The sequence below is a fragment of the Geomobilimonas luticola genome (assembly GCF_018476905.1).
Lineage (GTDB): Bacteria > Desulfobacterota > Desulfuromonadia > Geobacterales > Geobacteraceae > Geomobilimonas > Geomobilimonas luticola.
This window is the reverse complement of sequence record NZ_JAHCVK010000008.1, coordinates 1-111169: the sequence shown is the minus strand read 5'-3', so window position 1 is coordinate 111169 and position 111169 is coordinate 1. Positions and strand designations below refer to the sequence as shown.

Here is a 111169-nt window from a genome sequence, read left to right as displayed (position 1 = left end):
TCCAGCACCCCGACAGGGTCCATCGACGGGCTCTGCACCCCCTGTCACGACCCCCACGGGGTGAGTCCGACCCTGGGGGCCAACCAGCAGTACGCAGTGCCGCTCCTGAAAGGTACCTGGCTCACCTCTCCCTACAGGGAGGATACGGCCCCCGCGAACAATACCAACCTTACCAACCGCATGGATATAGGTCGTGAAGGGGTGCCGTACAACATCGATCAGAATACTTTTGGAGCAGACATCAGGGATGGGGTAACGGGTATCAGCCAGCTGGAAAATCAGTCAGAAGGGTTGTGTATCAGCTGTCACTCGAAGGAGAGCCTGACCGATGGCGTGACCCACACCTGGAAGAGCAAGGACCGGATACACGAATCGGTCAAGGGTTGGAAGACCGCCAACGGGACGATACAGCACAACTATTCCTGCTCCAAGTGCCACTCTCCCCATGACAGTTCGTCCCTACCGAGGCTGATGGTGACCAACTGCCTCGACAGCAAGCACAAGGGGCGTACCGGGAACAACTCTACGCCGGTCCTCTCGGACAATGGCTGGAAAACGTATAGTGGTCCATGCAGCGGTGCTGCTGCAGAATTCGGCACCGTCGACAACGCCACGCGCTGGTGTTTGAGTCGTGCGGGTACGTATGCATTCGGAGGGTCAGGTTCCGGCCACTTCCCTGGCAGCTGGGGGGGGGACAAGCCGGGGTTCCAGGGTTATGGCGTCTCCTGTCACGAAGGGAACAGCAGTGATCAGCAATGGAACGAGCTCACCCCATGGGCTGTCAACCCGCCCGCGCCACCTGTTCCTCCGGCGCTTGGGCAACCTGTCTCGCTTTCCGATACGTCTGTACGGTGGAACTATACTGATACGGCCAATGACAATGACGGGTACCGTCTGCATGACAGCGGCAATACCCTCAAAGCGAGCAACGCAAACGCCAAGAGCACCTACGTGGATGAAAGCGGATTGGTCGCAAACACCAGGTACACACGTCATCTCCACGCCTATAACGCCCTGGGGGACAGTTTGCCCAGTGGGGATGTCAGCATCTATACCTGGCCGAAATTCCCGAATGTGACATCCGACACTTACTTGCACAGTACACCGGATTTCACCTTTACCAATGCTGCCGGCTTCGGACCAGGGGGTGTGGAGTATTATCGTTACGTCTGGACGCAGAACCCCTCTTACACGTTCACCGACAACGAAACTATCTGGGACAGCGGCACCCTGACCACCACAGCCACGGCTGATGGCATGTGGTATCTGTATCTCAAGTCGTATAACGGAGACAACGTCAGTGGCAATTATAGTCTCTGGAGCAAGTTTAATAAATATGATAGTACCGCGCCGACGGTGTCTGCTCCGATTCCTGCAGACGGAGGGACCGCCGCGATCAACAATCCTCTGGTCTTCACCATTTCCGATGCGGTCTCCGGTATCGACTGGGCTACGATAACTCTTCAGATCAGCGGCAACATGGGGTATGCGAAGAGCTACACCGCAGCGGATACAACCATCGTCACCAGGACAGGTTCTGATGCAAGCTATGTTGTAACAGTAAAACCGGATGCTCCCTACGGCAATGGCGAGGTCATAACCTGGAGTTTCAGGGTAAAGGATCAGGTCGGACATGAACTTGTTTCGCCGTCATGGACCTTTACCGCGACAAACACCGCCGTGTCCCCCCCCACATTGGAGAGTGCTTCATCCACCTATTACAACAGAATGCGGTGGTTCTTTGTCGACAATTCCAACAATGAAACCGGGTTCAGACTGCATGATCCGGACCACGTGGTAAAAGTCGACCCCGCAACCGCGCCTTCCTACTTCGATGAATATGGGCTTACAGCGAATACACAGTACACACGGCACGTGCATGCCTATAACGCAGATGGAGAGAGCGGGCCAAGTCAGTCTCTCAGCAGATCCACCCTGGCTCTCCCTCCGGACGTCACCTCTGACAAGCCAGCAAACACATGGGGGAATGCGCCGATAACCTTTACCAACAATATCGGCTTTGGCACGGGCACGGTGGAGTATTACCGCTACCGCTGGGGCCAGGAACCTTTCCCTGCGTATGGGGGGAACATGGAGTGGAGGAGCGGTCAACTGACAATAACACCGGCCTCCGAAGGAAACTGGTATCTGCATCTCTGGTCTTACAACAAGGATGATGTGCCATCTTCTTCTTCGTGGCAAAAAATGCTTGGCTATCGTTATGACGCCACACCTCCCACAGGACTGGCATGTGCGTCTCCGGCGGATGCGGCAGCCGATCTGGCGGTCACCACAGTGCTCAGTTCGACCGTTGCCACGGACTCTGTCAGCGGGTCGGTGCAGTATCTCTTCCAGATAGCCAAAGATATTGGATTCACCACGGGGCTAGAGAGCAGCGGCTGGCAGACAGGTACGAGTTACGTGCCTCTTCTCGAAGCCGGAACAACCTATTACTGGCGTGTCAAGGCCAGGGACAATGCGCTCAATGAAACCCCCTACACCACGCCTGCACGCTCGTTCACAACATTGAATGTTCCGGTCTCCAGAGCCACCTGGACGACCAAGGGGGATTTTGAAAACAATGCCTCGACAACAGGTACGCCAACCACCAGGAGCGAGGTCTTTGTATCAGGCACCAACCAGGCAGACGATGCCGGCATTACGCTGTCTCAGACTTCACATACATGGAGAAACCCGACAGTTGCCGCCGGAAATAGTCATGCACTGGCGGTGAAACCGGATGGGTCTGTCTGGGCTTGGGGACACAACTGGTATGGCCAGCTTGGTGATGGTACAAGCGGTTTTGGCAATTATAAAACGACACCAGTGCAGGTTTCGGGTCTGGGTGCCGGGTCGGGTGTGATAGCGGTAGTGGCGACATATGACAGTTCATTGGCATTAAAGTCCGATGGCTCTGTCGTTGCCTGGGGACATAATAATTCCGGCCAGCTTGGAGATGGTACCAAAGTGGACAAGCCAACTCCAGTGGCAGTAACGGGGTTGGGTGCCGGTTCGGGTGTTATTGCAATAGCGGCAGGGAAATATTACTTTCTGGCCTTGAAATCGGACGGCACTGTCTGGGCTTGGGGGGATAATGCCTATTATCAGCTCGGAGATGGCACAGGCACCCAAAGATCCGTGCCTGTGCAAGTGTCAGGACTGACGGGGGCTGTTGCCATAGTCGCCGGCGGACAACATTCCTTTGCAGTAAAAACCGATGGTTCTGTCTGGGCCTGGGGCTACAATGGCTACGGTGAGTTGGGGGATGGCTCCAACATGCCTAAATCTTCTCCGGTGCAGGTTTCAACCATGGGCCCGGGGTCAGATGTGATCGCTCTTGCCTGCGGGTTTTCCCATAGCCTGGCTGTAAAGGCAGACGGCTCTGTGTGGGCTTGGGGTTACAACTGGTATGGCCAGCTTGGTGATGGTACTGATGGTCCAGGTAGTGACAAAAATTCTCCTGTCCAGGTAGTGGCTCCTGGCTCCGGAGCGAGCGCTGTAGCTGCGGCAAGGCACAGTTCTTTGCTGTTAAAAGACGATGGCTCTGTTTTGGCCTGGGGGGATAATAGTTCGGGGCAACTGGGGGACACTACGACAACCAAAAGGACAACCCCTGTGCCGGTGTCAGGCCTGGGGGCAAATTCTGGGGTAATTGCGGTGAGTGCAGGAGAGGCGATTTTCCAATCCTTAAAGGCTGATGGAGCTCTGTCTGCCTGGGGATATAACCAGTGGGGTGAGATCGTCGGTGGTGTAAACGGGGCAAACAGTGCCCCAGTCCCAAATTCTGCGATCTCCGGCATCCAGCTTCCGCTTTCATACAATTACTCGTACCAGGCCCTCGGAACGGTCACCAGGCTCAAGGTGAATGCAGGATCAAACGTCACCTGGGGCGGGATTTACTGGGACGATTCAGTGACTCCCCCTGATACAACGATCAAGTTCAGAACAAGGGGGGCGGATACCGAAGCAGGTCTGGACAGCGCCCCGTGGTCCGATTATTATCTCACTTCACGTGCCGGCATCACCACAACAGCTTCACAATGGCTGGAGGTGGAACTGACGCTACAGACCGCCAATAAATATTCGGCACCCCTGCTTGGCGAGCTTACGGTAACCTATATCCCCTGATCGAGAAGGAAATTGAGTCCTTACTGCAGAAAAGGCGGCACCAAACGGTGCCGCCTTTTCTGTTATCAACTACGGACTGATTCATCCCACCAGTTTCTTCGCGATCTCCGCCACGTGGCGTCCCTGGAAGCGGGCGATGGCAAGCTCGTTCTCGGATGGCTGGCGGGAGCCGTCGGCGGCCGCCAGAGTGGATGCGCCGTAAGGGGTGCCGCCGGTGATCTCGGTCATGACGGTGAGCCGCTGCTCGGTGTAGGGTACCCCGACGATGATCATGCCGTGGTGGAGGAGGGTGGAGTGGAAGCTGGTGATGGTGGTTTCCTGGCCACCGTGCTGGGTGCCGGTGCTGGTGAAGACGCTTCCCACCTTGCCGGCCAGCGCTCCCTTCGCCCAGAGCCCTCCCGTCTGGTCGAGGAAGTTGCGCATCTGGGCGGTCATGTTGCCGAAGCGGGTCGGCGTGCCGAATAGTATGGCGTCCGCCTCTGCCATCTGGGCCGGGACAGCTACCGGAATATGGGCGAAGGCTGCCCGGGCTGCCTTGGCGCCGCTCTTTTCCAATGCCTCGTCGGGAACCAGTTCCGCCACCTGATAGATGCTCACGTCGTCACCGGAGACTTCCCGTGCCCCGGCCGCTATCGCTTCCGCCATCTGGTAGATGTGACCGTACATGCTGTAGAATATAACCTGAATCTTTGGTGCCATGGAGTTCTCCTTTGTTGTGGGGGTGTGACCAGTTGGTCGGTTGAGTTCTTGTATGATGATACCGCCGGCCGCGGCTTCGTCAAGACGCGAAGCAGATAGCTGGTTTGTGTGTAGGTGAAAGGTAAGTATTGTTTAATTTTGGCGGTGGCAGTATACTGAAAGTGCAGGAAGATGTTCTTTGGCAAGTGCTCTGGGGTGCAGGTACCCATCGGTTGAGCCGCTGTCGATACATCAGGTCAAGGGGTGCCGGGTCCGGGCGTGGTGAGCAAGCCCTCTGCGGAGAAGGAAGCCTGAGCGCCTTCCCGGCCAACACTGCACACAGGTCAGGAGTTCAAGGATCGTACGGCATCCCGGAGCATGTTCGGTTGGAATTGGCGCTGCACGGGACAACGCGGATTGCGTAGTGTGACATCCGCCAGGCGCGTACAACCGCTTGAAAAAGGGGGAAAGCCGGCAATCTGCTGCATGCGGCCCGGTGGGGCGTTTACGGTGGGGCCGGACAGCCACCGACGGATTGGCATAAAGAGCCCCAGGTCAGCGCCAAGCTCGTAACGAGCCCCGGATTCCTCCGGGGCTCTTGTCGTTCCCCCCCTGGTACTCCCTGGTCATTTCCACGTTGCTGGTGATGGTAACGACATCGTGTACCGCGTTTTTATGAGTGATTTTCCGATATTTATCACGGCGGTAACAACCAGTTCCTCCCCCTTTTTGCTTGACTTAACGTCCCTGTTTACGCTAATTTGCCAGTTTGTTAAACGGGCCGGAAAAGCACCGAGACAAGGGGTAGAAACGTTCGATGGAAGAGCTCAGTGAACTGCTGTTGCAGCGGAGACGCAAACTGGATGCCATGTGGGAGGCGGGGATCAACCCGTTCCCCAATGATTTCAAACCTTCACATACCTCGCGGGACCTGGCGGATGCCTATGGCCACGTGACCGACATTGAAGATAACCCCGCGACCTTCACGGTGGCCGGACGGATTATCGCCCGCCGTTCCTTCGGCAAGGCGGCTTTCGTTCAGCTTCAGGACAGGAAAGGGCGGATGCAGCTCTACGTGAAGAAGGACTCTGTTGGAGACGAGGCCTTCGAGCGGTTCGAAACCTTTGATATCGGCGATATCGTCGGTGCGATGGGTAAACCGTTTCGCACCAAGACCGGCGAACTCTCCCTCCACGCAAGCGAAATGCGCCTCCTGACCAAGTCGCTCCTTCCCCTGCCGGAGAAGTTTCACGGCCTTACCGACGTGGAAACCCGCTACCGGCAGCGTTATGTTGACCTTATCGTCAATCCGGAGGTGCGGGAGGTATTCATCAAGCGCTCGCGGGTCATCAACCTGATCCGCGCGTTCATGACCGGCCGGGATTTTCTCGAAGTCGAGACGCCGATGATGCAGCAGATTCCCGGCGGCGCCACCGCCCGTCCCTTCGTCACCCATCATAACGCCCTCGACATGGAGCTGTTTCTCCGCATCGCCCCCGAACTCTACCTCAAGCGTCTGGTGGTGGGGGGCTTCGAACGGGTGTTCGAGATCAACCGCAATTTCCGCAACGAGGGGATATCCGTCCGCCACAACCCGGAATTCACCATGATGGAGTTCTACCAGGCCTATGCCACCTTCGAGGACCTGATGGATCTGACCGAGGAACTCCTCTGCCATGTGGCCCAGGAACTTCTCGGCACCCTCGACTTCACCTACCAGGGGCTCGACATCAGCTTCAAGCGCCCCTGGAAGCGGCTGACGGTCAAGGAGGCGATCCTGGAGTATGGCGACATCGACGCCAAATCCCTGGAAGACCGCGATCTTGCCTACGCCTATGCGCGCCAGATCGGCCTCGACCTCCCCCAGGACATCGGCTACGGCAAGCTCATCACCGAAATTTTCGAGGAGGTGGCGGAGACCAAGCTGATCCAGCCGACTTTCATCACCGCCTATCCGACCGAGGTCTCCCCCCTGTCGCGCAAGAACGACCAGGACCCGGATATCGTCGATCGGTTCGAGTTCTTCTGCGCCGGCCGGGAGATGGCCAACGCCTTTTCCGAGCTGAACGACCCCATCGACCAGAAGGAGAGATTTCTTGCCCAGGTGGCGGCCAAGGACAAGGGGGACGAAGAAGCCCACTACATGGACGAAGATTACATCCGGGCACTCGAATACGGCCTTCCCCCCACCGCCGGCGAGGGGATTGGCATCGACCGGCTGGTGATGCTCCTGACCGATTCGCCCTCCATCCGGGACGTCATCCTCTTCCCCCAACTCAAGAAGGAAAAATAATTAGGGACCAGTAAACGGGGACCGGGGACCAGTAAACCAACCCCGATCCCCGAGCCCCGGTCCCGGATCCCGGTTTCTATGCCCTACGAACTTTTTATCGGCCTGCGCTACCTGAAGGCCAAGCGCAAGGCAGCCTTCATATCGATTATTACCGTCATCTCGACGGCGGGGGTGGCCCTCGGGGTGATGGCGCTGATCATTGTCCTTGCGGTCATGACCGGCTTCGAAGAGGACCTGAAGGAGAAGATCCTCGGTACCAACGCCCATATCGTGGTGTTGAAGACCGGCGGCGGGATCGATGAATACCCTTCCGTCATGGAGCGGCTCAAGAAGTTCCCCGGCGTGGTGGCGGCGACCCCCTTCATCTACAACCAGGTCATGCTCTCCACCGGAAAGAACGTCTCCGGCGTGGTGCTGCGCGGCATCGACACCCGGACCGACGCGCAGGTGACCAACCTGCACAAGGCGGTGGTGGAAGGGAAACTGGCCAATCTGGATAGTCCCGTTTCCCTCCCCTACGCCAAAAGCGAGCCCCCCCTGCCGGGGATCGTCCTCGGCAAGGAACTGGCGCGAAACCTCAATCTCTACCTGGGAGACAAGATCAACGTCATTTCCCCTCTCGGCAATATTACCCCCCTCGGCATGGTCCCGAAGCTCAAGCCGTTCCGGGTGGTGGGGATATTCAACACCGGCATGTACGAATACGACACCACCCTGGCCTATGTCTCTCTGGCCGAGGCCCAGGACTTCCTCGGCCTTGGGGAGGCGGTGACCGGCATTCAGCTGAAGGTGGCCGATGTCTACAAGACCGGTGATCTGTCCCGCACCATCAACCGGGAGCTGGGCTTTCCCTTCTATGCGCGGGACTGGATGCAGATGAACAAGAATATCCTCTTCGCCCTCAAGACCGAAAAGATGGTCATGTTCATCATCCTGACCCTCATCGTCCTGGTGGCGGCCTTCGGCATCGCCTCCACCCTGTTCATGATCGTGATGGAAAAGACCAGGGATATCGCGATTCTCAAATCCATGGGGGCGACCGGTCGGAGCATCATGAGGATATTCATCTTCGAAGGGCTGGTGATCGGGGTATTCGGTACGGCCATTGGCGTGCTCGGAGGGCTTGTGGTTGCCCTCAACCTCCAGCCGATCGTCGATGTCATTCAGCGCCTGACCGGCTTCGAGCTGTTCAGCAAGGATATTTACTACCTGGATCACTTTCCGTCCCAGGTTGTACCATCCGACGTCCTCCTCATATCGGTGACGGCGGTTGCGATATCATTCCTGGCGACCCTCTATCCGTCGTGGCAGGCGGCGAGGATGGCACCGGCAGAGGCGCTCCGCTATGAGTAGCGAACGCGGCTTTTCCGCAATCTCTGCGTTGCTCTGCGGTCTTGCTTGTGCGGCGTACCGCGAGTACGCCTCCGCGCAATTCCTTGAGCGCCTTGACCTTGCGAAAAATCCACGTTCGCTTGGGAGAGCCGATTCGTTGAATCGCGTCGTTACGGGGTGCTTCCATGCCTAGTCTTCTGCAGGTGAAGGGGTTGTACAAGTCCTTCGGCAGCGGCGTGACGGCTGTTGAGGTGCTGAAGGGGATCGACCTGGAAGTTGCGGCGGGGGAGACCATCGCCCTGGTCGGAGCCTCCGGGGCGGGGAAGAGCACCCTGCTCCAGGTGATGGGGACCCTTGACCGGCCGACGTCGGGCGAGGTCCTGTTCAATGGCGAGAACGTCTTCAGCCGGGGGGACAGCTCCCTTGCCACGTTCCGCAACCGCTCCCTCGGCTTCGTTTTCCAGTTTCACCACCTGCTGCGCGAGTTTACCGCCCTGGAGAACGTGATGATGCCTCTTCTCATGGGGAGGATGAAGCGGGAGGAGGCTGCGGGAATCGCCATGAACCTGCTGACCGATGTGGGGCTCGCCCATCGCCTGACCCACAAGCCGGGAGAACTGTCCGGAGGCGAACAGCAGCGGGTGGCCATAGCCCGCGCCCTGGTGCTTGCACCGCCGCTTCTCCTGGCCGACGAACCGACCGGCAATCTGGATATGAAGACCAGCGAGGGGGTCCACGAATTGCTCATGGAACTCCATGCCCGCACGGGGATCACTCTCATCATCGTGACCCATAACGAAAACCTGGCTGCCCGGATGGGAAAAACCATCCGCATGGTGGACGGACGAATAGAGTAGGGGAGGCCGATTGCGCCGTCTAGCCTGTTACACAGCAGTTGTTCTGATGATGGTCGTCCTGCCTGCCGGCTTCACGCGGGCCGAGGGGGAAAAGATCACCGAGATCCAGGTCAAGGGGAACCGGCGCATTGAAGCGGCCGCCATTCTCAACGCCATCAGGCTGAAGGCGGGGGACCTCCTCTATGCCGACAAGGTGGATGCGGATATCCGCGCCATCTACAAGCTCGGGCAGTTTCAGAACATCACGGCAGAAACCGTTCCGGCTGACAAGGGAGTGGTTCTCGTCTACCGAATCGTGGAGAAGGGGATCGTTCGGGATGTGAAGATCGAGGGAACCAAGGAACTGACCGTAGAGAAGGTCCGGGACGTTCTCGAGGTGAAGCCGAACACCGTCTATTCCCCCAAGGATGTGGCAGGAAGCGTGAAGAAGATCAGGAAGCTCTATGCCGACGAGGGGTATTATCTGGCGGAGGTGGAGACGCAGACGGACAAACGGGGCGAAACCGATGTCCGGGTCGTGTTCAAGATCACGGAAGGGAAAAAGGTCCTCATCAAGAATATCGCATTCGAGGGGAACCGCGCCTTTTCCCCCCGGCAACTGAAAAAGGTCATGGAAACCGGTGAAAAATGGATGCTCTCCTGGCTCACCGGCGCCGGCACCTACAAGGAGGACGTGCTCAAGAACGACGTCAACCTCATCGCCGACCTCTATTTCAATAACGGGTACATCAATGTCAAGGTCGGGGAGCCGAAGGTGGAACTCCTTCCCGACAAGAGCGCCCTCGTGGTGACCATCGGTATCACCGAGGGCGAACAGTTCAAAACGGGGACCATTGGCTTCAAGGGTGATCTCCTGGAGAAAGAGACGGAACTGGCCGCAAAAATGAAGCTGAAGACGGGGGATGTGTTCAGCCGGGCTCTGCTGCGCAATGATGTCTTTGCCCTGACCGATGTCTACGCCGACAAGGGCTATGCCTTTGCCAATGTCACCCCCCAGACCCGGCTGAACCCGGAGTCGAAGACGATTGATCTCGTCTTTGACATGGAAAAGGGTGAGCAGGTCTATATCGACCGCATCAATGTCAGCGGGAACACCAAGACCCGTGACAAGGTCGTGCGCCGGGAGCTGAGGGTCACGGAGGGTGCTCTCTACAGCAGCACCGGCATCAAACGGAGCAAGGCCAACCTGATGAACCTCGGCTACTTCGAGGAGGCCACCATCTCCACCGCGAAGGGGAGTGGGGACAACAAGCTGACCATGAACGTGGACGTTAAGGAGAAGGCGACCGGTACCTTCAGCGTCGGCGCCGGCTACAGCTCCCTGGACGGTTTCATCGGCCAGGGCTCGGTGCAGCAGGCGAACTTCCTCGGTCTCGGTCTCAAAGCCAACCTGTCGGCGTCAATCGGCGGTAAATCCCAGACCTACAACGTGGGGATCACCGATCCCTACTTCCTGGACAGCAAATGGACCTTCGGCGGGGACGTCTACCGCTCCGAGAGGGACTACGTCGACTTCAGCCGGAGGGTGACCGGTTTTGACCTCAAGGGGGGGTATCCCCTGACGGATAACGTCAGCACATTCATGATCTACAAGTATGAGGACAAGAAAGTCTACGACCAGTCCATGGCCCTGAAGGACAGTATCGCCCGGGGGTTGACCACCGCTCCCGAGACGACCTCCACCACGAGTTCCGTCACGGCCAGCATCACCCGCAACACCACCGACTACCGTCTTGACCCTTCCAGCGGCATGGTCAATACCCTCTCCGCCGAATTTGCCGGTCTGGGGGGGACCAACCGTTATGCCCGCTACGTGACAGAGAACTCGCTTTTCATCCCTGCCAAGTGGGGGACGGTTCTTTCCCTGCGGGGAACCGTCGGCCACATCCAGGCGGTGGGGGGAAAGACCATTTCCATCGACGAACTGTTCTACCTTGGGGGGATAAACACCATACGCGGCTATAACGGCCGGACGGTGAGCCCCTATGTTGCCAACAACGTCGTGAATACCGACATAAACGGCATCAGTTCCATTACGCCCGTCATAACCTATGTGGGGGGCGATACGGAAACCTTCTTCAACGTCGACTACAGTTTCCCCCTGCTCAAGGATGCGGGGCTGAAGGGGGTGCTGTTTTTTGACGCCGGCTATGCCTATGACGGGATCGACAAGCTGTTCAGCCGGTTCCAGACCAGTTATGGTCTTGGCGTCCGCTGGTTTTCCCCGCTTGGCCCGCTTCGCCTGGAATACGGCATACCCATCAATCCCCGCACGGGTGTCGATAAAGCCAGCGGCAGACTGGAATTTTCCATTGGAAGTTTCTTCTAACATTATCTGAAAAAGGAGATGTACATGCGCACGATCATCATTACCGTTATTTTCGCCCTGACAGTGGCAATGGCAGCTGTCGCCGGTGCAGCCGACATGAAACTCGCGTCGGTGGATGTACAGAAGGTCCTGGTTCTGTCCAATGCCGGCAAGGAGGCAAAGGAGCAGCTTGCCCTCAAGGCCGGCAAATACGAGAACGAAAAGAACGCCAAGGAAGAAGAGCTGAAGAAACTCAAAGCCGACCTCGAAAAGCAGAGCGTTCTCCTTTCCGAGAGCGCGCGGAATACCAAGGAGAAGGATTATCAGCAGAAACTCAAGGAGTACCAGCGGTTCCTCAAGGACGCCCAGGACGACCTGCAGGCGAAGAATGACGAATTCACCAATAAAATCGTCGAGGACATCGTCAAGGTGATCCAGGAGTACGGCCGGAAGAACGGCTACTCGTTCATTTTCGTCAAGAACGACAGCATGATCTACACCGACGACAAGTCTGATCTGACCGATGAGATCCTGAAGCTTTTCAACGAGACGAAAAAGAAATAGGGCAGAAATGTCTGGAGCGGCGTTGCGGTGCCAAGGAGTTGCCCGCGACGTCTCTGTGGAAGGATAATCGTATGGGAAAATCCCTAAAAGAGTTGGCCGTCTACCTTGGCGGCAGGGTGATCGGCGACGACTCGGCGCTGGTGCAAGGGTTGGCCGGTCTGGACGACGCCGGTGAGGGGCAGATCACGTTTCTTGCCAACCCCCGGTATGCGTCGAAAGTCGCAACCACCAAGGCCACCGCCGTCATCCTCCCTCCCGGCGCCGATGGCCATGGCAGAAACGTCATCGAGGTCGCCAACCCCTACCTCGCGTTTGCCAAGTTGTTGACCCTCTTTCATGTCCACCCCCCCCAGTTCCTGGGGGTCATGGAAGGGGCCAGTATCGGCAGGGATGTCTCCATGGGGAGCGACGTGACCATCTATCCGGGGGTCTGGGTTGCGGATGGCGTCCGGCTCGGGAACAGGGTCACTCTCTATCCCGGCGTGGCTCTGTATCCGGGGGTGACATTGGGGGATGACGTTACCCTCCATGCCAACGTCAGCATCCGGGAGCGCTGCCGCATCGGCAACCGGGTGATCGTCCACGACGGGGCGGTCATCGGTTCCGACGGTTTCGGGTATGCCCCCGACGGTGCCGGCTATTACAAGATTCCCCAGATAGGCATCGTGGTCGTGGAGGATGATGTGGAGGTCGGTGCCAATACGACCATCGATCGGGCCGCTCTCGACGTGACCCGTATCGGCCGCGGCACCAAGATCGATAACCTGGTGCAGATCGGCCACAACTGCGTCATTGGCGAAAATTGCATGATCGTATCCCAGGTCGGGATATCGGGGAGCACCAGGATCGGCACCCACGTCACGCTTGCCGGCCAGGTCGGTGTGGCCGGTCACCTGACAATCGGCGACAATGTCATGATCGGCGCCAAGTCGGGAGTCCCGGGTAACCTGCCGCCAAACGGCATGTACAGCGGCATGCCGGCTATCCCCCACAAGGAATGGCTCCGGGCCATGGGGGTTTTGGGCCGGCTCCCCGAACTGCGAAAAACCGTAAGCCTCCTGGAAAAGAAGGTCGAAGAACTGGAGGCCAGACTCGGGGCTCGGGACCCGGAACCTGTGTAAGGGGGAACCCCTTCCTCTGGCAACCAGTAAAGCTTAACGAAAAAATCCATGTTACGGAGTCCGCCATGCTCGATGTGAATGAAATCATGAAGATCCTTCCCCACCGTTACCCGTTCCTGCTGGTCGACCGGATCGTGGAGGTGGAAGAGGGGAAGAAGATTGTCGGGATCAAGAACGTCACTGTCAATGAGCCGTTCTTCCAGGGGCATTTTCCCGGCCATCCCGTCATGCCGGGGGTTCTCATCGTCGAGGCCATGGCCCAGGTGGGAGGTATTCTTGCCTACCTGGCTTCCGATGACGATATCCGCAAAAAAATCACCTATTTTGCCGCTATCGACAATGTCAAGTTCCGCCGGCCGGTGGTCCCGGGTGACCAGTTGCGCATCGAGATGGTAATGACCGCCTGCCGCCGCGGCATCTGGTGTTTTTCCGGCAAGGTCTATGTGGATGGCAAGCTGGTTACCGAGGCTGAACTGAAGGCGACGTTCGCCGATAAATAGAGCGGAAGGCGCACGGGCGGAAGGTGCACGGTGGCGTTCCGTCTTTTTTCGCGCTTCCGTGCATATGGGGAGATTGCATGATTCATCCATCAGCTGTAATCCAGCAGGGTGCTGAGCTCGACAACGATGTGGAGATAGGCCCCGGCGTCTTTATCGGACCCCATGTCAGGATCGGGCGGGGCACGCGGGTCGGGCCCAATGCGGTAATCGACGGCTGGACGGAGATCGGCCAGGACAACCAGATATTCCATCTCGCCTCGGTGGGGGGGATACCCCAGGATCTCAAGTACAAGGGGGAGGAAACCTGGCTGAAAATCGGGGACCGCAACATCATCCGGGAGTTTGCCACCCTCCATCCGGGCACCGTGACAGGAGACAATGAAACCACGGTGGGTAACGGCAACCTTTTCATGGCCTATTCCCACGTGGCCCATGACTGCCACATCGGCAACGGTGTGGTGATGGCCAACGGCGCCACCCTGGCGGGGCACGTGCGGGTCGACGATTTCGCCATTCTCGGCGGGTTGTGCGCGATCCACCAGTTCGTCCGGATCGGTGCCCACGCCATGATCGGCGGGGGAACCATGGTCAGCCAGGACATCCCCCCCTACACCATTGTCACCGGGGACCGGAAAGACGTGAGGCTGCGCGGCCTCAACCAGGTAGGCCTGACGCGGCGCGGCTTCAGCGAAGAGAACATCGCCACCCTGAAAAAGGCCTATCGCATCCTCGCGCTCTCCAAGCTGCGGCTGGCGGACGCCCTTGACCGGATCCGGCAGGAGTTGCCCCAGACCGAGGAAGTGAAGCATCTTGTGTCCTTTATCGAACAATCGCAAAGGGGAATTTGCCGCTGATGAAAAAGCTCAGAGCAGCTGTCATTGGAGTCGGGTACCTGGGGCAGTTCCACGCGGAGAAATTTGCGGCGCTCCCCGAGGCCGAACTTGTCGGGGTGGTGGATACGGACAGAAAGCGGGCCGAAGAGGTGGCTGCCAAGGTGGGGTGCCCGGCCTTTACCGATTACCGCGAACTGGCAGGGAAAGTGGATGCCGTCAGCGTGGTGGTGCCGACCCAGTATCACTTCGAAGTGGCAAAGACCTTCCTGGAGAGCGGTGCCCACGTCCTGCTTGAAAAGCCGATTACCACGACCCTGGAGGAGGCAGCGGAACTGATCCGGATTGCCGCCGAGCGTCGGTTGGTTTTCCAGGTGGGACACCTGGAGCGGTTCAACCCGGTGGTGGTCGCCCTCAGCAAGCATCTGACCAATCCCGGTTTCATCGAATCGGTCCGGATCGCCCCCTTCAAGCCGCGGGGGACCGACGTCAACGTGGTGCTCGACCTGATGATACATGACATCGACATCATCCAGCACATCGTCAATTCCCGGGTGAAACAGGTCAACTCCGTCGGTGCACCCGTCTTCACCGACGAGGAGGATATCGCCAACGCCCGCATCCAGTTCGAAAACGGCTGCGTGGCCAATGTCACGGCGAGCCGGATAAGCCTCAAGAGCGAGCGGCGGATGCGGATATTCCAGCCCGATGCCTACATAACCGTCGATTTCCAGAGCAAGAAACTGTCGGTGTTCCGGAAAGGGGAGGGGGAGATGATGCCCGGCATCCCCGCCATCCAGATCCATGAAGAGAATTTCGAACAGGGGGATGCGCTCAAGAGCGAGATTGCGGCATTCCTCGATGCCATAGCCACGGGCAATCCCCCCGTCGTGAGCGGCGAGGACGGTATGCGTGCCCTGGAAACGGCGCTGATGATCAGCAAAAAACTGTGAAACGTAGAGAGACGAGGTGCAGACGATGATTCCCATGGTAGACCTGAAAATCCAGTACGAGCAGATCAAGGAAGAGATCGACAACGGGCTGCTGGAGGCACTGGGAAAGACCCAGTTCATCCTTGGTCCCAATGTTGCCGCGTTCGAACAGGAGGCGGCCGCATATCTCGGCGTCCCCCATGCGGTCGGCGTCGCGTCGGGGACCGATGCGCTCCACCTGGCGCTGGCGGCAGCCGGCATCGGCCCGGGAGACGAGGTCATCACCTCTCCCTTTACCTTCATCGCCACGGCAGAGGCCATCTGCTATGTCGGTGCGAAGCCGGTGTTTGTCGACGTGGAGCCCGGCTCCTTCAATATCGACCCGGTTCTGGCGGCAAAAGCCATCACCCCCCGGACCAAGGCGCTCCTTCCGGTGCACCTGTTTGGCCAGCCCGCCAACATCGGGGCGTTGCAGGAACTCTGTGACAAGCACAACCTGCTCCTCATCGAGGACTGCGCCCAGTCCTTCGGTGCCGCCATCGGCGGCAAGATGACCGGTTCCTTCGGCCTGGCTGGCTGTTTCAGCTTTTTCCCGAGCAAGAACCTCGGGGGGTACGGGGACGGCGGCCTGGTGACCACCACCAGCGATGAGACGGCCGAACGGCTCCGGATGCTGCGCAACCACGGCAGCAAGGTTCGCTACCATCATGATGCCATCGGCTACAACAGCCGGCTGGATGAACTGCAGGCGGTGATCCTCCGGGTGAAGCTGAAGCGGATCGACACCTACAACCGGGAGCGCCGTCGGGTTGCCCATCGCTATTCGGCCGCCCTGGCTTCGCTGGGAATCACGCCGCCGGTGGAAGACGGCATCGGCAATCACGTGTACCACCAGTACACCCTGCTGAGTGACCGCCGCGACGCCATTATGGCCAAGCTCGGCGAGCGGCAGATCGCCTCGGCCATCTACTACCCGATCCCGCTCCACAAGCAGAACGTCTTCGCCGCCGCCTGTGCCGGATTGTCCCTGCCGGTCAGCGAAGGGATTGCTGCACGCTGTCTCTCCCTCCCCATCTTCCCCGAGATGACCGACGCCCAGGTGGACGAGGTGCTGGCCGCTGTCCGGGACGCCCTTGCCTGATTCCCGCGTGCAGAGAATCATGATGGTGGCCGGAGAGGCTTCCGGCGACCATCATGGTGCCGCAGTGGCGGCTGCCCTGCGTGAGCGGTTCAGGGATGTGGATATCTTCGGCATCGGCGGGGTCCGGATGCGCGAGGCGGGCGTGCGGACCCTGGTGGATGCGGCCGAGATGGCGGTGGTGGGGCTGGTGGAAGTAGTGGCCCACTTCCCGACCATCTACCGGGCGTTTTCGCTTCTGGCCGGCATCCTCAAGCGCCAGCCCCCCGATCTGCTGATCCTCATCGACTACCCCGACTTCAACCTGCGTCTGGCCAAGGTGGCCAAAAAGCACGGCGTCAAGGTGCTCTACTTCATCAGTCCCCAGGTCTGGGCCTGGCGCGCCGGACGGGTGCATACCATCGGCCGGCGTGTGGATCACATGGCGGTGGTATTCCCCTTCGAAGTGCCCTTTTACCAGGATGCCGGCGTACCGGTCACCTTCGTCGGCCACCCGCTGCTGGATTCGGTGCGTCCCACGGCCGGGCGCTCGGTCCTGCAGCGGGAATTCAGCCTCGATCCGGCCCGGCCGACGGTCGGTCTTTTCCCCGGCAGTCGGCGAAGTGAACTCCGCAGCCTGTTCCCGACCATTCTGTCGACAGCCCGCCTGCTGCGGGAGCGCCATCCCGAACTGCAGTTCGTGCTCCCCCTGGCCACCAGCCTGACCCGTGCCGACCTGGAGCCGCACCTGACCGAATCAGGTCTGGCGATTACGATTATCCCCGCCCGTTCCCACGATGCCATGGAACTCTGCGATGCCATCGTCACCGTGTCGGGAACCGTCACCCTGGAGATTGCCCTGATGGGGGTCCCCATGGTCATCATCTACAAGGTATCCCCCATGACCTATGAAATCGGCAGACGTCTCATCCGGGTCGATCACATCGGCCTGTGCAACATCGTTGCCGGTGAGCGGGTGGTGCCGGAACTGATCCAGCACGAAGCGGAACCCGCCAGGATTGCCGTGGAGATCGAAAAGATTCTGGGTGACCGGGAATATGCGGCAGCCATGACCGAAAAGCTGAAGGGTGTGCGCGGCATGCTCGGGACGGGGGGCTGCTCCCGGCGCGTGGCCCAGCTGGCCGCAGAGATGCTTGCTCCCGGAGTTGAGAACACATGAACACATTCAAGCGCCTTTTGCAGTTCAGTCGGCCCTATTGGTTGCGCATTGTCATCGCCGCAGTCGGTTCCTCCATTGTCGGAGGCATGGATGCCCTTTTTGCCTATCTGTCGGGACCTATCGTCAAGAAGCTCTTTGCCACAAAAGACTGGTCGCTCCTCCAGCTTCTTCCCCTGGCCATCATCGCCATTTTTCTGGTGCGCGGGCTTGCGCGTTATGTGAACGACTATTTCATCCGCACTTCCGGCCAGCTGGCCATACAGGACATCCGCAACGAGCTCTACCGGAAAAACATGGGGCTTGGTCTCGGCTACTTCAGCCGCAACCAGACCGGCGCACTCATGTCACGCGTGCTGAACGACGTCAGCCTGATGCAGGAAGGGGTAGCGAACGTCATCACCGGCCTCTTCCGGGACGGTCTCGGTGCCGTGTTCCTCCTCGGCACCATTTTTTATCTCAACTGGAAACTCGCCCTCATCGCCTTTCTCGTCCTCCCTGCCACGGTCTATCCCGCCCAGAAGATCGGGCGCCGCATCAAGAATGCCGTACGGCAAAGCCAGGAGAAGGTGGGTGACCTGGCGAGCATACTCCAGGAGAGTTATGCCGGCATCAAGGTCGTCAAGGCCTTCAGCATGGAAGGGCGCGAAATCGAAAAGTTCTGCGAGGCGAACAGGGGATTCTACCATTTCCTGCGCAAATCCATAAAATACGAAGGGATGGCAGTCCCCCTCATGGAGCTCCTTACCTCCCTGGGGATTGCCGCCGTAGTGTGGGCCAGCATCGCCATGATCCGGAACGGGACAATGACCCCCGAGGCGTTCCTCTCCTTTATTGCGGCCATGATTTTTCTCTACAACCCCATAAAAAAGCTCAACTCGACTTTTAACACACTCCAACGGGCTCTCGCTGCAGCTGACCGTGTTTTTGAATCCATGGACATGGAACCCGAGATCGTCGATCCCCCTTCCCCCCTCCCCCTGACCCGGGCCGAAGGGAGGGTGGAACTGGTGAAGGTATCGTTCCGCTATGAAGACGAGAATGTCCTGACCGACGTTTCGCTCCGGGCCGACCGGGGAGAGATTGTGGCGCTGGTGGGGCCGTCGGGAGGAGGGAAGAGTACGCTTGTTTCCCTCATTACCAGATTTTACGACGTCAGCCAGGGTGCGGTTCTGATCGACGGCATCGACATCCGTTCCCTGCGACAGAGGGACCTACTCAAGCAGATCGCCCTCGTCGATCAGGAAACCATCCTGTTCAACGACACCATCGCCAATAACATCCGCTATGGCAGGCCTGATGCCGGTGATGCCGATGTAGAGGCCGCTGCCCGGGCCGCCTTTGCCCATGACTTCATCGTGGAGATGCCCGAAGGCTACCGTACCAGTATCGGTGACCGGGGCGTGCGCCTGTCGGGCGGTCAGCGGCAGCGTATCTGCATTGCCCGTGCCCTGCTGAAGAACGCGCCGGTCCTGATCCTGGACGAGGCGACGAGCGCCCTTGACACCGAAAGCGAGCAGATGGTGCAAAAGGCCCTCAACAACCTGATGAAGAACCGCACGACCTTTGTCATCGCCCACCGGCTGTCGACCATCGTCAATGCCGACAAGATCGTGGTGCTGGAAAAGGGGCGGATCGTCGAATCGGGTTCCCACAGTGAACTGCTGGCCCGTGACGGCGTCTACAACAAGCTGTACCAGATGCAGTTCAAGGACTGATGAAGAACTTTTTCAAACAGACGGTGAGACCCCTTGCCAGCGGTCCCCTGACACGGCTTCTTTATGTGCTCATCAGGGGACTGTACGCGTCCATGCGCATCCGCGTGATCGGTGCCGAGATACCCCGTTCCTTCCAGGACCGCGGCGAAGGGGCGATCAATATTTTCTGGCATGGCAGAATCCTGCTGGCGGCCCCCATTTACACGGGCAAAGGGCTGCACATCTTGATCAGCAGGCATGGCGATGGTGATATAATCGCCAATATCATGAAACTCTTCGGCTTTTTCCTCGTGCGGGGGTCCTCGTCGAAGGGGGGGAGGGAGGCGTTGCGGGAGATGGTACATCTCGCCCGGGAGAACAAGGACCTTGCCATCACACCCGACGGACCTCGCGGCCCCCGGGAGGAGGTCAAACCTGGCGTGGCGCAACTGGCACGCATAACCGGTCGACCCGTCATCCCCCTCGGTTTCTCTGCGTCCCCGTGCTGGCGGCTGCGCAGCTGGGACCGTTTTATGTTTCCTTACCCTTTTTCCCGTGGGGTCTTCATCTGGGGAGAACCTCTCTATTACCGCGAAGGGGAGGATATGGAGGCGTTCCGTCTCCGCATCGAGCATGCCCTCAAGGATGCGAATGCACGTGCGGACGGATATTTCCGGACATGATCTATCTCCTCTATGACATCCTGCTCTGGGTGGCCCTCGCCGGAATCATCCCCTACCATCTCTATCGTTCCGCGAGCCGCGGGAGGCGTGCTGCCTTTGCCGAACGGTTCGGTTCCCTCCCGCGGGAGAGTGTGGCTGCCATGGAAGGGAAGGAGATAGTCTGGGTCCACGCGGTTTCCGTCGGCGAGACCATGGCGGCCAAGCCGCTCCTGAAAGCTCTTCGCCAGCGTTTCCCGGAGAAAAAAATTGTTCTGTCCAGTGTGACCGAAACGGGCCGGAGCATCGGGGAAAAGCTGCCGGAGGTCGATCTCTGCATCTACCTCCCTTTCGACTACCGTTTTGCCGTCCGGCGGGTGCTGCAGGCGCTCAGGCCGTCCCTCGTCGTCATCGTCGAGACCGAAATCTGGCCGAATTTCCTCCGCACGGCAGCGGAGATGGGGATTCCCACCGTCATGGTCAACGGCCGCATCTCCGATCGTTCCTTCGGCCGCTACATGAAGTTAAGCTGGTTTTTTCGCCCCGTTCTTGCCAAGTTCACGGCCCTCTGCATGCAGACCGGCGAAGATGCCCGAAGAATCATCGCCATCGGCGCCGATCCGGCACGGGTCCATGTGACGAAAAATCTCAAGTACGATCTCCCGTCGTCTCTCCTCTCCCCCGAGCAGCGATCCCTGCTGAAGAAGGAGTTCCTCATTCCTGGCACCCTGCCGGTTCTCACTGCGGGAAGTACCCATGCAGGCGAAGAGGAGATGGTGCTCGCTGCCTACCGGGCAATTCTGGCGGCCGGGCACGACTGCCTGCTCGTCCTTGTCCCCCGCCATCCCGAACGGGCCGGCCAGGTTGGGGACTTGCTGCAGAAGGAGGGAATTCCTTTTTCCCTTCGGTCGAGACTGGTGAGCAGGGGGACCGATTTCCGCGCAGGCGAAACTCTGGTGGTGGATACAGTCGGGGAACTGATGTCGATCTATTCAATCTCGGACCTGGTGTTCGTCGGGGGGAGCCTGGTGCCGACCGGCGGGCATAACGTGCTGGAGCCCGCGGCTCTCGGTGTGCCGGTGGTGTTCGGGCCGCACATGAGCAATTTCCGCGAGATTGCCGCCATGATTCTCGAATCAGGAGGGGGGATCCAGGTGCAGGATGGCGGAGAGCTGACCTCTGTTCTGAACGACCTTATGGCTGATGATGGGCAGCGCGCCACCATGGGACGCCAGGGCGTTGCGCTCATGGAGGAAAACCGGGGGGCGACGGACCGGCACATGGAGATCATTGCCGCACTGCTGACATCTTCGCATTGAGTTATCCCGAATTTTGCCATAACTCCCCCTGATCCCCTCTTAGCTTAAGAGGGGGCGTACTCTCCTCCCCTTGATTTAGGGGAGGCTGGGAGGGGTTACGGCGTTCGATCCTGTTTTTCCTAACGGATGAAAAGCGTATGGCCAACTATGAACAGTATTTCCGCGACCTGGTGGAGGGGAAACGGGTAAAGCCCCAGGATCGGCTGCTGCTCGGCTGCCTGAAGGGGCTTTCCCTCCCGTACTCCCTGGCGCTCCGGCTGCGGGCCTTTGCCTACGAAACGGGTCTGCTCCGCTCCCGTCGACTCTCCCGACCGGTCATTTCTGTCGGGAACCTCACCGTGGGAGGGACGGGGAAGACCCCCATGGTCGCCTGGCTTGCCCGGTATCTCCTGGGGAAGGGGAAGCGGGTGGTCGTCCTTTCCCGCGGCTACGGGGGGAGTGCCCACGGTGACGTACGGATGGTCTCCGACGGTGAACGCATCCTCCTTTCCCCCAATGAAGCGGGGGACGAACCGGTCCTCCTGGCAAAAACCGTTCCCGGCCTTGCGGTCGTCATCGGAGCCGACCGTTATCGGGCGGGGGAGTACGCCCTCGAAACGCTCAAGCCGGATATATTCATCCTCGACGACGGCTTTCAGCATATCCGGCTGCAGAGGGACCTGAATGTCCTGCTCGTGGACAGCCGGCGACCCTTCGGCAACGGGTTTACCCTCCCGGCCGGCCTGTTGCGGGAACCGGCGGCTGCGGCCGGCCGGGCTGATATGGTCATTGCCACCCGCTCTCAGGACGGCGTGGGGCTGGTAAATCCGGTCCCTGGCAAACCTTTTCTCACGGCTGCCCACACCCTCGAAGGGATGATTCCCCTTGAGGGGGGGGCGCTGGCCCCCTTTTCACGACTGAAGGGGGTGCGGGTCATGGCTTTTTCGGGAATTGCCGATCCGGGTTGCTTTTTCGATGACCTTGAGCGGGCGGGTGTTCCACTCGTGGCTACGCTTGCCTTTCCCGACCATTCGACGTACGGAGATGAGGAACTGGCAGCCATTTGCAGGCTTCGCGATACGTCACAATCTGCCATTCTCATCACGACGGGTAAAGATGCGATCAAGCTCGTTCAATTCAAGGACCAGCTTGGACCCTGTGTCGTCGCGTCGCTCAGGATGTGCTTTGCCGATGCGCGGCCGCTGGAACAGGCGCTGGAGAAATTGCTTTAAGTTGCCGGCGTTGTTGTGGCATCATATACAGTTACAAATGTTTATTCGTTTGTCTTTCCGGGAGCACCGTCTATAACTCCCCCTGACCCCCTCTTAACCTGAGAGGGGAATGAAATCCTCCTCCCCTTACCTAAGGGGAGGTTGGGAGGGGTTATGTCCTTCGTTGCTGACAACTATGAGGAGAACAGATCATGGCACTATCCAGGGAGCTACTCGCTGTTCTTGCCTGTCCCGGATGCAGGGGGGAAGTCAGGCTGCTTGAGGACGAGTCGGGACTGGTCTGTCCGGCATGCCGCTTGAAGTACCCGGTGCGAGATGACATACCGGTGATGCTGGTTGATGAGGCGGAGGAAATCGGGGAGTAGGGACTGGGGACTGGTGAAAAGCAAGGAAGCAAAAAAAATCCTGGTGCTGCGGTACCGCTTCATCGGCGACACGATCCTGACGGTTCCCTTTCTACGCAACCTGCGCAGGGCCGAACCGGACGCATATATCGCCTGGGTGGTGGCGCCCGGCTCATCGGAGATCGTGCAGGGAATTCCCTACGTGGATGAGCTGATCTACTGGGACCCGGTCACCATCCATGCCGACAGCCGGGGGGCGCACCGTACCCTGGCGGCCAAGATCGGCTTTATCCGGGAACTGCGGGCGAAGAGGTTCGACAAGGTCTACGTGCTCAAGCGTTCCCTCTCCAGCGCCCTTATCGCCCGGTTGACGGGGGCGCAGGAGCGGGTGGGATTTGATACCGAGGGGCGGGGATTTCTGCTGACAAAGAGGGTTTCCTACCGCCATGACCGGCATGAGGTGCAGAACTTTCTCGATGTCCTGCGGGCGGACGGGGTGCCGGTGGTGGATGATTACCTGGAGGCGTGGCTCTCCCCGGAGGAGGAACGCTTTGCCGAAGAATACCTCGCTGCCCGCGGAGCCCTCCCCGACACCCCCCTCATGGCGATCCACCCCTTTGCCGCCAACCAGACCCGGGCATGGCACGGGGACAACTTTATCGAGGTCGCCAACCGTTTTCAGCAACTCCACGGGGGGCGGATAGTCCTCTTCGGTGGTGGCAGGGACGGGGAACTCGCCGACTCCATGGGGAAACGGATATCTCCCGAGCCGGTCATGGCGGTGGGGAGCACCACGCTCCGCCAGACCATGGCAATCCTCGCCCGGTGCCGGCTCCTCGTTTGCAACGACAGCGGTATCATGCATCTGGGCGCGGCCCTGGGGGTGCCGCTCGTCGCCATCTTCGGTCCCCAGTCGCCGGTGAAATTCGGCCCGTGGGGATCGAGGTGCCGGGTGGTGTACAGCGAATTCCCCTGCAGCCCCTGCAAACAGAAATTTTTTACCGAATGTGAGCCGTCCCCGCGGGGGAAGCCGGAATGCGTCGAGAGCATCACGGTCCAGCGGGTGATGGACGAGATCGGGATCTTTTTCGCATGAACGGACAGAACAACCAGATGGGACGACTTCTCGTCATCGAACCGAACCTGAGAAACCCGAGCGGCCACTATGCCGAGTTCGTCCGTGCCCTGGGGATGCGTGCCGACGGGATGGCGATCGACGTATTTGCCCATCCCGATGCGGACGAACTGCTGGCGTCCATGCCGGCTGTCAGTCCCTGCATGGACGAGCCGAGAGTCGGACGAGCGTGTGCGGAGTGGCGGACTATCATGCGCGCTACGCGCGAAGGGATACCGTTCCTCGTGCTGACTTCCGACGGAAGGCATGGGGCCGTGGTTTCTCTGGCGGCCGCCCTGTCGGGGAGAACGCCTGACCACGCGTGCCTCTATTTCCACTGGATACCGACGGGGCTCCAGGACGCCGTTCTTCACCGGCTCTCCGCACCGGCGCGGGAGCACGCCCTTGCCATCGTCCCGACCGAAGCCATCGCCCGGACTCTCCGGGAAATGGGGTGGCGGCGGGTGGCGTGCCTCCCCTATCCGGCCATCGGCCCCGAACATCTTCCGGAGCCTGCCCCGTTCGCCCGTCTCCTCATGGCGGGAGCCGCCCGGATGAACAAGGGGCTCGATCTTATCGCCGGGCTTGCCAACAACTGGGCGCGGGAAGGGAGGGCGATCCCCCTGTTCGTCCAGGTCTCGACCAAGCATGCCGCCCGCCATGGCCGGCGCGAGGTGGATGTCGTCCGGTCACTCCTCTCTTCCGGTTACAGTGGCCTTGTGACGGACGACCATCCTCCCGACCGGGAGGGGTACACGGCGCGTTTCCGAGGAGCCCTCGTGCTCGCCCCCTACGAGCGGGAGCGGTTTGCCGACGCGGTGAGCGGGGTCGTCCTCGACGCCCTGCTGCACGGTACCCCCGTCATCGCCACTCGCGGCACCTGGCCCGGCGTTCAGGTGGAGCGGTTCGGGGCGGGTGTCACCATCGAGGAGCGAACCCCCGAAGCGCTCGCTGCCGCCATCGACCGGGTACTGGGGGATTGGGAAACCTATGCCGCCCGTGCCTGTGACGCCGCACGGGTGCTTGCCGGGGAGCATGACCCGCGGCGGATCCTCGAACTTGTAACTGCGTGAATTCGGCAGGCGGGGAGCGGCTCCAGCAGCCGAATCTCTACCGAGAGCCGGAAAGTTTCCGCATGAGTGAAGGAATAATGAAATCGGTTTCGATTGTCATCCCCACCTATAACGGCCGTCAGCTCCTGGAACGGAACCTGCCGCCTCTTCTGCAGGCGGCGGCCCGCCATGGCGCACCGGTGGAAGTCATCGTGGTGGACGACGCCAGCAGCGACGATACGGTCACCTTCCTTGCCGGGCGGTTCCCCAGGGTGACGGTGCTCGTCAATGAGTGTAACCGGGGATTCGGGGAGACCATGAACCGGGGGATAGGCGCTGCTCGTCATGATGTGGTTCTCGCCCTCAACAACGACATCCTCGTGGAGGACGACCTGTTCGACCGGCCGCTTGGCCGGTTCGACGACCCGGCGGTGTTCAGCGTCACCCCCGACATCATCGATCCCCGTCGCAGGGAGAGCCAGGCGATACCCCGTCTCCGTCCGGGCGTCTGCTGGTTTCAGACCCGCTACCTGCAGCGTGCCGACCTTCCCACTCTGGAAGGCGAGATCCCCATCTTTTACGGTTCCGGCGGAGCGAGTTTTTACGACCGGGAAAAGCTCCTGACCCTGGGGGGCTTCGACCCGATCTACCACCCGTTCTATATCGAGGATATCGACCTTTCCTACCGTGCCTGGAAAGCGGGATGGAAGTGTCTCATGGAGCCGGGGACGACGGTCTACCACGAGACGAGCTCCACCATCCTCAGCCTGCACAAAAAGAGGAAAATCAAGTTCATTGGCGACCGCAACCGGACCCTCTTTCTCTGGCTCAATATCACGGACCGGCCGCTCATCCTCCGCTATTTCTTCTGCCTCCCTTTCTCCCTGCTCTACGATGTGGTTGCCTTCCGCAAGTACAAGTTCGTCGGCTTTTTCCGGGCGCTCCGCTATCTCCCCCGGGTGCCTGCCCTGCGCCGGCAGCGGCAGCGCTATTTCCGGGTGACCGACCGGGAGGTGTTCCGGTGGATATGCTAAGAGGGGGAAGGTCATGAAGGTTCTGCTGATCAACAACGACAAGGGGTGGAGCGGCGGCCAGGAACACCTCAAGGACCTGACGAGCGAGTTGGTGCGGCTCGGTGTGGAGGTGCAGTTCATGGTGCGGGCCGGATCCCGGTCCGATAGCCGCTTCCGGGAGCTGGGGGTGCCGGTGCACGCCCTGCCCGGTCACGGACTCGGCGACGTCAAGGCGCTCTTTCGGCTGGTGCGACTTCTCCGCCGGGAGCGCTTCGACATCGTCTCCGTGAACCGGGAGCACGATCTTTTCCTGACCGCCCTGGCCTGGCATCTGGCCTTCCCGCTGCGCAAGCCGGGCAAGCTCATGATGAGCTACCATACCGCCACTGCACGCCGGCAGCTTCTCCTCGGGAGCGCCGATGCCATTCTCTGCATCTCCGAGCACGTGCGGGCCAAACTTCTCCAGGGGAACCCCGCCGTGGCCGGAAAAGAGAGCGTGGTCTATTACGGCATCGCCCTCGGGGAGCCTCCCGCTGCCGGGAAGTTCGACCGCAACCGTCCACGCCGCTATTTTACCGGGGAAGGGTTCCCCCTCATCGGCATGCTCGGAGAATTCTGGAAGAACCAGGGAGAACTTATCGGGATGATCCCTGCCCTGCGGCAGGCCTTTCCCGGGATCAAGGTCGCCTTCGTGGGCGACAACACCGACGAGTGGCTCATTACCCCAATCAGGGCCCAGATCCGCAGCCTCGGCGTCGAAGATGCCGTGATCTTTACCGGCCGGGTGCCACGGGAACGGATCCCCGACATCTTTTACGATTTCGACCTGTCGGTGACCACTCACCGCAACGAAGGGTTCGGCATCGTCCACCTGGAGAGCCTGGCCGCCGGCACGCCGGTAGTGACCTACGACGAGGGGGGGATGGTGGATATCTTCCGGGGAGAGGATGTGGGGAGAGTGGTGACGGGGGGGCCGGCGGAGTTCTCCGCGGCCGTGACCGATCTGCTGCGGAACGATGAACTCCGCTTTTCCCTCGGACGCAACGGCTACGACCTGGTGAAACGGCAGTACTCCCTGGCGGCCATGGGACGCCGGTACCTGGAATATTACCGGCGGCTGGCAGGGGAGGCGATGTGAGTGCTCCGCTCGTCACGGTCTGCATCCCAACCTACAACAGCGAGGCATTCATTGCCGAGGCAATAGAGTCGGTCCTTGCCCAGAACTTAACGGCATTCGAACTCCTGGTGATCGATAACTGCTCCACGGATGGCACCCGTGGGATCGTCGCCTCCTACGCTGCCCGGGACGCCCGGATCGTTTTTCTGGTCAACTCTGCCAACCTGGGGATGGTTGCCAACTGGAACCGCTGTCTGGCGGAGGCCCGGGGGGCGTATATCAAGTATCTCTTTTCCGACGACCTGCTCAGCAGCCCGGATGCCCTGGAGCGACTCCTCGAGCCTCTGGAGACGGACAGTACGGTGGCCCTGGTGGCTTCGGCGCGGCACATCATCGATGCCGAGTCGCGTCCCCTTAGGGTGCTCAGCCACTTTCGGGACGGCGCAGTTGTCGATGGTGAGCGACTCGTCCGCCGCTCCCTCTGCGAGCAACGCAACCTGATCGGCGAGCCGACGGTGGTGATGTTCAGAAAATGTCAGGCGGAGCGGGGGTTCGACCCGCGCTATCGGCAGCTTGTCGACCTGGAGATGTGGCTGCATCTGCTGGAGAAGGGAAAATTCGCCTTCATTGCCGCACCGCTTACCTCGTTCCGCGTCCATTCCGACCAGCAGACCCAGAAGAATCTCCTCCAAATGACCCAAGTGGATGACATGTTGCTCATGCTCGATGAGTATCTGTCACGCCCATACCTCCGCCTGGGGCGAACGGCGCGGGAGTTCCTCTACTACAACCAGTATTACCGGCTGTGGAAAGCGCGACGGGCTGGAATGCTCAGCAGGGATGAGGTGTTTTCCAGGATGGCCGGCCGCTATCCCGCGTGGAAGTTCATGGCCCTCCTGCCGTTTTACAGGATATACAGCCCTCTCTGGAAACTGGGGCTGGAGCTCGACAAGGCCGGTAGCCGCTAAAGCAGGTGTTCAAGGGAGTTTACGTGCAGCAACCCGTGTCGTGTCGTACCATCGGAAGCAGAATAGCCGGGTGGATCGAAAAAGCCTATCCGGCGATTTTTCTCCTATTTGCCTTTGGTGTGTCATTTATAAAATTTACCACGGTCGTGTCGCTGGTGCTGCTGCTGGTGCTGTTTCCCCTCCAGATACTGCTGGGTGGGAGGCTCTGCCGGACCAACCGCTGGTTCGCCTTGTCGGTGCTGCAGTATCTGTTCATCATCGCATTGTCCCTTGCCTACACCCACGACATGGATTTCGGCTACCGGGCCATACGGTTCTGTAGCATCGCACTTGTGGCCTTGATTCTGGTTGAGAAGCTCCCGTCCCGGCCTATGGCACAGAGGATTCTCCACGCCTTCATAGCAGGGGGAACTGTCCTGTCCCTGATAATAAGCTATGAAGGGATGGTAAAGCATATCGTCCGCCCCTCCCATGTCTGGATGGGGGTACACGCAGGAAATCTGCTGCTTTTTTCGCTCGTGGCAACCGTTTCGCTTCTGCTGGAGGCGGATTCACGCCGTAAGATCGCCTATGCTGGGGCCATGACCGTGCAGTTGTTCGCCTTTTATCTCAACGGAACGCGGGGTGCGTGGATTGCGTTTGCTCTCATTCTGGCCTGCATCCCCTTCCTGGTGCTGAAATTACGGACTCTCTGGAAGGTGGCGTACATTGCCGCGGTGGTGCTTGCCATGAGTCTGGTAACAAGAGGAACCTATTTCCAGACCAAGCTCCACGAGGCGGTGACCGACGTCAGGCAGTATGGGGAAGGTGTTTCCGACACCTCCCTTGGCGGGCGGTTTGAAATGTGGAAGGCGAGCAGCAGGATGTTCATGGAGCATCCGCTCATCGGGGTCGGGGCGGGGGACTGGGTTGACGAATTCCAGAAGATCACCCGGCAGAGCAAAGCCTCGGCATTCCTGATGCAGTTCAATCAGCCCCACAGCATCTACCTTGAGGCGTTGAGTACCCGCGGACTCGTGGGAATGGCTTCGCTCCTGCTGTTCATCGGTTATCCGGCTATCTATGTCTGGCGGCGCAAAGGGAGGGAAACGGCGGTTTTCCGCAGTGTCGTCCTGTTCTCGACCCTCGCCATGCTCATTTCGGGGTTGACGGACACGCTCACCAACGTACGTTTCGTCTTCATGGCGTACTGTATTCTTATCGGCGTCGGCATGTCCGCATTCACGTCGGCAGACCGGAACAATCTTCACTGCAGGAAGACGGAGAGGTATGATGAAACCGGTTGAATACCAGAACATCCTCATAATCAAACCTGGCGCCATCGGTGACCTCCTCCAGCTCACTCCGGCGATTCGTGCCCTCCATGGGAAGTATCCCCAGGCCCGTATTTCCGTTCTGGTAAGCTCTGCTGCCACAGCTGCCCTGTTCCAGCACAATCCCCATGTCCATGAAACGATCGTCTTCGATAAGCGGGGCGCGCATCGTTCGCCCTTGGCGCTTGCTAAACTCTGGCTGCAACTGTACCGTGCCCGTTACGACCTGGTGGTCAACTACCAGCGAAGTAATCTGAAGGCGTGGTTTCTCATCCTTTCGGCACTACCTTGCCGGGTGCTCGTCTACCACAAGGCCCGTGGTCGGACCGTTCATGCGGTCCTGAACCACATCGAAACACTTGCTCCCTTGGGGATCGATCCCGCGAAGGTGGATCAGCATCTTGAGTTCGAGCCGGGAGAGGATGCCGTACGGTTTGCTGCAGATCTCTTTGCCTCGTCGGGTCTTGCGGGAAGGCCGGTCGTCGCCCTCAATCCCGGGGCGAGCAACAGGATCAAGTGCTGGAGTCCCCGGCGGTTTGCCCGGCTGGGAGACCGGCTGGCAGTTGAACTGGGCGCCGGGGTGGTGATCGTAGGGGGTGCGGATGAACGGGACCTTGCCGAGGCCATTGTCTCCCGCATGAAGAGTCCGGTCCTGGATCTGGTCGGGAAAACCACCCTTCTCCAACTGGGAGCCGTCTTGCAGCGCTGCACCACCATTGTTACCGGAGATACGGGACCCCTCCATATGGCAACGTCAGTGGGGACTCCGGTAGTCGCCCTGTTCGGCGCAATCAATCCGGAGAGGACCGGGCCTGTGGGCGAGGGGCACCGGGTGATCCGTCATCCGGAGGTGGCGTGTGTTCCCTGCGTGGCCGACAGGTGCGTCAACCCTGTCACCATGGAGTGCATGAAGAAGATCACCGTTGAGGAAGTGTTCAATGTGGTTGAGGAGATGGTCAAGGGGAGGCGCGGATAAGATGAGAGTCCTCATCGTCAAAATGTCTGCCTTGGGCGATATCATTCACGCCCTGCCGGTGCTTGACTACCTGCACCGGGTATCGCCCGGGATAGAGATTGACTGGGTGGTGGAGGAGCAGTTCAATGAGATTCTGGCCGGTAACCCGCTCATCGCCAGGCTGCATGTCGTGCGGACCAAGGTCTGGCGCAGGCAGCCGCTGGCCAGGCAGACCCGCCGGGAGATCGGAGACCTTAAGGCCGCGCTGCGGGAGCGGTCGTACGATCTGGTGTTCGACATCCAGGGGAACCTGAAGAGCGGGCTGGTCGACTGGCTGAGTGGAGCGGAACAGGTCATCGGCTTTGACGCGGAGGTCCTCCAGGAAAAGGCGAATCTCTTCTTCACCACGCGCCAGGTGCCGATTCGGCGTACGGACCACCATGTGACCGACCAGTACCTGCGGCTGGTGAGTGTCCCCTTCGGCAAGGATTTCGCTGGCATGGAGCTGGCGACGGACATCGTCACCTCCCCCGATGATGACAGTGCGGCTGATGCCCTCCTTGCCACCCTGGACGACGGGCTGGTGTTCCTGTTCCACTACGGGACGACGTGGCAGACCAAGTTCTGGACGGAAAACGGCTGGATCGAACTGGGGCGGGCGGTTCTCGAACGGTTTCCCGCATCCTCCATCCTCTTTTCCTGGGGGAACGAGGAGGAGCGGCAGGTGGTAATGCGTCTGGTCGCGGCGATCGGCAATGGAGCCCGGGTGATCGACCGTTACCCCCTGAAGGGGCTGATTGCCCTGCTGAAGAAAGTGGATCTGGTGGTCGGCGGGGATACGGGACCGACACATCTGGCTGCCGCGGTCGGAACCCCGACGGTTTCCTTCTACCGGGCTTCGGATGGCCGTCGGAGCGGACCGCGGGGGAACGGGCACGGTATCGTCCAGGCCCCTCTCCATTGCACCAAATGTTTCCGCACAAAATGCGACGACGACCAGAAATGCCGGGAGAGCATCCGGTCCGCCGCTCTGCTGAAAGAGATCGAACGACTGCTGTCCGCTGTTCCTGCCCCGCTGGCCTGATTCTCGCCTACAATTAGATTGAATAAACAGTCCCCGTAGTGTATCCTACTTCGGTTTACGCTTCCCCCCTCCTGCCTCCCCCAGTGGGGGACGGTTGGGTGGGGGAGAGAGAGGACTGATGATGAAAAAAGCACTGATAACCGGTATAACCGGCCAGGACGGTTCGTACCTGGCGGAACTGCTCATTCAGAAGGGGTACGAAGTGCACGGCATCATCCGCCGCTCTTCCTCCTTCAATACCGGCCGGATCAACCATATCTACCACGACCCCCACGAAGCGGATGTCCGGATGTTCCTCCACTACGGCGACCTGAACGACGCCAGCTCCCTCAACAAGGTGCTGCGGGACGTGCGGCCGGATGAGATCTACAACCTGGGCGCCCAGAGCCATGTGCGGGTCTCCTTTGACGTCCCCGAGTACACGGGTGAGGTGGACGCCCTCGGGGCGGTGCGCATACTGGAGGCGATCCGGGAGACGGAGCTGAACACCAAGTTCTACCAGGCCTCCTCTTCCGAGCTTTACGGCAAGGTGGTGGAAACCCCCCAGAAGGAGACCACCCCGTTCTACCCCCGCTCCCCCTACGCCTGCGCCAAGGCCTACGCCTTCTACATCACCATGAATTACCGGGAAAGCTACAACATGTTCGCCTGCAACGGCATCCTCTTCAACCATGAATCCCCCCGGCGCGGCGAAACTTTCGTCACCCGCAAGATAACCCGTGCGGCGGGCCGGATCAAGACCGGCCTGCAGGACCGTCTCTACCTGGGGAACCTGGACGCCAAGCGGGACTGGGGCTTTGCCGGCGATTACGTGGAGGCGATGTGGCTTATGCTGCAGCAGCAGGAGCCCGATGACTATGTCGTAGCCACCGGCGAGACCTGGTCGGTCCGGGAGTTCGCCGAGCGGGTCTTTGCCCGGCTCGACATGCCTCTGGCGTGGCAAGGACACGGTGTCCAGGAGAAGGGTATTGATGCCCGGACCGGCAGGGTGCTCATCGAGATCGACCCGAAATATTTCCGTCCCGCCGAGGTGGATCTCCTGCTGGGGGACCCGACCAAGGCGAAAACGAAGCTGGGATGGGATCCGAAGGTGGACTTCGACGCCCTGGTGAACATGATGGTGGATGCGGACCTCGCCCTGGCGGAACGGGACAAGCGGGCCAATGGATAAGCCGGCGCGGATTTACGTAGCCGGCCACCGGGGACTGGTCGGTTCGGCCATCGAGAGGAAGCTCCGGGGGGATGGATTTACCAATCTCATCCTCCGGACGAGCAGCGAGCTCGACCTTAGGGACCAGTCGGCCGTGGCCCGGTTCTTCGAGGAGGAGCGACCGGAATACGTCTTCCTCGCTGCCGCCAGGGTCGGAGGGATTGTCGCCAACAACAGCTACCCGGCGGAGTTCATCTACGACAACCTGATGATCCAGACCAACGTCATCCACCAGGCGTGGAAAAGCGGCGTCAGGAAACTCCTCTTTCTCGGCAGCACCTGCATCTACCCCAAGCTTGCCCCCCAGCCCATAAAGGAAGAGTATCTTCTGACCGGTCCGCTGGAGCCGACCAACGATGCCTATGCGGTTGCCAAGATCGCCGGCATCACCATGTGCAGATCCTACAATCGCCAGTACGGCACTACCTTCATCTCTGCCATGCCGACCAATCTCTATGGGCCTCACGACAATTTCGACCTGGAGACGTCCCATGTTCTCCCCGCCCTGCTCAGGAAGTTTCACGATGCCAAGGTCGCTGGCGCGGACAGGGTTGTGGTCTGGGGAAGCGGCTCGCCGCTCAGGGAATTCGTCCACGTCGACGACGTGGCCGACGCCTGCGTCTTCCTGATGAACCTTCCCCCCGACACAACCACTTCACTCCTCGCTCCTCACTCCTCACCCGGTTTCGTGAACATCGGCAGCGGCGAAGAGATCAGCATCAAGGAACTGGCGCTTCTGATCCGGGAGATCGTCGGTTTCGAGGGGGAGCTGGTCTTCGATACGGGCAAACCGGACGGTACCCCCCGCAAGCTGTCGGATGTGTCGCGCCTGCACGGACTCGGTTGGCGGCACCGACTGGGGCTTAAGGAAGGAATACGCACCACCTACGAGTGGTATCTCCAAGAGGAGGGGAGGTAGGATGGGAAAGGTACTGGTCACCGGCGCGGCGGGATTCATCGGTTTTCACCTTGTGAAACGCCTGCTGGCGCAAGGCCGGGAGGTGACCGGACTGGACAGCCTCAACGATTATTACGACGTCAATCTCAAGTTGGCTCGCTTGCGGCAACTGGAAGGGAACCCCCGTTTCCGGTTTGTCAGGGGAGACCTGGCCGATCAGGAGGCCATGGACCGCCTCTTCGCTGACGGAGAATTCCAGGTGGTCGTCCACCTTGCCGCCCAGGCCGGCGTCCGTTACTCCCTCAAGAATCCCTACGCTTATGCCGACAGCAACCTTGCCGGCTTTCTCACCGTCCTGGAGGGGTGCCGTCACCACCAGGTCCGGCATCTCGTCTTCGCATCCTCCAGTTCCGTTTATGGCGCCAACACCCGTATCCCCTTTTCCGTTCATCACAACGTGGATCATCCCGTTTCCCTCTATGCGGCCACCAAAAAGGCAAACGAGTTGATGGCCCACTCCTATGCAAGCCTCTACGGCCTGCCCGTCACCGGGCTGCGCTTCTTCACGGTGTATGGTCCCTGGGGACGGCCGGATATGGCCTATTACTCCTTTACCAGGGCAATCCTGGCGGGGGAACCGATCGATGTCTTCAATGACGGGAAAATGCAGCGGGATTTCACCTATGTCGATGACGTGGTAGAAGGGGTGATGCGGACCATGGAGCGAATCCCCTCTTCGGATCCGTCCTGGAGCGGCGACCGGCCCGACCCGGGGACGAGCTATGCCCCGTACCGGATCTACAACATCGGTAACAACCGGCCAGTGGAACTCATGCGCTTCATCGAGGTCTTGGAAGAGAACCTGGGGAAGAAAGCCGTAAAGAACCTCCTCCCCATGCAGGCGGGGGACGTCCCTGCCACCTGTGCCGATGTGGATGACCTGATGCGGGATGTGGGGTTCAAGCCGACGACCTCCATCGAGGAGGGACTCGGGCGGTTTGTTGAGTGGTACAGGGAGTATTACGGCGTATGAGTTGACAAGTGGCGATGTCATTCGGACCGTCCCGGACGTTGATTACGTAAACCATGTCAGATCGGTGTCTTCCTGCGGCGATTCTTTCTGCAGTTGCCGGGGGCGGTCCTCTTCCATGCTTCGCCCTCTCGGTGTCCCGCGCTTCTTTTGCCTGCCGGCATCAGCTTCGCAGCTACGGTGGACCATAATTTTCGTGCGACTGTCATGTCGCTGTTTCATCCGCCGACCTTTGGCATCAAGCTTCCGGGGAGACAACGGCAGGCGGCATACCTCCCCGTTTTGCCTTAAGAGGTGCATGATGCCGACTATTTCTTACTGCGGCATGGAAATTTAACGGAAACAGTATGAATTCATTTAACGCCATATCGGTGCGCGATCTCACAAAGGCTTTCAAGCTGTATACGTCTCCCCGGGAGCTCTTCAAGGAGTTCATCGGCCAGCCGCCTCAGGAGTTTGTCGCTCTGGACAGGGTCAGTTTCGACGTTCGCAAAGGGGAGGCAGTGGGTATCATGGGGCGTAACGGGGCTGGCAAGAGCACCCTGTTGCGCATCATCGCCGGCACCCTGGACAAGACCTCCGGCAACGTGGAAGTCAATGGCCGTATCTCGGCCATCCTGGAATTGGGGACCGGCTTTCGGCCGGAGTATACCGGTCGGCAGAACGTCATTACCGGTGGGTTGTGTCTCGGCATGACCCGCAAGGAAATCGAGAAGAAGCTCGCATCAATCATCGAATTCAGCGAGCTGGAGGAGTTCATTGACCGGCCGTTCAAAACCTACTCTTCCGGCATGCAGGCGCGATTGACCTTCGCCACGGCCGTGCATATCGATCCGGATATCCTTATCGTGGACGAGGCACTGGGGGTCGGGGATGCCAAGTTCCAGCGGAAGTGCTTCGAGAAAATGCAGCAGTTTCGTCGCAGAGGGTGCGCTGTCCTGCTGGTGTCCCACGACATGAATACGGTCGCTTCCTTTTGTGACCGGGCAGTGCTGCTTCAGCGGGGACAGGTCCTCATGGATGATAACGCCGCTGACGTCTCACGTGTCTATTACCAGATGCTGCTCGGCAACGGCACCGCGCCGGATGCGCCCATAATGGCGGCAATCGGTGGCGAGGAAGAGGTTGCCGCCACGCCATCCCCCCAGGCGACCCGGACCGGAACGCAAAAGGGGGCGGAACTCATCGCCTACTCCCTTGAGAATGAGGAGGGGCGTCTGGTCAACACCCTGGTTTCGGGGCAGAAATTCACCGTAACGATCCGTGCCCGCTTTGATCGGGACATCCAGGAGCCGACCGTGGGCTTTCTGGTGAGGGACGTGCGTGGTGTGGACGTATTCGGGGTCGACACCTTTGGTGCGCGCATCCCCCTTCCTCCGTGCAAATCGGGAGAGGTTCTGGAGTTCAAGCTCCCCTGTACCATGTGGTTGGCCAAGGGGACGTTCTTCTTGTCGCCAAGCGTTGGCTGTATAGACGATGGTGCAACCCTGGACATGCATCTCGATGCGCTCTGCTTCAGCGTGACAACACCCCTGCGGGTGCACGACATAAGCATAGTCAATATGGCCCCGGAATTCGAACACCTCTCGGCCCGGGTGTACTGATATGTCCAACGGAACTGCGAATAGTATGCACAATATAGCCAGGTTAATCGGTCGCCAGCTGAATCCCGTCGTGTATCTGCAGGCCATCGTCAGCGTTGCGGGTACCGTTTTTTGCCGCAGGGGATTGTTGTGGGAGATGTCCAAGAGGGATATTCATGACCGTTACGCCGGCCAATGGCTCGGGTCTCTTTGGGCTATCATCTACCCGGTTTTCATCATTTCCCTCTACATCTTCGTCTTTGCCTATGTCTTTGAGATCAGGGGGCCTTCATCCGGAAAGGGGACTGCCGACTTCACCATCTACCTGCTGTCGGGGCTCCTCTCCTGGATGAGTTTTCAGGAGATTCTCGGCCGCAGTCCGAACGCGGTCATCAACGAAACAAGCATGGTGAAGCAGGTGGTGTTCCCCGTGGAGGTAATACCCCTCAAGGCCATATTCTCGGCTGTTTTGACTCAAACGATTGCTACGGCGCTGCTTATCACCTTCATGTTTTTCAAGCAGGTGAATCTGCCGTGGACCCTGGTGCTGTGGCCTGTTCTCGTGGCTGTGCAGATAGTGGGAATGGTCGGAATTTCTTTTTTGTTTTCTTCCGTAACCCCCTTCTTCAGGGACACAAAAGACATAATTCAGGTCACGTCCCAGATGATAATGTACACAACGCCGATTTTCTACTCGATGCACATGGTGCCGACGTGGGCCAAGCCGGTCGTGTTGGCCAATCCCATAACGCACATGGTATTGTGCTATCAGGACGTGCTCTATTACGGGACGATTACCAATCCCGTCTCCTGGCTGGTCTTTACGGGTTTTTCCCTAGTGCTGCTCGGCATTGGCGCCCGATCTTTTGTCGTTCTCAAGAATTTTTTCGGGAATGTGCTGTAACTTCCCGATGTTTGAATGGAGCGGCGTGGAAACTGAACATTTTGAAAACGGAGCGGTTCGATGGACCTGAAAAAAACCCCCATGTACATCCAAAAAATAGCTACGGCGGTCTGTCGGCGGGACGGAGACTTTTTCCGGCGAAACATCGCCAAGGTGCTCGCGAGACTGAGCGGTACGACCGTTTCCCCCCTCAATCCCTCGTGCACGCTCCAGCTGGTATGTTCCATCCCGTCGGGAGATTCGGCAGGCAGTGATCCGCAAATTTCTGACCATTCCAGCCTGTTCTACTCCATGCATGTCCCCACGTATTCAACGACCGAATGTTTTGCCGATGCACCCGGTCCCTACGCCCCTTCATGGGGAGATGTCCCCGCCGGGACGGGGCAGGCCATGCGCATCGTGCATTACATCTGGGGTCTCGGTCCCGGGGGGGCGGAACGCCAGTGCGTCTACATGGCACGAGGTCAGATGGAGCGGGGGCATCATGTGCAGGTGCTGACCAACTGTCTTTCCGATGAGACGGAAAATCATTATACCCCGTTTCTGGAGCAGGCTGGCGTTCCCGTTTCCCTGTTGGACCTGAGTCTAGGCCATGATTTTTGGGAGAATCTCCCTTTCGAAAAGGCGGAACGGCTCTGCCGGGCGCTGCCTCCCGAGCTTCGCCAGCAGGTGCAGGCCCTGGCGTATGCCTTTGCCAAGCTGAAGCCGGACGTTGTCCAGTGCTGGATGGATTTAAGCAATATTGCGGGAGCGTGGGGAGCTATTCTTGCCGGGGTGCCACGGGTAATCATGGGCTTTCGCAATGTGAGTCCCCCCAATTTCCCCTATTATGAATGGCCGACCTGGCTCTTGGACCAGTACCGCCTGGTGGCCCGCCACCCCAGGGTTTTTCTCCAGGCCAACTCGGTTGCGGGTGCTGTCGACTATGCTGCGTGGCTGGAGGTACCTGTCGAGAGCGTGAGCGTGATTCACAATGGGATGGACTTTGTCGCTACCCCCCTTCCCACCGAACAGGATGTGCAACAACTGCGGGCCGAACTTTCCCTTGCCGCCGATACGCCGGTTCTGCTGGGTGCCTTTCGCCTTGCCCATGAAAAACGGCCCCTCTTCTTCGTAGACCTCGTCGAAAAGATCCGTGAAAAGATACCGAACCTGCGTGTGTTGCATGCGGGAATGGGTCAATTGGAGGAAGAGGTCCGGGCTGAGCTGGAACGCAGGGGACTAAATGACTGCGTTCTGCTGTTGGGGCGTCGAACCGATATACCCACGCTCATGTCCGCAGCCGATGCCCTCATTCTCTGTTCGTCGCGCGAAGGGTTTCCCAATGTGCTCCAGGAGGCCCAGTACTTTGGCTGTCCTGCCGTTGCCTGCGATGTTGGAGATGCGGGGCGTGTCCTGGTCCATGGGGAGACCGGTTTTGTCCATGGTCGCGATGATGTGGATTCCCTTGTGGCTTCGGTGGTGAATCTGCTCACGGATCGTGCTTTGGCCAGGCGAATGGCGGAAGCAGGTCGACAGCGGGCCCTGAAAGAATTTTCGCTGGACAGTTTCATCGAGGATGTAGAGCAATCGTATCGCAAGCTGTTTCCGGGTACGGGCGAACTGGCGAATGCGGCAGGCCTTGCCTTCAAAGCCCCCAAACGTTATACGATCGCCATCCAGCCCGATGAATGGACCCCCCATGCCAACCCCGAGCAGGTAAACAGTTTTTCCCGCCACTGGATCGATTATTTTGAGGCCCAAGGGCATGAAGTGAAGGTTGTGGATGTCTGGTCTTCCGACCTTATGGCGCAACTGCGCAATGTCCATGGTTTCATGTGGAGGTGGGCCCACCTGCGGGGCCACTTTCAGGTGGCAAGACGTATTTTGCCGGTAATCGAGAGGGAGTGGACCATTCCCGTTTTCCCGAGCCAGAAGACCTGTTGGCATTACGATGACAAGGTCTCGCAGGAATTTCTGTTCGAGGCGCACACTATTCCGCGGCCGACAACCTGGATATGGTTCGAGAGAGACCGGGCGATACGCTGGGCCCGTTCCGAGGCAAACTACCCGCTGGTTCTGAAGCTCTCTACCGGTGCAAGCTCCGTCAACGTCATTCTCGTCCATACGGCCGATGAGGCCGTCTGGTGGATCCACCGTTTGTTCAACCAGGGGATCTTCTCGCTTGAAAAACGGAATGGGTCTCTGGAGCAGATAAACAGCACCATTTCCTCCCATGCTACTTCCCTGTTCAATACCGGCTTTGCCCCTGACCCTGGTCCCTATTTCTACGAATACCATAAGGGGTATGTGCTTTTTCAGAAGTTTTTGCCCGACAACGCCTTCGACACCCGCGCAAACATCATCGGCAATCGTTGTTTCGTTTTCCGTCGCCACAACCGCCCCAATGATTTTCGTGCGAGCGGAAGCGGCCTCCTGGATTTTGATCAGAGTGCGATCGATCAGAGATTCATACGGTTGGCCTTTGAAACGGCGCGCAAGCTGGGTACCCAGAGCGTTGCCATCGATGGCATGTACGATGGTGACCGCGTGGTGGTGGGTGAAGTCAGCTATACCTATGTGGCATGGCCTCTTCATGCCTGCGGAGGGTACTGGAGGCTGGACGGTACCCCTGAGTCGGGTGAACTTACCTTCGTCGAGGAACCGATGTGGCCCGGGACTGCACAAGCAATTGATTTTCTCCAACTGCTCGACGAGCGTTGGTCATAAGGTGGATTATCGTAAGATGCTTTGAACGCCCGTTCCGACCAAGGGGAGGAACGGGTAACCGGGAATGGTGGTGCCAACCTGTCATTCCCCACGTGAGAGTAAAGACTTCTATGCGCAATTTGTACATCGAACATCGCCCTGACGCGGCCTATTCCTACGAGCCCCCCTTCCATCCGGGTAGCAGCTACCCCGAATACCCATGGGGGACTGAATGCATTGTGGCATCACCCAACGATGCCTATGACATGGTCCGCGAGACGCTTCATCAGCTCGGCCTCGATGCCCGTAACTTCGATACTCCGGCCTGGAACCCCTTCGGTTCTTTTATTGAGCCCGGCATGACGGTTCTGGTGAAGCCCAACATGGTGCTCAGCTGGCATCCCGGCGGTGACGACCCCAACCTCGACACGATGATCACCAATCCATCGGTTGTCCGGGCCGTGCTGGATTATGTCGCAATCGCCCTGAAGGGGACGGGGACCATTATCGTCGGTGATGCCCCCCTCCAGTCGTGCGATTTCGACAAGTTGATCGCCAGTCGGGGATACGAGTGCATGGGCGATTTTTACGCATCCCGGGGGGTGCAGTTGCGCTATGTCGATTTTCGCCAGGTACGGTCACGTTATAACGACGATGGCATTCTCGAAACTTCCGAAGCGCCGGGTGACCCGCTCGGGTATCTGCTCGTGGACATGGATGGGCAAAGCGCCCACTGCGATGTCCGCAGGCATCGCCACAATTTCCGGGTCACCAATTACGACCATCGCAAGATGCGTCACTACCACACGGTCGACAACGACAGGTATCTCATCTCCGGTACGGCACTTTCAGCCGATGTCATCATCACGATGCCAAAACTCAAAACCCACCGGAAGGCGGGGATGACCGCCTCGCTGAAAAATTTCATCGGCATTATCGGGCACAAGGATTGCCTCCCCCATCATAGGAAGGGATCGCTGGAAGAGGGGGGGGACGAATACCTCAAGGCAAATGGCTTCAAGCGACTGGCGGTATTTTTCGAGGAGTGGTTCAACATTTTCTCGATCGCGAACTGGCACTGGGCTGCACGGCAGGTCCGCAAGGGAATTCACTATGCATGGGGCAAAGCCTGGCAACAGAATACCGATCCCTTCAGCGAAGGGAGCTGGTACGGCAACGATACGATCTGGCGCACTACCCATGACCTGGTGCGTATTGCCCGCTATGCGGACAAAGGTGGAAAGCTGCACGCCGAGCCCCAGCGCACCATATTCAGTTTGGTCGACGCCATCGTCGCCGGTGAGAAGGAGGGTCCGCTGATCGCTTCCCCCAAGCATGCGGGAGTGATTGCTGCGGGTTTCGACCTGCCGGCCCTGGATATGGCGCTCGCAGCCATAATGGGCTTCGACGCGGAAAAGATTCCCACGGTACGCGAGGCGTTTAACAACGCCAGGTATCCGCTCACGTCGTTATCGGTCGACGATGTTGTCCTTGAAGCCGGCAACGGGGAGTGGCGCGGCAAGAAAGCAATATCCTTACCCCGCCGTGCTTCGCTGATGTTCACCCCGACAGCCGGGTGGGCCGGTCATGTGGAAAAGCAGGATTGAGTTGCCACCTTCCCGTACGAGGACCGTTTCATTCCGGACCAGTGGGAGTAGTTCGGCATCAAGGATCGCAACCTGAGGACTGACGAGTAATGGAAAAACTGCGGAACAGGATATGGGACCTGTATGAGGCAAAGGGGCTGCCGCGCCACGTCGCGGCAGGGTGGGCACTGCCCGAGACGGACACCTATGACCTCATGCATGTCCTGACGCAAAAATCTCCCAAAAGGGTTTTGGAGATCGGCTCATACGTGGGCATCACTGCCAATCTCATGGCCAGTCTGCTGCCCGGCGATGTTCGCATCGATGCCATAGATCCGAACCAGCCCCTCAGAGTCGAAGACGGGGTCATGACTCAGACGGAGCTTGGTCTCGCCATGCGACCGTTTGATCTCGGTCGTGCCGTTGCGCAGGATCTTGGCGTCGGACACAAGGTGTTCTGGCATGAGGGGGGAAGTACCACCAGCAAGACCTATGCGACCGAAAACAGCAGCATCGATACAGCCATCACCGTTGTAGGGAATGATGTCTGCAGCGCCCACGGTCCCTTTGATTTTATTTTCATCGACGCGTTGCATTATGAGTCTGCCGTCCGAACCGATCTTGAGCTTGCGGCGCAGTGGCTTGCGCCGGAGGGAATTATAGCCATGCATGACGTGCTCGGCAAATGGGGGAGTCATGTCCGTCGTGCCCTGCATGGATTCCTGGTCGAGCACACAGAATTTACGCTCGAGCATTGTCCCTATGGAGCGTTGAATCATGGAATGGGATTTCTCACCAGAAAAGGGGAGTCCCGCGTCGACCTACAAGTTGCCCCGGCTGAAGCTGAGAAGGGGTTGTGGCAGGGACCGATGGTAGATGCCTGCTGCGCCTGGATTAATGGTCATCTCGACGCAAACCGGATCCTTTTTGTCGGTCCCGATACCCATGGACACGCCGCCACGCTGGCTTCACGGGGGCACGAGGTGACTCATGCGGCCCGCGAGGTGGCGTTTGGCTGCAAGCACCTGCCATGGGACGAACAGGGCCCCCTCCCACCTTTGCCCGAGATGGACCTCTGCATCTGTCTTCATGCTGCTTTGCCTCGATTGGGGGATTCGGAACGTCTGCTCGCGGAGTTGTGTGTGTGTGCGCCACGGGTACTTGTCTCCGCCACGCCACCGGGGGAGTTGGGCGTCGCCCATGACAACGCGCTCCCCTTCCAGCGCTGGGCGCAACTTTTTGCGCAGCAGGGGTATGCCGGCACGGATCTCCCTCTGCAGCATCTGGATCCCTGGCTCTACGCTATCTACAACAATCCTTTCGCGCCAAACAATTCCTACGGGCTGTTCACCTGGCTTTTCGAACGCACTGACCAACCAATCACGTCCCATGCGATTTCGCAGAGTAGTCGCTCAGCTGCCATGGCCCTTGACTCTCTGGCCATGAACAGCATACTCATGGACGCATACAGGCAGATCCGGAATGCCGGCGCGGAATATGAGAACTGGATAGCCTGGAAACGCCAGGCGGACGACAGAGAACTCCAGTGGGTTGAATGGAAGAAGAAAACGGATGAACGGGAATTGGAGTGGATGGAGTACAAGAGACAAGCCGTTGAGAAGGAATCACAGTTGATGCAGGAGCGCGGAAAGCAGAGCGCAGAGAATAAAAAGGGGCTGTTTCGCACAATTTTCAGGTTGCCATAACTATAAACGTTTTCATCAGAAGCTCGGTAGGAGGCATATGTTGTTTGGCATGAATCTTCGAAAAGGAAAGTCCGAGGTCGAGCGTCTCCAGACGCTGCAGGCGGAAAACGCAGCCCTGGCCCGTCAGGTGAACGACCTTGACGAAAGGATGGCCGTTACCAGCGCCACGCTGCGTGATGTCACCGCCCACCTTGCCAACCTCACCAGCTTCACCGAGAGTATGCGCGTGTTCGTGGAGAACATGAACACCTACGTCCTGAACTTGAATGACAATGTCCAATCGCACATTGTAGAGAAGGACGCAGGTCTGGAGGCGATAAAGCTGCTGATGACCACTCGTGAGATGATCTTCCGGTCGCGCTGGCAGGACCAGCCGCAGGCTGTCCTCAGCCGGTTGATGGCTCCCCAGACTTTCGATGAGTATCATGCTCGGCTGCAGGCCCTGCTGCCTGAACACTACCGCTTGTGGTCGGCAGTAAATATGAGCGAACTGACGGAGAACTACCGCAATGACCCTTCCAATAACTGTGGTGTGAGCTCCCGCTACGCTACGCGCCTGTTTGCCGGATTTATCGCCCCCTATCTGCACGGCCGTGTGCTTGATGTCGGCTGCGGTCCCTGGCCGGTGGGCGAATATCTGCTCGGCTACCCGGTGGGACTTATCTCCGGTCTGGACCCGCTTCCCCCTTATGAGCCTCATCCCTTCGAATTCGTACAAGGCTTCGCAGAGTTCTTGCCCTGGCAGGATGACACCTTTGATGTAATTATCGCTGCCACCTCGCTCGACCACACTCTGTCCCTTAATACTGTTCTGGCAGAGATCCGGCGCGTGCTCAAACTCGGTGGATACCTCCTGACATGGGACTTTTTCGACAACAACCTCAATAAGCCCTATCACCCCGAGAATGAACCGCCTGCTATGGTTGACCCCTATCACCTGTTTCACTTTAGCGAGTCCTGGCACGACCCGCTGATGGAGCACAATTTCAACATCCTGGAAAAGTTGAATCTGAATTCCTTTGATCCCCAGATCCATGACTTTTTCCACAGCATGCAGCTAATAAGGAAATAATTGTTCCACATCGGGAAGAATATAGTGAATTGCCGTGGATGATGTACAAGAAATAGAAGGTGCGAAATATAAAGGACTATTCCGCAAAATTTTCGGGTTACCCTAAATGTACAAAGTCGCATTCATATGTCAGCCTGAATATTTCCGTTTTTGCTATGAAAATGCACTGAGTGACGTGTTTGACGTGCATGAGGTACCCTATAATTTTGACATGGAGTATGAAGATCTTTCCTGTCTGGAAGAGATCGATGCGGATTTCAATATATTTTTCCGGGGCGAATTCGTGCCTGAAACGCTGCTGGGGAAGTTGCGGGGGGTGAAGATTAATCTCTCCAGCGAACCTTTTCCGAGATATATCGACAATAAACTCAATTACACGTACGATTCCATTAATAGGTACTTTGCCTTCAGAGAGATAAAACACAAAAAATACGATTATGTCTTTCATTACGATGAGGCTTCATTACCTTTTCTGAAAAAAGACGGCTTGTTGCTGTCTGGTGCGTTCGCCTTTCCCGTTGCAACTGAAGTTTATAAGCCGCTCGAAATAGAAAAATCGTGGGATTTGTTTTTTATTGGGCGAAGTACAAAGCACAGGGAAGAACATTTTTCCTATTTGAAGCATATTTACAATTTCTTGCATATTGCCCACGGAATCTGGGGCCCCCCCCTCGTTGAGTATGTGAACATGTCGAAAATATGTCTCAACATACATGCCGAAAATGAAGTGTCATGGGAACCCCGACTGCAGATGCTGCTAGCATCCGGCGCATTCGTCATAAGTGAAAAAATAACCCCGAATACGCTATTGCGCCCTGGTGTCGATTATGTCGAAATCAGTTCACCACGTGAGTTGCGGAAAGCAGTTGAGTACTATCTGACACATCCGGACGAACGCAAGAGGATTTCCGACAACGGTTTGCAAAGAGTGAAGGATTTGCTTGATGCTAAAGATGTGTTTTCCCGCTTGCTATCTGATCTGGGGGAAAACAGGTACCCGAAGTTTGATTATAAGCAGAGTGATTTCAGAATCTTTTCCGCATTTAGGGTAGCAAAAAGGGTCGTAAAGCGGTTGAGGAGTGTGGGGGATGTATTTCACGTTAAATCCTAAGTACGGTGCGATCGGTGATATAACAAGAATGTATCCGGACGGCATCAGGCTCGATTTGGGATGTGGCTATTATAAGCCGCCTGGCTATGTCGGCATTGATGATCTGCGGGGAGAATCCAGTCAGATTAGCAACGCGGATAATTTGCCGGACATATTCATGGATCTGAATGCTCACCCTCTACCCTTTGACGACAATAGTTGCGTAGAAGTGAGATCATCCCATTTTTTCGAGCACTCGGACCTCAGTCATGTTGTCAGAGAATCACATCGTGTCCTGATTCCCGGGGGAGATCTCACCATAATCATTCCCTATGCCAGTTCGGCAGAAGGATTGTATCCGGGACACAATGTTTTTTTAACGGAAAAATGGTTTTACGAGAATATGGATTTTCAAGATAAGTTCAGGATTGTGGATATTGAGTATTTCCCGTCCGACTATTGGAAGAAGACCATTGCCCGTTTTTTTATACCCTTCAGTTTTGCGCGGACCTTCTTTTTCAATGCATGTTGGCAAATCATGCTTTGTGCAAAGAAAAAATAAACGTTTGGGCGACGGCACATGAGAATTGGTTACATTATTCCGAACTGCGATGTCTCCGGCGGGATTTCAGTCGTTTGCCAGCATGCCAACCGCCTGGCGAAGAGGGGGCACGAGGTCGTTCTGCTTTCCGCGGAAAAAGCCAAGGCGATGGACTGGTTTCCCGACCAGCGGGTACCTGTTGTCGGGCTCGGGGACTGGCAGGGGCACCTGGATGTGCTCGTTGCTACGGGCTGGAGCACCTCTTTTCTGCTTCTGGACGTTCCGGCAACGGTAAAATGTTATTTCGTGCAATCCGATGAGACACGGTTTCACCCTTCAGAGTCGCGATGGCGCCACTTGACGGCACTTACCTATTATCTGGGGGTCAATTATCTCACCGAAGCCAGGTGGATCAAAAAATGGCTGAACGAGACCTTTGGTCACCATGTGGAACTGGTGCCGAACGGTCTGGATCCGGCCGTTTTTCATAAATGCGATCCCCTGGAACCCCGGGGTAAACGGCTGCGAGTTTTGCTGGAAGGGGCGATCAATTTGCCGTACAAGGGTATGTCCGAGGCTTTCGAGGCGGTGCGCCCGATGGATGTGGACGTATGGTGCGTCAGTTCATACGGCGTTCCCCAGCCGGCCTGGCGGTGCGACCGATTCTTCGAACACATGCCCATGCTGGAAATGCGCAGGATTTACTCAAGCTGCGATATCTTGCTGAAACTCAGCCGCGTCGAAGGGTTCTTCGGTCCCCCCATGGAGATGATGGCCTGTGGCGGGGTATCGGTTGTAGGCAGGGTGACGGGGTACGATGAGTATATTGAGGATGGCGTCAACGCGCTTGTCGTTGACCCCGAGGATATCGAAGGCGCCCGTGCTGCCGTGCAAATGCTGATTGACGATGAAGGGTTGCGAAACAGGCTCATAGAGGGTGGAGAGAGGACGGCCGGGCAATGGGAGTGGGAGCGTTCCATTGATATCCTGGAAAAATATTACAGCGACCTGTTATCCAATCCGAAATGTTGGGCGAATAACAGCAGAAGGGCGGAATTCGATAGCAGCATCTGCTACGTCTATGATTTCATGTGCCGGGGGGTGCTGCCGGAGGAGATTGTCTCGAAGGATTCGCTGCAGTCAGTCCCCCCCCATGCCCAGAAACTTGCGGCATATCTGGCCTCAAGGCGTGAGTTCTGGGCCATCTCAGCTGCCGTAAAGTGCGTGTATAAAGCGGTAAAGCGCGTCCGAAGCCTGTAGGCAGTGAGCTGCCGGTTGGCCGTTCAACGGCTGTTTGACCGCTTCAGGGATGGTTGGTGGCATAAGAGGGTCCTATTCCATGACAAAAGGGGAGTCATGTTCCATTCTTTTGGCCACGTGTAACGGCGCTGCATATTTACCGGCGTTACTCTCCTCATTTAACGCGCAAACGTGCAGGCCGGGGAGACTGGTCTTGCGCGATGACGGCTCGGAGGATGCAACTCTGGATATGCTGCGTAAGTATCGCGCTGCCTGTCCGGACCTGGTAACCATCATCGAGGATAATTGCGGCAGGCTTGGGACGGCGGGCAATTTCACGAATCTGCTGGGACATGCCGACTCAAACTATATTCTTTTCTGCGACCAGGACGACGTTTGGCTCCCGGGCAAGATCGAGAAAACCCTTTCTGTCATGGCAGCGGCCGAAGACCGGTACGGCTCGGACACCCCCTTGCTGGTCCACTCCGACCTCAGCGTTGTTGACCGCGACCTGCAGCCAATCGCCCCCTCATTCTGGAAATACCAGAAGCTCAATCCACAGGTAGGTATCTCCCTGAATCGCTTGCTGCCGCAAAATGCCGTGACCGGTTGCACGGTGATGATAAACCGCCCCTTGGCCAGACTTGCCGCTCCCATACCCCGGGATGCCATCATGCACGACTGGTGGCTGGCGTTGGTTGCTGCCACTTTCGGCAAAATCGTGTATCTAGACGAGCCGACCGTTTTATATCGCCAGCACGGGGGGAACAGCATCGGCGCCAAGCGGTGGGGTTTCAGGAGAATTCTTGCACAAGCGCAAAGCACTCAAGAGGTTCGAGCATCAATGCTGAGAACAATGAAGCAAGCTCAAGCCCTACTGGATCGCTATCGGGACCACATGACCCCCAGTCAGATAAAGCTGGTTGAGTCCTATGCGCACCTTCCTTATATGTCGAAAATAGAGCGTGTAAAAACAATGTTTAAATACCGGTTTTTCAAACACGGCACAATTCGTACCATTGGATTTCTTGCAAACCTGCTCGCCCTTGATCAAGCAGCCTCTTGATGTTTGCCCTCTGTCTCCCCCTTAACTTCGCAACGAATTCCCATCACCTCATCACTCCTTCCCGACTCAAATAATAGATGAGTTGCAGTCCCCCGACCTATCGCGGTAATGCTCTGATAGGAGGAAAACAGTACGACTATTATTCATGGTATTGCGTAAAAGTCTTGACTATTATGCAAAGCGTGGAATAATAGTCGTCATGAAGCGATACCTTTCCGACACTATTCATTCCGACCTGGGAAAGAAAATGGTGCTGCTGACCGGTCCGCGCCAGGTTGGGAAAACAACTCTGGCCAAGGAGCTGATGGCAGGCTATCAACGACCACAGTATCTGAACTGGGATGTTGTCGATGACCGGCGGGTCCTGATTGCGCAGACGTGGAGTCCCCGGCCTGATCTCCTTGTGTTTGACGAAATTCACAAGATGTCAGATTGGAAGTTGTTCCTGAAAGGTGTTTTCGACGGACGGACGCCGGGGCAGGCTATCCTGGTCACCGGGAGTGCTCGCATGGAGACATTTCGGCAATCGGGTGAATCCTTGGCGGGCCGCTATTTCCAGGCCCGCCTCCATCCATTTTCCGTACGCGAATGGGTCGAGATGACCGATGCCAGGCCGGGCGATGCTCTTGACCGCCTGATTGAGCGGGGCGGCCTGCCGGAGCCGTTCCTTGCCGATGAGGCGCTTCAGGCAGAGCGCTGGCGGCAACAGTACTTTACTGACTTGGTCCGCGAGGATGTGCTGGAATTTTCCCGGATTCAGGAGATCAGGGTCATGCGCCTGCTGGTCGAGTTACTGAGGGGGCGTGTCGGTTCGCCTCTTTCCGTCGCTTCCCTTGCCCGTGACCTTCAGATTGCGCCGAATACGGTTGCCCGATACCTTGAGATTCTGGAAGCTCTGTACGTTATTTTTCTGGTGCGGCCGTATCACCGGAATGTTGCGCGGGCAATCCTGAAAGAACCCAAAGTGTACTTCTTCGATACAGGCTATGTTCTTGGGGATGCGGGCATTAAATGGGAAAACGCCTGCGCTGCGATGTTGCTCAAGCACATCCAGTTTGAACAGGATGTCCTGGGTAAATCGTCCACGCTCCATTATCTGAGAACCAAGGACGGTGCTGAGGTTGATTTTGTGCTGTGCGAGAACAGCAGTCCCAGCCATCTGATTGAATGCAAGCATGCTGATAACAGTCCAACTCCCGCCCTTATCAGGTTCGCCGGGCTGTTCCCTGAAGCGCAGACCCTCCTGCTCGTCCGCGAACTGCGGCAGGAAGAATACCGCCGCCCGGTGTCTATTGTGAAGGGGGCGGAATGGTTGGCGGAGCTTGCGGCGTGAAATGTGCCCTCTGTATCCCCACTCTCAATGCTGCCGCAACGGCACAGGCGTTTCTTGCCGCACTGAACGGTCAGTCATTCGCTGAATTCGAGCGACTGCTCGTTGATTCCTCCTCCACGGACGGTACCCCGGAACTTTTTGCCGCTGCCGGTTTCCGCGTCCACACCATTCCCCGCACTGAGTTCAACCACGGTGCCACCCGCCAACTCGCTGTTGATCTTTGCCCGGATGCGGATATCATCATCTTCATGACCCAGGACGCAATTCTGGCCCATTCCAGTTCCCTGCAACGTTTGGTTGATGCCTTTGACGACCCCCGTGTCGGGGCGGCTTACGGTCGCCAGCTTCCGGCGAAAGGCGCGACACCTGTTGCCGCCCATGCCCGCCTGTTCAATTATCCGCCGGAATCCCACATGAGGGGCACGGCGGACATCCCGCGCTGGGGGATAAAGACCGCCTTCCTCTCCAATTCGTTTGCAGCATACCGGCGCGAAGCGCTACGGGGGGCCGGCGGTTTTCCGTCCGACGCCATTTTCGGCGAGGATACCTGGGTTGCCGCCAGAATGCTGCAGGCCGGCTGGACGATTGCTTACTGCGCCGAGGCGCAGGTGCGGCACTCGCACAGTTATTCGATGGGGGAGGAGTTTCGCCGCTATTTCGATATCGGTGTGTTCCATGGGCGTGAAGAATGGTTCCTGGGGGGACTCGGCAGGGCGGAGGGTGAGGGGAAAAAGTTTGTCGTTTCGGAATTTAAATACCTCCTCGGCACTGCGCCATGGTATATTCCTTCTGCCTTGTTCCGTACGGTGCTGAAATTTGCCGGCTACCGGCTCGGTCTTCAGGAAAAATACCTCCCCGACTGGCTCAAAAGAAGGGTGAGTCTGAACAGGTTGTTCTGGGGATAGCCGTTTACGACGGGATAGCCATGATAAAAAAACACCAGCGTCTCTTCAATATCATGCAGGTCTCGCTGGACGCCCTGTCACTTCTGGTCGCCTACACGGGAGCCATTGTCTTCAAGCTGAACATTACCGGTTTTGCCGGATTCGGGTTCGTGTATTACTGGGGCGCCCTCTGGATGGTCCCCCTGCTGCTGGTCGTGTACCATTTCATGGATGTGTACTCCCCCATGCGGAGCCGCATGTACCGCAAGGAGGTGCTGATGATCGTACGGGCCCATTTCATGGGGATCGTGACGATCTACAGTGTTCTGTTTCTCAACAAGGATATCCAGTATTCCCGGGAAGTCTCGCTCCTCTTTGCACTGTCGGGCCTATGCCTGATTCTCGTGGAGAGATATTTCGTCCGCAAGACCCTGCGGTATCTGAGAAAAAAGGGGTACAACCAGAAGCACCTGCTCATTGTCGGGGCTGGGCCCGTCGGTGTCGAGTTTGCCCACAAGGTTAACGCGCACCGTGATTTTGGTTACAATGTCATAGGCTTTCTCGATGACGACGAATCGAAACAGCAGGGTAAGGTAGTTGGCAAGCCGGTTATGGGATGTTGCTCTCTTCTGCCGCGCCTCCTTGAGAACCGCTCCATTGACGAAGTGGTGGTTGCCCTGCCGCTCAATGCTTATGGCAAGTACGGGGGAATTGTCGATGGATGCGAGAAGGCAGGGGTTCGGGTTCGGATCATACCGGACTACAACAAATACCTTCCCGGCAGCCCGGTGATAGAGGAATTCGACGGCATTCCTCTTCTGAACATCAGAAAGATACCCCTTGATGATCCCTTTAACAGGTTTGTGAAACGGACGTTCGATCTGGCCGTCTCTTCCCTTGCCTTACTGATCACCTCTCCGGTAATGATCGTCATTGCTGCCGGCATAAAGCTGACCTCGCCGGGGCCGGTGTTTTTCCGCCAGAGCCGTATCGGTCTGAACAACCGCCCATTCGACATGCTCAAGTTCCGCTCCATGTGTGTTGCCGACGATGCCAGGGCGGCGACCACCTGGACGACCCCCAATGACCCGCGGAAGACGCAATTCGGTTCGTTTCTGCGCAAGACCAGTCTGGATGAACTTCCCCAGTTCTTCAACGTGTTCACGGGGAGTATGAGCGTTGTCGGTCCGCGACCGGAGCGCCCTTTTTTTGTGGAGCAGTTCAGGGAAGATGTCCCTAAATACATGGTGAAACACCAGGTCAAGCCGGGCATTACCGGGTGGGCCCAGGTCAACGGCTGGCGTGGCGATACTTCCATCGAAAAGCGTATCGAGTGTGATATCTATTACATAGAAAACTGGGACCTGCTGTTTGACGTGAAGATCATGTTCCTGACGGTGTTCAGGGGACTGATCAACAAAAACGCATACTGAGTCGGGAGGAATCATGATAAAGAGCATGACCGGTTACGGCAAGGGGGAGGTGGTTGCGCCCCACGGCCGGATAAGCGCGGAGATCCGGTCGGTCAATCACCGGTACGGGGAGATATCCGTCAAGCTGCCGCGGGGACTCATGGCCTTTGAGAACGAGGTGAAGAAATGCGTCGGTGAACGGCTCAAGCGGGGGAAGATCGAGGTGTTCGTGCAGCGGGAAGGGGTGCTGGATGCAGCAGCCCGGCCGACGATCAATCTCCCCCTGGCCCGGGCCTATTTCGAGGCGCTGGGCGAATTGCGCGACACCTTGGGTCTGGCCGAGCCGGTCAGTCTGCAACTGGTTGCCGGGCAACGGGATGTGCTGACCACGGGTGAGAGCGAGACCTCTGCCGAAACGTTGCAGGCGGAGCTCTTGGCTGCGGTGGAACAGGCAGTCGGGGCGCTGGAGGAGATGCGGTCGCGGGAAGGGGATGCGCTTCTTGCCGATCTGCGGAGCCGGCGGGAGAACCTGGGCGCCCTTATAGCCAGGATAGGGGGACGGGCTCCGGTGGCGGTAGCAGATAGCGCGGCGCGGCTGAAGGAGCGGGTGGCCCAGCTCCTGGCCGATACCCCCCTCGACGAGGGGCGGCTTGCCCAGGAAATTGCCATCATGGCCGACCGGAGTGATGTCACGGAGGAACTGGTGCGCTTCGACAGCCACCTGCAGCAGTTCGACCGGGCGTTGCAGCTGGCGGAGCCGGTGGGACGCAAGCTGGACTTTCTCCTCCAGGAGATGAACCGGGAGGTGAACACCATCGGGTCAAAGGGGGGGGATGTTGAGATAACCCCGCTGGTGGTGGAATTGAAGGCTGAGCTGGAAAAGATACGGGAACAGGTGCAGAATATCGAGTAAAAACGGGAAACGGGAAACGGGTGCCGGTAAAGATTCATACTGGTCCCGGTTCCCTGGTCCCCGGTCACTGGGGTTACCATGAAACGTGAAGGCGTGCTCTACATCATTTCGGCACCGTCGGGCGCCGGCAAAACCACGCTGTGCAAGGAAGTCATTGACATTTTCCCGAACCTGCGGCATTCTGTCAGCTACACGACGCGCTCCCCGCGCCCCGGCGAGGTCCACGGGACCGACTACTTTTTCGTCTCCACCGGGGAGTTCCGGAGGATGGTGGCGGAGGGGGAATTTGCCGAGTGGGCCGAAGTGCACGGCAACCTGTACGGCACTGCCATCAAGACCTTGGAGGAGTATCGCCGGAACGGCGTAGACGTCATACTCGACATCGACTGCCAGGGTGCCCGGCAGCTGAAAGAGCGCTTCCGGGGTGGTGTTTTCATCTTCATTCTCCCCCCCAGCTACAACGAACTGCGCCGCCGCCTCGACTGCCGCAATGCGGACAGCGAGGAGGTCATCGCGCGACGCCTGCAGGGGGCGGCTGCGGAGATACGCGAATCCCGCTGGTACGATTATATCATCGTCAACGATGTGTTCAGCACGGCCGTGGAGGAGTTCAAGTCGGTCCTGCTGGCGGAGCGGTGCCGGACCTCCCGGGTGCTGGAGGCGGTGTCGGAGTTGTTTGATGTTCAGGGATCAGGGACTTAGGGATTAGGTGGTTTACGAATTACGGGTCCCGGCCTTTAAGAAAGGAGTAACAATGGCAAGGGTAACGGTAGAAGATTGTCTGGAGAAGGTGGATAACCGGTTCCTGCTGGTGATGCTGGCATCGAAACGGGTGAAGCAATTGTACAAGGGGGCAAAGCCCCTCATCGACAACCGCAGCAACAAGAACGTGGTCCTCTCCCTGCGGGAAATCGCCGCCGGGAAGGTCAGTTACGAAATTACCTCTCGAAAGAGCCGTTAATTTCTGCGGCATAATGGGGCTGGAGCGTAAACGCTTCCGCCCTTTTTTTGTCTTTAACACGGCAAACAGCCGAACGCGGTTCATATCTGCACGCAGCTGATTTACGCAGAGTCCCCTACTTTTCCATAGCCACCCAGGTTTGCTCCATGATCAGGCTCAACGACATTCTCGACAAGGTAACCGCCTATAATCCCGCCGCCGATCTTGATCTGGTGAGGAAGGCCTACGTCTTCTGCGCCAAGGTCCATCAGGGGCAGACGCGCCTGTCGGGAGAGCCGTACCTCGTCCATCCCATGGAGGTGGCTGCGATCCTGGCCGACCTGAAGCTGGACGTGCCGACCGTGGTGACCGGGCTTCTCCACGACACCATCGAAGATACCCTCACCACCCACGAAGAGCTGGTGGCCAATTTCGGTGAAGAGGTGGCCAACCTGGTGGACGGGGTCACCAAGATCAGCAAGATCCACTTCAAGACCAAGGAAGAGAGCCAGGCGGAGAATTTCCGCAAGATGCTCCTCGCCATGGCCAACGATATCCGGGTCATCCTCGTCAAGCTGGCAGACCGCCTCCACAACATGCGCACCCTCCAGTACCAGCCGGAGCCAAAGCAGCGGAGCATTGCCCGGGAGACGATGGATATCTACGCTCCCATCGCCAACCGGCTCGGCATTTCCTGGATCAAAAGCGAACTGGAAGACCTCTCCTTCCGCTACCAGGACCCCCAGGTCTACTATGACCTGGCATCCAAGGTGACGAAGAAGAAAAAGGAGCGGGAGACCTTCGTCCAGGAAGTCAGGGACATCATCGCCGCGAAACTGGCCGAGCACGAGATAAAGGGGGAGGTTTCGGGGCGGAGCAAGCACCTTTACTCCATCTACCGCAAGATGGAGAACCGCAACGTCGATATCGACCAGATCTACGACCTGATCGCCATCCGCATCCTGGTGGATGACATCCGGGAGTGCTACGAAGTCCTCGGGATCATCCACTCCACCTGGAAGCCGGTTCCCGGCCGTTTCAAGGATTACGTCGCCATGCCGAAGGGAAACATGTACCAGTCCCTCCATACCACGGTGATCGGTCCGTTCGGCGAGCGGATGGAGGTGCAGATCCGGACCTCGGAGATGCACCGGGTCGCTGAGGCAGGGATTGCGGCCCACTGGAAGTACAAGGAAGGGAAGGGGTACGACGAGAAGGATATCAAGCGTTTCGCCTGGCTCCGCCAGTTGCTGGAGTGGCAGCAGGAGCTCCAGGACTCCCGGGAGTTCATGGACACGGTCAAGGTGGAACTTTTCCCCGAAGAGGTCTACGTCTTCACCCCCAAGGGGGACGTGAAGGGGTTCCCCAAGGGGTCAACCCCCATCGATTTTGCCTACAGCGTCCATACCGACGTGGGGCACCGCTGTGTCGGGGCCAAGGTGAACGGCAAACTTGTTCCCCTCAAGTACGAGCTGAAGACCGGCGACATCATTGAGGTCGTCACCTCCCCCCACCACACCCCGAGCAAGGACTGGCTGAAGATTGTCAGGAGTTCCCGGGCCCGGAACAAGATCCGGGGATGGATCAAGACCGAGGAGCGGAAACGGAGCATCTCCCTCGGCCACGAGATTGCCGAAAAGGAGTTCCGCCGCTATTCCCTCAACTACGGCAAGCTTCTCAAGAGCGGCGAACTGAAGAAGGTGGCGGGGGAGTTCGGTTTCGTTCACGAAGACGACCTGATGGCGGCTGTCGGTTATGGCAAGCTCTCCATTAACCAGGTGCTCGGCAAGCTGATTCCGGCGGAGCGGCTGGAACAGCACCAGGAGCGCAAGGAGACCCGGCTCGGCAAGGTTTTCGACAAACTGACCCGCAAATCATCCAGCGCCATCAACATCAGCGGGGTGGAGGACGTGCTGGTCCGTTTCGGCAAGTGCTGCAATCCTGTTCCCGGTGACGACATCGTCGGCTTCATCACCCGCGGGCGGGGGGTTACGGTGCACACTGCCGACTGTCAACTGGCCCTGGAGAGCGATCCGGAACGGCGCATCGACGTCACCTGGGAGAAGGCCAAACGGTCCGCCCTGCCGGTCAAGATAAGGGTATTCTGCTACGACCAGAAGGGAATTCTTGCAGGGATTTCCCAGGCCATCGCCAACAGCGAATCCAACATCACCAGCGCCTCCATCCAGAGCACCGTGGACAAGCGCGGGGTGAACCTGTTCGAGGTGGAGGTGACGGACCTGGACCACCTGAAGCGGGTGCTCACGGGCATCATGAAGGTGGAGGGTGTCATCAAGGCGGAGCGTATCAAAAGCTGACGGAAAACGCCACGTTTCTGCAATCTCTGCGTTGCCCTGCACAGCTCCTTGTGCGGCGTACCTCAAGTACGCCTCCGCGTCGCCGCTTGAGCGCCTTGACCTTGCGACAATTCTAAAGGAATTGGACAGAGAAGGCTGCCCGCAGGGTGAGGCCACAGGCCGAATCGAAAATTGACGTTTTCGGAAAGAATGGAGGATAACATGTCCAAGAAGGTAATTGCTACCGACAAGGCACCGCAGGCGATCGGGCCGTATTCCCAGGCTGTGAAGGCGGGGGGATTTCTTTTTCTGTCCGGTCAGATACCGCTTGACCCGGCAACTGGTGTCATCCGGGAAGGGGGAATCACGGTCCAGACCGAGCTGGTGATGGAGAACATCGGGGCGGTGCTGGCGGCGGCAGGGCTCGGTTTCGACGACGTGGTGAAGAGCACCATCTATCTCACCGACTTGGCCAACTTCGCCGTGGTGAACGAGATTTATGGCAGGAGATTCGGTTCGGAGCCGCCGGCCCGCTCCACAGTTGAAGTGAAGGGATTGCCGCGGGGAGTCGGGGTGGAGATCGAGGTAATCGCGCTGGCACGCTGACGGTTCAAGGGTTCTACGTTCAAAGTTTACAGACAAAAAGCCGCTAACGCTCAGGGCGTTGCGGCTTCAGGTGATCATAACCTTGAACCTTGAACTTGGAACGTTGAACCGGTTTTAAAGCGCCTTGACCACGTGACCGGAACGGATGCAGCGGGTGCAGACCTTGATGCTCTTGATGCTGCCGTTCCTGATTGCCTTGATTTTCTGCAGGTTCGGATGCCAGGTGCGGCGGGTCTTGTTGTTGGCATGGCTGACGTTATTACCGAAGCTGGGGCCTTTACCACAGATTTCGCATACTTTGGACATGATAGTTTTCCTCCAATTGAACTGAAGCATTATTTTTTATCAGATTGTCGGCCAATGCGCAAGAAAAATTTGTTCCCCCGGGAATTTAATCGGAAAGGATTCGGGCGGCAATGACGGTCATCAAGGGGCTTTTCTCACTCATCATCATTATGCTGGTGATTCTGGCGGTCCTGTTCGTCGATTTCGCCTACAAGACCTTTTCCCTTGGTCCGCAGGAGGTCAAGGCCGACGCCATTGTGGTCCTCACGGGGGGGCGAGGGCGGGTCGAAGAGGGGATCCGGCTTTACCGCGACAACCAGGCGCGCTGGCTTTTTCTCGTCGGGGTCGATCCTGCGGTGCGCAAGAGTGAACTGTTCCGGGAGCAGCCGGGCGCCCGTGGCGGCGAGGGGGTGATACTGGAGAAGGTCTCCCGCAATACCCTCGAAAACGCCATCTACGCCCGTGAGCTGGTCGTCCGGCACCAGGTCCGTTCCCTCAAGCTCATCACCTCCCGCTATCACATGAAGCGGGCCACCCTCATCTTCCGCAGCGTCCTCTCCAAGGAGGTCGCCATCTACCCCTACCCGGTTGACAGCAAGAACCTGAAGGAAGCCTGGTGGAGCCACGGCGGCAGCTTCCGCCTCCTCTTTTCCGAATTCTACAAATACTGCCTGTTCCGTTTCTTTTTCCTGTTCGGCTCCGGCGAACTGCGGCCGGCAAGCTTCAATCTCTGATAGAGCTCTTGACCAGGCTTACGTGGCGGAGTCCTGTTGCAATCTGCTGGTCCTGACCCAACTCGAGTGCGGAAATGAACGGAGTGAACGTTATGCATCTCGTGCAGATTCTGTTGCCCCTCTACGATAACAGCGGCATGCCGTTTTCCCGGAATGAGTACACACGGGTGCGGGACGTCCTTGCGGAGAAGTTCGGCGGCATTACCACCTATGTCCGGTCGCCGGCCGAGGGGATCTGGAAGGAAACCCCCACCATGACGGTGCGGGACGATATCGTCATCTATGAGGTGATGACGGAAGTGCTCGACCGCGACTGGTGGCGGGACTACCGAAAGAAGCTGGCTGGCAGGTTCCGCCAGGACATGCTGATTGTACGGGTGAGCGAGGTTGAGATCTTGTAGCTGGTTAGCGCAGAGCGGCTCACTGTCCGGCAACAAATAACCATTGCCGCCGACGATACAAGATGATATTTTGTGTCAGTTTCTGCACCACGGGGACCCTTCCTGTGGTTTTTTATTGCCGCGGCAGGTGCCTTGCGGCTTACAGCGAAAGGACTTACCATGACCGAACTGGACCAGGCGCTGGAGGCACTGCGTCAGGACATGAGCGACGCCAAGAACCAGTCGAAATTTTACGATCTCTTCCTCAATGCCACGTTTTTCGTTCCGACCCTGGACGAGGAGGAGGCGAAGGAAGCTGGCGCTGATGACGGACAGGTGCTGCCGCTGGTCATCGAGTCGGAGGGGAACGACTACCTAATGCTCTTCGACAGCGAAGAGCGCCTCCATGCCTGGGCGGAGCACAAGGTAAAGAGCGTCGCGGTGCCGGGGCATGTCCTCGCTGCCACGACTCAGCCGCCATTGCATTGGGCGCTGAATGTAGGCACCCCCCACGCGAAGCAGTTTCTCCCCGACGAGATCGCCTGGCTCAGGGACGTGGTCGAGCGCTGTAACGCCGAAGCGGCCAAGGGGACGGAAGAAGACCGGGGATAACATCCTGACCGGCTGGGGACCCACCGGGGAAGGGATGATAATAACAGAGGCCGGGGAAAATCATCCCCCGACCTTCTGAAAATTTGAAGGGGATCGTACCAGGGGGGGTACGATCCCTTTTCCGTTGCAGGTTATGGAGAATCTTACTTCGCTGCGGCGATCTTCTGCTGCGATTCCTCCAGAATGCTGACGAAGGCATTGTTGATGCCGCGGGAGATCAGTGTCCGCACCTTTTCCTGCGGGTCCATCGGGCTGAAATAATCCGTGACGACCGATGACGTTTCTTTCTGCATGAGGACCACACCGCTGCGCGCGTCACGCAGGGTGCTTTCCAGGGTCACGATGGCTTCGAAGGTCACGATCGGGGCATAGGGTTTGAAAAAGAGCAGGGGGATGCTCGCAAACCAGATGGGATTGAGGTTGCCACTTACATTGACGTCCGCGATAGTGCCGCTCAGAATGTAGTCCGTACCGAATGCCGCCTGGATCTCCGCCGATGATTTGCTGCGGGTTTCCTTCGGAAGCAGCACCACTTTCTCGAACAGTGTGCCGGTGGCGGCGGTGGCGGCGGATTCCTTCGGGTCGGTCAGTGCGTGGGTGAGCCGCTCGCCGGCCACCTGAATTCCTAAACTGACGGGCTGTCTGGCCATTGTTGATGTCACGGGCTGTTGCGGGGTGACGGTGAGAGTTGCACATCCGCCAGCAAGAAGGGCGCCTGCCAGAATAAGGGTACAGCGAATTCCCGCTATGATGTTAGTCCCCATGGGAAGACTCCTTTTGCCCGGGATGGTTGTTGCTCCTGATAGAAGAGCATACACTGTTTGCACCGTTGTGCAACCGCAGCAACGGCCATGCCTGCCGGTTCATGACAAAAGGCCGGGGAATGTCTTCCCCGGCCTTTTGCGTTGCCGTCCGTCGGGATTGTCTCCCGCTGTTATTCAGCCTTCTCCTCGATCCGCGGGAAGAGCGCCTCGGCCTTGGTGATGGTGGTGCCCGCCTTGAGCCCACCCCATTGCAGGTCGGCCCCGGTCGGCTTCTGTTCCCAGCTGAGGTAGGCGAGGGCTTTGGCGGCGGTCCGGGGCATGAATGCCGTCAGGAGGGTGTGGACGATCCGCTGTGATTCCAGCAGGCAGTACATGACCGTGGCGAGCCGCTCCTTCTGGTCCGGGTCCTTGGCCAGGGTCCAGGGGGCGGTGGCGTCGATATACTTGTTTCCCGCCGAGATGACGTCCCATATCTGCTGCAGCGCCTTGCTGAAGGCGAGTTCGTCCATGCAGGTATTCACCTGCGTCACCATCGCCTCGGTCCTGGCGCGGTACGCCTCGTCCTGCTCCGTCAGCACTCCCGGTTCCTGGACGATACCGGCGAAGTACTTGTTGACCATGGCGGTGGAGCGGTTGAGCAGGTTCCCCAGATCGTTGGCCAGGTCCGAGTTGATCCGGTTCACAAGGGCGGTGTGGGAAAAGTCGCCGTCCAGCCCGAAGGGGACCTCCCGAAGGAGGAAGTAGCGCACGGCATCCACCCCGTACCGGTCGATGAGCATGTTCGGCTCCACCACGTTCTGGAGGCTCTTGCTCATCTTCTGTCCCTCGATGGTCCACCAGCCGTGGGCGAAGACCTTCTTCGGCAGGGGGAGACCGGCAGCCATGAGGAAGGTGGGCCAGTAGACGGCGTGAAAACGAAGGATGTCCTTGCCGATGAGATGAACGTCCACCGGCCAGAACGTACCGAAGTTCCCCGCTTCGTCAGGATAACCGAGGGCGGTTATGTAGTTGGTGAGAGCATCGAACCAGACATAGATGATGTGTTTCTCGTTCCCCGGTACCGGGATTCCCCAGGAGAAGGAGGTGCGGGAGACGGAGAGGTCACGCAGTCCCTCCCGGACGAAGGAGAGGATCTCGTTGCGCCGGGATTTGGGCTGGATGAAATCGGGATTCGCCTCGATGTGGGCGAGGAGCTGCTCCTGGTACTTGCTCATCCGGAAAAAGTAGGATTCCTCCTTCAGCTTCTCCGTGGGGCGGTTGCAGTCGGGGCACTTGAAGTCGATGAGCTGGGTCTCGGTCCAGAACGTCTCGCAGGGGGTGCAATACCAGTCCTCGTATTCCCCCAGGTAGATGTCCCCTTGGGCGAGCACCTTTTCGAACAGGTGGGTGACTCCCGATTTGTGCCGTTCCTGGGTGGTACGGATGAAGTCGTTGTAGGAAACATCCAGCTTCTCCCAGAGGGACTGGAACCGCTTGACCACCCGGTCCGCCAGCTCCAGAGGCGTTTCCCCGGCGGCGTTGGCGGCCTTTTCCACTTTCTGGCCATGCTCGTCGGTGCCGGTCAGGAAAAAGACCTCGTATCCCTGCAGCGCCTTGTAGCGTGCCAGCACGTCGGCGGCCAGGGTTGTGTAGGCATGGCCGATGTGGGGGACATCGTTGACATAGTAGATGGGTGTGGTGACGTAAAATGTCCGGCTCATCGCTTCTCCTTTTTGTCCTTGCCCCGGTTGTCCGGCCGTCGGTCGCCGCGGCGCTCGCGACCGCTCCCGTGTCCGTCCTTGGTTCCCTGCTGCACTTCCTTCCCCTGTTCGCGCAACGGCTTCTTGGCCCGATCCGTTATGTCCTCCGGCTTGATCTCTTCACCCTTCAACACCACCTGGACATGGTCGTCGGTCCTGACCGTTACGGTGCCGTCCAGCACTCCCAGTTTGACCACTTCGCCTTCCACATTGCCGTGCTTGACCCGCTTGCCGCACTTGGGGAGGCATTTCTTCAGGGTGCAGTAGGTCTCGTATTCGTAGGAAAGGCAACAGAGCAACCGGCCGCACTGGCCGGATATCTTGGTCGGGTTGAGCGCGAGATTCTGTTCCTTGGCCATCTTCACCGACACCGGCTCGAATTCCCGCAGAAAGGAGGAGCAGCACAACTCCCTGCCGCAGATGCCGATCCCCCCCACCATCTTGGCCTCGTCGCGCACCCCGATCTGACGCATTTCGATGCGGGTGTGGAAGGCGTGGGCCAAGTCCTTGACCAGTTCGCGGAAATCGACCCGGCCGTCGGCGGTGAAGTAGAAGATCGCCTTGCTGCCGTCGTAGAGATACTCGACCCGCACGAGCTTCATGTCCATCCCGCGCTCGTTGATCTTGGCGAGGCAGAGGGCGTGAGCCTCCTTCTCCTTGATTGCGTTGCGAGCCGCTGCATCAAGGTCTTCGGGGAGTGCCTTGCGCATGATGTTCTTGAGCCCTTCGGGAACAGCCCCCTTCTCGAATGCCCGGGGTCCTACCACGACCGTGGCGAGGCTCTTGCCCCGTTCGGTTTCGACGATCACCCTGTCACCCGGCTTGAGGTCGAGGTTGCCGGCGTTGAAGTCATAGAGCTTGCCGGCGGTGTTGAACTGGATTTTTGCTATCTTTATCAAAATTCCTCCAGGGGATCGAACCCCTCACTTTGTCAAATTGTTCACAGTATGCCCTGAAATCCCAAATATTCCCGCCCCCCTTTGTGGGGGTGTCACGCCTCAGCCAGGCGCATGAACATGACCTCCAGTGCCAGGCGGGTGTTGACATTGCGAAGCAGTGCCCGACGGGTTGCCGCCACCTGCTCGATGAGCCCCATGAGGCTTGCCGATGTAAAGCGGGCCGCCCCCTGTTCCAGAATGGGGAGCAGGTCCCTGTTGGAGAGCTCTCCGCTTCCTTGCCTGAGGAGAAGCATGTCGCGCAGGAACGTCGTGACGAGTTCCAACATCTCCCGGGCTTTCTCCTTGTCCGCGGCCAGTTCCTCCGCGGTGGCGAACAGCGTTGCTATATCCTCAAGGGAAAGGGCGAGAAGTCTCTGGAGCAGGGTCTGGCGCTCCTGCAGAACCGTTTCGCTACTGACTTCCAGCGCCTTTCCGAGACTGCCGCCGGCCAGTGCAGCGGCAATGGTTGCGGTTTCGGCTGGCGTCCCCTGGTCGACCAGGTATGCCTCGATGGCTGGCTGGGGTATTGCCTGAAACTGGAGCCGCTGGCAGCGGGAAAGGATCGTCGGGAGCATTCCCCCCGGATTGGCCGTGATCAGGATGAGAAGGGCGTTGCCAGGAGGCTCCTCAAGGGTCTTCAGCAAAGCGTTGCCGGCGGCCGGGTTGAGCTTGTCCGCACCGTCGATGATGCAGGCTTTCTTGGGGGCCTCGAAGGGGCGAAAGGCCAGTTCCCTCTGGAGTTCCCTGATCTGGTCGATCTTGATGAACGTACCGTCCGGTTCGACCAGGTGCAGGTCGGGATGCTGGATAGCCGCCACTTTGCGGCAGGCAGGGCATTGGCCGCATCCTTTGCCTTCGCTGCAGAATATGGATTGCACGAGTGCAAGGGCGGTCTTGCGCTTGCCGCACCCCTCGATGCCGTCGAACAGGTAGGCATGGGCCAGCTTTCCGCCGGACTGGGCCCGTCGGAGGATCGCGATGCTGCGGTCCTGCCCGATGATGGAGCCATAGGGCATTATCCCCTCCCGGACAATTTGGCGAGGACGGCCGTTTCTATGGCGGCGGCGGTATCCTCGACCCCGGCAGCGCCGTCGATGACCACGAAACGTTCCGGCTCGCGGGCCGCCAGCTGCAGGTAGCCGTCGCGCACCCGGCGGTGGAATTCCATGGTCTCCAGTTCGAACCGCTCTTCCCTGGCGCCGGCGGTACTGTTTATTCGGGCCATGGCCCGCTCCAGCCCCGTTTCCACCGGGCAGTCGAGGAGGATGGTCAGGTCGGGACGAATCCCAGTCGTCGCCATCTCGTTGAGCCGGTCGATGGTTTCCCGGTCGAGCGCTCTACCGTACCCCTGGTAGGCGAGGGTGGCATCGGTGAAACGGTCGCAGAGCACCACCCGCCCGGTTGCCAGGGCTGGTGTGACGACCTCGGCCACATGCTGTGCCCGTGCCGCGGCATAGAGAAGGAGTTCGGCCAGGGGGACCAGGGCGCTGTTCTCCGCATCGAGGAGGATCCCGCGGATCTTGTCGGCAATGGGGCACCCGCCCGGCTCCCGCGTCGTGGTAACGCTGTTGCCGAGGGCTTCCAGGCGCTTTGCCAGGATCCTCATCTGGGTGGTCTTGCCGCACCCCTCGATCCCTTCGAATGTAATGAAGCAGGCCATGCAGCACCTCAAGGTCGAAAAATAAAAAATTATAGGAGAGGGACGTGAATTAATCAAGATAAAAATCCGGCCAAAGCGGCATATCTATTGATAAAATCTGGAACTTTAGCTATAGTCACACAATTGTGTTATCTCTGCGGGGTAGTTCCCCGCCAGGTCATACGGTGGTTTTATGGACATGCGGGACAATGGCCTGCTGGCAGAACTGGAAGACTCCATCGACTACACCTTCAAGGACCGGCGCCTGCTGTACGAGGCCCTGACCCATCGCTCGTACCTTAACGAAGCTGCCGACCGGACTCTGCGCGACAACGAACGGCTTGAGTTTTTCGGCGACACGGTCCTCGATTTCTTTCTGAGTGCCCTCCTCATGGAACGTCTTCCCGATAGCAGGGAAGGGGAGCTTACCAGGATGAGGTCCTCTCTGGTGGACGAGGAGAGCCTGGCAGGCGTCGCCCGGTCCCTCGGTCTCGGGGAGTACCTCCTGTTGGGACGGGGGGAGGAGAAGAGCGGCGGGAGGGAGAAGCGGTCCATCTTGGCCGACGCCTATGAGGCTCTCCTGGCGGCTGTTTACCTGGACGGGGGGATGCGGCCGGCCCGGCGGTTGGTCAAGACCCACTTTGGCCATCTTTTGACCGGAAAAGGCCACGCGTCATGCGGGAAAGACCACAAGACGCAATTCCAGGAGCTTGTCCAGGCACGGGGGAAACAAGCGCCGATCTATGCTGTTACGGAAACCGAGGGGCCCGACCATGAGCGACTTTTTACAGTTGTAGTCGCCGTGGAAGGGGAATTCATGGGTGTTGGAAATGGCAGGAGCAAGAAGGAGGCTGCCCAGGCGGCAGCGCGGGCTGCACTGGAACGCCTTGCCCGAGAATCCGGTACCGGATGAGACCGATCATCGTCCCTTTTTTCATCTCCCACCAGGGGTGCCCCCACCAGTGCATCTTCTGCGACCAGACGCGGATTGCCGGTGCTGCCGGGGAACTCCCTGATCACGAGGCTATACGGTCCAGGATAGCCGCTTACCGGGGTACCGCCGGGGGGAATGCCGTTGAAGTGGCCTTTTTCGGCGGCAGTTTCACTGCCCTTTCCCTTGTCGACCAGGAGCGCCTGCTCGGGCCATTGCAGTCTTTGCGGGAACGGGGCGAGGTGAGCGGTATCCGCATTTCGACGCGGCCCGATGCGGTTGACGGGGAGAGGCTTGCATGGTTGCGGAGGATGGGGGTTTATACCGTCGAGCTCGGCATTCAGTCCATGGATGACCGGGTGCTGTCGCGGGCCGGGCGGGGGCATACCGCTGCCCAGGTGGTGAGCGCCTGCCGGCTGGTGAAGGATGCGGGGATGGTTCTCGGCGCCCAGCTCATGCCGGGGCTCCCCGGCGATACGCCGGCCACGAGCCTTGCGTCGCTGCGCGAGGTGCTTGCACTTGATCCCGACTTCTTCCGGATCTATCCGACCCTGGTGATTGCCGGGACGCGGCTTGCAGAACTTTACCGGGTGGGGGAGTATATCCCACTCTCCCCTGCTGACGCCGTTTCTCTGTGCAAAGAGCTTCTCAAGACCGCCTTCCGGGCTGGCGTCCCGGTGGTGCGGATCGGCCTGCAGCCGACCGCGGAGCTTGAGAGCGAAGGGGGCGTGGTGGCCGGCCCTTACCACCCGGCCTTCCGGCAGCTGGTGGAGGGAGAACTCTGCCTCGATCTCACCCGGAAACTGGCGACCGACCTGCCCCGGGGGAGCGACGTGACCATCTTCTGTGCACCCTCCCGGGTGGCCGACGTGGCGGGGCAGCGTCGCGGCAATCTGGAGACCCTTCGCCGTGAGGGGATAAACGTGGCGTCGATCATTGCCGACCCCGCAATTCCCCGCCAGGAGCTGCGGGTGGAGGCCGGTTCTGTCAGCCGCAGAGGGAATTTGTTTACGATCACATCAATTGGAGAAACTCACCTTGTCAACTGATTCATTCCATTCCGGATTCGTTTCCATCATCGGTCGCCCCAACGTGGGGAAATCGACCCTTTTAAACCGCATCCTGGGTGACAAGATCGTCATCACCTCGGACAAGCCCCAGACCACGCGAAACCGTATCCAGGGGATTCACAACCTGCCCGGCGGCCAGATCGTTTTCATCGACACGCCGGGGATACACCAGGCCCGTTCCCGTCTCAACCGCTACATGGTGGATACGGCCCTCACCGCCGTCCAGGGGGTCGATGCCATCCTCTTCCTGGTGGAGGCGAACGTCAGTCCGGCCGCCCAGGAGGATCTGCTGCTGGAGACCCTGGCCAAGGCGGACGCGCCGGTTCTGCTCGTCATCAACAAGATCGACCTGGTGGAGAAGGGGAGACTCCTGGAACTGATCGCTGCCTATGCCAAGCTCTATCCGTTCCGGGAGATCGTGCCGGTGTCGGCCGGCACCGGTGACGGCGTGGAGCGCCTGGTGGAACTGGTGGGGGGCTGTCTGCCGGAAGGCCCTCCCTATTTCCCCGACGATATCCTGACCGACGTGCCGGAGCGCTTCGTTGTGGCGGAGATCATCCGGGAAAAGGTGTTCCGCCTTACCCGCGACGAGGTCCCCTATTCCACCGCGGTGGTGGTGGACACCTTCAAGGAACGGGAAGACGGCGGCCTCATCTCCATCGCTGCCACCATCAATGTGGAACGGGACTCCCAGAAGGGGATCATCATCGGCCGCAGGGGGGAGATGCTGAAGAAGATCGGCATGCAGGCCCGGCAGGAGATCGAGCGGTTGCTGGATGCGAAGGTGTTCCTCGAGCTGTTCGTCCGGGTGCGAAAGGACTGGAGCGAGAGTCCGAAGATGCTGAAAGAATTCGGCTACGAGTGATTGTTCGAACACTCTCTGGGCGCCAAGATACCAAGACGCGAAGCATTTTGACCGAACATTCGACCTCTCTGTCCTCTCCGTCGAATGATTTTACATAAAGGAAAGTACATGAAACCTATAATTGCCATAGTGGGGCGCCCCAACGTGGGGAAATCGACCCTGTTCAACCGTCTGGTCGGTCGCCGCAAGGCGATGGTGGACGATATGCCGGGAGTGACCCGGGATCGCAACTATGCCGAGGTCAACCGGTTCGACGTGCCGTTCATCCTCGTGGACACGGGGGGCTTCGAGCCGGAGACGAACGACCGGCTCCTCCAGCAGATGCGGGAGCAATCCCAGCTCGCCATGGACGAGGCCGACCTGATCCTGTTCGTCATGGATGGCCGGAGCGGTCTCACCCCTGCTGACCGGGAGGTTGTGGAGATGCTCCGCCGTGTCGACAAGCCGGTGTTCCACCTGGTCAACAAGGTGGATGGTGACAAGCTGGAGAGCGGCATCGGCGACTTCTACGCCCTTGGCGTCGAAACCCTCTATCCTGTATCCGCCGAGCACAACCGGGGGATCGGCGACCTGATGACGGAGGTCTGTGAGGCCTTGCCGGTCGATCGTTCGGAGGCACAGGATGAAGATATTACCCGTATCGCGGTGGTCGGGCGCCCAAACGTGGGGAAATCGTCCCTGGTGAACCGTCTCCTCGGCTTCGAGCGGGTGGTGGCAAATCCTACCCCCGGTACGACGCGGGATGCGGTGGACACACTGTTCACCTGGCACAAGAAACGGTTTCTCCTCATCGACACCGCCGGCATCCGGCGCAAGGGGAAGACCACCGAGAAGATAGAGAAGTACAGCGTCATGGATTCCCTGCGGAGCATCGAGCGGGCGGACGTGGTGCTCATCGTTATCAATGCCGAGGAGGGGGTCACGGAGCAGGACAGCAAGATCGCCGGCTATGCCTACGAGGCGGGGCGGGGGTGCATCTTCGTCGTCAACAAGTGGGATACCCTGGAGAAGGACAACGCCACCCTCGGCAGGTTCGTGGACCGGATACGCACCGAATTCAAGTTCCTCCCCTTTGTGCCGATCGTTTTCGTTTCGGCCAAGACGGGACAGCGGCTCGGGAAGATCATGGAAGAGGTGGACAACGTCATGGCCCAGTATGCCAAGCGGGTTACCACCTCTGAACTGAACCGTGTGTTCAGCGCGGCGACCGCCGCCCATCACGCGCCCCTTTTTCAGGGTCGGCGGGTGAAGTTCTACTTCGCCACCCAGGTCGGGACCCGCCCTCCTTCCTTCGTCATCTTCACCAACCGTCCCGAGGGGATTCATTTTTCCTACGAGCGGTATCTGGCGAACCAGATCCGGGAGGCCTTCGGCTTTACCGGCACGCCGTTGCACCTCATGTTCAAGGGGCGGGAGCGTCGGTGAACCGCCTGGTCAACCGGTGGCCCGGACCTCATCCGGAGCGGAGGCTCCCGACCCCCGTGGCGACCTAAAGTGCTTTACTTGGCAGCCCGAATGGGGTATGATTAGCGGCATTTTATCCCATCTCCCCACGACCAGAATGATAGCGTATGAGCCTTGTCGGAAACCTTGAAGATCTGGGTCTCGGAGAGATCCTCCAGATAGTCAGCCTGAGTCGCAAGTCGGGGTTGCTTACCCTCCACAGCCGCGGTCGCGAGGGGAAGATTTTCTTTCGCAGTGGCCAGGTCATTCGTGCCAGTTCCAGCGCTTTTCATCAGAATCTCGGTGAGGTCCTCGTCCAGAAGGGGGTCATCGACCTGCCTGCCCTCAAGAAGTCGCTTGCCATCCAGGAGACCGAGGGGTTCCGGGAGCGACTGGGGACGATTCTCATCAAGCACTACAACGTTACCCCCGACACTATCGAGCAGGTGGTGCGGGAGCAGATCGAAAACGTGGTCTATTCGCTCTTTGCCTGGGCTGAGGGAACCTTCGATTTCGAACTGCAGGATAATGTTGCACCCATCGACAATACCCACCTCGATCCGGTGCAGTTTATGCTCGACCAGGGGCTCAACCCCCAGTTTCTTGCCATGGAAGGTTCCCGCATCATCGACGAACGCCGTCACCGCGGCGAGGTCATCGACGAAATGCCGGCGGATGTCCTTCCACCGGTCAGACCCGAAGAGAGCGTTGACCTTGCCTTTGACCTCATCCAATCCTCCGCGCCGGCTCCACAACCTGCCGGCGGGGCGGAGCCTGCCGGCGGATCACCGGCGGAGCCGGTTGCAGCGCCCGGGTCAGCAGAGCCCGTGGCGGTGCGCCAGCTGGTCCTGGTGGACGACGACACGACGACCCGCGAGATCATGGTGGCGTCTCTCCAGGTGTGCGGTTACGAGGTTTTCGCTTTCGAGGGGAGCGAAGATGGGTTGATCAAAATCGACACCCTCTACCGGGAGGGGATTCGCCCCACACTTCTCGTCGACCTGATCATGCCCCGGATGGATGGCTCGGGCATCCTGGGGGGGCTGGAGCTCCTGGACCTGGTCCATACCAATTTCCCCGAACTTCCGGTGCTGGTGGTGGCTGACTATAACAACAGTGACGCGGAACGGAAAGTCCGGGAGATGGGGTATGCCTTTGCCATGAAACCCCGCAAGACCGAACTGGCTGATCCCGGCACGTTGGAGGTCTTCTCTGCCCTTCTTCGGCAGGAGCTGCACCGGGTGGAGGCGGGAGAGGCACCGGCAGAGTGGAACGACAAGGTCAACATCGCCGATGAACTCCGCCTGGAGATGGGTGAAGAACTGGGGCCGGGGCGCGGCCAGGTGGAGCAGAGCACTGGCATCTCCCTGCTCCGGGGGATGCTCGAAGAGCTCAACAACCCTTCCCTCGGGGGGGGGATCATCCTCCTGGTGCTCCGCTTTGCATCGGAGTTCATGAACCGGGCGGTGGTGTTCATCGTCAAGAAGGACGAGATCGTCGGACTTGGCCAGTTCGGCATCCAGGACCGCGAAGGGCTTGCCGACTCCAGGGTGCGCACCATGCGTATCCCCCGGGACGAGGAATCCCTGTTTGCCAGGGTCATCGAGTCCCAACAGCCTCTCAAGGTAAAGCCGGACGACGGGCAGTGGAACCGTTACCTCATAGAGCGTCTTGGCGGCGAATACCCGGCGGAGATATTCGCCGGTCCTATCGTCAGCGAAGGGAAGGTCGTTGCCATCCTGTACGGCGACAATCTGCCGGAACACAAGCCGGTTGGTGATACGGATTCTTTGGAAATCTTCCTGTCCCAGGCAGGAATGGCCATGGAAAAGGTACTCCTGCAGCGCCGGCTGCAAGATAAAAGTCCGGAGGGGCTGTGAAAAAGATACTCATAACCGAAGATTCTCCCACCATGCGTTCCCTTCTGGCCTCCACCATCGGGTCCGTCGACGGCTACGAGATCGTCGAGGCGTCCAGCGGGTTCGAGGCGCTCCGCCTGCTTCCCCGGGAAAAGGTGGACCTGATCATCACCGATATCAACATGCCCGACATCAATGGCCTCGAATTGATAAGCTACGTACGAAACAACCCGAATTACCAGCATATCCCCCTGTTCATCGTGTCGACGGAGAGCAGTGAGAAGGACCTGGAAAAGGGGCTGGCGCTGGGGGCCAATGAGTATCTGGTGAAGCCGTTCGATCCGACCAGACTGCTTGAGCTGGTGGGGAAGTATCTTGGATGAAGGAGGGCAGCGTCCCGTGATGATGCCATTACGTCCCGCACCTGACGAGAGTACACATGAGCGGTAATAACGACAATCTGGGGAAGGCGGTTAAGGATTTCCTCGCCGAAGCGGAAGAGATCATTGACCAGTTGAGCCTCGATCTGGTCGGCCTGAGCGATTGCGCCGATACGGGGGACTGCAATCCGGACCTGGTCAATTCCATCTTCCGGGGCGCCCATTCCCTCAAGGGGCTGGCCGGCATGTTCGGCTTCACCGACATCGCCGACCTGGCGCACAACCTTGAGAATCTCCTGGATTCCCTGCGGCTCGGCAAGGCGGTTCTCAACCAGACCACCGTCAGTGTGCTGTTTGACTCCATGGAGCTGCTCGGTACCATGGTGCGTGGTGCCGGAACCGGCGTCAGTGATACCCAGGGAATAGAGCGGGCGGTTTCCCGGATCAACTCCTGCCTCAGCCCCCCTCCCTCGACGGAGACCGTTTCTCCCCTTGCCGGGCTCGGAATCTCGGAAAAAATCCTCGGTGCCCTGACGGAATACGAGGAGCATCGTCTTCTGGAAAACGTCAAGAAGGGGCGCGGTGTCTATTCCATCCATGCCTCGTTCAGCCTGATGACCTTCGACCAGGACCTGGGGGAGTTGACCGATACACTCAAGCAGGGGGGCGAGGTTATCAGCACCCTGCCAAGCGCCGGGGGCGGTCTGGATGCCGGCATCGATTTCGAGATTCTCTTCGGTTCCGAACTGGATACTGCCGCGGTAACGGCCCTGGTGGACAAGGACAATGTCATCATTACCCGTCTCGGTGGGGGGGGGAGGGGGGCGGCCGAAACGGCGACTTCCTCCACGGTTGCCGATGGAGAGGATGTCACGGCTGCCACGGGTGGCGAAGCAGCCGCGGCGGCGGATACCGCCGTGACCGCCAAGAGCTTCAGCCGCACGGTGCGGGTGGATATCGGCAAACTGGACGAGTTGATGAACATCGTCGGCGAACTGGTCCTTTCCCATTCGAGCATCAGCCAGTTTGTCGCCAACCTGCGGCGGGACGGCCACCCCGCCCTGGCGAGCGAACTGGGCAAATCGGCGAAGGTGCTGGAGCGCAAGCTCACCGAACTGCAGAAGGGGGTCATGGAGATACGGATGATACCCGTTGGCCAGCTCTTCGAGAAGATGTCCCGCATCGTCCGGAAGGTGTCCCGCGAGCAGGGGAAGAAGGTGGAATTGAAGACGTTCGGTGCGGATACGGAACTGGACAAGCTTATCGTGGAGGACATCTCCGACCCGATGATGCACATCATCCGCAATGCCATTGATCACGGGATAGAGCTCCCCGAAGAGCGCCGCACGCTCGGCAAGGACGCAAAAGGAATCATCCGCCTTTCCTCGTTCCAGAAGGGGAACCATGTCGTCATCGAGGTGGAGGACGACGGCCGGGGAATCGACGTGGAGCGGGTGAAGAAAAAGGCCCGGGAAAAGGGGCTGATCGGGCCGGCGGATGCCTTGACCGACCGTGAGGCGATCGATCTTATCTTCCTCCCCGGGTTTTCCACCAGTGATACGGTGAGCGAGATTTCCGGCCGTGGTGTCGGCATGGATGTGGTGAAGAACAACATCGCAGCCGTTTCCGGCATGGTGGACGTGGAGAGCACGTTGGGGGAGGGGAGCAGGATGACCATCACCCTCCCCATCACCCTCGCCATTATCAAGGCGCTCATCATCGCGTCCGCAGGGCGTACCTACGCCATTCCCATAACGTCGGTGCTGGAAACCATCATGGTTGAGAACAGGGATATTCTCACCGTGGAGAAGAAAGAGGTCATCCATCTGCGGGAAGTTACCCTTCCCCTTCTCCGGCTCGACAGATTTTTCGAGACCACGGGGATGTCCGATCTCCTGGAGAGTTTCTACGTGGTGGTTGTCGGTGTGGCGGAAAAACGCCTCGGCATCGTGGTTGACGATCTCCTCGGGCAGCAGGACATCGTCATCAAGTCCATGGGGGAAACCTTCAAGGGGTTCAAGGGGATTTCCGGTGCCGCCGACCTGGGTGACCAGCGTACCATTCTCGTGCTCGATGTGGGAGGGATCATCAACGAGGCAATGAGGGGAAGCGCTTAACGGCGGGTGTTGGGAGCCGGGGACCAGGGACCGGTACCCCTTCCTGAAGGCGGTTGGCGGCATAGGGGAGAGACGGGGCGATGTACAAGGACTATTACGGTTTTCGGGAAAAACCGTTCAGCAAGACTCCCGACCCCCGTTTTCTCTATCTGAGCAACGGCCACCGGGAAGCGCTGGCACGTCTTCAGTACGTGCTGGAAGAACGGGAGATGGCCCTCCTGACCGGCGAGATCGGTTGCGGCAAGACCACCATTTCCCGTGCCCTCATGGATGAGATGGGGGACGGGTACCGGTTCTGTTTCGTCTTCAACCCCCGCCTCACCGCTCTGGAACTGTTGCGGGTCATTGCCCGGGATCTGGGGGTCGAAACGCCGCCGGCCGGTAAGGACGATCTCCTGGGGGAGATAACCGGGGCGCTGTACCGGTTCCACAACGAAGGGTGCCTGCCGGTGATCGTCATCGACGAGGCCCAGTTGATCCCGGACCGGGAAATATTCGACGAAATCCGGCTTCTGACCAATTTTCAGCTGGATGACCGGAACCTCCTCAGTATCGTCCTGATGGGGCAACCGGAACTGCGGAAAATCCTGAGCGCGCCGGTGTATGAACCGTTCCGGCAACGGATAGCAATGAATTACCACCTGCGCCCCCTCGATCTGGAGGAAACCCTGGAGTACCTGGATTTCCGGGTTGAAGTGGCGGGCGGCAGTCCGGGAATGTTCACTCCCGACGCGGTCCAGAGGATTTTCGAACTTTCGGGCGGCGTTCCCCGGCGCATCAACATTGTTGCCACCAATGCCCTTCTGGAAGGGTTCGGCCGTGATGCGGCGATAATTGACGGCTCCATCATCGAGGACATGACCGCTGAACTGGTTATCTGAAGCGGGACGGGGTAGAGCATGAACCTTGCGGATATCAGAAAAAAAGCGCAGGAGCGGGGCGGCGGTGCTCCCGTCGAACCGGCTCCTGCCGTGGCCCAGCCCGAGTCGCAGCTGGAAACGGAGGCGGTGCCCGATGACGCCGGTGGCGAATCGGTTCAACCGGGAGCGGAGCCCTTTTCGCAGCAGATCGAGGAGCTGTTCACCCGTGAGGAAAGGCCGGTTCTTCCCGTAACCGCAGCAGAAACGGCTTCACGGCAGTTCGATCCCCTGGCGCAGTTGCTGGAGGGGCGTGAAACTGCAGGGTGTGACGACGATGCGGTGTTCATGACCGCAGCTGCCACCGAGACCCGCGAATTCCAGGAGTTTCTCTGTTTCAGGGTAGCGGAGGAGAATTATGCTGTTAACATCATGGAGATCAAGGAGATCATCAAGCCCCGCGAGGTGACGGAAGTCCCCCGGGTTCCCCGGTTTGTCACCGGCATACTGTCTCTTCGTGGGATCATCATTCCGGTGTACGACATGCGCCAGCGTCTTGGCTTCACCCCAAGGGAGCAGACCGGCAAGAGCCGCATCATCGTCGTGAAACGGCAGGATGAGTTCAGCGGACTCATGGTGGACGAGGTCGTCCAGGTAGTCCGGATCGAAACCGCGAGCATCGAGCCGCCACCCGCCGTTCTCGATGGCATCGACCGGGAGTTTGTCAACGGGCTGGGGCGGTTTGGCGGGCAGATGCTCATTCTTCTGAATATGGAGAAAATTCTCGATATTTCGTTACACTAGGTGGTTACGAAAGGAGCCGTCATGCATAAGAACAAGATACTTGTTGTTGAGGACGAGGAAAGCCTTCTGAAGCTGGAAAGCATTCTTCTCTCCTCAAAAGGGTACAACGTAACAGGTGTCATGGATGGCAGGTCAGCTCTCGAAGAGATAGCTGCCAACCCTCCTGATCTGGTCATTCTCGACATCATGCTGCCGGAGCTCGATGGATTCGAGGTATGCCGCCATATCAAGGAAGACCCTGCGACGAAGGGTATCCCGGTGGTCATGCTGACTGCCAAGAAAAACAGCCAGGATTACGCCCGCGGCATGGAGATGGGGGCTGACGCCTACATAACCAAGCCGTTCAAGTCCGCCAAGGTTATCGAAACCATCGAAGGGCTCCTTAACAAATAGCCCGGCAGCCGGCCTTCGGGACCGCTGTCGCTCCTGTTCTGCCGTACCGGCATGTGCTCCGTGGGGATACAATTTGCCATGACCAATGATATCCAAGAAATCCAGGTTGCCTGTTTCCGGCTCGGCGATGATATCTATGCGGCCGACATCATGCGTATCAAAGAGATTATCCGGCCGATGAAGATGACGACCCTTCCCAAGGCTCCCGGCTTTGTTGAAGGGGTCATCAATCTTCGTGGAGCTGTCATCCCGGTCGTGGATCTCCGGAGCAGGTTCGACTTTCCCAGGCGTCCCAACGATCAGAGCACGCGGTTGCTGATCGTCAAGGTCGCCAGCCAGTTGCTCGGTCTGGTGGTTGACGATGTAACGGAGGTGATCACGGTGCCGGTCAAGGATATCAAGCCGCCTCCCCAGGTGGCCACCGGCATTGGTGCCACCTATCTTGTGGGTGTCTGTCTGGTAAAGGAAAACATGGTCATGCTCCTCAATCTGGACCGTATCATCACCTCCCGCGAAGCCGATGAGCTCGGGTTGCTGGATATGGGAAAGAAGGGCTGCTGAGAGTGGTGCCGTGAAAGGAATGATATACACATGCTGATTGTTTGTCCGAGTTGTAAAACACGCTTCAGTCTTGATGACGGAAAGGTCGGTGCGGAGGGGGTCAAGCTGCGGTGCAGCAAGTGCCGGGCGATTTTTCGCGTGGTCCGGAAGGGCGCCCCTTCTGCGGGGCATGCCCCCGTTCCTCCGGCAACGCTACCCCAGGCATCTCCGCCCGTGGAGAAATCGACTCCCCCGGCCGCAGCGGTTTCCGCCCCTGCCGGCGAGCGGGTGAAGGTTGTGGTGGCCCATGAGAGTGCCTCCTTTTGCGCAGCGGTCCAGCGGGTTCTCGCCCCCGAACCCTTCGACGTGCTTGTCTATAACGATGGCCGCGAGACCCTGGCTGCCATCGAACAGATGGTTCCCGCCGTTGTACTGCTCGACGTGGCGCTTCCTTCCATGTACGGGTTCGAAGTCTGCGACGCGATCAGGAAAAACCCCTCGCTCGCTGCCGTGAAGATTATCCTGATCGCATCCATCTATGACAAGACGCGGTACAAGCGCTCTCCCAAGTCCCTCTATGGTGCGGACGACTATATCGAGAAACATCATATCCCCGACTCCCTGGCGGCGATGGTGTACCGCCTCGTTGCGGGACAGGCGCCGGTTGATGCGCTGCCAGCCAAGTCCGCAGCTGCCGAGGAAGAGGGGCACGCCTCCCCCGAGGAGCTCTCCCGCCAGGAAATTGCCGACCAGGAGGCCACCCGTCAGGAGCTCAGGCAGGACGAAGAACAGGAAACGTCCATTCCGGCTGCGGAGAGTTCGCCGGAACTCGCCGAGGCCCATGTAAAGGCGAAGCGCCTGGCGCGCATCATCGTATCGGATATCGTCCTCTACAATCAGGCGCAGGTTGAGGAGGGGGTCCGCAAGGGAACCCTGTACGAACTTCTGGCCGATGACATCCGGGAAGGAACGGCTCTCTATGACCGGCGTGTCACCGCGGAGGTGCGTACCGGTTCCAGCTATCTAAGAGATGCCTTTGAGGAGCTGATTGCCAAGAAAAAACAGGAACTGGGTCTGTGATCATGGAGACAGGGACGACAAGCGATATTCAGGCCGACCAGCTCCGCTCCTCCGACGAAGAGGTGCGGAGACAGGCAGTTATGGGAATGGCCGGCCGCCCTCTGGCGGAGATCAGGAACGACATTTTCCTCGCACTCGGTGATTCCAGCTGGAGGGTCCGCAAGGAGGCAGTGGATCTGCTCCTGGCATCGGGACCCGACGACGGGGTGATGGAAGAGCTGGTGCTCATGCTCAGGTCCCACGACAACGCCGGCCTGCGCAATTCGGCGGTGGAGACCCTGGAACGGCTGGGCCGGCTTGCCGTCCCCTGCCTGTCGCGCCACATTAACGACGACGACCACGACGTGCGCAAATTCGTCATCGACATTATGGGAAGCATCGGCGATGTCACCCCCGTTCCCCTCCTCATCAGCGCCCTTGATGACGTTGATCCCAACGTGAGCGCTGCCGCGGCGGAGAATCTCGGAAAGATCGGGGACCCGCGGGGTATCACTCCCCTCGTGCAGGCCCTGGGGAAAAATGATATCTGGCTCAGCTACACCATCCTGGAAGCCTTGGGGAAAATAGGCAGGCCGTTGCCCATGGCCGTCATTTCCCCGCTGGTGGAGACCAATCTCCTGAAGAAGGCGGTCTTTGACTGTCTTGGCGCCGTAGGAGACGCAGAGGCAATCCCCCTCCTGGTGGAGGGGCTCAAGGAAAGAGTCCGCAATGCACGGGAAGCGGCAGCGCTGGCGATTTTCAAAGTCAGGGGCCGGCTAGACGACGAGGCACAACGGCAACTGCATGTCCAGCTGCGGGAACTGGCGGGGTCCCCCTTTGTGGACGGGCTGCTGACATCCGTCGAAACGGCGGAAAAACCCCTCAAGGAGGCGCTGGTTCTGCTCCTTGGCCTCATCGGGGACGAACGGGCGGTCGGGCCCCTGCTGCAGGGATGCCGCGACGACCGTCTTCGCCGAAACTGCATCCAGGCCTTTAGCTGCATGGGGGAAGTGGGCGCATCCCTTCTTGTCAGGGAGTTTGCCCATGCCGATGACGAGGAACGCTGTTTCATCGCCTATGTATGCGGCGAACTCCGTTATGGGGAGTGTGGCGCAATCCTTCGGGAGGGAATGGGGAGCGGAAACCCGGTGCTGCGCCGGATGGCCGCCCTTGCGTGCGGCAAGACAGGACTGACGGATATGGTCGGGACTCTGGCCGGCCTTCTGGATGACCCTGAACCCGAGGTCCGGGAAGGGGCAATCGATGCCCTTGCCCGGCTGGCAGAGGCGGATGGAGCGTCGGTGCTGACGATTGCCCAGAAAATGGCCGTTGCCGAGTCGTCTGATCGGCGACGCGATGCAGTGATCCTCTATGCGGCTCTCCGAGAGGCAGACCGTCTCGCCTTCCTCATGAAGGATGAAGATATGCTGGTTCGCCGGAATGCCGTCACCGCCCTTGCCAGCCTGCGGCTGCCGGAAAGTGCCGGTCATTTCGTCAAGGCGCTGATGGATGAAGAGCCTGATGTGCGGATTGCCGCTGCCGGGGCCTTGGGAGAACTGGGAAGTGAAGAGTGCCGGGAGCCCCTTCTCCTTGCCCTTCGGGACGACGATCCGTGGGTGAAGTGCACGGTGCTGAAGAGCCTTGGCAAAATCGGCGGCGAACGGGCATTGAATGCGGTCATTGAAGCCATGGAGGGGGCCGACGGGCTGATCATGATCTCCGCCCTTGAAGCGCTGTCATCCATCGGGGGGGATGCCGCCCTGGCGCAGGTGCGCCGGACGCTGGACAATCCCGACGAGGAAGTGGTCAAGTCCGCCATAGAAATCCTCGCCGAAAGCGATGAATCGACCCTCCTGGCCAGCAGTGAAGATATCCTGGCCCACCCCCATTGGGATGTGCGCAGTACCTTCATCAGAACCCTGGCGGCCAGGCTGGGGGAGCGGGCGTTACCGTATCTTGAGAAAGCGCTGAAGGCCGAGACGGACGACCTCGTCAAAGGCGAGATACAGGATATCATGGGCAGGTTCAAATAATGTTTTCTCTGGAACCGGATATTCCGATGGCGGATGAGGATTTTCGCCTGATTCGCGATGTCATTTATGCCCATTGCGGACTTTTCTTTGACAACGATTCCAAGTACCTTCTGGAAAAACGTCTGGCGCGGCGGCTCGCGCTCCACCAGTTGGCCGGGTACAAGGATTACTACCATTTTCTCAAGTACAACCGGAAGAAGGACCAGGAATTGTCCGACATCATGGACGTCCTGACGACCAACGAAACCTATTTTTTCCGGGAGATATTCCAACTCAAGGCCTTTACCGACGAAATTCTGCCGGAACTGAAGAAGGCAAAAGAGAAACGGGGGGACCGTTCACTCCGGATATGGAGTGCCGGCTGCTCCAGCGGCGAAGAGCCCTATACCATTGCGATGCTGCTCCTGGAAATGGGAGCGTGCAAGGACTGGCGTATCGAGATCATCGGTACCGACATATGCCACAAGGTCCTCCAGCAGGCACGCAAGGCGGTCTACGGCCGTTCGTCCTTCCGGACCACCGACGAACAGTACATCAGACGTTTTTTTGTCGAGCAGGAGGGTGCCTTCCGGGTCGCGGACCAGGTCAAGGAACTGGTAACCATCAGCCACCTGAACCTGTTCGATATGGGCCGGCTGGCCATGCTCGGCAAAATGGATATCATCTTCTGCCGCAACGTCATCATCTATTTTGACCAGGTGGCCAAAAAACGGGTAATCGACTCTTTCCACAAGGCACTCGAAGATGGAGGGTTCCTCCTCCTCGGTCATTCCGAGTCGCTCATGAACATATCGACCGCTTTTTCCCTGCGTCACCTCCAGAACGACATGGTCTACCAGAAGCCCCTCGCCGGCAGCGGAGGGTTCCCATGTCCGTGATAAGGGTGGTGGTCATCGACGATTCCGCCTACAACCGCCGCACCATAACCAAGATGCTCGAGGTGATGGAAAACGTGCAGGTTGTCGGGTATGCAGCGGATGGTGAGGAAGGTATCCGTCGCATTCTGGACCTGCGGCCCGATCTCGTTACCCTGGATCTGGAAATGCCGAAGATGGACGGTTTTACCCTGCTGCGGATCGTCATGAATACCTGTCCCACGCCGGTAATCGTCATCAGTGCCCGGAGCGAGGACGAGCGCGTATTCAAGGCACTGGAACTGGGAGCCGTCGATTTCATAGCCAAGCCAACGACCGCCATTTCGGACCAGCTCCTGAAAATTCGGGAGGATTTGCAGGAGAAGGTCTGTAACGTCTTCAACCTTAACATGGCAGGGATCAAGCGTCGTGAAGCGGTGCACGCGGCCGAAGTTCCGGTCCGGAAGAAAAAGAAAGCTCCAGCTTCGCCACCGTTGCGGGGGGGACAGCCTCTCAGGGACGTCATTGCCATCGGTGCATCCACGGGGGGACCGCCGGCTCTGCAGACCATACTCTCTGCGTTTGCCTCTCCCCATCCCGTGGCGATCCTGATATCCCAGCACATGCCGGCCGGTTTCACCAAGGCTTTTGCCGAACGGCTGAATCGCGGGTCGGCACTTGAGATCAAGGAGGCGGCCGATGGCGATCATGTCAGGCCGGGAAGGGTTCTTGTTGCGCCGGGCGGCCTTAATCTGGTATTCCAGACGCTGAAAAACGGCGAGGTTGTGGCACGACTGGCCAAGCCTTCGGCTCAGGACCGCTATGTCCCTTCCGTGGATGTCATGTTCGATTCGCTTGCCGGGATTTACGGCGAGCGTCTGCTTGGGGTTGTCCTGACCGGTATGGGAAATGACGGCAGCCGGGGGGTACGGGCTATCAAGGCGGCCGGCGGGCAGGTGCTGGCAGAGTCGGAGGAGTCGTCGGTGGTGTTCGGCATGCCGCGGGAGGCCATTGCCACGGGAGTGGTGGATGGAGTTGCCCCGCTCGACCGGATGGCACGGGAAATAATGGACAGGTGCGGTCTCGTGCACGGGATTTGATTGAAACCTACACACAGGGGTGACGTATGGCGACAGATGATGACAGGGGTCTTCACAGCAAGGCGGAAGAGTTTTTACAGGTCTTCAAAAAGGGAGCGGAGTTTACCGGCGAGCTGATGCGCGAGAACGAGCGGCTCCGCTACCGTGTGTTGCAGCTGGAGGAGGCGAGCCGGAGCACCGAGGGGCGCACTGGGGCATCTGACGAGAGCCTCAGGCTGACAGCGCGCATCAAGGAGCTGGAGCAGGAAAAGGAAGAAATCCTTGGGCGCATACGGGAGGTGGAGGAGGAGAACGAGGATTTCGCAACCCGTTACGTTGAGATCGAGCAGGAAAACAACAACCTGGCCAATCTCTACATCGCCAGTTATCAGCTCCACTCCACCCTCGATTTCAAAGAGGTGCTGCAGATCATCACCGAGATCGTCATTAACCTGATCGGCGCGGAAGAGTTCGCCATCATGCTCCTGGATGAAAAGACCAACGAACTGCAGGCGGTTGCCACCGAGGGGCTGGAGCGGGAGGATGTGCCGTCGGTAAAGTTCGGGAACGGGGTCATCGGAGAGGTGGCAAAGAGCGGAGAGAGCTATTTCGTGGAGGATGTCGGCTCCTACGAGCCGGACATGGCGGCTCCCATGGTCTGCATTCCCCTCAAGATAAAGGAGCATGTGATCGGTGCCCTCGTGATCTACAAGCTCCTGCAGCAGAAGAGCAAATTCGCCCAGGTGGATTACGAGCTCTTCACGCTGCTGGCGGGGCATGCTGCCACGGCGATCTTCAGCTCCCGGCTCTACTCCGATTCGGAACGGAAGCTGTCGACAATCCAGGGATTTCTCGATCTCCTGACGAGATAGAGCGCGCCATTTATTTATTGGAGGGGATAACCTATGTCAGAATATAATGTCTTGATCGTTGAGGATTCACCTACCATGCGGCAGCTGATTTCCTTTGCCCTGAAGCGCCTGCGGGGAATCCGCATCGTTGAGGCCAACGATGGGGTGGACGGGCTGAAAAAGCTTTCCGCCGAGAAATTCGACCTGATCTTCACCGATATCAACATGCCGATCATGGATGGCCTCAAACTGGTCAGCCTGGTCCGCAATGATGCCGGCTACAAAGAGACCCCCATCGTGGTAATTACCACGGAAGGCGCCCAGGAGGACCGGGAGCGGGCATTGGCGCTGGGAGCCAACGATTATATTACCAAGCCGATACAACCCAACCGGATTCTGGATGTGGCCAAGGGGTTGCTCAAGATCGCCTGAGTTGGATGAAGGAGAACTTTGTGAGGCGTTTATTCATTCTGCTGGTTCTGCTCTGCACTCTTCCCGTCTTCATTTACGCCAAGGAGTACAAGGTCGTCACGTTCACCACCGAGACAGCCGGCACGGTAGAATTCAACCACGACGTGCACCTGGCCCGGCTGGGGAAAAGTTGTACGACCTGTCATAATTCCCTCTACAACGTGGTGAAGAAAAATCCACCCGTCACCATGGCAGAAATGGAGAAGGGAAAATCCTGCGGTGCGTGCCACGACAAGAAGAAGGCCTTTGCCTTGGCCGACTGCGTACGCTGTCACCGGGTAAAGGAAGTTCCCATCGAGATTGCCGATTTCGGGGCGGTGGTATTCAGTCACAATTTCCACCTGGGGATGTACAGTTGCGGGGAGTGCCATAACAGGCTGTTCAAGGCAAGCTCCGACAATCCCCCTGTTTCCATGGCCCAGATGGAACGTGGTGTCTCCTGCGGTGCCTGCCATGACGGCAAATCCGCGTTCACGGTCAAGGAAAACTGCACGAAATGCCATACGGTGAAGGATATCCCGTTTTCGGCGGACGCCCAGTTCAGCCACAAGGTCCACCTGGGAATGTACGGGTGCGGCGACTGCCACAGCAAGCTGTTCGTTGCCGGTCCCAACAGCAAGCGGTACACCATGCAGGAGATGGCGAACGGGCGGTCGTGCGGCGCCTGTCATGACGGCAAGACCGGTTTCTCGGTACAGGGTGATTGCGGAAAGTGCCACAAGGGAGTGAAGGAAGTCCCCTTCCCGGCGTCTGATGCCCTATTCAGTCACAAGTTCCACCTGACCATTTACCGCTGTGCGGACTGTCACAGCGGGATTTTCGTCGGGGGTGCCGGATCGAAACGTTACACCATGGCCGATATGGAGAAATCCCGGTCGTGCGGTGCCTGCCACGACAGCAGTATCGCCTTTTCCGTGGCGGGAAGCTGCAACAGGTGCCATACCTCCACCAAGGAGGTCACGTTCGACATCAAGGATGCGGGGAAAGTGACCTTCAGTCACGATTTCCACAAGGGGATGTACGCATGCGGTGACTGCCACAACAAGGTGTTTCGCACCGGCAGCGAGAGCCGGCGTTATTCCATGGCGGAGATGGAGAAGGGACAGTCGTGCGGTGCATGCCACGACGGCAAGAGTGCCTTCACGGTCGCGGGGAACTGCGGCAAATGTCACCCGGTAAAGGAACTCACCTTCACCGACGATGCCGTTTTCAGCCATACCAGGCACCTGGAAATGTACAAGTGTGCCGACTGCCACAACCAGCTGTTCAAGGCAGGCCCGGACAACAAGCGTCATACCATGGGGCAAATGGAGCAGGGAGCATCCTGCGGGGCGTGCCACGACGGCAATACCGGCTTCTCCGTCAAGGGAGACTGCAACAGGTGTCACAAGAGCACCATCGAGGTGACTTTCAGGGTGCCGGAGACTGGCCCGACTCTCTTCAGTCACAAGTTCCACGCCGGCATGTACAAATGCACCGATTGCCACAACAGCATCTTTGCCACCGGCAAGGCTGCGAAACGGTACAAGATGGCCGACATGGAGCAGGGACGGTCGTGCGGGGCCTGTCATGACGCCAAGACCGCGTTCGGCGTCAAGGAAAACTGCGAGAAATGCCACCCTGTCAAGGAACTCAGGTTCAAGGAGTCGGGGGCATTCTTCAGCCACAAGTTCCATATTGCCGCATACAGCTGCAATGACTGCCACGACAAGATATTCAGCCCGGGATTGGCGACACGCCGCGCGACCATGCCCGACATGGAGAAGGGGAAGTCGTGCGGCGCCTGCCACGACGGGAAATCGGCGTTTACCTCCAGCGAAAACTGCGAGAAGTGTCATACGGTGACCAAGGCGGTGCGCTACGAGATACCCGGCATGGTCGGCAATGCCCTCTTCAGTCACAAGGTTCATTTGGGCCGGGGGTACAACTGCGCGGACTGCCATAAGAAGCTCATTCCGACGGGGGTAGAGCGCCGGCCCGTCACCATGAAGCAGATGGAGGAGGGGAAATCGTGCGGTTCCTGTCATGGGTTCAGCATGGCATTCAGTGTCAAGGACCAGAACAGCTGTGATCGATGCCACCAGCGGCGGTTTGTGCCGGAGAAATAGAGGCTTGGGAAACAGGACGTAATTTCTGAAACAGGGCGGCCCACAGGCCGCCCTGCTGATTTATCGGGGGGTTACACGTGGAAGAGAAATATGTTCCAAAAAATGTAGAGGAAAAGTGGCAGAAGCACTGGGAAACCAGCAAGAGTTTCAAGGTGACGGAAGACAGGGGCAAGCAGAAGTATTACCTGCTGGAGATGTTTCCCTATCCTTCCGGTCGCATCCACATGGGGCATGTGCGCAACTACTCCATCGGTGACGTGGTTGCCCGCTTCAAGAGGATGAAGGGGTTCAATGTCCTCCATCCCATGGGATGGGACGCCTTCGGCATGCCGGCAGAAAATGCCGCCATTCAGAACAGAAGCCATCCTGCGACCTGGACCCATGAAAATATCGCGTACATGCGCGGCCAGTTGAAAAAAATGGGGCTCTCCTACGATTGGGACCGGGAACTGGCTACCTGTGACGTGGAGTATTACGCGTGGGAGCAGCGTATTTTCCTCCAGATGTTCGAGCGGGGGCTTGCCTACAAGAAGACCTCCTACGTTAACTGGTGCCCGAAATGCGAGACCGTCCTCGCCAACGAGCAGGTTGAGGATGGGGGGTGCTGGCGTTGCGACAGCAGCGTCGTGCAGAAGGAACTGGAGCAGTGGTTTTTCCGGATAACCGACTACGCCGAGGAACTGCTCGATTACACCAATAAACTCCCCGGTTGGCCTGAGCGGGTGCTGGTCATGCAGCGCAACTGGATCGGCAAGAGCTACGGCTGCGAAATCGATTTCCCCCTCGACGGGAACACCGGGAAGATCAGGGTCTATACCACCCGCCAGGATACCCTCTACGGCGCCACCTTCATGTCCCTGGCTCCCGAGCACCCCATGGCCCTGGAGCTTACCACTCCCGAGCGGAGGGCCGAGGTTGCGGCGTTTGTCGACAAGGTAAAAAAGACTGACAAGATACGGCGAACCGCCGAAGACCTGGAGAAGGAGGGGGTCTTCACCGGTTCCTACTGCATCAACCCGGTCACCAACGCAAAGATGCCCATCTACCTTGCCAACTTCGTCCTTCTTGAGTACGGAACCGGAGCGGTCATGGCGGTGCCGACCCACGACCAGCGCGACTTCGAGTTTGCGAAAAAGTACGATCTGCCGCTTCAGGTCGTCATCCAGCCAGAGGGTGAGGCGCTCGATCCTTCCACCATGACGTCCGCTTACATCGAGGTCGGGACCATGGTCAATTCCGGTCCCTTCGACGGCATGCGCAGCGACGAGGCGAAGGAGAAGATAGCGGAGTATCTCGACCGTGAAGGGGTCGGCACGAAGACCGTCAATTTCCGCCTGCGGGACTGGGGCATATCCCGCCAGCGCTACTGGGGGAATCCCATTCCGGTCATCTACTGCGATAGCTGCGGGGTGGTGCCCGTCCCGGAAAAGGACCTGCCGGTGGTCCTCCCCATGGATGTCGCCTTCACCGGTGAGGGGGGAAGCCCCCTGGCGAAGATCGATTCCTTCGCCAACGTGGAGTGTCCCCTTTGCGGCAAGCCGGCCCGCCGCGAGACCGACACCATGGACACCTTCGTCCAGTCATCCTGGTATTTCCTGCGCTACTGCTGTCCCGAGTTCACCGGCGGCCCCATCGACACCCCCCGTGCCGAGTACTGGATGTCCGTCGACCAGTATATCGGCGGCATCGAGCACGCGGTCCTGCACCTGCTCTACGCCCGCTTCTTCACCAAGGTCCTGCGCGACCTGGGGTACGTGAACGTCGACGAACCGTTCACCAATCTCCTCACCCAGGGGATGGTCATCAAGGATGGCGCCAAGATGAGCAAGTCAAAGGGGAACGTGGTCGACCCCAATGCCCTCATCGACCGGTACGGTGCCGACACCGCCCGGCTTTTCTCCCTTTTTGCCGCGCCGCCGGAAAAAGACCTGGACTGGAGCGACCAGGGGGTCGACGGGAGTTACCGGTTCATCAACCGGGTATGGAAGCTCGTGGTCGAGACGCTCCCCTTTATCGAACATGCCGGCCCCGTCGATGCTGCTACGCTCGCCGATAATGCCCGGAATCTGCGTCGAATGGTGCACAAAACCATCAGGAAGGTGACCGACGATCTGGACGAGCGGTTCCATTTCAATACCGCCATCGCAGCGGTCATGGAACTGGTGAATGCCATCTACGCCTTCGAGCCGAAGAACGCGCCGGAAAATGCTGCCGTCCTCAGGGAGGGAGTTGAAAGCGTTGTGCTCCTCCTTTCTCCCTTTGTCCCCCACGTGGCGGAAGAGCTCTGGGAGGCAATCGGTCACCAGGAAGGGGTGGAGGCAGCCGGCTGGCCCGTCTGGGACGAGGCGGCCACCGTGGACGAGGAGCTTCTCATCGTGATTCAGGTGAACGGCAAGCTCCGCGGCAAGGTCACCGTCCCCGCCGATGCCACCGAGGAGCTGGTCAAACAGGCCGCCTTCGCCGACGAAAGGGTGCAGTCGTGGCTTGAGGGGAAGCAGATTCGCAAGGCGATCTACGTCCCCGGCAAGCTTCTTAATATTGTCGTGGGGTGAAATCCGTTTCCCGGCATCAGAGCAGGAGAGTTGCGTAAGTCCCGGCGCGCTTGAGCGTCGGCCAGAGGTCATCATGGTTCGTAACGTCATGTGTTTTCTGCTGCTAGCCGGATGCTTGCTTGTTGCCGGCTGCGGCTACCAATTGGTCAACCGGCCGGAGAGTCCGTCTCCCCTTGCGGGGAAAACCGTCTCCATACCCCTGTTTGCCAACAGGATTTACCGCCCCCAGGTTGAGGCGGTCCTCACCCGCCAGATGGTGGAGGAGTTCTCCCGGCGAAGCGGGGGGCTGGTCGTCTCGGAGGAGCATGCCGAACTGGTGGTGGAGGGGGCGGTTACCGGGTATGCGACGTCCCAGGTAGCCTATTTTGCAACCGATACGGCCGCCCTGATGCGGTTGACCCTCATCGCCGAGGCAACCTTGAGGGAGCGGAAAAGCCAACGGGTGCTCTGGAAGGGGAGCCTGTCCCACTTCCAGGATTATCCTGCCGTCGCCGATCTGGCCCTGCAGCAGAACGCGCAGGATGAAGCCCTCAGGGAAACCTGCCGGCGTCTTGCCGAAAAGTTCTATCAGCAGATGAACAGTGCATTTTAGGATTGGGGAGTTTTTATCACGCAGATGAAGCCGGATGAATTTTCCAGGTCGCTTGACAAGGGAGAGATTGCTCCTCTCTACTACCTGTACGGTGATGAGCCGTTTCTGGTGGAGCGTGCGGTGAAGCGCCTGCTTGAGCGGGTGGTTGATCCCGCCTTCCGGGATTTCAACCTGACCGTTCTCTACGGTAACGAGTGCAAGGGGGCGGAGATTGTGGAGAATGCCCAGACCCTCCCCATGTTCGCCGAGCGGCGGGTGGTGCTGGTCAAGCGTGCCCAGGACCTCCCCGCAGTTGCCCAGGATATCCTGACCGGATACGTGCAGAATCCATCCCCTTCCACCTGTCTCATCCTGCAGGGGGAGAAGATCGACCAGCGGAAGAAGCTCTCCGTCGAACTGAAAAAGCACGGGGCGCTGGTGGAGTTCAAACGCCCCTACGAAAATCAGCTGGCGCCGTTTGTCCGGGAGGAGGCGGCCCAGCACGGCAAGCGGGTCGAGCCGGCTGCCGCGGAGTTCCTCGTTTGTCTTACCGGTGCGAATCTCCAGGAACTCTCCATGCAACTGGACAAGGTGGCCACCTATGTGGGTGACCGGCCAGCCATCTCCCTTGCCGACGTCAAGGCGGTGGTTTCCGACACGCGGGTGGACAGCGTATTCGAATTGACCGACGCGCTGGGTGGGAAAAACCTGGAGCGGGCGCTGCGCAATCTTCACACCATTCTGCGTGACGGTGAGGAGCCCATTCGCCTGCTCGGCATGGTCAGCCGCCATTTCCGCCAGCTCTGGAAGGTGCGGGAGCTTGTTGAGCGGAAAACCCCCCAGCAGGAGATCGGTCGGCTGACGGGGATCAATCCTTACTTTCTCAAGGGGATCTTGGAGCAGGCGCGGAACTTTCCAGTGAAGGAACTGCGGGATATTTTCGGGCTGTTGCTGGAAACCGACCTGGCATTGAAATCGAGCGGCGGGAAGCCGGCAATGCTTATGGAGCGGCTTGTATTGCAGGTCTGCATGGCACACGGCGTCCCGAAGCGGGAGGCTCGAAGGGCGGCGGGAAGATAAAAAAAGGCCTCCGATATGGAGGCCTTTTTTTATGTCATTGTGCGGTTGCGGTACGCCGATCAGCCGAGCGTGTTGACGAGCTTGGTGAGGCGTGAAACGTTGCGGGAAGCGGTGTTGCGCTGTATAACCCCTTTGGTGACAGCCGAATCGATCACCGGGATGGCGGCGGTCAGGGCTTCCTTGGCGGCGGCAGTGTCCTTGAGCTCGGCGGCTTCGCGTACCCGCTTTATGAAAGTCCGCAGGGTGGAGCGGACATGCTTGTTTCTCTCGTTTTTCTTCTCGTTCTGCTTGTTTCTCTTGATGGCCGACTTGTGGTTTGCCAAACTGCACCTCCGTTTGCTATGTTCGTAAATGGATAAGGATTTTTAGAAAGGAAATTTATAGCATCAAGCCAGGATGCTGTCAAGGTAAAATCACTCTTAAAAGATGAGGGGGTAGTTTTCTTCTCCTTCTATGACGTTACCTTGAACTGCCCCATCTCTTTCCCCATGACCCCCATCTGGTCCGTGAGGTTTGCCACCGCCTGGTCCATGACCTTGCTCGCCTGCAGATTGATGGCTGCCGATTGCTGGATGTTCTCCACCGCCTCAACGATCTGCCCGCTCCCCCGGCTCTGCTCCTCGCTGGCGCTCTTTATCCGGCGGATCATATCGGTTATGTTTTCGGCGGAATGGGCGATGAAATTCCCCACCTTGCTCTGCTCCCTGGTGGAGAGCCGTACCTGGCCGGTGAGCCCTTTCATCCGTTCCGCTGCCCCTGCGATAAGATCGCTCGCCCTGGTCTGCTCCCGAGTGGCAACGGCTATCTGGCCCACCATCTCCGCTATCCGTTCCATTGCCTCCCGAATCATCTGGCTCCCTTTTGCCTGTTCCTCGGTAGCGCGGGCGATGGTTTTTACCTGCTCCGATGACCGATCGACACCACTTACAATCTGGGCCAGTGCCTCGCCCGAAAGCTGGGAGAGCCGTTCTCCCTTGCCTATACTCCGTTCCGCATCGCTGATTGCGGCGACGGCGCGCCGACTCTCTTCCTGGACCGCATTGATGACCAGGGCGATCTCCCGGGTGGAGTTGCTCGTCTGTTTAGCCAGTTCCTTGATCTCGTCGGCTACCACTGCGAACCCCTTACCTTGTTCGCCCGCCTGCGCGGCGATGATGGCGGCATTGAGCGCCAGCAGGTTGGTCTGGTCGGCTACAGAGTCGATAACGGAGAGAATGGCGCCGATGTCCCGGCTCCGGGTCGAGAGCGATTCGATAATCTCCGTAGTGATGCGGGATGCCCGCCGGATATCCGTAATGCCGGATATGGTTGCGTCCACGGCGCTCCGCCCCTTTTCGGCGTCCTGACGCACCGTCTCCGAGATGGCGGCGGTCTCCATGGTATTCTTTTCGACTTCGCGGATGGAGATGTTCATCTGTTCGATGGCACTGGCTGTGGTGGTTGCTTCCTCCATCAGTACGGCCGTACTGGCGCCGATCTGCCTGATGGACGCCGCCATCTGCATAATGGAGGAACTTACCTCTTCCACCGTTGCGTTGAGGGTTTCGGCGGTCAGCGCCACTTCTTCTATGCTCGCCGCCATTTGCAGGGTCGATGACGATGTTTCCGCTGCGGACAGGGAAAGGCTGTCCACGTTGGTTCCCACTTCCCTGATGGTGGCACTGATTTCCATCACTGCTGACGAAGTCTGGGCGACACCGCCGGACTGCAGTTCAGCCGCCCCCACGACCTGCAGGGATGCCTCCCTGATATCGGCTGCTATCTGGCTCAATTTACCGAGGGAGTCGTTTGTCCGTGCGACCATGGCCGATAAGCGATCCGCCATGGAATTGAAGTCGGCGCTCAGTTTTGCCATTTCGTCACCGGAATCGATTACCACCCGTGCGGTAAGGTCCCCCTCTGCTCCGCGATGCAGGGCGTTCACGATCAGCGTGATTCTCCTTGTAATGCTCCGCGTTGTCAGCATGCCGAGCAGAATCGCCATTCCCGCGGACAGGGCAATGACCGCCACGAAGGTCATGGTGGCGTTTCGCTTGATTCTTGCAGATTCCTTGTCGGCCTGGAACATCTGGCCTTCCACCGTGTCGGCCAGGTCATCGATGTCGAGTTTTGCATTTTCACTCGACTCCATAATCTCCTGCCGGGCGAGCGTGTTCAGGGTGTCGTCCGCCAGGGCGTTCTTGGCTGCCTGGTCCACGATGCCAGGCGTGAGGCCCTTGAGGAGTGAGGCCTTGTGCGCCAGAATCCGGTCGGCGACCTTTTCGAACTCAGACCAACTCGTCAGGACCCCCCGTGCCTGCTCTTCGATCCTGCTCCCCTTCTTTGCCGGCGGTACACCCAGCTTCTTATCCCCGTTCAGGATAACGGCAACGTTCTTTTTGAAGAGCTCGTTCTTTTTGCGATAATTTTCCGCATACCTGTCGAAATCGGTTTTTTCGGTCCGGACCAGGGCCGCTTCCACCAGGTTCACCCGGCATGCTTTCTGGTTGGTTTCCATCTGCTGCACCTGTTTCTCCTGTGCCGCCGAGGTTTTCATAATGGCATTCACGTCGGTTCCGACCCTATTGATGGTCCGGATGCCGAAGATGCCCGTTATTGCCACAAAGAAAGCCATCAGGATGAATGCTCCAATAAGCTTGGTGCCAAACGAAATATGTTTCAGCATGTTTTCCCCGTAATTGGATCGGCAGGATAGATGCGAGTGATAAAGTTTCGAATTTGTAATTATACGGTTTGTTGAAAAAAACAAAAGAAATTTCCACGCAACTTGTGGGTGAATATGGGCAGCTGATGAAAAAAAAAGGCGAACCAGAGGTTCGCCCACATTACATACCACGAAGGAACGGATTACCAATCCTCTTTCTGCTTCTCTATCAGCTGGTTGAAGTAGATTTCCGGATTGGTGAGTTTTTTGATCTCGGCATCCGTATAACCGAGTTCCTTGAAATTGAAGACGCCGTTGACCCCATGGCAGTTGATGCAGTTCAGCGCCTTGGCCTTGGTTACCAGATGGTTGCTCCCGAAATAGATGGTCTGCCAGCCGGGGACCGCATTTTTAGCCACTGCGGCCGGGTCTTTCATGCCGAGGGTTCGCGCAGCCGATTCCACGCCGGCGCGGGTATTGCCGTTGGCCATGGGGGGGGCGAAGTCCATGGAGAGGAGCTGGCCGGTTTTTTTGTCATAGAACGCTTTTCCCATGTAGATCTTGAAGGGGTATATCTTGCTCTTGCCGTCCTTGCGACTCCCTTTGGGGCCGATGAAGTGGGGCTCGTTGCGGACGGTCTTGTTGTACCATGCGTAGACCGGCACGGTTTCATTCGCCTCTTTCTTCAGGGTGGTGGGCTCGTAGAAGCCGTCGGACCCTTTCTCCCAGACGGTGAAATCCTTGGCCACGGCGCCGCCTGTCCGGGGGATGTGGCATGTCTGGCAGGCGATTTTCGCGGTATGCCGGTTGTAGTCGGCGCTCTTGTGGGGCTTGTCGCCGTGGCAGTCGCCACAGGCTACCCGCAGGCCGTCATTTGCCCAGTTGTTCGGGTCGAAGCCGGTGGGGATCTTGTGGTTCTTGGTCTTGTGGCAGTCAACACAGACCATCCCCTTGGCGGCATGGGCGTCCGTATCCTTGGAGAAGATGAAACCCCGCTTGACCAGCACTCCCCCGCCGGCAGTTTCATGGCAGACCATGCAGTTCTTCACCGTCGGCTTGCCGATGGCCAGTGCTGCCTTGGTGCTCCGGTCCTGTCCCATGACCACCTGACCCTGCTCGTTCTTGAACGGTTTCCGTTGCCGGAAGTCGTAATCGGTGGAGTGGCAGACCAGGCAGTCGATTGCATTTTCAGCTGCGGGACCAGTACTCCCCACGTCGTTCAGATGATCGCCCGGGTGGCAGGTGTTGCAGCCGGTGAACTTGGACTTCCCATCGGCGTTTTTCGGGATTTCCTTCAGGTTGTTGACAACATCATTGCCGTTGCACATGGTGTAGATCCGGTTTTTCATGCCGTATTCCTTCTTCGGATCCAGATTGTCCACGTTGTCAACCTTGGAGGCATGTTTCCAGTGGACCGTGCCGAGGAATTCCTTGGTCTTGCCGGGATGGCACTCCTCGCAGGTGGCAGGTCCCTTGTAGCCATCTTTCTCGATCTGGCTTTTGCCCGGATGTTCCGCTCCCCATGTGCCGGCTCCCCACAGAACTGCCAGCAGTGCCGAGGCGATTGTTACCGTTCGTTTCATGGTTTCTGCTCCTTCTTTGCGATGGTGTGTGCTGCGCAACCCATTCGTAAAATCAATTTATATAATATATTCAAATAAACGAATTGATTGCCGGAAAAAAATTGCAGCGTATCGGTAATGCACTGCAATTTAAACGTTTAGGGATGAACGCGTGCCGGACCTCAGCAGCCGGCGGTCTTCCTGAAGAGCTTACTTACGTTCTTGCCGTCGATAACCTCGTACTTGCACCTGATTTCATCCCCTTCGACGATGCGGTGGTCCTTGAACTTGTCCAGTGTCAGGTCGTCGTTGATGGTAATCACGACCAGTTTTTCGGTTTTGTTGTCCTTGAGGGTTGCGGTTGCGGTCTTGGCGTCCTTGCCGGCGATGTCGATCTTGGTAATGACACCTACCATCTTGATCTCTTCGGCACTGGCAACACCGCTGAGGGAAAAGATGCCAAGGGCTACGATGGCTACGACGAGCAGTACGGCGACTGATTTCTTCATGGGTATATCTCCTTTTTGCTGTGCTTCCCTGTTACTGAAAAGTTTACATCTTTTAATGTTCATAACAACTACTTGCGGGAAAAAGTTATGGAGCAAGGGGGTGATTTCACCCCCTTGCAACGGTGCAATTAGAACTTCACTTCAAAGGTTGCGTAGACGTTCTGGGCGGATTTCAGCGGTGCGAACATCTGGGCATTCATGGGGCTTGCCGTCAGGTCGGCAATTTTCACCGGAGCGCCAACCCAATTGTTGCTGCCGGTATACTCGAAGTCATAGTACTGGTAGCCAAGACGGAAGAACACCTTGCTCAGGTAGGAGGAGATGGGCTCGAGCTTCAGTTCCTGGATCAGGTAGGCTTCGTAGACATTGCCGCGGGTGCCGAGCTTGCTGGTCCACATGTCGTCCGCAGCCGGGTCGAAGGGCATCCAGTACTTGGAACCATAGTTGTACTCGGCACCAAGTTTGGTGCCGGTCGGCAGATCGTAACGGAGGCCGACATAGGCGGAGTAACCGGTACGGTCAGCGGTTTCGGGACCGTTAACCAGCAGTCCGGCGCCGGAATCGGGTGAACCGGCACCTGCAAGGAGGGCATGCTTGCCATTCGGATGGGTGATGCTCATGCCGGTGCTGGCAAAGAGGGTGAGGCTGCCCGGTCCGACGTTCTTGAGAGTGCTGAGGGCTCCCAGGCCATACCAGTCGATGTCACCCAGTTCGTTACCCACATTGTTGGGATTGTCGAAGATATTGAAGCCCCGGTTCCACTGGAAATCGATCCGGAGCGGGTCGGTGTCCACGGGAACAAGCTGGACGCCGAGCATGTCGGTGTCACGCAGGTTGTTCTTGCTGCTGTAGCCGGCCTCGAATCCGCGACCGTAGCAGACCTTTGCATAGGCACCGGGAAGCGCATCGATGTCCGGTGCCCAGCCGAGGGTCATGCCGTCAAAGGCGTAGTCGACCAGCAGTCCCGGAACGCCCCCGTTGCCCGGGCGCTCGTTGTTCTGCCGGACATGGGTGGGGGAGCCGCCGGTGGAGGGGCGACGGCCGACGGAGAACCAGATCGGCTGGTCGGCGATATTGCTCCAGGTGGCGAAGACCTGGTCTACCCGCAGGGTGTTGTCGCTCGGGACGTGACCGATGGATCCGTCCAGGATGGAATTGCGATCGGCAAAAAAGCCGGCATTGGTAGCCTGGTCGGTGGCGTTGCCCGTCGTCTTGTACATCAACAGACGGGTTGTGACGGTCACGTCCTTGGTGGCCTTGGCTTTCAGGTTGAGGCCGAAACGGTTGGTCATGAGGGTATCGTTCTTCGGTTTGTATCCGGGCATCAGTACCGGCATGGCCGACGGGCCCATGTACTGCCAGTAATCAGGCACCTCGCCGCGCAGCGAGTCGACACGGAACCGGTAGTCGCCACCGATGGTGAGCCATTTGCCAATGGATTTCTCTTCGGTTTTCTTGGTCTGCTGCTTCAGTGCTTCGACTTCCTTGCTCAGGTTGTCGATCTTCTGCTGCAGGTCCTGATCTGCTGCCTGGGCGTACAGCGGAAGCGCGAGGCTTGCCACGGCGGCGCCCGCCATGATGGTGCGGACAAATTTACGCATACGGTCTCCTTTTGTTGAATATGTGGTGTCTTCCCACGAAGTCCTGGAATTCTGCGCGATTTTTTTTGATGGTTACCTCCCTTGTGGTGAAATGTTTGTTGGTTGCATGCCGACCGTCGTTGTTCCGTCCCAGGGGCATTGGCCATAAATTGACTTTCAATGTATATGGAAAAATGAATATGCAAGTGGTGCGCCCAAAAAATGTTGTTGTCGTAAAATCGGCAGGTTGAAGGATTTTGATTTGTTTTAGAACGACGTTTTTTCTTGTATTTCAGCTATTTGGCAGATTGGTGCCGGTTATTTGGCCGTATGCCAGGCGTCCGTATACAATGGGAAATCAGTTGACGTCGGCGGTGAGAATTGCGTAAAATCCAACGATTCTGCTGCAAGGGAGTAATGTGAAACAGGACAAGTTGGTATACGTGGAAACCTTCGGCTGCCAGATGAACGTGAGCGATTCGGAAAAGATCGTCACGCTTCTCAGGGGGCTCGGCTATAATCCCACCTCCGAATCATCCCGGGCGGACCTCATCATCCTCAATACCTGCAGCGTCAGGGCCAAGGCGGAACAGAAGGTCTACAACATCCTCAATAACTACAAGGGATTGAAACGGCAGAACCGCCGCCTCATCCTCGGGGTCGGTGGCTGTGTCGCCCAGCAGGAAGGGGAACGGCTGCTGGCGAAAGTTCCCCATCTCGACCTGGTATTCGGGACGCACAACCTCCATCAGCTTCCCGCCCTGGTACGGGGTGCCGAAGCGGGACAGCGTCAGGCTGAGGTAGCGTTCATCGACACGGAGACCCGCCTCAACCTCTTTCCGGCGGACGAGACGGAGGGGGGTGTCACCCGCTTCGTTACGGTCATGCAGGGGTGCGACAACTTCTGCGCGTACTGCATCGTCCCCCATGTCCGGGGACGGGAGATCAGTCGTCGCTCCGCGGACATTCTGGACGAGATAGCCGCCATGGCCGACAGGGGGGTGAAGGAGGTGACCCTCCTCGGCCAGAACGTCAATTCCTATGGCCTGAAAAGCGAGGGGGAACTGGACTTCGCCGGGCTGCTCCGGAGCGTGGCCGTCATCGACGGCATTGAGCGGATCCGCTTTACCACCTCCCACCCCAAGGACATCTCGCCGGGTCTTATCGCCTGTTTTGCCGAGCTTCCCAAGCTCTGCAGTCATATTCACCTGCCCGCCCAGGCGGGGAGCGATGTGGTCCTGTCGCGGATGGACCGGGGGTACAGCCGTACGGAGTACCTGGCAAAGATTGCAGCCCTGCGCAGTGCCCGACCCGATATCCATATCACCGGCGACATGATCGTTGGTTTCCCCGGCGAAACCGACGCCGATTTCGCCGGGACCCTTTCTCTTCTGGAGGAGGTGCGCTACGCAGATCTTTTCTCCTTCATCTATTCGGCACGTCCCGGCACCAAGGCGGCCGGATTTGACGACGAAGTCCCCCGCGAGGTAAAGCAGGAGCGGCTCCTGCAACTGCAGGACCGCCAGCGGGCCATGACCCTTGAACTGCACCGGAGCCTGGTCGGGAGCAGCCAGGAGGTTCTCGTGGAGGGGGTCAGCAAGCGGGGGGACCAGCTGTACGGCCGCAGTTCCGGCAACCGCATAGTCAATTTTGCCGGAGGGGAAGAGATGATCGGTACGTTTGTCCCGGTTACCATCACCCGGGCATACCAGAACTCCCTCCTGGGAGAGCTTTCGAAGCAGTGACCGTGTCGGGGGTTCGGTTGTACGAGTCCCCGGTCCCGAGTCCCGAATTCCGGATTTTGAGGTTTCCATGTACCATGAAATGACGATTCACGGTTTCACCCTCGACTCACTGGCCCACCGGCCGGTGGTTATCCTGAAGGACAGCCGCAACCGTAACACGGTCCCCATCTGGCTCAATTCCAACGAGGCGGTTGCCATGGCCGCGGAGATCGTTGGCCGTGATCTGGCCAGCCAGCGGAGCGGTGGTGATCTGCTCATGGGGCTTATGGAAAAGCTCTCCATGCAGATATGCCAGGTGGCCATCGAAGGGGTGCAGGATGGCATCTACCGGGCGTCGGTCCGTTTCAGGCTGGACGGGGAGGAGATACGGGTTGACGTGCGCCCCAGCGAGGCGTTCCTGACCTCGCTCAAGTACAAGCTGCCGGTGCATGTTGCCGATGAAGTCGTGCAGCAGGCATCCCGTCTCACCGATGGCGACGACGAGATGGCACAGGAAACCGCTGCCAGCCGTTTCGCGGATTTCCTGGAAAACCTCGATCCTGCGGTAATGGGAAAATATCCCATGTAACCAGCAGGGCGGATGGTGTACCAAACCTCTACCTGTACCTTTACCTTGTAGTTCAAGGGAGTCCCCATGCGCAAAGAATCCTATACCTTTCTTCAGGACCTGCTGGCCGCCCCCAGCCCCTCCGGCTACGAACAGCCCGCCCAGCGGGTATTCCGGAACTACGTCGGCCAGTTTGCCGAGGTCAGCCAGGACGTGCTCGGCAATGTCTACGGAAGCATTCCGTCGAGCGGTGCTGAACACCCGAGAGTTATGCTGGTCGGCCATTCGGACGAGATCGGCCTGCAGGTGAAGTATCTGGACGACAACGGCTTCCTGTATTTCGGCGCCATCGGCGGGGTGGATGCCCACCTGACGCCGGGACAACGGGTCAACATCCATACGATGAAAGGGATGGTGCCGGGAGTTATCGGCAAGAAGCCGATCCATCTCATGGACCCCAAGGACCGGGAGACGGTGGTGAAGCTGGAGAGCCAGTATATCGATATCGGTGCGGCTTCCCGCGCGGAGGCCGAGGCGCTGGTCCGGGTCGGTGACCCGGTGACCTTCGCCGTCGGCCTGGAGCGGTTGCACGGCGACCGGGTGACCTCCCGCGGTTTCGACGACAAGGCGGGAAGCTTCGTGGTGGCGGAGGTGCTGCGCCAGGTGGCGGCTGCCAGGAAAAAGCTGCCGGTTGAACTGGTGGGGGTATCGTCGGTGCAGGAGGAAGTAGGTCTACGCGGCGGTACCACGAGCGCCTACAACGTCAAACCCGATCTCGGCATCTGCGTCGAAGTGGATTTCTGCACCGATCAGCCGGACGTGGACCGGAAGCACAACGGCGATGTGGGACTGGGAAAGGGACCGATCCTCCCCCGGGGGGCCAACATCAATCCTGCTCTGTTCGCACTCCTGGCGGATACCGCCGAAAGGGAGAAAATACCGGTGCAGTTCACCGGCATTCCCCGGGCTACCGGCACCGATGCCAACGTCATGCAGATATCCCGCGGCGGGGTGGCCACCGCCCTGGTGAAGATCCCCCTCCGCTACATGCATACGCCGGTGGAGGTTCTCTCCCTTACCGATCTGGAGCACGCGGTGAAACTGATCACCGCAACCCTTTACCGGATCAAGGACAAGGCCGACTTCGTCCCTTCGTAGTCGGTAACTCTGCCGGTTCAGATGCCGTTATTGCCGGTCCCGGATTCCGGGTCCCGTATCCCGGCTTTAGCCCCATTTAGCTTGACTTGCCCAACTGCCTGTATTAGCCTCTACGGTTAAATTCGAACCATACCAAAGGAGTCTGCGATGCTGGATGAACGTATCCTGGAAGGCCTGACGTTTGACGACGTCCTCCTCGTTCCCGCCCATTCCCAGATATTGCCCCGCGATGTCGATCTTGCCACCCGTCTTACCCGCAACATTCCGCTCAACATTCCCCTCATCAGCGCCGCCATGGATACGGTCACCGAAGCCCGCACTGCCATTTCCATGGCCCGGGAGGGGGGGCTCGGCATCATCCACAAGAACCTCTCCATCGCCGACCAGGCACTTGAGGTGGACAAGGTCAAGAAGAGCGAATCGGGGATGATTGTTGATCCCATCACCATGCGTCCCAACCAGAAGATCCGCGAAGCGCTCGACATGATGGCCAAGTACCGGATCTCCGGCGTCCCTATTACGAAGAGCAACGGCAAGCTGGTCGGCATTCTGACCAACCGGGACCTCCGCTTCGAGACCGACCTGGACCTCCCCATTTCCGCCCGGATGACCAAGCGCAACCTGGTTACCGTGCCGGTAGGGACCACCCTGGAGGAGGCAAAAGAGCATCTCAAGCACACCCGGGTGGAAAAACTCCTCGTCGTGGACAATGACAAGTTTCTCAAGGGGTTGATCACCATCAAGGATATCGAGAAGGTCCGCAAATACCCCAATGCCTGCAAGGACTCCCTGGGTCGCCTGCGGGTCGGTGGTGCGGTCGGGCCGACGGCGGACATGGAGGCACGGGTCGATGCCCTGATCAAGGCGGGGGTTGACGTGATCGTCATCGACACCGCCCATGGCCATTCCCAGGGGGTCATCGACGGGGTCCGCACCATCAAGCAGAACTTTCCGGGAGTCGAACTTATCGCCGGCAATATCGCAACCGCGGCGGCTGCCGAGGCGCTCATCAAGGCGGGCGCCGATGCCATCAAGGTCGGCATCGGTCCGGGTTCCATCTGCACCACCCGGGTTGTTGCGGGGGTAGGCGTTCCCCAGATCACCGCCATCATGGACTGTGCCCGGATCGCCCGCAAGTACGATGTCTCGATTATCGCCGATGGCGGTATCAAGTTTTCCGGCGATCTTCCCAAGGCGATCGCCGCCGGTGCCGATGTGATCATGATCGGCTCACTCTTTGCCGGCACGGAGGAGTCTCCCGGCGACACCATCCTCTATCAGGGGCGCGCCTACAAGAGCTACCGCGGTATGGGCTCCATCGGTGCCATGAAAGAGGGAAGCAAGGACCGCTATTTCCAGAGCGACGTGGAGAGCGATGTCAAGCTAGTTCCGGAAGGGGTCGAGGGGATGGTGCCGCTGCGCGGGCCGCTGTCATCCAATATTCACCAGCTGATCGGCGGGCTCCGGGCCGGCATGGGGTACACCGGCAGCCACAATCTCGTGGATCTGCAAAAGAATGGGCGTTTCATCAAGATTACCGGCGCCGGCCTCAAGGAATCCCACGTCCATGACGTCACCATCACCAAGGAATCCCCCAACTACCAGGTCGGGGGAGAGAAGTAGGCATGGACATTCATAGCGAAAAGATACTCATCCTCGACTTCGGTTCCCAGTACACCCAGCTCATTGCCCGGCGGGTCCGGGAAGCCCATGTCTACTGCGAGCTGCACCCCTTCGACATGGGACTGGATGCCATCCGCGCCTTTGCACCCAAGGGAATCATCCTCTCCGGCGGTCCCAAATCGGTCTACGAGCCGGAGGCGCCGGCGGTGGCGGAGGAGCTTTTCGAACTGGGAGTGCCGGTGCTCGGAATCTGCTATGGGATGCAACTGATGAGCCGTCATTTCGGCGGCGAGGTGGTCCCTGCCGGCAAGCGGGAGTTCGGTCATGCCGACCTGCTCGCATCGGGCCAGCCGGGACCGCTCTTCGAAGGCTTTTTCGTCGAGGGAAAGAGCCCGGTCTGGATGAGCCATGGTGATCATGTTGCCAAGGTGCCGGCCGGCTTCCAGATTGTGGCGCAGACGGCAAACGCGCCGGTCTGTGCCATCCAGGACGTAGCACGCAATCTTTACGGGGTGCAGTTTCATCCCGAGGTCAACCACACCCCCCGTGGCGAGATACTCATCGACACCTTTGTCCGGAAGGTCTGCGGCTGCACCGGCCGCTGGACTCCCGGCCAGATCATCGAGGATGCCGTCGAGCGGATCCGTGGCCAGGTCGGCGCTGAACGGGTCATCCTTGGCCTTTCCGGCGGAGTGGACTCCTCGGTGGCGGCAGCCCTCATCCATCGGGCCATCGGCGACCAGCTTACCTGCGTCTTCGTGGATAACGGCCTGCTCCGTCTCGGGGAGGGGGACCAGGTGATGGCCACCTTCGCCCAGAACCTGGGAGTCAAGGTCATCCGGGTGGATGCAGAGGAACGCTTCCTGGCGGCCCTTGCGGGCGAGTCTGATCCGGAGAAGAAGCGGAAGATCATCGGCAACCTGTTCGTGGATATCTTCGAGGAGGAGTCAAAGCGAATCGAGGATGCCCGGTGGCTTGCCCAGGGGACCATCTATCCCGACGTCATCGAGTCGGCGGGGGCCAAAACCGGCAAGGCCCACAATATCAAGAGCCATCACAACGTGGGGGGACTGCCCGACTACATGACCCTCAAGCTCCTCGAACCCCTGCGGGAGCTGTTCAAGGATGAGGTGCGGGCAATCGGCGAGGAGTTGGGGCTGCCGCACCAGATGGTCTGGCGCCATCCCTTCCCCGGGCCGGGGCTGGGTGTGCGGATTCTCGGCGAGGTGAAGAAAGAGTACGCCGACATCCTGCGCCGGGCTGACGCCATCTACATAGAGGAGCTCTACGCCGCCGGTCACTACGACAAGATCAGCCAGGCCTTTGCTGTCTTTCTGCCGGTGAAGAGCGTCGGTGTCATGGGTGACGGCCGCACCTACGAATACGTCATCGCCCTACGGGCTGTGGAGACGAAGGATTTCATGACTGCCGGCTGGTACCCCCTGCCGTACGAGGATATGGCCCGCATCAGCGGCCGGATCATCAATGAGGTGAAGGGGGTTAACCGGGTGGTGTATGATATTAGCTCAAAACCACCCGCCACCATAGAATGGGAGTGATGCGGGCGCGGATTTCCGGAACCTGGCGGCGTTGGGCTGCCGGTCCCTTTCGTGCGGCGTAGCGTCGCTACGCCTCCTCAGGGACCTTTGCCCGCCTTGCCAGAACCCGAAACTCCACGCCCGTTAGGGCTTATTATCATTTTTTCAAGACATGAAATTTTCAAAGGGGTGGTCAGTCATGACTGCTCTTTTTTTTGGCGAGGCTATGACAGAAATAAAACTGATAATTTTCGATCTGGACGGGACCCTCGTCGATTCCCTGGATGACCTGACCGATGCCACCAACCACATGCTTGCCCTTGCCGGGCGGCCGGCGTTGACCCGGGAAGGGGTGCGGCAGCTGGTGGGGCAGGGGGCGCGCAGGCTGGTGGAACGGGCGCTGATCAACGGGACGGAGGACGAGGTGGAGCAGGGGATAAACGCCTTCTTGACGTATAACGGGGCGCACCTGGCGGATCGGAGTCACCCCTATCCCGGTGTGCGGGAGACGCTGGATGCGTTGCAGGGAAGAGGTCTTCCCCTTGCGCTCATTTCTAACAAGAACGTCGCGCTCTGTCGAGGCCTCCTCAAGGTTCTGGGTCTCGACGGCTATTTTGCCGCGGTGCTCGGCGCCGATTCCCTCCCCTTCCGCAAACCGTCACCGGAACCGCTCTTCAAACTTCTCCGTGATTTCAGCACTTCGCCCACCACTGCGATCATGGTGGGTGACAGCGTCAACGACGTGGCGGCCGGCCGGGGTGCCGGGGTGGTCACTGTCGGCTGTACCTACGGTTATGGCGACCTTGCGGAGTTGCGGGATGCCGATTATCGGATTGACGAGTTGCCTCAGCTGTTGAAACTGCCGTTCTTTAATTGATCCGATCATAAAATGCTTTATCCCCTAATCACAGCCCGCTATCGCGGGCTTTTTTGTTGCCTGACGATACCGTGCGGGGTAAGCTTGCACCATGGAAGAAGATAAGCTCATTACGCTGCTTAGCCGTGACGACATCCGCCTGCTGGCCCAGTTGGCGACGGATTGCAGGGTGGAAGTCTATCTGGTCGGGGGAGGGGTGCGGGACCTCCTGCTGGATCGTCCCAGCCAGGACCTTGATTTTGCCCTCGACGGCGAGTGTGCCGAACTGCCGCGACGCTTCGCCGTCGCTGCCGGCGGGACGTTTTTCTGGCTGGACGAGGTGCGTAGACATGGGCGGGTGGTACTGGGTAGAGGGGAAGGCCGGATGAGCTATGATTTCGTACTGCTTCAAGGCGGGACAATCGAGCAGGACCTTCTGCTCCGCGACTTCACCATCAATGCCCTGGCGTTGCTGGTGGTGCCTGCCGGGGATGGGATCATCGACCTGCAGAGCGGGATGGCCGATCTGCAACGGGGGATCATCCGGACCTGTTCCCCCCGCACCTTTGCCGACGACCCGGTGCGGCTCGTCCGGGCGTTCCGCTTTGCGGCCACCCTGGGGTTCACTCTGGCCGATTCGACGCGGGACGAAATCCCACACAATGCACACCTCCTCGAGCAGGTGGCGGCGGAGCGGGTGCGGGACGAGCTATTCCGTATACTGGACGTGCCGGCGAGCCTCCCCTTTATTCGCCAGCTGGCTGCAACCGGTCTGCTTCCCCGGATTGTGGGGACTGGCTACACGGGAGCGATCGCGCCCTCGTTTGACAGGATGGGGGCGCTGGAGCAATTGCTGGCGGAACTGGAACGACATTTCCCTGCCGATCACGGCCAGCTGGCGGGATATTTGGAATATCAGGTTGAGGATGGTATAACCGTGCACTCCCTCCTCAAAATGTCCGCATTTACAGGTTCGGTCGGGAGTGAAAAAGTGGCGGCCCTGGCGGTGAAGCTGCGACTTGGCAACCGCTCCCGGCGCGTGCTTCAGCAGCTCTGTCGCCCACAATTACCTGTCGGCCTGCTGTTGCCGCCGGAATTGCAGACTTCCCGTGCCATGTACCGCTTGTTCCGGGACGAGAGTCCGGCGGGACTGGCTCTGGTTCTCCTCGCCCTGGCTGGCGGTGTCGTTACCCGTGAGGCCGCTCGCCGGTTCGTGGGGTATTACTGCCGCGAGTACGACGCGGAAGGGGATGACCTCTACCTCACCGGTGCCGCTATCATGACCCTCCTCGGCACCGGCCCGGGCCCGCACGTCGGAGCCGCAGCGGCCCGTCTGCGGGAGGCGGAGAGCCGCGGGATGATCAACAGCAGGGGGGAGGCGGAGGAGTTTCTCCGGAAAAATCAGTTGACAAAACCGGCGCCGTTGGGCTAAAAGTAACACTCTCATTGAGCGGGAATAACTCAGTGGTAGAGTGTCAGCTTCCCAAGCTGAAGGTCGCGGGTTCGAATCCCGTTTCCCGCTCCAGATAACTACAAGGAATCCTTCGGGATTCCTTTTTTATTGCCCCGACTTTCACCAAAACTTTCACTAAAAAGTTTTTAATGGGAGTACGGGGCTTCTCGTTTCTTCGATAATGACTTGGTGAAAGCCAGGTTGAACCATCATGCCAGGATAAGCCAGGAGGTGGGGCGGTTGCTTTGCTTTCCCCTCCACGAAGTCCCTGCCGAAGTATTCCAGGATCAGCCAGAAATCCTCTTCCAGCCCTTCGATGTAATCCCCGTATACCTCATAGACCATCTTCTTTGATCCATGCCCCATGAGCCGCACCAGACGGTTAGGATCAACCCTGAGGGTTAACGCCCAGGCCGCGAAGGAATGGCGCAGGGAATAGGGTACCTTGTCGGTGATCCTGCTTTCCCTGGCAGCCCTGGCCCAGACACTTTTGAGGAAGTTTGACGGCCTGAAGGTTGATCCATTCTCAGTGGTGACGAGCAGTTCCCCGGTTGATCTTTCCTGAAGGATGTCGAGCCGCTTGCGGACCGCCTGGGTGATGGGGATTTTCCTGATCCGGTAGACGGTCTTCGGGGTGTCGTGCTCTTTGCCCCTCACGATGGTATGTTGCACCAGGATGTAATCGGGGCGAATGTCGCTTTTCCGAAGTCCCGCAATCTCCGAATTGATCATGCCGGTAAGGAGCATCAATTCCACCACCGGCTGGTACCAGGGATCGACGTGCTTGAGGAATTCCAGCCATTCGCCAAAGCGGAATCCTTCCCGACGTTTGGCCGGAGTTTTGGGAAGGTGCTTCTTGAGATTGCCGAAGGGGTTATGGAGTACCCAGCGGAATTGATCACAGGCATCATTCCAGATGGTGCGAAGGGGAATGAGGATGTTCTTTGCCCTGGCCTTGGAAAGCGGTTGCCCCTTCTTGGCCCCTTTCTTCCACTTCATGGAGTTGATGAACTTTTGCAGTTCCACCCCGCTGATCTGGAAGAAGGTCATCTCCTTGAAGTACGGCACCAGCCAGTAATCGATTATCAGCCGGTAATCGTCCTTCTTGGTTCCTTCGGGGTAGTGGTTCCAGACGTTTTCATACCACTCCTGGATGTAATGCCCGAAGATGATGTCCCGTGGTTCCGGTGCATACTGCCATCCCTCCAGCTTGGCGAAGTAGGCCTTTTCCTCTTCCGGTGCGCCGGGGAATGCTTCGGCAAAAATAAGCTTTCCCGCATCCCGTCGCTCGATGATCCGATCCAGCCACAGCCGGACTTTTTCCCGGTTCTTTCGGGTGTCGTTCAGTCCGGTGGTTTTCTCCACGCGCCGGTTGAAGTAGTAGAAGAGGATATACAGCTTCCGTGAGCCAGGTTTCCTGATGATGGTTCCCTGTTTCTTCTCCTCGTTGTCAAAGAGCAGTACATCCAGGTGGTGGTTAGTACGCTTCATGGTGTTCTCCATTCCGCTGTCCACATTCCCACCTGCCATAGTCCGAGAAAAACATAGCACAATTCAAAACGCATTTCAGTACTCCCAATTGATGGGGTTGGATTTTTGTTGCCGGATCGGTACGGGAGAAGGCTTGACCGGTTTGGTCTCTGCCGATCCCTCCAGAAGTTCGCCGATCATTTCCGCACTCCAGATGAAACGCAGAATTCGCCCCCGTTTGAAGTAATGCTTTCCTTGCGCGAGAACTCCTTTCTGCATCCAGGTGAAGAGGGTGGCGCGAGATACCTGGAGACGTTCGGAAAGTTGCTCCACGGTCAGGATTTCGCAGGAAGAAAGGGGATCGTTCATGACAGCCTCTCATTGATTACCCGATTGAAAGCCGCCTCTTCCGCTTCCTCATCCATGAGCCGACCATCTTGGATCAATCGCCCAAGATATTCCCGGTATTGTTCCATCTCCTGAGGGGTTAACGATTTAAGGGAAGTCTCTCTGTCATATTCGCACATAAGACCCCCTCAGAACGGCAGATCATCGGAAGAGTTATCGGGATGGGCCGCATCCACTTCCTCTTCGAAGTCGATCCGCTTCATGGGTTTCTCCAGGGCATGGAGGAACCTTTCAGAAAGTTCCTTAGGTACTCCCTTTGTGGTGCGGAGCATCCCCTTTTTATCCCGCCATACCCGTGATCTTCTCGGTGCCGGTATGGATAACCCGAAGTCTGTTACCTTGCCGCCATTGTTCTCTATGTCCCAATAGAACTCACGCTTGACCTTGCGGAAGGCCTCTCTTCGATCTTCACCGGCAAAGCGAATCTTCTGCGGCCGTATCTGATCCAGAAGGTTTTGCGTCATCCCATAGCGTTTGCCTTCAATTGGACAGTGCCCCTTGCTCATGTATTTGAGCATGTACTTTGCCGCGTGTTCCTGGTTTGTGATCCTCTTGACGTTGACGCTATTTGCCGCCTGACCCCAGATCATGACCAGCCACTGAACGGGAATGAAGGGCTGATCCACCAGGATGTGGAAGTGAATGTTCTTGGTGTTCAACTCCTGGATTTCGGCTGTCCAGATGTAGCTGAGTTCGTTCTTTGCCGTTTCCGCCTTTTCCGCTTTCCGGTCATACTTCCTTTTGACCGTATTGAGGAACCGCTTGAACTTCTCCTTGGCCCACAACTGATCCACATGGCCCGCTTCATCCAGTTGGGACTGTTTGGGATCAAAGGTCAGGGTGATGAACAGGCGAAAGGTAGTCAAGCCACTCTCCACAGCACGCCTGATCGTCTTTCGTGCCTGTCTGGTGAATTCCTGTGAAACGATCCGTTCTTTCTTCCTGGGCAGTGATCTTCGACCCGTCCGGAAAAAGCCGCCGGTAATCTCACCACTCGGAAAGATGTTGATACAGGCACCCCGACTTGAAGTGCTTTCCGCTTCCCATTTCTTGAGAAGTTCTTGTGCCTCTTCTGTCAGACTTATCGAACTATTATTAAATTCAAGAGGCGGAGGCGGGAAGTACTCTTCCAGGCCGGGGAGGGTGGGGTGGTGTTCTTTCGGGGTTTCCGGTTCTGCCGGCCCGGCAGTGTTGCCGGATGCACCGGCATACCCAGCCGAGCCGGTGGAGCCGTTTTGATTATTTTGTGGGATTATGTTGAGATCATTGTTGCAAACCATGTACAACTCCTTTCTGTGCGCTATGCACAATGGGAATTGCCTTTGGCTTGCTACTGCGATTAGTCGGTTGGCTGGCTACTAGGCGTGAATTGAGTCGTCAAGTGGACGCTATTGAATATCTACCACTTGACGACTTTGGAGTTAGTTTTCAATGTTTTTACTCATCCTTGTTGATAAAGATTCCGTTCTTGTCACTTGACAGTACCAGCTTGTAACAGCGCTTTACCCCCGAGATGCCCTTGAAGATTATCTTCAAATGATAGTGTTGATAATCGAGCATCAAGACTTGTTGGCCGTTCATGTTATTCACCTCCTTTCTTCTGGTATTTTTTTCGCCAGTCCTTAGACGGTAGTAGAAAATCATCGTCCAGATCAGCTTTAGTGCCTTGCGCTTCCTTCTTCACCGTTTCGACACCTTCAACTTTTTCCCTTTCCTCTAGTTCCTTTGCCCACGCCTTGCATTCACTGTAGGGAATAAAGCCATAAGGTCTGCCGCCTTCTTCAAGCGTTTTGCGGCCTTTTATCCATTTGCTGTCAGTAACGATGCTGAAGAAAAAACCGGTCAAGCGCCCTTCTTTCAATCGCTTATGGACTCCCGCCCTGGTTGCGTAGGTGTAAAGGGATGCTCCGCCCGGAGAGACAGCTCCTTCTTCAGCACAGATTTCAAAAACGGCATCATTCCAGAGACGGAATGCAGACCTGTCACCTATGGCCTTATACATACGAGTGCCAGGATCGGGAGTGCCGATGATCTCCTTAAAGCGTTCGGGGATTTCGATAAAGGGGAATTCTTTTTTCATGTGCCACCTCACTTAGTTGACTTTATGGCAACCATAAATCATGAGTTTACGTAATGTCAACAAAAAAGTTTACGTATTGTCAACAGTACTACTGGGCGGGGATTAAATGGGGTAGGTATAAAAGGGTGAAGGAGAGGGGCTTTATTGGGGTAAGAGATGAAAGAGGATTGCATAACGGCGGAGCGAAGCGGAGACCGTCTGCCGCGCTGGGTTGTGGCATTAGAGTCGTTCGTCTAACTTGTAGAACAGCAGGCTTGTTACAAACAGGTGGTGGATCGCTCTTATATCGTCAATCACGATATTGTCATGTGCTTTGGGGTTTCGGATTCCTGCGATAGCCCCGGCGTACAAGTCCATGTAGCCCTGCTGGATGTTGCGGCCAGTTTGTTCGGTCAAGTCGCCTAATTGAATAATCGGAGCTGTGTGAGCGAAGGCCTTCCGCATCAGCGGGACACCGTCAAGCTCTTCTCCTGTCTTTGTTTTGTAGATTTTTTTCACCTGAACATTTAATGCCTTTAAGGCCGATTCTACTGCATCTGCATAATGACCACTTTCAAACCGCTGTCTAGCCACACCTATAACGGAAGGGTGCAACATGTCCCAGAAGTCAAAGGAGGCAACTTTTACTTCTTGATCACCTTTGGCCCATGGGAAGGCATTTCCGCATTCAGGACAAAAATCAGGTCTGGGAGGAAAGTTGACCGGTTGGCTATTTGTTAGATATACAGGAGAGCTAAAGGAGTTTTGCAAAGCCGTATTACAGGCTTCACAAGCGGGGATATATGATTCTCCGCATTGTTGACACTTTTTCCTAGAAATAATGCCATCGTGGGAGTAGAGCATGTGGCCATTTCTGCAGTATTGGTAGGTAAATGTGTAAACTCTTCTTATCATTCTGTTGCTCCATGACGTCACAAGGCGCACCGGCAAAGCGTAGCGAAGACCGCGTGCCGCCGCGGGTTGGGCGCTACTTATTTCTCATCACTTGTACAGATTACTTGTAGCATTGTACAATTTTGCTATGTGTTCACTGTTGTCCCATTCCTGCTTGGTTATAGCAACCAGCTTTCTCACTTTGTCAGGACTGACAGCTACAAGCTCATTGTTGAAAGCAACCGCAAATGATAGCTTACCATTGTAAGCTTCAGGAACTAGTTCGAACGGAACGCGATTTTCGTTGAAACCAAACAACTGATTGAAGGACGGCTGATATATGTGAAACAAAAGGCTACCCAATTCCTTAGAATGCTCTGCTTTTAATCCGAGTCCACCATACATGACTCCTGGATCTTGATCATTTTCAAACCTACCAAAATTACATTTCAACAATTCACTGCTGTATGCTTTAACTATTCCATTGCCTGCTTCAAATACCCCCGCAACATTTAATTGATAATATAGCGGGTTGCCTTGGTATTTATATTTTCCAGAAGAATCTTGGGTGGTTCCATACATTTTTATCTCATTTAAATTGATGTCAAAATTGTTTGGATTTTCTACTTTCAACACACCCTTCAGAGTAAACTTCGGATATTTTGTATCTCTGGTATTTCCGTCATCGAAGACTACAGCAGGCATGAAGCCCTCAATAACCAATTTGGGTTTACTAAAAAATAAGGTCTTAATGCCAGGAACACCGCCGAAGGCACCTAATACACCAGTAATGATTGAGACTCCTAACGCCCACAGACTAATCTTTGTTGCTGTATCCATTGCATATTCCTTTAAAAGATGATCTGCCCAACGTGGTGAGGCGCAGCGGCTTGTCCGTCTGCCGCCGATTGTTAGCCGAGACTTCTGCTCCTAAGAAGATGCTAAAACTGTGCACCAATAGTGGTCGTCCTCTGCTGGCGTAATCCCTTTTCAGACATCAGCTTTCAAGGGTCCATCCCCATAGCAGTTACCATTTCTTCCCAGTTCGGGTTCTTTTTATCACAGTCTTTACACACAGTTATTCCCCCATTATCATCAACCTTCATTGATAAGACGGGGAATTTCTTGCCACAGAAATAGCAACTATCCTCAACTTTTTCTAAGGCTGCTAAAACCTTTTCAGTTAGTTCGATAGCCTCTTGTGCCTCATCTTTGGATATTTTTCTTTCTGCATGTACCGCAGAATTTCTAGCTTTGCGAACGGAAACAAGTTCATCAATCTGTGATTTGTTCAAGATGTTCTTTTTTACAGCTGCATCAAGAAGGTTCTGCATTGTCCTCGGGTTAGGGGCATGTCCTAATACCTCGAACATTTTCAACAATCCTATTTCAACAGCTTTCCAAGACTCTGTAACTGATAGATCATAATATCCATCATTGAAGAGCTGCTTCGATCTCGACAAAAATTGATTTTCCTCAAGTTCTAGACGTTCAACCCTCGCCTTTTTGTCTCGCTTGGTAAATGCAGACACAATGATAGATGAAATTAAACTGGAGATTAAACCCAAAACGCCAGATGACCCATATTCAATAATTTGGGCAAAGATAGGGGATTTCATGGCTGTCACAACATATTCAGATACAAGTGATACCGGGTATAACAATATGAACAGCGGGGGGGAGACTAAAGCAATTGCATAAAGTAGATGCCCGATCTTGTTCATAATTTCAAAAAACTTGCCTTCGCTTATGAGCCCCACACCATAAAAATATACAGATGAGCTGAGTAAGCCACAAAAAAGGAGGTATATAAAATCTACTGAAATCGAAAATCCAAAAAGGGGGTAAGAGTTACTTCCAAATTTCTGTACCAGCGGAGTTACAGAAAACATCGCTGCTAGAAGTGCAAGAACGAACGGGATTTTAATTTTAGTGAATTCAGTCATAATTGTTTGTCCATTAAGCTAACGGCTTGAGGGTCTGCTGTGTAGCGAAGCGGAAACATCAGTACCCGAGAGTTGGGCTTGCTCCACCTATCTGATTAGCATCCGAATGTCATCAACTTTAACATTGCAAAATTGTAAGATCGTGACTATTGAAGCGAGTAGAATTATCAAAGCAGCTATAAGCTTATAGAGTTTGCCGAACAATGACATTTCTAACTTTCCTGGGTCAAAACCAGCGAACTTAGCAATTTGAAAAGGGACTTTAATAATTCTACCAACCCAATAAAATGGATTGATGATGCGCTCCTTGTATTCCTTCTGGAATAATCGATATGTCCCAATCCCCTTATCGAGCATGTCAAAAAGAACTTCTTCAGACACGTCGTACTGATCCAAATTATACATATTCGCTAGTAAATCAACATTCCCTGCCATGCCGCCGATTATAGGAGGTGGTGTATAGAAGATCGATGTCGATACACCGCAGTTACGAACGTATCTTGAAACCACTGGCACCTTCAAATTCAAATTCTCTCGAAGTTGCCTTTTTTCTTCATGCTCTGCCAGCGGAAGTCGCTCTTGCCGTTGCAAAAAGACAAAGCGCCTCAGCATTTGCTTAAATTCCGTAATTTCCTGGATTTCTGGGTCAAACCTATCGAGTATCTTCATTTATTTCTCTTAGCACAACGGGGTTGGCCTTGACCGGCGGCATCAGCCGTCCGTGTCTGAGGCCATGGTTGGCCGCTGTTCCTTCCTATTTTTCAAAAATTATTGAAAAAAGAAGTGCTATTGCTGTCAGATAAATAATCAAAGTAAAGATCAATAAATTGCTCTTGTCGCTTACTAGCCTAAACATCAGGATGATGTCCCCAACTTTTCGCCAGGTTTCGCTTTTTTCGTAGTTCTTGTATGCGAGCAAATTGATAGTTCCGATAACGAAAGAAAACACGCACAACAACAACTTAATGGATAGTGACATCGTGGCAACCTTAATTTCGTTGAATCTAGATTCGATCCGATTTTCAATTTCTTGTACTGGTCAACTAGCGACTATGCCGCAGCGCTTTTAATCTTTAATTTATTCTATTTTTCACCCAAATAACAAAAAAAGTGTTGCAGCAGCGACACATTTCGCACCTAATTTGCTATATAATCCCCCAATATTGGGTGGATATACCGCAACTGCATAATTCCGGATAATTTTATGTAGGACATTTTTAAGACAAATAACATGAAGCAATATATATTTAAATTTATCTTGGAATCAATGACTTTCACCCAGCTTTCACCAAACGGCTTGACTTTGGATAGATTTTACTAGATTATTTTGGACTGTGGCAGGTGGGGTATATGGACTAGCTATCTGAAATTATTTACGAATTAAGCCTTTAAGTGCTCTGGTCGGGCAGGCTTCGAATCCCGTTTCCCGCTCCAAAATAGCTAAGTAGTTTCAGTAGGATGCAGCTGAAACTTTAAAACTGTCCCCGG

At 57.9% G+C, this 111169-nt stretch carries 98 protein-coding genes and 1 tRNA gene; 78 read left to right on the top strand and 21 right to left on the bottom strand.

Annotated elements, in window-relative coordinates:
* Nucleotides 1-96: 96 nt before the first annotated feature.
* Nucleotides 97-4128 carry an RCC1 domain-containing protein gene (locus tag KI810_RS14320; protein ID WP_214176244.1) on the top strand — a complete coding sequence of 1344 codons (4032 nt, stop codon included), beginning with the start codon at nt 97-99 and terminating at the stop codon, nt 4126-4128.
* 81 nt (nt 4129-4209) lie between these two features.
* On the opposite strand, the gene wrbA is transcribed toward KI810_RS14320, so the two are convergent.
* Entirely contained in the window at nt 4210-4827 is a 618-nt protein-coding gene (gene wrbA / locus KI810_RS14315) for an NAD(P)H:quinone oxidoreductase (RefSeq protein WP_214176243.1), read from the bottom strand.
* Nucleotides 4828-5623: 796 nt separating this feature from the next.
* On the opposite strand from wrbA, the gene lysS reads away from it, so the two are divergent.
* The 45 genes from lysS (at nt 5624) to KI810_RS14090 (ending at nt 56681) form a co-directional block, all read left to right on the top strand.
* Complete coding sequence (gene lysS / locus KI810_RS14310; RefSeq protein WP_214176242.1) at nt 5624-7099, top strand: lysine--tRNA ligase; 1476 nt, start codon at nt 5624-5626, stop codon at nt 7097-7099.
* Between the two features lie 78 nt (nt 7100-7177).
* Nucleotides 7178-8452 carry a lipoprotein-releasing ABC transporter permease subunit gene (locus tag KI810_RS14305; protein ID WP_214176241.1) on the top strand — a complete coding sequence of 425 codons (1275 nt, stop codon included), beginning with the start codon at nt 7178-7180 and terminating at the stop codon, nt 8450-8452.
* 164 nt (nt 8453-8616) lie between these two features.
* Nucleotides 8617-9288 carry an ABC transporter ATP-binding protein gene (locus KI810_RS14300; RefSeq protein WP_214176240.1) on the top strand — a complete coding sequence of 224 codons (672 nt, stop codon included), beginning with the start codon at nt 8617-8619 and terminating at the stop codon, nt 9286-9288.
* A 46-nt stretch (nt 9289-9334) separates the two neighbouring features.
* The gene (gene bamA, locus KI810_RS14295; RefSeq protein WP_214176239.1) at nt 9335-11617 is read left to right on the top strand and encodes an outer membrane protein assembly factor BamA; all 2283 of its coding nucleotides are present in this window, start codon (nt 9335-9337) and stop codon (nt 11615-11617) included.
* Between the two features lie 24 nt (nt 11618-11641).
* Nucleotides 11642-12160: an OmpH/Skp family outer membrane protein gene (locus KI810_RS14290; protein ID WP_214176238.1), complete on the top strand. Its 519-nt coding sequence runs from the start codon at nt 11642-11644 to the stop codon at nt 12158-12160.
* 71 nt (nt 12161-12231) lie between these two features.
* A complete protein-coding gene (gene lpxD, locus KI810_RS14285) occupies nt 12232-13281 on the top strand; it encodes a UDP-3-O-(3-hydroxymyristoyl)glucosamine N-acyltransferase (protein ID WP_214176237.1) in 1050 nt (349 codons plus the stop codon).
* A gap of 65 nt (nt 13282-13346) precedes the next feature.
* A complete protein-coding gene (gene fabZ / locus KI810_RS14280) occupies nt 13347-13781 on the top strand; it encodes a 3-hydroxyacyl-ACP dehydratase FabZ (protein ID WP_214176236.1) in 435 nt (144 codons plus the stop codon).
* Between the two features lie 77 nt (nt 13782-13858).
* The gene (gene lpxA / locus KI810_RS14275; RefSeq protein WP_214176235.1) at nt 13859-14635 is read left to right on the top strand and encodes an acyl-ACP--UDP-N-acetylglucosamine O-acyltransferase; all 777 of its coding nucleotides are present in this window, start codon (nt 13859-13861) and stop codon (nt 14633-14635) included.
* On the top strand, nt 14635-15564 hold the full coding sequence (locus KI810_RS14270) for a Gfo/Idh/MocA family protein (protein ID WP_246525687.1): 930 nt from the start codon (nt 14635-14637) through the stop codon (nt 15562-15564). Before lpxA ends, KI810_RS14270 begins: the two co-directional genes overlap by 1 nt.
* A 34-nt stretch (nt 15565-15598) precedes the next feature.
* Nucleotides 15599-16684, top strand: coding sequence for a DegT/DnrJ/EryC1/StrS family aminotransferase (locus KI810_RS14265; RefSeq protein ID WP_246525686.1), 1086 nt, complete (start codon nt 15599-15601; stop codon nt 16682-16684).
* On the top strand, nt 16677-17840 hold the full coding sequence (gene lpxB / locus KI810_RS14260; protein WP_425513904.1) for a lipid-A-disaccharide synthase: 1164 nt from the start codon (nt 16677-16679) through the stop codon (nt 17838-17840). Before KI810_RS14265 ends, lpxB begins: the two co-directional genes overlap by 8 nt.
* The gene (gene msbA, locus KI810_RS14255) at nt 17837-19555 is read left to right on the top strand and encodes a lipid A export permease/ATP-binding protein MsbA (RefSeq protein WP_214176233.1); all 1719 of its coding nucleotides are present in this window, start codon (nt 17837-17839) and stop codon (nt 19553-19555) included. The genes lpxB and msbA overlap by 4 nt, the downstream gene beginning before the upstream one ends.
* Entirely contained in the window at nt 19555-20217 is a 663-nt protein-coding gene (locus KI810_RS14250; RefSeq protein WP_214176232.1) for a lysophospholipid acyltransferase family protein, read from the top strand. The genes msbA and KI810_RS14250 overlap by 1 nt, the downstream gene beginning before the upstream one ends.
* Nucleotides 20214-21512: a 3-deoxy-D-manno-octulosonic acid transferase gene (locus KI810_RS14245; protein ID WP_214176231.1), complete on the top strand. Its 1299-nt coding sequence runs from the start codon at nt 20214-20216 to the stop codon at nt 21510-21512. Before KI810_RS14250 ends, KI810_RS14245 begins: the two co-directional genes overlap by 4 nt.
* Before the next feature lie 137 nt (nt 21513-21649).
* Nucleotides 21650-22723 carry a tetraacyldisaccharide 4'-kinase gene (lpxK, locus tag KI810_RS14240; RefSeq protein WP_214176230.1) on the top strand — a complete coding sequence of 358 codons (1074 nt, stop codon included), beginning with the start codon at nt 21650-21652 and terminating at the stop codon, nt 22721-22723.
* A 191-nt stretch (nt 22724-22914) separates the two neighbouring features.
* Complete coding sequence (locus tag KI810_RS14235) at nt 22915-23088, top strand: Trm112 family protein (protein ID WP_214176229.1); 174 nt, start codon at nt 22915-22917, stop codon at nt 23086-23088.
* Nucleotides 23089-23101: 13 nt separating this feature from the next.
* Nucleotides 23102-24163, top strand: coding sequence for a lipopolysaccharide heptosyltransferase II (waaF, locus tag KI810_RS14230; RefSeq protein ID WP_343213511.1), 1062 nt, complete (start codon nt 23102-23104; stop codon nt 24161-24163).
* Nucleotides 24160-25254, top strand: a complete 1095-nt coding sequence (locus KI810_RS14225; protein WP_246525684.1) for a glycosyltransferase family protein — start codon at nt 24160-24162, stop codon at nt 25252-25254. Before waaF ends, KI810_RS14225 begins: the two co-directional genes overlap by 4 nt.
* A gap of 62 nt (nt 25255-25316) precedes the next feature.
* The gene (locus KI810_RS14220) at nt 25317-26267 is read left to right on the top strand and encodes a glycosyltransferase family 2 protein (RefSeq protein WP_214176227.1); all 951 of its coding nucleotides are present in this window, start codon (nt 25317-25319) and stop codon (nt 26265-26267) included.
* A gap of 13 nt (nt 26268-26280) precedes the next feature.
* Nucleotides 26281-27384 (top strand): glycosyltransferase family 4 protein, encoded by a 1104-nt coding sequence (locus KI810_RS14215; RefSeq protein WP_214176226.1) that lies wholly within the window; start codon nt 26281-26283, stop codon nt 27382-27384.
* Nucleotides 27381-28331 carry a glycosyltransferase family 2 protein gene (locus KI810_RS14210; RefSeq protein ID WP_214176225.1) on the top strand — a complete coding sequence of 317 codons (951 nt, stop codon included), beginning with the start codon at nt 27381-27383 and terminating at the stop codon, nt 28329-28331. The genes KI810_RS14215 and KI810_RS14210 overlap by 4 nt, the downstream gene beginning before the upstream one ends.
* Nucleotides 28332-28354: 23 nt before the next feature.
* Complete coding sequence (locus KI810_RS17620; protein ID WP_214176224.1) at nt 28355-29617, top strand: O-antigen ligase family protein; 1263 nt, start codon at nt 28355-28357, stop codon at nt 29615-29617.
* Nucleotides 29601-30620, top strand: a complete 1020-nt coding sequence (locus KI810_RS14200) for a glycosyltransferase family 9 protein (RefSeq protein WP_246525683.1) — start codon at nt 29601-29603, stop codon at nt 30618-30620. Before KI810_RS17620 ends, KI810_RS14200 begins: the two co-directional genes overlap by 17 nt.
* 1 nt (nt 30621) lies before the next feature.
* Nucleotides 30622-31683 (top strand): lipopolysaccharide heptosyltransferase I, encoded by a 1062-nt coding sequence (waaC, locus tag KI810_RS14195; RefSeq protein ID WP_214176223.1) that lies wholly within the window; start codon nt 30622-30624, stop codon nt 31681-31683.
* A 121-nt stretch (nt 31684-31804) separates the two neighbouring features.
* Nucleotides 31805-32854, top strand: a complete 1050-nt coding sequence (gmd, locus tag KI810_RS14190) for a GDP-mannose 4,6-dehydratase (protein WP_214176248.1) — start codon at nt 31805-31807, stop codon at nt 32852-32854.
* A complete protein-coding gene (locus KI810_RS14185; RefSeq protein WP_214176222.1) occupies nt 32847-33812 on the top strand; it encodes a GDP-L-fucose synthase family protein in 966 nt (321 codons plus the stop codon). The genes gmd and KI810_RS14185 overlap by 8 nt, the downstream gene beginning before the upstream one ends.
* Nucleotide 33813: 1 nt before the next feature.
* A complete protein-coding gene (locus tag KI810_RS14180) occupies nt 33814-34824 on the top strand; it encodes an NAD-dependent epimerase (RefSeq protein WP_214176221.1) in 1011 nt (336 codons plus the stop codon).
* A 344-nt stretch (nt 34825-35168) separates the two neighbouring features.
* Nucleotides 35169-36425, top strand: coding sequence for an ABC transporter ATP-binding protein (locus tag KI810_RS14175; RefSeq protein WP_214176220.1), 1257 nt, complete (start codon nt 35169-35171; stop codon nt 36423-36425).
* 25 nt (nt 36426-36450) lie between these two features.
* Entirely contained in the window at nt 36451-37308 is an 858-nt protein-coding gene (locus KI810_RS14170) for an ABC transporter permease (RefSeq protein ID WP_214176219.1), read from the top strand.
* 60 nt (nt 37309-37368) lie between these two features.
* Complete coding sequence (locus KI810_RS14165) at nt 37369-40017, top strand: glycosyltransferase (RefSeq protein ID WP_214176218.1); 2649 nt, start codon at nt 37369-37371, stop codon at nt 40015-40017.
* A 110-nt stretch (nt 40018-40127) separates the two neighbouring features.
* Nucleotides 40128-41603 (top strand): DUF362 domain-containing protein, encoded by a 1476-nt coding sequence (locus tag KI810_RS14160; RefSeq protein ID WP_214176217.1) that lies wholly within the window; start codon nt 40128-40130, stop codon nt 41601-41603.
* Nucleotides 41604-41692: 89 nt separating this feature from the next.
* Entirely contained in the window at nt 41693-43288 is a 1596-nt protein-coding gene (locus KI810_RS14155; protein WP_214176216.1) for an O-methyltransferase, read from the top strand.
* Between the two features lie 37 nt (nt 43289-43325).
* Complete coding sequence (locus KI810_RS14150) at nt 43326-44360, top strand: class I SAM-dependent methyltransferase (protein ID WP_214176215.1); 1035 nt, start codon at nt 43326-43328, stop codon at nt 44358-44360.
* 106 nt (nt 44361-44466) lie between these two features.
* On the top strand, nt 44467-45471 hold the full coding sequence (locus KI810_RS14145) for a glycosyltransferase family protein (RefSeq protein WP_214176214.1): 1005 nt from the start codon (nt 44467-44469) through the stop codon (nt 45469-45471).
* Nucleotides 45449-46012 carry a class I SAM-dependent methyltransferase gene (locus KI810_RS14140; protein WP_214176213.1) on the top strand — a complete coding sequence of 188 codons (564 nt, stop codon included), beginning with the start codon at nt 45449-45451 and terminating at the stop codon, nt 46010-46012. Before KI810_RS14145 ends, KI810_RS14140 begins: the two co-directional genes overlap by 23 nt.
* A gap of 18 nt (nt 46013-46030) precedes the next feature.
* Complete coding sequence (locus KI810_RS14135) at nt 46031-47251, top strand: glycosyltransferase family 4 protein (RefSeq protein WP_214176212.1); 1221 nt, start codon at nt 46031-46033, stop codon at nt 47249-47251.
* A 49-nt stretch (nt 47252-47300) separates the two neighbouring features.
* Nucleotides 47301-48296, top strand: a complete 996-nt coding sequence (locus tag KI810_RS14130) for a glycosyltransferase family 2 protein (RefSeq protein ID WP_343213510.1) — start codon at nt 47301-47303, stop codon at nt 48294-48296.
* A gap of 199 nt (nt 48297-48495) precedes the next feature.
* Entirely contained in the window at nt 48496-49629 is a 1134-nt protein-coding gene (locus tag KI810_RS14125) for an ATP-binding protein (RefSeq protein WP_214176210.1), read from the top strand.
* Complete coding sequence (locus KI810_RS14120) at nt 49626-50534, top strand: glycosyltransferase family 2 protein (protein ID WP_214176209.1); 909 nt, start codon at nt 49626-49628, stop codon at nt 50532-50534. The genes KI810_RS14125 and KI810_RS14120 overlap by 4 nt, the downstream gene beginning before the upstream one ends.
* A gap of 20 nt (nt 50535-50554) precedes the next feature.
* Nucleotides 50555-51946, top strand: coding sequence for an undecaprenyl-phosphate glucose phosphotransferase (locus KI810_RS14115; protein ID WP_214176208.1), 1392 nt, complete (start codon nt 50555-50557; stop codon nt 51944-51946).
* A gap of 13 nt (nt 51947-51959) precedes the next feature.
* The gene (locus KI810_RS14110) at nt 51960-52838 is read left to right on the top strand and encodes a YicC/YloC family endoribonuclease (protein WP_214176207.1); all 879 of its coding nucleotides are present in this window, start codon (nt 51960-51962) and stop codon (nt 52836-52838) included.
* Nucleotides 52839-52916: 78 nt separating this feature from the next.
* Nucleotides 52917-53540 (top strand): guanylate kinase, encoded by a 624-nt coding sequence (gene gmk / locus KI810_RS14105; protein WP_214176206.1) that lies wholly within the window; start codon nt 52917-52919, stop codon nt 53538-53540.
* Between the two features lie 52 nt (nt 53541-53592).
* Entirely contained in the window at nt 53593-53799 is a 207-nt protein-coding gene (gene rpoZ / locus KI810_RS14100) for a DNA-directed RNA polymerase subunit omega (protein WP_214176205.1), read from the top strand.
* Nucleotides 53800-53945: 146 nt separating this feature from the next.
* Nucleotides 53946-56096 carry a RelA/SpoT family protein gene (locus KI810_RS14095; RefSeq protein WP_214176204.1) on the top strand — a complete coding sequence of 717 codons (2151 nt, stop codon included), beginning with the start codon at nt 53946-53948 and terminating at the stop codon, nt 56094-56096.
* 201 nt (nt 56097-56297) lie between these two features.
* The gene (locus KI810_RS14090; protein ID WP_214176203.1) at nt 56298-56681 is read left to right on the top strand and encodes a RidA family protein; all 384 of its coding nucleotides are present in this window, start codon (nt 56298-56300) and stop codon (nt 56679-56681) included.
* A 114-nt stretch (nt 56682-56795) separates the two neighbouring features.
* Here KI810_RS14090 and rpmB read toward each other — a convergent pair whose 3' ends face one another.
* Entirely contained in the window at nt 56796-56987 is a 192-nt protein-coding gene (gene rpmB / locus KI810_RS14085) for a 50S ribosomal protein L28 (RefSeq protein WP_214176202.1), read from the bottom strand.
* A 110-nt stretch (nt 56988-57097) separates the two neighbouring features.
* Between rpmB and KI810_RS14080 the strand changes: the two genes are divergently transcribed.
* The 3 genes from KI810_RS14080 (at nt 57098) to KI810_RS14070 (ending at nt 58692) form a co-directional block, all read left to right on the top strand.
* Nucleotides 57098-57700, top strand: coding sequence for a YdcF family protein (locus KI810_RS14080; RefSeq protein ID WP_214176201.1), 603 nt, complete (start codon nt 57098-57100; stop codon nt 57698-57700).
* Nucleotides 57701-57792: 92 nt separating this feature from the next.
* Entirely contained in the window at nt 57793-58101 is a 309-nt protein-coding gene (locus tag KI810_RS14075; protein ID WP_214176200.1) for a hypothetical protein, read from the top strand.
* A gap of 159 nt (nt 58102-58260) precedes the next feature.
* Nucleotides 58261-58692 (top strand): SseB family protein, encoded by a 432-nt coding sequence (locus KI810_RS14070; RefSeq protein WP_214176199.1) that lies wholly within the window; start codon nt 58261-58263, stop codon nt 58690-58692.
* Nucleotides 58693-58835: 143 nt separating this feature from the next.
* Here KI810_RS14070 and KI810_RS14065 read toward each other — a convergent pair whose 3' ends face one another.
* The 5 genes from KI810_RS14065 to tmk all read right to left on the bottom strand — a co-directional run bounded on the left by KI810_RS14065 (nt 58836) and on the right by tmk (nt 63793).
* The gene (locus KI810_RS14065; protein ID WP_214176198.1) at nt 58836-59456 is read right to left on the bottom strand and encodes a hypothetical protein; all 621 of its coding nucleotides are present in this window, start codon (nt 59454-59456) and stop codon (nt 58836-58838) included.
* A 170-nt stretch (nt 59457-59626) separates the two neighbouring features.
* Entirely contained in the window at nt 59627-61156 is a 1530-nt protein-coding gene (gene metG, locus KI810_RS14060; protein ID WP_214176197.1) for a methionine--tRNA ligase, read from the bottom strand.
* The gene (locus KI810_RS14055; protein ID WP_246525679.1) at nt 61153-62094 is read right to left on the bottom strand and encodes a PSP1 domain-containing protein; all 942 of its coding nucleotides are present in this window, start codon (nt 62092-62094) and stop codon (nt 61153-61155) included. Before KI810_RS14055 ends, metG begins: the two co-directional genes overlap by 4 nt.
* A 92-nt stretch (nt 62095-62186) precedes the next feature.
* Entirely contained in the window at nt 62187-63149 is a 963-nt protein-coding gene (holB, locus tag KI810_RS14050; RefSeq protein WP_214176196.1) for a DNA polymerase III subunit delta', read from the bottom strand.
* Entirely contained in the window at nt 63149-63793 is a 645-nt protein-coding gene (tmk, locus tag KI810_RS14045) for a dTMP kinase (RefSeq protein WP_214176195.1), read from the bottom strand. Before tmk ends, holB begins: the two co-directional genes overlap by 1 nt.
* A 172-nt stretch (nt 63794-63965) precedes the next feature.
* Here tmk and rnc point away from each other — a divergent pair, with 172 nt between their 5' ends.
* The 21 genes from rnc (at nt 63966) to holA (ending at nt 87689) form a co-directional block, all read left to right on the top strand.
* Nucleotides 63966-64685 carry a ribonuclease III gene (rnc, locus tag KI810_RS14040; protein WP_214176194.1) on the top strand — a complete coding sequence of 240 codons (720 nt, stop codon included), beginning with the start codon at nt 63966-63968 and terminating at the stop codon, nt 64683-64685.
* On the top strand, nt 64682-65752 hold the full coding sequence (locus KI810_RS14035) for an elongator complex protein 3 (RefSeq protein ID WP_214176193.1): 1071 nt from the start codon (nt 64682-64684) through the stop codon (nt 65750-65752). The genes rnc and KI810_RS14035 overlap by 4 nt, the downstream gene beginning before the upstream one ends.
* On the top strand, nt 65742-66638 hold the full coding sequence (era, locus tag KI810_RS14030) for a GTPase Era (RefSeq protein WP_214176192.1): 897 nt from the start codon (nt 65742-65744) through the stop codon (nt 66636-66638). Before KI810_RS14035 ends, era begins: the two co-directional genes overlap by 11 nt.
* A 108-nt stretch (nt 66639-66746) precedes the next feature.
* Nucleotides 66747-68063, top strand: a complete 1317-nt coding sequence (gene der, locus KI810_RS14025) for a ribosome biogenesis GTPase Der (RefSeq protein ID WP_214176191.1) — start codon at nt 66747-66749, stop codon at nt 68061-68063.
* Nucleotides 68064-68209: 146 nt separating this feature from the next.
* Nucleotides 68210-69961, top strand: a complete 1752-nt coding sequence (locus KI810_RS14020; protein WP_214176190.1) for a DUF4388 domain-containing protein — start codon at nt 68210-68212, stop codon at nt 69959-69961.
* A complete protein-coding gene (locus KI810_RS14015; RefSeq protein ID WP_214176189.1) occupies nt 69958-70323 on the top strand; it encodes a response regulator in 366 nt (121 codons plus the stop codon). Before KI810_RS14020 ends, KI810_RS14015 begins: the two co-directional genes overlap by 4 nt.
* A 56-nt stretch (nt 70324-70379) precedes the next feature.
* Nucleotides 70380-72437 (top strand): chemotaxis protein CheA, encoded by a 2058-nt coding sequence (locus tag KI810_RS14010; RefSeq protein WP_214176188.1) that lies wholly within the window; start codon nt 70380-70382, stop codon nt 72435-72437.
* An 80-nt stretch (nt 72438-72517) separates the two neighbouring features.
* Nucleotides 72518-73318, top strand: a complete 801-nt coding sequence (locus KI810_RS14005; RefSeq protein ID WP_214176187.1) for an ExeA family protein — start codon at nt 72518-72520, stop codon at nt 73316-73318.
* Between the two features lie 18 nt (nt 73319-73336).
* A complete protein-coding gene (locus KI810_RS14000) occupies nt 73337-74098 on the top strand; it encodes a chemotaxis protein CheW (RefSeq protein ID WP_214176186.1) in 762 nt (253 codons plus the stop codon).
* 21 nt (nt 74099-74119) lie between these two features.
* Nucleotides 74120-74491 carry a response regulator transcription factor gene (locus KI810_RS13995; RefSeq protein ID WP_214176185.1) on the top strand — a complete coding sequence of 124 codons (372 nt, stop codon included), beginning with the start codon at nt 74120-74122 and terminating at the stop codon, nt 74489-74491.
* Nucleotides 74492-74569: 78 nt separating this feature from the next.
* A complete protein-coding gene (locus KI810_RS13990; RefSeq protein WP_214176184.1) occupies nt 74570-75052 on the top strand; it encodes a chemotaxis protein CheW in 483 nt (160 codons plus the stop codon).
* 30 nt (nt 75053-75082) lie between these two features.
* Nucleotides 75083-76111: a zinc-ribbon domain-containing protein gene (locus KI810_RS13985; protein WP_214176183.1), complete on the top strand. Its 1029-nt coding sequence runs from the start codon at nt 75083-75085 to the stop codon at nt 76109-76111.
* 2 nt (nt 76112-76113) lie between these two features.
* Complete coding sequence (locus tag KI810_RS13980; RefSeq protein WP_214176246.1) at nt 76114-78123, top strand: HEAT repeat domain-containing protein; 2010 nt, start codon at nt 76114-76116, stop codon at nt 78121-78123.
* The gene (locus tag KI810_RS13975) at nt 78123-79001 is read left to right on the top strand and encodes a CheR family methyltransferase (protein WP_214176182.1); all 879 of its coding nucleotides are present in this window, start codon (nt 78123-78125) and stop codon (nt 78999-79001) included. Before KI810_RS13980 ends, KI810_RS13975 begins: the two co-directional genes overlap by 1 nt.
* Entirely contained in the window at nt 78992-80077 is a 1086-nt protein-coding gene (locus KI810_RS13970; protein ID WP_214176181.1) for a protein-glutamate methylesterase/protein-glutamine glutaminase, read from the top strand. Before KI810_RS13975 ends, KI810_RS13970 begins: the two co-directional genes overlap by 10 nt.
* Before the next feature lie 26 nt (nt 80078-80103).
* Nucleotides 80104-80928 carry a GAF domain-containing protein gene (locus KI810_RS13965; RefSeq protein WP_214176180.1) on the top strand — a complete coding sequence of 275 codons (825 nt, stop codon included), beginning with the start codon at nt 80104-80106 and terminating at the stop codon, nt 80926-80928.
* Nucleotides 80929-80961: 33 nt separating this feature from the next.
* Nucleotides 80962-81339: a response regulator gene (locus KI810_RS13960; protein WP_214176179.1), complete on the top strand. Its 378-nt coding sequence runs from the start codon at nt 80962-80964 to the stop codon at nt 81337-81339.
* A gap of 20 nt (nt 81340-81359) precedes the next feature.
* A complete protein-coding gene (locus tag KI810_RS13955; RefSeq protein WP_214176178.1) occupies nt 81360-83486 on the top strand; it encodes a cytochrome c3 family protein in 2127 nt (708 codons plus the stop codon).
* Nucleotides 83487-83563: 77 nt separating this feature from the next.
* On the top strand, nt 83564-86038 hold the full coding sequence (leuS, locus tag KI810_RS13950) for a leucine--tRNA ligase (protein ID WP_214176177.1): 2475 nt from the start codon (nt 83564-83566) through the stop codon (nt 86036-86038).
* A 73-nt stretch (nt 86039-86111) separates the two neighbouring features.
* Nucleotides 86112-86630 (top strand): LPS assembly lipoprotein LptE, encoded by a 519-nt coding sequence (lptE, locus tag KI810_RS13945; RefSeq protein ID WP_214176176.1) that lies wholly within the window; start codon nt 86112-86114, stop codon nt 86628-86630.
* Nucleotides 86631-86654: 24 nt separating this feature from the next.
* Entirely contained in the window at nt 86655-87689 is a 1035-nt protein-coding gene (holA, locus tag KI810_RS13940) for a DNA polymerase III subunit delta (protein ID WP_214176175.1), read from the top strand.
* A gap of 59 nt (nt 87690-87748) precedes the next feature.
* On the opposite strand, the gene rpsT is transcribed toward holA, so the two are convergent.
* The 5 genes from rpsT to KI810_RS13915 all read right to left on the bottom strand — a co-directional run bounded on the left by rpsT (nt 87749) and on the right by KI810_RS13915 (nt 94005).
* Nucleotides 87749-88012, bottom strand: a complete 264-nt coding sequence (gene rpsT / locus KI810_RS13935) for a 30S ribosomal protein S20 (protein ID WP_214176174.1) — start codon at nt 88010-88012, stop codon at nt 87749-87751.
* A gap of 128 nt (nt 88013-88140) precedes the next feature.
* Nucleotides 88141-90354, bottom strand: a complete 2214-nt coding sequence (locus KI810_RS13930; protein ID WP_214176173.1) for a methyl-accepting chemotaxis protein — start codon at nt 90352-90354, stop codon at nt 88141-88143.
* Nucleotides 90355-90536: 182 nt separating this feature from the next.
* Nucleotides 90537-91916 (bottom strand): cytochrome c3 family protein, encoded by a 1380-nt coding sequence (locus KI810_RS13925; protein ID WP_214176172.1) that lies wholly within the window; start codon nt 91914-91916, stop codon nt 90537-90539.
* 161 nt (nt 91917-92077) lie between these two features.
* Complete coding sequence (locus KI810_RS13920; protein ID WP_214176171.1) at nt 92078-92404, bottom strand: hypothetical protein; 327 nt, start codon at nt 92402-92404, stop codon at nt 92078-92080.
* A gap of 128 nt (nt 92405-92532) precedes the next feature.
* Entirely contained in the window at nt 92533-94005 is a 1473-nt protein-coding gene (locus KI810_RS13915) for a DUF3373 domain-containing protein (RefSeq protein ID WP_214176170.1), read from the bottom strand.
* Nucleotides 94006-94403: 398 nt separating this feature from the next.
* On the opposite strand from KI810_RS13915, the gene miaB reads away from it, so the two are divergent.
* The 8 genes from miaB to KI810_RS13875 all read left to right on the top strand — a co-directional run bounded on the left by miaB (nt 94404) and on the right by KI810_RS13875 (nt 102976).
* The gene (miaB, locus tag KI810_RS13910; RefSeq protein ID WP_214176169.1) at nt 94404-95729 is read left to right on the top strand and encodes a tRNA (N6-isopentenyl adenosine(37)-C2)-methylthiotransferase MiaB; all 1326 of its coding nucleotides are present in this window, start codon (nt 94404-94406) and stop codon (nt 95727-95729) included.
* A gap of 67 nt (nt 95730-95796) precedes the next feature.
* A complete protein-coding gene (locus tag KI810_RS13905) occupies nt 95797-96297 on the top strand; it encodes a bifunctional nuclease family protein (protein WP_214176168.1) in 501 nt (166 codons plus the stop codon).
* A 66-nt stretch (nt 96298-96363) separates the two neighbouring features.
* Nucleotides 96364-97434: a M42 family metallopeptidase gene (locus tag KI810_RS13900; RefSeq protein ID WP_214176167.1), complete on the top strand. Its 1071-nt coding sequence runs from the start codon at nt 96364-96366 to the stop codon at nt 97432-97434.
* Between the two features lie 147 nt (nt 97435-97581).
* Nucleotides 97582-99057, top strand: coding sequence for an IMP dehydrogenase (gene guaB / locus KI810_RS13895; RefSeq protein WP_214176166.1), 1476 nt, complete (start codon nt 97582-97584; stop codon nt 99055-99057).
* 2 nt (nt 99058-99059) lie between these two features.
* Nucleotides 99060-100616, top strand: coding sequence for a glutamine-hydrolyzing GMP synthase (gene guaA / locus KI810_RS13890; RefSeq protein WP_214176165.1), 1557 nt, complete (start codon nt 99060-99062; stop codon nt 100614-100616).
* A 178-nt stretch (nt 100617-100794) separates the two neighbouring features.
* A complete protein-coding gene (locus KI810_RS13885; RefSeq protein ID WP_246525677.1) occupies nt 100795-101472 on the top strand; it encodes an HAD family hydrolase in 678 nt (225 codons plus the stop codon).
* A gap of 91 nt (nt 101473-101563) precedes the next feature.
* A complete protein-coding gene (locus tag KI810_RS13880; RefSeq protein ID WP_214176164.1) occupies nt 101564-102883 on the top strand; it encodes a tRNA nucleotidyltransferase/poly(A) polymerase-related protein in 1320 nt (439 codons plus the stop codon).
* Between the two features lie 18 nt (nt 102884-102901).
* Nucleotides 102902-102976, top strand: a tRNA-Gly gene (locus KI810_RS13875).
* A 63-nt stretch (nt 102977-103039) separates the two neighbouring features.
* Here KI810_RS13875 and KI810_RS13870 read toward each other — a convergent pair.
* The 9 genes from KI810_RS13870 to KI810_RS13830 all read right to left on the bottom strand — a co-directional run bounded on the left by KI810_RS13870 (nt 103040) and on the right by KI810_RS13830 (nt 110350).
* Nucleotides 103040-104395: a site-specific integrase gene (locus tag KI810_RS13870; protein WP_214176163.1), complete on the bottom strand. Its 1356-nt coding sequence runs from the start codon at nt 104393-104395 to the stop codon at nt 103040-103042.
* 75 nt (nt 104396-104470) lie between these two features.
* A complete protein-coding gene (locus KI810_RS13865) occupies nt 104471-104743 on the bottom strand; it encodes a helix-turn-helix domain-containing protein (RefSeq protein ID WP_214176162.1) in 273 nt (90 codons plus the stop codon).
* 167 nt (nt 104744-104910) lie between these two features.
* Nucleotides 104911-106062: a rolling circle replication-associated protein gene (locus tag KI810_RS13860; protein ID WP_214176161.1), complete on the bottom strand. Its 1152-nt coding sequence runs from the start codon at nt 106060-106062 to the stop codon at nt 104911-104913.
* Between the two features lie 157 nt (nt 106063-106219).
* Entirely contained in the window at nt 106220-106363 is a 144-nt protein-coding gene (locus tag KI810_RS13855) for a hypothetical protein (protein ID WP_214176160.1), read from the bottom strand.
* A 1-nt stretch (nt 106364) separates the two neighbouring features.
* Nucleotides 106365-106862 carry a hypothetical protein gene (locus KI810_RS13850; RefSeq protein WP_214176159.1) on the bottom strand — a complete coding sequence of 166 codons (498 nt, stop codon included), beginning with the start codon at nt 106860-106862 and terminating at the stop codon, nt 106365-106367.
* 219 nt (nt 106863-107081) lie between these two features.
* Nucleotides 107082-107756 carry a TIGR02391 family protein gene (locus KI810_RS13845; protein WP_214176158.1) on the bottom strand — a complete coding sequence of 225 codons (675 nt, stop codon included), beginning with the start codon at nt 107754-107756 and terminating at the stop codon, nt 107082-107084.
* An 87-nt stretch (nt 107757-107843) separates the two neighbouring features.
* Entirely contained in the window at nt 107844-108575 is a 732-nt protein-coding gene (locus tag KI810_RS13840; protein WP_214176157.1) for a hypothetical protein, read from the bottom strand.
* 164 nt (nt 108576-108739) lie between these two features.
* A complete protein-coding gene (locus KI810_RS13835) occupies nt 108740-109681 on the bottom strand; it encodes a HEPN domain-containing protein (protein WP_214176156.1) in 942 nt (313 codons plus the stop codon).
* Nucleotides 109682-109768: 87 nt separating this feature from the next.
* A complete protein-coding gene (locus tag KI810_RS13830) occupies nt 109769-110350 on the bottom strand; it encodes a hypothetical protein (protein ID WP_214176155.1) in 582 nt (193 codons plus the stop codon).
* Nucleotides 110351-111169: the final 819 nt, after the last annotated feature.

Bases quoted from the DNA above. Each gene is read 5' to 3' on its own strand.
- KI810_RS14010 (WP_214176188.1), top strand. From the start codon at position 70,380: ATGAGCGGTAATAACGACAATCTGGGGAAGGCGGTTAAGGATTTCCTC.
- KI810_RS14245 (WP_214176231.1), top strand. From the start codon at position 20,214: ATGATCTATCTCCTCTATGACATCCTGCTCTGGGTGGCCCTCGCCGGA.
- rpmB (WP_214176202.1), bottom strand. From the start codon at position 56,987: ATGTCCAAAGTATGCGAAATCTGTGGTAAAGGCCCCAGCTTCGGTAAT.
- KI810_RS13990 (WP_214176184.1), top strand. From the start codon at position 74,570: ATGACCAATGATATCCAAGAAATCCAGGTTGCCTGTTTCCGGCTCGGC.
- KI810_RS13980 (WP_214176246.1), top strand. From the start codon at position 76,114: ATGGAGACAGGGACGACAAGCGATATTCAGGCCGACCAGCTCCGCTCC.
- KI810_RS13885 (WP_246525677.1), top strand. From the start codon at position 100,795: ATGACTGCTCTTTTTTTTGGCGAGGCTATGACAGAAATAAAACTGATA.
- KI810_RS13975 (WP_214176182.1), top strand. From the start codon at position 78,123: ATGTTTTCTCTGGAACCGGATATTCCGATGGCGGATGAGGATTTTCGC.
- wrbA (WP_214176243.1), bottom strand. From the start codon at position 4,827: ATGGCACCAAAGATTCAGGTTATATTCTACAGCATGTACGGTCACATC.
- KI810_RS14115 (WP_214176208.1), top strand. From the start codon at position 50,555: ATGATAAAAAAACACCAGCGTCTCTTCAATATCATGCAGGTCTCGCTG.
- KI810_RS13870 (WP_214176163.1), bottom strand. From the start codon at position 104,395: ATGAAGCGTACTAACCACCACCTGGATGTACTGCTCTTTGACAACGAG.
- KI810_RS13835 (WP_214176156.1), bottom strand. From the start codon at position 109,681: ATGACTGAATTCACTAAAATTAAAATCCCGTTCGTTCTTGCACTTCTA.
- KI810_RS14150 (WP_214176215.1), top strand. From the start codon at position 43,326: ATGTTGTTTGGCATGAATCTTCGAAAAGGAAAGTCCGAGGTCGAGCGT.
- KI810_RS14265 (WP_246525686.1), top strand. From the start codon at position 15,599: ATGGTAGACCTGAAAATCCAGTACGAGCAGATCAAGGAAGAGATCGAC.
- gmd (WP_214176248.1), top strand. From the start codon at position 31,805: ATGAAAAAAGCACTGATAACCGGTATAACCGGCCAGGACGGTTCGTAC.
- guaA (WP_214176165.1), top strand. From the start codon at position 99,060: ATGGACATTCATAGCGAAAAGATACTCATCCTCGACTTCGGTTCCCAG.
- KI810_RS14140 (WP_214176213.1), top strand. From the start codon at position 45,449: ATGTATTTCACGTTAAATCCTAAGTACGGTGCGATCGGTGATATAACA.
- lysS (WP_214176242.1), top strand. From the start codon at position 5,624: ATGGAAGAGCTCAGTGAACTGCTGTTGCAGCGGAGACGCAAACTGGAT.
- KI810_RS13960 (WP_214176179.1), top strand. From the start codon at position 80,962: ATGTCAGAATATAATGTCTTGATCGTTGAGGATTCACCTACCATGCGG.
- KI810_RS13905 (WP_214176168.1), top strand. From the start codon at position 95,797: ATGTACCATGAAATGACGATTCACGGTTTCACCCTCGACTCACTGGCC.
- KI810_RS14065 (WP_214176198.1), bottom strand. From the start codon at position 59,456: ATGGGGACTAACATCATAGCGGGAATTCGCTGTACCCTTATTCTGGCA.
- KI810_RS13995 (WP_214176185.1), top strand. From the start codon at position 74,120: ATGCATAAGAACAAGATACTTGTTGTTGAGGACGAGGAAAGCCTTCTG.
- KI810_RS14300 (WP_214176240.1), top strand. From the start codon at position 8,617: ATGCCTAGTCTTCTGCAGGTGAAGGGGTTGTACAAGTCCTTCGGCAGC.
- KI810_RS14170 (WP_214176219.1), top strand. From the start codon at position 36,451: ATGCACAATATAGCCAGGTTAATCGGTCGCCAGCTGAATCCCGTCGTG.
- KI810_RS13850 (WP_214176159.1), bottom strand. From the start codon at position 106,862: ATGAAAAAAGAATTCCCCTTTATCGAAATCCCCGAACGCTTTAAGGAG.
- KI810_RS13930 (WP_214176173.1), bottom strand. From the start codon at position 90,354: ATGCTGAAACATATTTCGTTTGGCACCAAGCTTATTGGAGCATTCATC.
- KI810_RS13920 (WP_214176171.1), bottom strand. From the start codon at position 92,404: ATGAAGAAATCAGTCGCCGTACTGCTCGTCGTAGCCATCGTAGCCCTT.
- KI810_RS14250 (WP_214176232.1), top strand. From the start codon at position 19,555: ATGAAGAACTTTTTCAAACAGACGGTGAGACCCCTTGCCAGCGGTCCC.
- KI810_RS14175 (WP_214176220.1), top strand. From the start codon at position 35,169: ATGAATTCATTTAACGCCATATCGGTGCGCGATCTCACAAAGGCTTTC.
- KI810_RS13845 (WP_214176158.1), bottom strand. From the start codon at position 107,756: ATGATAAGAAGAGTTTACACATTTACCTACCAATACTGCAGAAATGGC.
- KI810_RS13985 (WP_214176183.1), top strand. From the start codon at position 75,083: ATGCTGATTGTTTGTCCGAGTTGTAAAACACGCTTCAGTCTTGATGAC.
- KI810_RS14160 (WP_214176217.1), top strand. From the start codon at position 40,128: ATGCGCAATTTGTACATCGAACATCGCCCTGACGCGGCCTATTCCTAC.
- KI810_RS14305 (WP_214176241.1), top strand. From the start codon at position 7,178: ATGCCCTACGAACTTTTTATCGGCCTGCGCTACCTGAAGGCCAAGCGC.
- KI810_RS13915 (WP_214176170.1), bottom strand. From the start codon at position 94,005: ATGCGTAAATTTGTCCGCACCATCATGGCGGGCGCCGCCGTGGCAAGC.
- KI810_RS14155 (WP_214176216.1), top strand. From the start codon at position 41,693: ATGGAAAAACTGCGGAACAGGATATGGGACCTGTATGAGGCAAAGGGG.
- gmk (WP_214176206.1), top strand. From the start codon at position 52,917: ATGAAACGTGAAGGCGTGCTCTACATCATTTCGGCACCGTCGGGCGCC.
- KI810_RS14290 (WP_214176238.1), top strand. From the start codon at position 11,642: ATGCGCACGATCATCATTACCGTTATTTTCGCCCTGACAGTGGCAATG.
- KI810_RS14020 (WP_214176190.1), top strand. From the start codon at position 68,210: ATGAGCCTTGTCGGAAACCTTGAAGATCTGGGTCTCGGAGAGATCCTC.
- KI810_RS13880 (WP_214176164.1), top strand. From the start codon at position 101,564: ATGGAAGAAGATAAGCTCATTACGCTGCTTAGCCGTGACGACATCCGC.
- lptE (WP_214176176.1), top strand. From the start codon at position 86,112: ATGGTTCGTAACGTCATGTGTTTTCTGCTGCTAGCCGGATGCTTGCTT.
- KI810_RS13840 (WP_214176157.1), bottom strand. From the start codon at position 108,575: ATGGATACAGCAACAAAGATTAGTCTGTGGGCGTTAGGAGTCTCAATC.
- lpxD (WP_214176237.1), top strand. From the start codon at position 12,232: ATGGGAAAATCCCTAAAAGAGTTGGCCGTCTACCTTGGCGGCAGGGTG.
- KI810_RS13970 (WP_214176181.1), top strand. From the start codon at position 78,992: ATGTCCGTGATAAGGGTGGTGGTCATCGACGATTCCGCCTACAACCGC.
- KI810_RS14200 (WP_246525683.1), top strand. From the start codon at position 29,601: ATGATGAAACCGGTTGAATACCAGAACATCCTCATAATCAAACCTGGC.
- KI810_RS14270 (WP_246525687.1), top strand. From the start codon at position 14,635: ATGAAAAAGCTCAGAGCAGCTGTCATTGGAGTCGGGTACCTGGGGCAG.
- KI810_RS14000 (WP_214176186.1), top strand. From the start codon at position 73,337: ATGAACCTTGCGGATATCAGAAAAAAAGCGCAGGAGCGGGGCGGCGGT.
- KI810_RS14135 (WP_214176212.1), top strand. From the start codon at position 46,031: ATGAGAATTGGTTACATTATTCCGAACTGCGATGTCTCCGGCGGGATT.
- bamA (WP_214176239.1), top strand. From the start codon at position 9,335: ATGATGGTCGTCCTGCCTGCCGGCTTCACGCGGGCCGAGGGGGAAAAG.
- KI810_RS14185 (WP_214176222.1), top strand. From the start codon at position 32,847: ATGGATAAGCCGGCGCGGATTTACGTAGCCGGCCACCGGGGACTGGTC.
- KI810_RS14090 (WP_214176203.1), top strand. From the start codon at position 56,298: ATGTCCAAGAAGGTAATTGCTACCGACAAGGCACCGCAGGCGATCGGG.
- KI810_RS14110 (WP_214176207.1), top strand. From the start codon at position 51,960: ATGATAAAGAGCATGACCGGTTACGGCAAGGGGGAGGTGGTTGCGCCC.
- lpxK (WP_214176230.1), top strand. From the start codon at position 21,650: ATGGCCAACTATGAACAGTATTTCCGCGACCTGGTGGAGGGGAAACGG.
- holA (WP_214176175.1), top strand. From the start codon at position 86,655: ATGAAGCCGGATGAATTTTCCAGGTCGCTTGACAAGGGAGAGATTGCT.
- rpoZ (WP_214176205.1), top strand. From the start codon at position 53,593: ATGGCAAGGGTAACGGTAGAAGATTGTCTGGAGAAGGTGGATAACCGG.
- KI810_RS14075 (WP_214176200.1), top strand. From the start codon at position 57,793: ATGCATCTCGTGCAGATTCTGTTGCCCCTCTACGATAACAGCGGCATG.
- KI810_RS14215 (WP_214176226.1), top strand. From the start codon at position 26,281: ATGAAGGTTCTGCTGATCAACAACGACAAGGGGTGGAGCGGCGGCCAG.
- rnc (WP_214176194.1), top strand. From the start codon at position 63,966: ATGGACATGCGGGACAATGGCCTGCTGGCAGAACTGGAAGACTCCATC.
- guaB (WP_214176166.1), top strand. From the start codon at position 97,582: ATGCTGGATGAACGTATCCTGGAAGGCCTGACGTTTGACGACGTCCTC.
- KI810_RS14070 (WP_214176199.1), top strand. From the start codon at position 58,261: ATGACCGAACTGGACCAGGCGCTGGAGGCACTGCGTCAGGACATGAGC.
- KI810_RS14095 (WP_214176204.1), top strand. From the start codon at position 53,946: ATGATCAGGCTCAACGACATTCTCGACAAGGTAACCGCCTATAATCCC.
- waaC (WP_214176223.1), top strand. From the start codon at position 30,622: ATGAGAGTCCTCATCGTCAAAATGTCTGCCTTGGGCGATATCATTCAC.
- KI810_RS14180 (WP_214176221.1), top strand. From the start codon at position 33,814: ATGGGAAAGGTACTGGTCACCGGCGCGGCGGGATTCATCGGTTTTCAC.
- KI810_RS13965 (WP_214176180.1), top strand. From the start codon at position 80,104: ATGGCGACAGATGATGACAGGGGTCTTCACAGCAAGGCGGAAGAGTTT.
- KI810_RS13830 (WP_214176155.1), bottom strand. From the start codon at position 110,350: ATGAAGATACTCGATAGGTTTGACCCAGAAATCCAGGAAATTACGGAA.
- KI810_RS14035 (WP_214176193.1), top strand. From the start codon at position 64,682: ATGAGACCGATCATCGTCCCTTTTTTCATCTCCCACCAGGGGTGCCCC.
- KI810_RS14225 (WP_246525684.1), top strand. From the start codon at position 24,160: ATGAACGGACAGAACAACCAGATGGGACGACTTCTCGTCATCGAACCG.
- KI810_RS14005 (WP_214176187.1), top strand. From the start codon at position 72,518: ATGTACAAGGACTATTACGGTTTTCGGGAAAAACCGTTCAGCAAGACT.
- KI810_RS13925 (WP_214176172.1), bottom strand. From the start codon at position 91,916: ATGAAACGAACGGTAACAATCGCCTCGGCACTGCTGGCAGTTCTGTGG.
- KI810_RS14220 (WP_214176227.1), top strand. From the start codon at position 25,317: ATGAGTGAAGGAATAATGAAATCGGTTTCGATTGTCATCCCCACCTAT.
- KI810_RS13865 (WP_214176162.1), bottom strand. From the start codon at position 104,743: ATGAACGATCCCCTTTCTTCCTGCGAAATCCTGACCGTGGAGCAACTT.
- tmk (WP_214176195.1), bottom strand. From the start codon at position 63,793: ATGGCCTGCTTCATTACATTCGAAGGGATCGAGGGGTGCGGCAAGACC.
- KI810_RS13900 (WP_214176167.1), top strand. From the start codon at position 96,364: ATGCGCAAAGAATCCTATACCTTTCTTCAGGACCTGCTGGCCGCCCCC.
- KI810_RS14145 (WP_214176214.1), top strand. From the start codon at position 44,467: ATGTACAAAGTCGCATTCATATGTCAGCCTGAATATTTCCGTTTTTGC.
- msbA (WP_214176233.1), top strand. From the start codon at position 17,837: ATGAACACATTCAAGCGCCTTTTGCAGTTCAGTCGGCCCTATTGGTTG.
- der (WP_214176191.1), top strand. From the start codon at position 66,747: ATGAAACCTATAATTGCCATAGTGGGGCGCCCCAACGTGGGGAAATCG.
- KI810_RS14235 (WP_214176229.1), top strand. From the start codon at position 22,915: ATGGCACTATCCAGGGAGCTACTCGCTGTTCTTGCCTGTCCCGGATGC.
- KI810_RS14080 (WP_214176201.1), top strand. From the start codon at position 57,098: ATGACGGTCATCAAGGGGCTTTTCTCACTCATCATCATTATGCTGGTG.
- KI810_RS13855 (WP_214176160.1), bottom strand. From the start codon at position 106,363: ATGAACGGCCAACAAGTCTTGATGCTCGATTATCAACACTATCATTTG.
- lpxA (WP_214176235.1), top strand. From the start codon at position 13,859: ATGATTCATCCATCAGCTGTAATCCAGCAGGGTGCTGAGCTCGACAAC.
- fabZ (WP_214176236.1), top strand. From the start codon at position 13,347: ATGCTCGATGTGAATGAAATCATGAAGATCCTTCCCCACCGTTACCCG.
- KI810_RS13860 (WP_214176161.1), bottom strand. From the start codon at position 106,062: ATGGTTTGCAACAATGATCTCAACATAATCCCACAAAATAATCAAAAC.
- metG (WP_214176197.1), bottom strand. From the start codon at position 61,156: ATGAGCCGGACATTTTACGTCACCACACCCATCTACTATGTCAACGAT.
- holB (WP_214176196.1), bottom strand. From the start codon at position 63,149: ATGCCCTATGGCTCCATCATCGGGCAGGACCGCAGCATCGCGATCCTC.
- KI810_RS14125 (WP_214176210.1), top strand. From the start codon at position 48,496: ATGAAGCGATACCTTTCCGACACTATTCATTCCGACCTGGGAAAGAAA.
- KI810_RS14130 (WP_343213510.1), top strand. From the start codon at position 47,301: ATGGTTGGTGGCATAAGAGGGTCCTATTCCATGACAAAAGGGGAGTCA.
- KI810_RS14165 (WP_214176218.1), top strand. From the start codon at position 37,369: ATGGACCTGAAAAAAACCCCCATGTACATCCAAAAAATAGCTACGGCG.